The 115,343-nt window shown below is 45.4% G+C and carries 83 protein-coding genes, 1 pseudogene and 1 CRISPR repeat array; of the genes and pseudogenes, 55 read left to right on the top strand and 29 right to left on the bottom strand.

All coding sequences use genetic code 11. The features are described 5' to 3' along the window. The 10 genes from QUA40_RS00820 to QUA40_RS00865 all read left to right on the top strand — a co-directional run. On the top strand, nt 1-5,022 hold a 5,022-nt coding region (locus QUA40_RS00820), incomplete at its 5' end, for a HAMP domain-containing protein (RefSeq protein WP_333121002.1). A 131-nt stretch (nt 5,023-5,153) separates the two neighbouring features. Further along, nucleotides 5,154-5,981 carry a protein-glutamate O-methyltransferase CheR gene (locus QUA40_RS00825; RefSeq protein WP_333121003.1) on the top strand — a complete coding sequence of 276 codons (828 nt, stop codon included), beginning with the start codon at nt 5,154-5,156 and terminating at the stop codon, nt 5,979-5,981. Continuing rightward, nucleotides 5,935-6,660 carry a chemotaxis protein CheB gene (locus tag QUA40_RS00830; RefSeq protein ID WP_333121005.1) on the top strand — a complete coding sequence of 242 codons (726 nt, stop codon included), beginning with the start codon at nt 5,935-5,937 and terminating at the stop codon, nt 6,658-6,660. Before QUA40_RS00825 ends, QUA40_RS00830 begins: the two co-directional genes overlap by 47 nt. A gap of 7 nt (nt 6,661-6,667) precedes the next feature. Continuing rightward, nucleotides 6,668-8,737, top strand: coding sequence for a response regulator (locus QUA40_RS00835; protein ID WP_333121007.1), 2,070 nt, complete (start codon nt 6,668-6,670; stop codon nt 8,735-8,737). 139 nt (nt 8,738-8,876) lie between these two features. After that, nucleotides 8,877-9,704 carry a type I methionyl aminopeptidase gene (gene map, locus QUA40_RS00840; RefSeq protein WP_333121009.1) on the top strand — a complete coding sequence of 276 codons (828 nt, stop codon included), beginning with the start codon at nt 8,877-8,879 and terminating at the stop codon, nt 9,702-9,704. Nucleotides 9,705-9,909: 205 nt separating this feature from the next. Next, nucleotides 9,910-10,602, top strand: a complete 693-nt coding sequence (locus QUA40_RS00845) for a response regulator transcription factor (protein WP_333121010.1) — start codon at nt 9,910-9,912, stop codon at nt 10,600-10,602. A gap of 290 nt (nt 10,603-10,892) precedes the next feature. Further along, nucleotides 10,893-11,030 (top strand): hypothetical protein, encoded by a 138-nt coding sequence (locus QUA40_RS00850; protein ID WP_333121012.1) that lies wholly within the window; start codon nt 10,893-10,895, stop codon nt 11,028-11,030. Between the two features lie 379 nt (nt 11,031-11,409). Beyond that, nucleotides 11,410-11,769, top strand: a complete 360-nt coding sequence (locus QUA40_RS00855; RefSeq protein WP_333121013.1) for a hypothetical protein — start codon at nt 11,410-11,412, stop codon at nt 11,767-11,769. Nucleotides 11,770-12,294: 525 nt separating this feature from the next. After that, nucleotides 12,295-17,478: an nSTAND1 domain-containing NTPase gene (locus tag QUA40_RS00860; protein ID WP_333121015.1), complete on the top strand. Its 5,184-nt coding sequence runs from the start codon at nt 12,295-12,297 to the stop codon at nt 17,476-17,478. A gap of 244 nt (nt 17,479-17,722) precedes the next feature. Further along, nucleotides 17,723-19,999, top strand: a complete 2,277-nt coding sequence (locus QUA40_RS00865) for an FdhF/YdeP family oxidoreductase (protein WP_333121017.1) — start codon at nt 17,723-17,725, stop codon at nt 19,997-19,999. 173 nt (nt 20,000-20,172) lie between these two features. Here the strand turns inward: QUA40_RS00865 and QUA40_RS00870 are convergent, their stop codons facing one another. Next, nucleotides 20,173-21,267: a glycosyltransferase family 2 protein gene (locus tag QUA40_RS00870; protein WP_333121019.1), complete on the bottom strand. Its 1,095-nt coding sequence runs from the start codon at nt 21,265-21,267 to the stop codon at nt 20,173-20,175. A gap of 481 nt (nt 21,268-21,748) precedes the next feature. On the opposite strand from QUA40_RS00870, the gene QUA40_RS00875 reads away from it, so the two are divergent. Together QUA40_RS00875 and QUA40_RS00880 are read left to right on the top strand one after the other, a co-directional pair. Further along, nucleotides 21,749-22,156, top strand: a complete 408-nt coding sequence (locus tag QUA40_RS00875; RefSeq protein ID WP_333121021.1) for a hypothetical protein — start codon at nt 21,749-21,751, stop codon at nt 22,154-22,156. Then, entirely contained in the window at nt 22,150-24,672 is a 2,523-nt protein-coding gene (locus tag QUA40_RS00880; RefSeq protein ID WP_333121023.1) for a protein kinase domain-containing protein, read from the top strand. The genes QUA40_RS00875 and QUA40_RS00880 overlap by 7 nt, the downstream gene beginning before the upstream one ends. Nucleotides 24,673-24,687: 15 nt before the next feature. Here QUA40_RS00880 and QUA40_RS00885 read toward each other — a convergent pair whose 3' ends face one another. Further along, entirely contained in the window at nt 24,688-26,100 is a 1,413-nt protein-coding gene (locus tag QUA40_RS00885) for a hypothetical protein (RefSeq protein ID WP_333121025.1), read from the bottom strand. A 77-nt stretch (nt 26,101-26,177) separates the two neighbouring features. Here QUA40_RS00885 and QUA40_RS00890 point away from each other — a divergent pair, with 77 nt between their 5' ends. Beyond that, nucleotides 26,178-27,203 carry a hypothetical protein gene (locus QUA40_RS00890; protein WP_333121027.1) on the top strand — a complete coding sequence of 342 codons (1,026 nt, stop codon included), beginning with the start codon at nt 26,178-26,180 and terminating at the stop codon, nt 27,201-27,203. A 125-nt stretch (nt 27,204-27,328) separates the two neighbouring features. Here QUA40_RS00890 and QUA40_RS00895 read toward each other — a convergent pair whose 3' ends face one another. Beyond that, nucleotides 27,329-27,652, bottom strand: coding sequence for a TMEM14 family protein (locus tag QUA40_RS00895; protein WP_190735279.1), 324 nt, complete (start codon nt 27,650-27,652; stop codon nt 27,329-27,331). A gap of 126 nt (nt 27,653-27,778) precedes the next feature. Here QUA40_RS00895 and QUA40_RS00900 point away from each other — a divergent pair, with 126 nt between their 5' ends. From QUA40_RS00900 to QUA40_RS00915, 4 genes are all read left to right on the top strand, one after another. Next, nucleotides 27,779-29,083 carry an ATP-binding protein gene (locus QUA40_RS00900; RefSeq protein WP_333121029.1) on the top strand — a complete coding sequence of 435 codons (1,305 nt, stop codon included), beginning with the start codon at nt 27,779-27,781 and terminating at the stop codon, nt 29,081-29,083. A 238-nt stretch (nt 29,084-29,321) separates the two neighbouring features. After that, the gene (locus QUA40_RS00905) at nt 29,322-29,768 is read left to right on the top strand and encodes a tellurite resistance TerB family protein (protein WP_333121031.1); all 447 of its coding nucleotides are present in this window, start codon (nt 29,322-29,324) and stop codon (nt 29,766-29,768) included. Between the two features lie 153 nt (nt 29,769-29,921). After that, the gene (locus QUA40_RS00910) at nt 29,922-30,347 is read left to right on the top strand and encodes a thioesterase family protein (RefSeq protein WP_333121033.1); all 426 of its coding nucleotides are present in this window, start codon (nt 29,922-29,924) and stop codon (nt 30,345-30,347) included. A 76-nt stretch (nt 30,348-30,423) separates the two neighbouring features. Then, nucleotides 30,424-31,395, top strand: a complete 972-nt coding sequence (locus QUA40_RS00915) for a putative 2-dehydropantoate 2-reductase (RefSeq protein WP_333121035.1) — start codon at nt 30,424-30,426, stop codon at nt 31,393-31,395. 101 nt (nt 31,396-31,496) lie between these two features. Here the strand turns inward: QUA40_RS00915 and QUA40_RS00920 are convergent, their stop codons facing one another. The 4 genes from QUA40_RS00920 to menA form a co-directional block, all read right to left on the bottom strand. Continuing rightward, complete coding sequence (locus QUA40_RS00920; protein ID WP_333121037.1) at nt 31,497-32,930, bottom strand: 2-succinylbenzoate--CoA ligase; 1,434 nt, start codon at nt 32,928-32,930, stop codon at nt 31,497-31,499. Between the two features lie 76 nt (nt 32,931-33,006). Beyond that, nucleotides 33,007-34,077, bottom strand: a complete 1,071-nt coding sequence (locus tag QUA40_RS00925; RefSeq protein WP_333121038.1) for an o-succinylbenzoate synthase — start codon at nt 34,075-34,077, stop codon at nt 33,007-33,009. A gap of 11 nt (nt 34,078-34,088) precedes the next feature. Beyond that, the gene (gene menH / locus QUA40_RS00930) at nt 34,089-34,889 is read right to left on the bottom strand and encodes a 2-succinyl-6-hydroxy-2,4-cyclohexadiene-1-carboxylate synthase (protein WP_333121040.1); all 801 of its coding nucleotides are present in this window, start codon (nt 34,887-34,889) and stop codon (nt 34,089-34,091) included. Nucleotides 34,890-35,022: 133 nt separating this feature from the next. Continuing rightward, nucleotides 35,023-35,919: a 2-carboxy-1,4-naphthoquinone phytyltransferase gene (gene menA / locus QUA40_RS00935; RefSeq protein ID WP_333121041.1), complete on the bottom strand. Its 897-nt coding sequence runs from the start codon at nt 35,917-35,919 to the stop codon at nt 35,023-35,025. Nucleotides 35,920-36,345: 426 nt separating this feature from the next. On the opposite strand from menA, the gene QUA40_RS00940 reads away from it, so the two are divergent. Beyond that, nucleotides 36,346-37,779, top strand: coding sequence for an isochorismate synthase (locus tag QUA40_RS00940; protein ID WP_333121043.1), 1,434 nt, complete (start codon nt 36,346-36,348; stop codon nt 37,777-37,779). Between the two features lie 52 nt (nt 37,780-37,831). On the opposite strand, the gene QUA40_RS00945 is transcribed toward QUA40_RS00940, so the two are convergent. Next, complete coding sequence (locus QUA40_RS00945; RefSeq protein WP_333121044.1) at nt 37,832-38,131, bottom strand: antibiotic biosynthesis monooxygenase; 300 nt, start codon at nt 38,129-38,131, stop codon at nt 37,832-37,834. A 73-nt stretch (nt 38,132-38,204) separates the two neighbouring features. Here QUA40_RS00945 and menD point away from each other — a divergent pair, with 73 nt between their 5' ends. Further along, nucleotides 38,205-40,145, top strand: a complete 1,941-nt coding sequence (gene menD, locus QUA40_RS00950; RefSeq protein ID WP_333121046.1) for a 2-succinyl-5-enolpyruvyl-6-hydroxy-3-cyclohexene-1-carboxylic-acid synthase — start codon at nt 38,205-38,207, stop codon at nt 40,143-40,145. A gap of 120 nt (nt 40,146-40,265) precedes the next feature. Here menD and grxC read toward each other — a convergent pair whose 3' ends face one another. After that, nucleotides 40,266-40,580 (bottom strand): glutaredoxin 3, encoded by a 315-nt coding sequence (grxC, locus tag QUA40_RS00955; protein ID WP_333121048.1) that lies wholly within the window; start codon nt 40,578-40,580, stop codon nt 40,266-40,268. A 262-nt stretch (nt 40,581-40,842) separates the two neighbouring features. On the opposite strand from grxC, the gene QUA40_RS00960 reads away from it, so the two are divergent. Beyond that, entirely contained in the window at nt 40,843-41,058 is a 216-nt protein-coding gene (locus tag QUA40_RS00960) for a hypothetical protein (RefSeq protein ID WP_333121190.1), read from the top strand. A 173-nt stretch (nt 41,059-41,231) separates the two neighbouring features. Here QUA40_RS00960 and QUA40_RS00965 read toward each other — a convergent pair whose 3' ends face one another. Beyond that, on the bottom strand, nt 41,232-42,098 hold the full coding sequence (locus QUA40_RS00965; protein WP_333121050.1) for a WYL domain-containing protein: 867 nt from the start codon (nt 42,096-42,098) through the stop codon (nt 41,232-41,234). Between the two features lie 97 nt (nt 42,099-42,195). Between QUA40_RS00965 and cas3 the strand changes: the two genes are divergently transcribed. The 9 genes from cas3 to cas2 all read left to right on the top strand — a co-directional run bounded on the left by cas3 (nt 42,196) and on the right by cas2 (nt 53,408). Next, on the top strand, nt 42,196-44,376 hold the full coding sequence (cas3, locus tag QUA40_RS00970) for a type I-D CRISPR-associated helicase Cas3' (RefSeq protein WP_333121052.1): 2,181 nt from the start codon (nt 42,196-42,198) through the stop codon (nt 44,374-44,376). 406 nt (nt 44,377-44,782) lie between these two features. Then, nucleotides 44,783-45,034 carry a hypothetical protein gene (locus QUA40_RS00975; RefSeq protein WP_333121054.1) on the top strand — a complete coding sequence of 84 codons (252 nt, stop codon included), beginning with the start codon at nt 44,783-44,785 and terminating at the stop codon, nt 45,032-45,034. Nucleotides 45,035-45,170: 136 nt separating this feature from the next. Continuing rightward, nucleotides 45,171-48,548: a type I-D CRISPR-associated protein Cas10d/Csc3 gene (gene cas10d / locus QUA40_RS00980; RefSeq protein ID WP_333121056.1), complete on the top strand. Its 3,378-nt coding sequence runs from the start codon at nt 45,171-45,173 to the stop codon at nt 48,546-48,548. Nucleotides 48,549-48,617: 69 nt separating this feature from the next. Further along, nucleotides 48,618-49,628 (top strand): type I-D CRISPR-associated protein Cas7/Csc2, encoded by a 1,011-nt coding sequence (gene cas7d / locus QUA40_RS00985; protein WP_333121057.1) that lies wholly within the window; start codon nt 48,618-48,620, stop codon nt 49,626-49,628. 5 nt (nt 49,629-49,633) lie between these two features. Beyond that, nucleotides 49,634-50,341, top strand: coding sequence for a type I-D CRISPR-associated protein Cas5/Csc1 (cas5d, locus tag QUA40_RS00990; protein WP_333121058.1), 708 nt, complete (start codon nt 49,634-49,636; stop codon nt 50,339-50,341). A 178-nt stretch (nt 50,342-50,519) separates the two neighbouring features. Continuing rightward, complete coding sequence (gene cas6, locus QUA40_RS00995; protein WP_333121060.1) at nt 50,520-51,353, top strand: CRISPR-associated endoribonuclease Cas6; 834 nt, start codon at nt 50,520-50,522, stop codon at nt 51,351-51,353. Nucleotides 51,354-51,493: 140 nt separating this feature from the next. Then, entirely contained in the window at nt 51,494-52,087 is a 594-nt protein-coding gene (gene cas4 / locus QUA40_RS01000) for a CRISPR-associated protein Cas4 (protein WP_333121062.1), read from the top strand. Between the two features lie 22 nt (nt 52,088-52,109). Continuing rightward, a complete protein-coding gene (gene cas1d, locus QUA40_RS01005; protein ID WP_333121063.1) occupies nt 52,110-53,114 on the top strand; it encodes a type I-D CRISPR-associated endonuclease Cas1d in 1,005 nt (334 codons plus the stop codon). Nucleotides 53,115-53,135: 21 nt separating this feature from the next. Next, entirely contained in the window at nt 53,136-53,408 is a 273-nt protein-coding gene (gene cas2, locus QUA40_RS01010) for a CRISPR-associated endonuclease Cas2 (protein WP_333121065.1), read from the top strand. A gap of 304 nt (nt 53,409-53,712) precedes the next feature. Next, a CRISPR array of direct repeats spans nt 53,713-60,495; the repeat unit is 37 nt; unit sequence ATTGCAATCAACCTAAACCCCTACCAGGGATTGAAAC. A 7-nt stretch (nt 60,496-60,502) separates the two neighbouring features. Here cas2 and QUA40_RS01015 read toward each other — a convergent pair. Both QUA40_RS01015 and QUA40_RS01020 read right to left on the bottom strand, forming a co-directional pair. Continuing rightward, complete coding sequence (locus tag QUA40_RS01015; RefSeq protein ID WP_333121067.1) at nt 60,503-61,705, bottom strand: glycosyltransferase family 4 protein; 1,203 nt, start codon at nt 61,703-61,705, stop codon at nt 60,503-60,505. 324 nt (nt 61,706-62,029) lie between these two features. Further along, nucleotides 62,030-64,330 (bottom strand): IMS domain-containing protein, encoded by a 2,301-nt coding sequence (locus QUA40_RS01020; RefSeq protein ID WP_333121069.1) that lies wholly within the window; start codon nt 64,328-64,330, stop codon nt 62,030-62,032. Nucleotides 64,331-64,787: 457 nt separating this feature from the next. Between QUA40_RS01020 and pdhA the strand changes: the two genes are divergently transcribed. The 3 genes from pdhA (at nt 64,788) to QUA40_RS01035 (ending at nt 67,758) form a co-directional block, all read left to right on the top strand. After that, nucleotides 64,788-65,825 carry a pyruvate dehydrogenase (acetyl-transferring) E1 component subunit alpha gene (gene pdhA / locus QUA40_RS01025; RefSeq protein ID WP_333121071.1) on the top strand — a complete coding sequence of 346 codons (1,038 nt, stop codon included), beginning with the start codon at nt 64,788-64,790 and terminating at the stop codon, nt 65,823-65,825. A gap of 109 nt (nt 65,826-65,934) precedes the next feature. Continuing rightward, nucleotides 65,935-66,387, top strand: coding sequence for a clan AA aspartic protease (locus QUA40_RS01030; RefSeq protein WP_333121073.1), 453 nt, complete (start codon nt 65,935-65,937; stop codon nt 66,385-66,387). A gap of 561 nt (nt 66,388-66,948) precedes the next feature. Further along, nucleotides 66,949-67,758: a hypothetical protein gene (locus QUA40_RS01035; protein ID WP_333121075.1), complete on the top strand. Its 810-nt coding sequence runs from the start codon at nt 66,949-66,951 to the stop codon at nt 67,756-67,758. Between the two features lie 340 nt (nt 67,759-68,098). Here QUA40_RS01035 and QUA40_RS01040 read toward each other — a convergent pair whose 3' ends face one another. From QUA40_RS01040 to QUA40_RS01050, 3 genes are all read right to left on the bottom strand, one after another. Then, the gene (locus QUA40_RS01040) at nt 68,099-69,199 is read right to left on the bottom strand and encodes a M24 family metallopeptidase (protein WP_333121076.1); all 1,101 of its coding nucleotides are present in this window, start codon (nt 69,197-69,199) and stop codon (nt 68,099-68,101) included. Nucleotides 69,200-69,321: 122 nt separating this feature from the next. Next, nucleotides 69,322-70,407 carry a galactose-1-phosphate uridylyltransferase gene (gene galT / locus QUA40_RS01045; protein WP_333121077.1) on the bottom strand — a complete coding sequence of 362 codons (1,086 nt, stop codon included), beginning with the start codon at nt 70,405-70,407 and terminating at the stop codon, nt 69,322-69,324. Nucleotides 70,408-70,616: 209 nt separating this feature from the next. Continuing rightward, nucleotides 70,617-71,108, bottom strand: a complete 492-nt coding sequence (locus QUA40_RS01050) for a helix-turn-helix domain-containing protein (protein WP_333121078.1) — start codon at nt 71,106-71,108, stop codon at nt 70,617-70,619. 222 nt (nt 71,109-71,330) lie between these two features. On the opposite strand from QUA40_RS01050, the gene QUA40_RS01055 reads away from it, so the two are divergent. Both QUA40_RS01055 and QUA40_RS01060 read left to right on the top strand, forming a co-directional pair. Further along, on the top strand, nt 71,331-72,182 hold the full coding sequence (locus QUA40_RS01055; RefSeq protein ID WP_333121080.1) for a hypothetical protein: 852 nt from the start codon (nt 71,331-71,333) through the stop codon (nt 72,180-72,182). A gap of 64 nt (nt 72,183-72,246) precedes the next feature. Next, complete coding sequence (locus QUA40_RS01060; RefSeq protein ID WP_333121082.1) at nt 72,247-73,692, top strand: hypothetical protein; 1,446 nt, start codon at nt 72,247-72,249, stop codon at nt 73,690-73,692. A gap of 93 nt (nt 73,693-73,785) precedes the next feature. On the opposite strand, the gene QUA40_RS01065 is transcribed toward QUA40_RS01060, so the two are convergent. The 6 genes from QUA40_RS01065 to QUA40_RS01090 all read right to left on the bottom strand — a co-directional run bounded on the left by QUA40_RS01065 (nt 73,786) and on the right by QUA40_RS01090 (nt 82,415). Next, a complete protein-coding gene (locus QUA40_RS01065; RefSeq protein WP_333121084.1) occupies nt 73,786-74,904 on the bottom strand; it encodes a beta-glucosidase in 1,119 nt (372 codons plus the stop codon). Between the two features lie 204 nt (nt 74,905-75,108). Beyond that, nucleotides 75,109-76,992: a glycoside hydrolase family 2 TIM barrel-domain containing protein gene (locus tag QUA40_RS01070; RefSeq protein WP_333121085.1), complete on the bottom strand. Its 1,884-nt coding sequence runs from the start codon at nt 76,990-76,992 to the stop codon at nt 75,109-75,111. A gap of 367 nt (nt 76,993-77,359) precedes the next feature. After that, nucleotides 77,360-77,716, bottom strand: coding sequence for an STAS domain-containing protein (locus QUA40_RS01075; protein ID WP_333121087.1), 357 nt, complete (start codon nt 77,714-77,716; stop codon nt 77,360-77,362). A 148-nt stretch (nt 77,717-77,864) separates the two neighbouring features. Beyond that, nucleotides 77,865-79,109: a UDP-galactopyranose mutase gene (gene glf / locus QUA40_RS01080; RefSeq protein WP_333121089.1), complete on the bottom strand. Its 1,245-nt coding sequence runs from the start codon at nt 79,107-79,109 to the stop codon at nt 77,865-77,867. Nucleotides 79,110-79,239: 130 nt separating this feature from the next. Further along, on the bottom strand, nt 79,240-80,541 hold the full coding sequence (locus tag QUA40_RS01085; protein WP_333121091.1) for a glycosyltransferase family 1 protein: 1,302 nt from the start codon (nt 80,539-80,541) through the stop codon (nt 79,240-79,242). A gap of 836 nt (nt 80,542-81,377) precedes the next feature. Further along, nucleotides 81,378-82,415, bottom strand: a complete 1,038-nt coding sequence (locus QUA40_RS01090; protein ID WP_333121093.1) for an aldo/keto reductase — start codon at nt 82,413-82,415, stop codon at nt 81,378-81,380. Between the two features lie 425 nt (nt 82,416-82,840). Here QUA40_RS01090 and QUA40_RS01095 point away from each other — a divergent pair, with 425 nt between their 5' ends. The 5 genes from QUA40_RS01095 (at nt 82,841) to dtd (ending at nt 87,139) form a co-directional block, all read left to right on the top strand. After that, entirely contained in the window at nt 82,841-83,242 is a 402-nt protein-coding gene (locus tag QUA40_RS01095) for a fasciclin domain-containing protein (protein ID WP_333121095.1), read from the top strand. A gap of 461 nt (nt 83,243-83,703) precedes the next feature. Further along, entirely contained in the window at nt 83,704-83,844 is a 141-nt protein-coding gene (locus tag QUA40_RS01100; RefSeq protein WP_333121096.1) for a hypothetical protein, read from the top strand. A gap of 212 nt (nt 83,845-84,056) precedes the next feature. Further along, nucleotides 84,057-85,220: a glycosyltransferase gene (locus QUA40_RS01105; protein ID WP_333121098.1), complete on the top strand. Its 1,164-nt coding sequence runs from the start codon at nt 84,057-84,059 to the stop codon at nt 85,218-85,220. A gap of 125 nt (nt 85,221-85,345) precedes the next feature. Beyond that, on the top strand, nt 85,346-86,506 hold the full coding sequence (locus tag QUA40_RS01110) for a GTP-binding protein (RefSeq protein WP_333121099.1): 1,161 nt from the start codon (nt 85,346-85,348) through the stop codon (nt 86,504-86,506). A 177-nt stretch (nt 86,507-86,683) separates the two neighbouring features. Continuing rightward, on the top strand, nt 86,684-87,139 hold the full coding sequence (gene dtd / locus QUA40_RS01115) for a D-aminoacyl-tRNA deacylase (protein ID WP_333121100.1): 456 nt from the start codon (nt 86,684-86,686) through the stop codon (nt 87,137-87,139). A 292-nt stretch (nt 87,140-87,431) separates the two neighbouring features. Here dtd and QUA40_RS01120 read toward each other — a convergent pair whose 3' ends face one another. Continuing rightward, nucleotides 87,432-87,662 carry a hypothetical protein gene (locus QUA40_RS01120; RefSeq protein WP_333121102.1) on the bottom strand — a complete coding sequence of 77 codons (231 nt, stop codon included), beginning with the start codon at nt 87,660-87,662 and terminating at the stop codon, nt 87,432-87,434. A 65-nt stretch (nt 87,663-87,727) separates the two neighbouring features. On the opposite strand from QUA40_RS01120, the gene QUA40_RS01125 reads away from it, so the two are divergent. The 5 genes from QUA40_RS01125 (at nt 87,728) to QUA40_RS01145 (ending at nt 93,810) form a co-directional block, all read left to right on the top strand. Further along, nucleotides 87,728-88,954 (top strand): HetZ-related protein, encoded by a 1,227-nt coding sequence (locus QUA40_RS01125; protein ID WP_333121104.1) that lies wholly within the window; start codon nt 87,728-87,730, stop codon nt 88,952-88,954. A gap of 377 nt (nt 88,955-89,331) precedes the next feature. Beyond that, nucleotides 89,332-89,664: a hypothetical protein gene (locus QUA40_RS01130; RefSeq protein WP_333121106.1), complete on the top strand. Its 333-nt coding sequence runs from the start codon at nt 89,332-89,334 to the stop codon at nt 89,662-89,664. A 63-nt stretch (nt 89,665-89,727) separates the two neighbouring features. Continuing rightward, nucleotides 89,728-90,093, top strand: coding sequence for a hypothetical protein (locus tag QUA40_RS01135; protein WP_333121108.1), 366 nt, complete (start codon nt 89,728-89,730; stop codon nt 90,091-90,093). 172 nt (nt 90,094-90,265) lie between these two features. After that, entirely contained in the window at nt 90,266-92,683 is a 2,418-nt protein-coding gene (locus tag QUA40_RS01140) for a bifunctional serine/threonine-protein kinase/ABC transporter substrate-binding protein (RefSeq protein WP_333121110.1), read from the top strand. Nucleotides 92,684-93,090: 407 nt separating this feature from the next. Beyond that, nucleotides 93,091-93,810, top strand: a complete 720-nt coding sequence (locus QUA40_RS01145; RefSeq protein WP_333121112.1) for a PHP domain-containing protein — start codon at nt 93,091-93,093, stop codon at nt 93,808-93,810. 349 nt (nt 93,811-94,159) lie between these two features. Here the strand turns inward: QUA40_RS01145 and QUA40_RS01150 are convergent, their stop codons facing one another. Together QUA40_RS01150 and QUA40_RS01155 are read right to left on the bottom strand one after the other, a co-directional pair. Next, the gene (locus QUA40_RS01150; protein WP_333121114.1) at nt 94,160-95,326 is read right to left on the bottom strand and encodes a CO2 hydration protein; all 1,167 of its coding nucleotides are present in this window, start codon (nt 95,324-95,326) and stop codon (nt 94,160-94,162) included. A 285-nt stretch (nt 95,327-95,611) separates the two neighbouring features. Continuing rightward, nucleotides 95,612-97,126 carry an NADH-quinone oxidoreductase subunit M gene (locus tag QUA40_RS01155; RefSeq protein ID WP_333121116.1) on the bottom strand — a complete coding sequence of 505 codons (1,515 nt, stop codon included), beginning with the start codon at nt 97,124-97,126 and terminating at the stop codon, nt 95,612-95,614. 128 nt (nt 97,127-97,254) lie between these two features. On the opposite strand from QUA40_RS01155, the pseudogene QUA40_RS01160 reads away from it, so the two are divergent. Next, nucleotides 97,255-97,866 (top strand): annotated as a pseudogene (locus QUA40_RS01160) (Uma2 family endonuclease). Nucleotides 97,867-98,010: 144 nt separating this feature from the next. On the opposite strand, the gene QUA40_RS01165 reads toward QUA40_RS01160, so the two are convergent. Continuing rightward, nucleotides 98,011-99,885 (bottom strand): NAD(P)H-quinone oxidoreductase subunit F, encoded by a 1,875-nt coding sequence (locus QUA40_RS01165; RefSeq protein ID WP_333121117.1) that lies wholly within the window; start codon nt 99,883-99,885, stop codon nt 98,011-98,013. Here QUA40_RS01165 and QUA40_RS01170 point away from each other — a divergent pair. The 9 genes from QUA40_RS01170 (at nt 99,877) to QUA40_RS01210 (ending at nt 107,269) form a co-directional block, all read left to right on the top strand. Continuing rightward, complete coding sequence (locus QUA40_RS01170; RefSeq protein WP_333121119.1) at nt 99,877-100,002, top strand: hypothetical protein; 126 nt, start codon at nt 99,877-99,879, stop codon at nt 100,000-100,002. The genes QUA40_RS01165 and QUA40_RS01170 overlap by 9 nt on opposite strands. Before the next feature lie 506 nt (nt 100,003-100,508). Further along, on the top strand, nt 100,509-100,820 hold the full coding sequence (locus tag QUA40_RS01175; protein WP_006635059.1) for a carbon dioxide-concentrating mechanism protein CcmK: 312 nt from the start codon (nt 100,509-100,511) through the stop codon (nt 100,818-100,820). A 96-nt stretch (nt 100,821-100,916) separates the two neighbouring features. After that, nucleotides 100,917-101,258: a carbon dioxide-concentrating mechanism protein CcmK gene (locus QUA40_RS01180; protein ID WP_006635058.1), complete on the top strand. Its 342-nt coding sequence runs from the start codon at nt 100,917-100,919 to the stop codon at nt 101,256-101,258. A gap of 272 nt (nt 101,259-101,530) precedes the next feature. Then, complete coding sequence (locus tag QUA40_RS01185) at nt 101,531-101,836, top strand: EutN/CcmL family microcompartment protein (RefSeq protein WP_172186882.1); 306 nt, start codon at nt 101,531-101,533, stop codon at nt 101,834-101,836. A gap of 140 nt (nt 101,837-101,976) precedes the next feature. Then, on the top strand, nt 101,977-103,629 hold the full coding sequence (locus QUA40_RS01190; RefSeq protein WP_333121120.1) for a ribulose bisphosphate carboxylase small subunit: 1,653 nt from the start codon (nt 101,977-101,979) through the stop codon (nt 103,627-103,629). 289 nt (nt 103,630-103,918) lie between these two features. After that, on the top strand, nt 103,919-104,590 hold the full coding sequence (locus QUA40_RS01195; RefSeq protein WP_333121121.1) for a carbon dioxide concentrating mechanism protein: 672 nt from the start codon (nt 103,919-103,921) through the stop codon (nt 104,588-104,590). A gap of 205 nt (nt 104,591-104,795) precedes the next feature. Next, on the top strand, nt 104,796-105,569 hold the full coding sequence (locus QUA40_RS01200) for a BMC domain-containing protein (RefSeq protein ID WP_333121123.1): 774 nt from the start codon (nt 104,796-104,798) through the stop codon (nt 105,567-105,569). Nucleotides 105,570-105,664: 95 nt separating this feature from the next. Next, the gene (locus QUA40_RS01205; protein ID WP_333121124.1) at nt 105,665-105,871 is read left to right on the top strand and encodes a hypothetical protein; all 207 of its coding nucleotides are present in this window, start codon (nt 105,665-105,667) and stop codon (nt 105,869-105,871) included. Between the two features lie 351 nt (nt 105,872-106,222). Continuing rightward, the gene (locus QUA40_RS01210) at nt 106,223-107,269 is read left to right on the top strand and encodes a tetratricopeptide repeat protein (protein ID WP_333121125.1); all 1,047 of its coding nucleotides are present in this window, start codon (nt 106,223-106,225) and stop codon (nt 107,267-107,269) included. Between the two features lie 171 nt (nt 107,270-107,440). Here QUA40_RS01210 and QUA40_RS01215 read toward each other — a convergent pair whose 3' ends face one another. Together QUA40_RS01215 and hemL are read right to left on the bottom strand one after the other, a co-directional pair. After that, nucleotides 107,441-108,658, bottom strand: coding sequence for a DUF924 family protein (locus QUA40_RS01215; protein ID WP_333121126.1), 1,218 nt, complete (start codon nt 108,656-108,658; stop codon nt 107,441-107,443). A 352-nt stretch (nt 108,659-109,010) separates the two neighbouring features. Then, entirely contained in the window at nt 109,011-110,309 is a 1,299-nt protein-coding gene (gene hemL / locus QUA40_RS01220; protein WP_333121127.1) for a glutamate-1-semialdehyde 2,1-aminomutase, read from the bottom strand. Nucleotides 110,310-110,664: 355 nt separating this feature from the next. Between hemL and hisIE the strand changes: the two genes are divergently transcribed. Then, the gene (hisIE, locus tag QUA40_RS01225) at nt 110,665-111,315 is read left to right on the top strand and encodes a bifunctional phosphoribosyl-AMP cyclohydrolase/phosphoribosyl-ATP diphosphatase HisIE (RefSeq protein WP_333121128.1); all 651 of its coding nucleotides are present in this window, start codon (nt 110,665-110,667) and stop codon (nt 111,313-111,315) included. Nucleotides 111,316-111,530: 215 nt separating this feature from the next. Here the strand turns inward: hisIE and QUA40_RS01230 are convergent, their stop codons facing one another. Next, nucleotides 111,531-113,699 carry an iron uptake porin gene (locus QUA40_RS01230; protein WP_333121129.1) on the bottom strand — a complete coding sequence of 723 codons (2,169 nt, stop codon included), beginning with the start codon at nt 113,697-113,699 and terminating at the stop codon, nt 111,531-111,533. Nucleotides 113,700-113,929: 230 nt separating this feature from the next. Then, on the bottom strand, nt 113,930-115,180 hold the full coding sequence (locus QUA40_RS01235) for an MFS transporter (protein WP_333121130.1): 1,251 nt from the start codon (nt 115,178-115,180) through the stop codon (nt 113,930-113,932). Between the last annotated feature and the right edge of the window lie 163 nt (nt 115,181-115,343).

Here is a 115,343-nt window from a genome sequence, read left to right on the forward strand (position 1 = left end):
TTAGGCGTGCAAGCGGAAGTGCGGGGAGTTGCAGGAACCTGGAAAGATTTAACGGATTCAGTTAACTCGATGGCCGGCAATCTTACCGCACAAGTGCGGAACATTGCCGAGGTGACGACTGCTGTGGCAAATGGTGACTTATCTAAAAAAATTACAGTAGATGTTAAAGGTGAAATTCTGGAGTTAAAAAACACTATTAACATCATGGTGGATCAGTTAAATTCCTTCGCATCTGAAGTAACACGGGTGGCGAGAGAAGTAGGTTCCGAAGGCAAACTCGGCGGTCAAGCAGAAGTTAAAGGAGTTGCAGGAACTTGGAAGGATTTAACTGATAGTGTTAACTTCATGGCAGGCAGTTTGACAGCACAAGTGCGGAACATCGCTGAAGTGACTACCGCTGTGGCAAAGGGCGATTTATCAAAGAAAATTACCGTCGATGTTAAAGGCGAAATTCTTGAACTCAAAAACACGGTCAACACGATGGTTGACCAGTTAAATTCCTTCGCATCTGAAGTCACCAGGGTTGCGAGGGAAGTGGGGACGGAGGGGAAATTAGGCGTACAAGCTGAAGTGCAGGAAGTAGCAGGAACCTGGAAAGATTTAACGGACTCAGTTAACTCAATGGCCGGGAATTTAACAGCACAAGTCCGCAACATTGCTGATGTGACGACGGCTGTTGCTAACGGTGACTTATCTAAGAAAATTACGGTACAAGTTAAAGGCGAAATTCTCGAACTGAAAAACACCATTAACGTGATGGTGGATCAACTTAATTCCTTCGCATCTGAAGTAACGCGGGTTGCCCGCGAAGTGGGTTCCGAAGGTAAACTCGGCGGTCAAGCGGATGTCCGAGGCGTAGCAGGAACTTGGAAGGATTTAACGGATTCAGTTAATTTTATGGCGGGTAGTTTGACGGAGCAAGTACGGAATATTGCTGCTGTTACGACTGCTGTGGCAAATGGCGATTTATCAAAGAAAATTACGGTCGATGTTAAAGGTGAAATTCTGGAGTTAAAAAACACTGTCAACACGATGGTGGATCAGTTAAATTCCTTCGCTTCTGAAGTAACTAGGGTTGCTAGGGAAGTGGGAACCGAAGGAAAATTAGGCGTGCAAGCTGAAGTCAGAGGAGTTGCAGGAACCTGGAAAGATTTAACGGATTCAGTTAACTCGATGGCCGGGAATTTAACAGCACAAGTGCGGAACATTGCGGAAGTGACAACGGCTGTGGCAAATGGCGATTTATCAAAGAAAATTACAGTAGATGTTAAAGGCGAAATTCTCGAACTGAAAAACACGATTAACATCATGGTGGATCAGTTGAGTTCCTTCGCATCTGAAGTAACCAGAGTTGCTAGGGAAGTGGGAACGGAAGGTAAATTAGGCGTGCAAGCTTACGTGCGAGGTGTAGGGGGAACTTGGAAAGATTTAACCGATAATGTTAACTTGATGGCGGGGAATTTGACGGCGCAGGTGCGGAATATTGCGGAAGTGACGAAAGCGGTGGCAAATGGGGATTTGTCTAAGAAAATTACCGTCGATGTCAAAGGCGAAATTCTCGAACTGAAAGACACTATTAACGTGATGGTGGATCAGCTTAATTCTTTTGCTTCTGAGGTAACGCGGGTGGCGCGGGAGGTGGGAACTGAGGGTAAATTGGGCGGTCAAGCTGATGTGAAAGGAGTTGCGGGAACTTGGAAAGATTTAACCGACAATGTAAACTCGATGGCGGGAAATTTGACAGCGCAAGTGCGGGGTATTGCTAAAGTTGTGACGGCGGTGGCGAATGGCGATTTGAAGCGGAAATTAATGCTGGAAGCTAAGGGAGAAATTGCGACTCTGGCAGATACGATTAACGAGATGATCGACACGCTGGCGACGTTTACGGATCAAGTTAGTACGGTGGCGCGCGAGGTGGGAATTGAAGGGAAGTTAGGTGGTCAGGCGAAGGTTCCGGGTGCGGCGGGGACGTGGCGAGATTTGACGGACAACGTGAATGAATTGGCGGCTAATCTGACTACTCAGGTGCGGGCGATCGCCGAAGTGGCAATTGCTGTTACCAGAGGCGATTTAACGAGGTCAATTTCCGTCGCCGCTGAAGGAGAAGTTGCGATCGTCAAGGACAACATCAACCAGATGATCGCCAATCTGCGGGAGACAACGCAGAAGAATACCGAGCAAGATTGGCTCAAGACAAACCTCGCTAAGTTCACTCGAATGCTGCAAGGTCAGCGGGATTTAGAAACAGTTTCTAAATTAATTTTATCAGAATTAACGCCACTGGTTTCTGCTCAGCATGGCGTCTTCTTTATGATGGAAACTGTAGAACACGACCCCTTCCTCAAACTGTTAAGTACCTACGCCTACCGCGAACGTAAAAGCTTAGGAAATAGATTCCATTTAGGCGAAGGTTTGGTAGGACAGTGCGCCCTGGAAAAGGAACGGATACTGTTGACAGAAGTGCCGGACAACTACGTTAAAATTAGCTCTGGTCTGGGAGAATCTACGCCGCTGAATGTCGTGGTTTTACCTGTACTGTTTGAAGGGCAGGTGACAGCGGTAATTGAGCTAGCTTCGTTCCGCCGCTTCAGCGAAATTCACTTGACATTTCTCGACCAACTTACAGAAAGTATCGCCATTGTTTTAAATACAATTGCGGCGAGTATGCGGACGGAAGAGTTGCTGAAACAGGCGCAATCTTTGGCAGAAGAGTTGCAAACTCAGCAAAAGGAACTAACGGATACTAACAAGCGTCTCGAACAGCAAGCGCAGGTGCAGCAGACGAATGAGGAACTGCTGAAGAAGCAGCAGGAAGAGTTGCAACAAACGAATGAAGAATTAGAAGAACAAGCTGAATTGCTAGCGCTGCAAAATAAGGAAGTTGAGCGGAAAAACCGAGATATCGAACAGGCGAGGGGGTTGTTGGAAGAAAGAGCCGAACAGTTGGCTCTCACTTCTAAGTATAAGTCGGAGTTTCTGGCAAATATGTCTCACGAGTTGCGAACTCCGCTGAATTCGCTGTTGATTCTCGCTCGATTGCTTTCTGACAATACTGAAGGCAATTTGACTCTGAAGCAAGTTGAATACACGCGGACTATTTACTCGGCGGGAACAGATTTGTTAGGGCTGATTAATGACATCTTGGATCTCGCTAAGATTGAATCGGGCACGATGTCGGTGGAAATTGAGCAAGTGTTGTTTGTGGACTTGCGAGATCATTTGGATCGGACTTTCCGCCAAATCGCCCAGGATAAGAAGTTGAGTTTTCAATTAGAGCTTGAATTGGGGTTGCCAAAAGGTCTCTATACTGATGCTAAACGGCTGCAACAAGTTTTGAAGAATCTCCTCTCTAATGCGTTTAAGTTTACAGAGCGGGGTGAGGTAAAATTGCGTGTCGAAGTAGCGCGGCAAGGGTGGAGTTTAGAGATAGAAAGTTTAACGAGTTCCCCTACTGTTTTGGCTTTCTCCGTTAGCGATACGGGGATTGGGATTTCTGCTGAAAAACACAGGGTTATTTTTGAGGCTTTCCAACAAGCTGATGGTAGCACTAGCCGCAAATACGGGGGCACGGGTTTAGGTTTGTCTATTAGTAGAGAAATCGCTAATATGTTAGGCGGAGAAATTAAATTGACAAGCCGCCCGGGAGAGGGTAGTAAGTTCACGCTTTATCTGCCGCAAACTTACCAAGAATCGCGAACAATGGATGATAATGAACCGGGAATTGGCAAGCAAACGGCTCAATTGCCGGCTGCTATTTCTTCCTCAGTTCCTTCGCCGAATTTTCACTTGCCGATCGCTCCTTATCCATCACCTATTATCGCTGATGACCGGGAAACTGTCGATCCCGGCGATCGCGTGCTGTTGATTATTGAAGATGACGTGAATTTCGCTCGCATTCTTTTGGATATGGCGCGGGATCAGGGTTTTAAAGGTTTAGTGGCTTTACGGAGCGATATCGGTTTGGCGATGGCGCGAGAGTTCAAGCCAACTGCGATTATGCTGGATCTAAATTTGCCTGTGATGGATGGCTGGACAGTGCTCGATCGCTTGAAGCATGATGGGAATACGCGCCACATTCCGGTTCACATTGTATCAGTTGAAGAAGGGCGGCAGCGCAGTTTGCAGTTAGGGGCGATCGCCTATTTGCAAAAACCTGTTAGCAGCGAAGCTTTGAGCAAAGCTTTGACTGATATTAAGGGTTTTGTCGATCGGCGAGTCAAGAGTCTGCTCGTCGTGGAAGACGACGAAACACAGCGTCTCAGCATTGTGGATTTAATTGGCAACCACGATGTTTCTACAACGGCTGTGGGCAGTGGTGCAGAGGCGCTAGAAACTTTGAAAGTGGGGCATTTTGACTGCATTGTACTCGATTTGGGACTGCCAGATATGACGGGTTTTGAACTGATCGAGCAGATCAAGCAAGATGCAACTTTAAAAAGTCTGCCGATTATTGTTTATACCGGCAAAGACTTGACGAGAGCCGAAGAAACTCAACTGAAGCGGATGGCGGAAACAATAATTGTTAAAGATGTGCGATCGCCGGAACGTTTGTTAGATGAAACAGCTTTGTTTTTGCACCGAGTCCAAGCAAATTTGCCGGAACCGAAGCGCCAAATGCTAGAGCAATTGTATCAAACAGATTCGACCCTCGCGGGCAAAAAAGTCTTGATTGTTGACGACGATATGCGGAATATTTTCGCCCTGACGAGTATGCTGGAGCGCCATCAAATGCAAATTGTGTTTGCTGAAAACGGCAGAGAGGGCATTGCTACATTGCAAAATACGCCTGACATAAATATTGTGTTGATGGACGTGATGATGCCAGAGATGGACGGTTACGAAACAATGCAAGCAATTCGTAATATCCCTCAATTCGCTTCGCTACCAATGATTGCTCTTACTGCGAAAGCTATGAAGGGCGATCGGGAAAAATGTATCGAAGCTGGGGCGTCTGACTACATTACCAAACCTGTTGATACGGAACAGTTGCTCTCGCTGCTGCGTGTTTGGCTTTATAGATAATGGAAGTCAGTTGTCAGTTGGCACTTGACTGTTGTAAGTTGTCAGTTGTCATTAGTGAGCAGTCAACAGTCAACAGTCAACAGTCAACAGTCAACAGTCAACAATGCCCAATAACCAATTAGTAATTAAAAATGTCCGAAAGCCATGAACTTGAAACAATCGAAATTCAACTCCTACTAGAGGGAATGTTTCGCTATTACGGATTTGATTTTCGCAATTATGCTCTTGCCTCTCTCAAGCGCCGCATTTGGAACACTATTCGCTCGGAACGGCTCACCAGTGTCTCGGCACTTCAGGAAAAGGTACTCCACCATCCGGGCTACCTAGACCGTTTGCTGGTGGACATTTCTGTCAATGTAACGGCGATGTTTCGCGATCCCAGCTTTTACGTTAGTTTCAGAAATAAAGTGGTGCCGCTGCTGCGTACTTATCCTTTTATTCGGATTTGGCACGCTGGATGTTCAACGGGAGAAGAAGTCTATTCTATGGCTATCTTGCTGCAAGAAGAAGGACTTTATGACCGTTGTAGGATTTACGCTACTGACATGAATGAATTAGTGTTGAAGACAGCAAAAAATGGTATTTTTCCGCTGAAACAAATGCAAGAATATACGCACCTCTACCACCAAGCAGGGGGCAAAAAAGCGTTCTCTGAGTATTACACTGCTGCCTATGAAAATGCGATTTTTCGAGCTTCTCTTAAAGAGAATATTGTCTTTGCTCACCACAATTTGGCGATGGATACTTCTTTTAATGAGTTTAATGTAATCTTGTGCCGAAATGTGCTAATTTATTTCAATTCATCCCTCCAAGATCGGGTACACAAGCTTTTTTATGACAGCCTGGCAATGTTTGGAGTTTTAGGGCTGGGACATCAGGAGTCTCTAAATTTTACACTTTATGAAAAACACTATGAACCAATTGAACGTAGTGATAAAATCTACCGCCGAGTTAAATAAAAAAAATTTTGAAATAGTGGTTATTGGCACGTCTTTGGGAGGGCTACAGGCTCTGACTGTACTGCTGGCAAATTTGCCGAAAAGCTTTCCTTTGCCTGTAGTTATTGTGCAACACCGCCATAAAAGTTCTCAGGATAGGCTTAGTGATTTTTTGCAACAGCAAAGTTCTCTCCCCATCACAGATGCAGAAGACAAAGAGCCGATCGCCCCAGGACGGGTTTATTTGGCTCCTGCTGACTATCACTTGCTCATAGAATCGCCCCGCGAGTGGGAGCAGAGCTTGTCTGACAACGACTTTACAAAGTGGGGGAGGATTCCAGTGGAGCCAATCTACAATTCAAAATCCCCAATCGTCTGTCGCGCAAGTCCTACATTTGCATTATCAACTGAGGCTCCTGTGTGTTACGCGCGGCCATCAATCGATGTGCTTTTTGAGTCTGCAGCAGATGCCTTTGGGGAGAAAGTTATCGGCATAATTTTAACGGGAGCTAATTCTGATGGCACTGAAGGGCTGGCAAAAATTAAAGCTGAGGGAGGATTGACATTTGTGGAGGAACCGGCTTCTGCTTTATGCCGAACCATGCCAGCGTCGGCGATCGCAAATGTTGAAGTAGACTGGATTTTACCCCTCTCTAAAATCGCTCCCTGTTTAGTCAATTTGCTAAGAATTAAAGATTAAAAAAATTATGAATCTGCAGTCCCCCGATCGAGTAAATGTCCTTTTAGTTGACGATCGCCCAGAAAATTTGGTAGCTCTAGAAGCTATTCTCAACAGCCCCTCTTATAATCTAGTACCAGCTAATTCGGGCGCGGAGGCTCTGAGATGTCTGCTTAATGAAGATTTTGCGGTAATTTTGCTTGATGTGCAGATGCCGGGAATGGATGGATTTGAGACAGCAACATTGATTCGCTCTAGAGATCGATCGCGATCGACTCCGATTATTTTTATCACAGCATTCAGCAGTAATGACACCCACGTGTTTAAAGGTTATTCACTGGGTGCGGTGGATTACCTCTTCAAACCCTTGGAACCAGAAATATTGACATCGAAAGTTCAGGTATTTGTGGAATTGTTCCAAAAAACAGTCGAAGTGAAGCAGCAAGCAACAGAGTTAGCTGCTGTTAATAGTGAACTAAGTAAAAGTGAAGAGCGGTTTCGCACTTTGTGTGCTTGTTCGCCGCTAGGAATTTACTTAGCTGACGTTGAAGGCCACTGTACTTACATCAACCCGCGTTGTCAAGCGATTTGCGGGTTAACTTTGGAGGAAAGTTTGGCAGAGGTTTGGCAGCGGGAAGTTCATCCAGAAGATCGCGATCGCGTAGTAGCAGATTGGTTAGCTTGGATTAAAGAAGGTCAGGAATATTCTAGCGAGTTTCGATTAGCTTCTAACGAAACTGTGCGTTGGATTCACGTGCAGTCATCGCCAATGTTTTCGGATTTAGGAAAACTGATCGGTCACGTGGGCACGGTTAGAGATGTCACAGACCGCAAGCAAGCAGAGGAAGAACGCGGCAGACTAATCCGGGAACAAGTGGCGCGGCAAGAAGCTGAGAGAGCTAACCAGATGAAGGATGAATTTCTAGCTATTCTCTCTCACGAACTCCGTACTCCTTTAAATGCAATTCTCGGCTGGTCTAGGCTGCTTCGTACCAAAAGATTTGACCCAGACACTATTGAAAAAGCCCTAGAAACAATTGAGCGTAATGCTAAATCTCAATCTCAACTCATCGAAGATATTTTAGATGTTTCGCGGATTCTCCGAGGGAAACTAAATTTAAATAAGCATCCGATTCGGTTGGAATCGGCGATCAAGCTGGCAATAGATTCTTTGCAGCCGCTGACTGAGGAAAAATCAATAGTCATAGAATTAACGTGCAGTCCAAATGTAGGTGAAGTTATCGGCGATTTCGATCGCTTGCAGCAAATTGTGTGGAATTTGCTGTCAAATGCGATTAAGTTTAGTCCGCAAGATGGTAAAGTAGAGGTGCGGTTAGAGTCAGTTGGAGATGAGGCTCAAATTCAGATAATTGATAGCGGCATTGGTATCGCTCCTGATTTTTTGCCTTATGTTTTCGATCGCTTCCGCCAAGCTGATAGCAGCACAACTAGGTCTTACGGGGGTTTGGGACTGGGATTGGCGATCGTCCGTCACTTGGTGGAACTGCACGGCGGTAAGGTGGATGCAGAAAATAATCCCGGCGAGGGTGCGAAATTTACGGTGGCTTTACCTGTGGCACAGAGGAAGGCCCGAGGTGCAGAGGATGCTTGGTCGCAGGTGAATGAGCCGGCAAAGGTTCTCCCCACTCTGGGTAATTTGCAATTGCTGGTGGTGGATGATCAGGATGACACGCGGGAGTTTTTGATTGCTTTACTCGAGGACGAAGGAGCTGTGGTGCGATCGGCCGCATCGGTTGCTGAGGCTCTAGCTGCACTAGAGAGTTCTTGGCCGGATGTGCTGCTGAGCGACATTGGAATGCCGGGAGCAGACGGCTACGAGTTGATCGCGCAGGTGAGAGAAATGGAAGTGCTCAGGGGTGGAAAGATGCCTGCGATTGCTCTGACTGCCTACGCCAGAGAGGAAGAGCGCAAGCAAGCGCTGGAAGCTGGTTTTCAGATGCACTTATCTAAACCAGTTGACATAAATAAGTTAATTGCCGGAATTGCTAACCTCACAGGAAGACTCGGAAATCCCGCTCCAACGGGCTCGGCGGTTGAAACCGCTTTGTTGACCCCCCAATCCCGTGCCGATTACTGAGAAAAATATTAAGCTAGCTTAAAGGACAAGCGATAGACAGTTCGGAACAAGACACTCGTTTTTCCACAAAAAACTGGATCTTTGCCGTTTTTTTGCTTCAACCTGCCGTCAAAGTACAAAATTACCCGCCAATCAATACATGAATATTTTTAGCAGTCTGCTTTCTAGCCCAACTCAAGCACCCCAAGTCAAAAAACAGCGTCGAGGCATTGAAATTAAGTCGGAACGCGAAATCGAAATTATGCGGCAGGCAGCGAAAATCGTTGCAACGGTACTCAAAGAAATTTCCCAAATGGTGAAACCGGGAATGACGACTGCTGATTTGGATGCTTATGCCGAAAAACGCATCCGTGCTATGGGGGCAACTCCGAGTTTTAAAGGCTATCACGGTTTCCCTGGATCGATTTGCTCTAGCATTAATAACGAAGTTGTTCACGGCATCCCCAGCGCCAAAAAAGTAATTCGGGCCGGAGATGTTCTCAAGGTAGATACGGGGGCATATTACCAAGGTTTTCACGGCGATTCTTGCATTACGATCGCAGTTGTGGAAGTGACTCCCGAATCTGCCAAATTAATCCGAGTCGCAGAAGAAGCTCTCTACAAAGGCATCGAACAAGTGAAGGCTGGAGCCTATTTGCTCGATCTGGCTGGTGCGATCGAAGATCATGTCAAAAGCAACGGTTTTAGCATCGTTGAGGAGTTTACTGGCCACGGTGTCGGGCGAAATTTGCACGAGGAACCGTCGGTTTTCAATTTCCGCACGCGGGAAATGCCGAACGTGAAATTGCGATCGGGCATGACATTGGCGATCGAACCAATTCTGAATGCCGGTTCTAAGTACACTCGGACGCTTTCTGACAAGTGGACGGCTGTAACGGTTGACAATGCTATGTCGGCTCAGTTTGAGCATACTGTTTTGGTGACAGAAACTGGTTATGAAATTTTGACCGATCGTTCAAAAGTTTAAGTGGAAGGGTTCAACAATAATTTTGAGTTTTGAGTTTTGAGTTTTGAATTAAAGATTTAAAAACTTTTTCATCGTTAAATCAAAACCTAACTCAAAACTCTTGAGTTGAACAATATTTTTTTGAGTTCCTTCGAGGGATGGAGTGACAATAAGACTTAAATGCGGCTAAATTAAAAAATAGTGGTAAAGCGTAAAGGTAACAACTATGTCAGCACGATTATTATTGGTAGATGATGAACCGGGCTTGCGGGAAGCAGTACAAGCTTATTTGGAAGATAGCGATTTTGCGGTTGAGGTTGCCAGTAATGCTCGGGATGGGTGGGAACTCTTGCAGCAGTACAATCCCGATTTGGTGATTTCAGACATTATGATGCCCCAGGTGGACGGTTATCAATTTCTCAAGCAAGTGCGGGAAGATCCTCGCTATAAGGCTTTGCCGGTGGTGTTTTTGACGGCTAAGGGGATGACGAGCGATCGTATTCAAGGCTATCAAGCAGGCTGCGATGCTTATCTTTCTAAGCCCTTCGATCCCGACGAATTAGTAGCAATAGTAACCAATTTGCTGGCCCGCCGCGCGGCTGCTAAGGAGACGAGCGAAAATGCTGAAAGTCCAGATATTGCTGCTTTGACAAGCCAAATGGCGAGAATTGAGTCTTTGCTGAGTGGGCGGAGTTCGATCGTCCAAAGTCCTTCGCCGATTAAAATTGATTTGACTCCGCGAGAACAAAGTGTTTTGGATTTGGTTGCTCAAGGTTTGATGAATAAGGAAATTGCCCGCCGCTTGGAAACTAGCGTGCGTAATGTCGAAAAGTACGTCAGCCGTTTGTTTAGCAAGACGGGTACTAACAGCCGTACTGAGTTGGTTCGCTTCGCTCTCGAACACGGCTTGACGAAATAGGAGCCCTCTCGACTTGGCTGGAGGCTCTTCCTTGCTTATCTGCGTTACCAGGAAGAGCCTGTTGAGTTGACAGTTGACAGTTGACAGCTTGCCCTGAGCGGCTTGTGCTGAGCGTAGCCGAAGTAAGTCGAAGGGTTGACCGCACGCGGGGCGACCTCTACCTGGAAGGAAGAGGATTGGAGTAATGAATAGTCTTCTTTTAATTTCTCCCTACAAGGGTTCCGGCTTTAAACCAATTCTTTCTGGTAACGAAAATCCTGCAAAAACTTAGAAATGTTAAGATATAAGTATTGACAGATATCCGGTGGCTGTGGTATAGCACATCAGCTTGCTGGTGGCAGCGCGGGAGTCCGAAAACTGGTGTGCGAAAACTGGTGTGCGAAAACTGGTGTGCGATCGAACTTCTCACCCACTTTGCTTTGAGCTGAGATGGAACACTCCCCAAGGCTGGGGAATTACTTAACGGGAAAACCTGACTGTTTAAGAGTTTTCACGTAGTAAATAGAAAGCCAAACAGTTCACTGGATATGCTCCGTTAAGCAAACTTGCCGCGAAGATTCACAGATAAGGTTATATCCTGTGGAAAAACAAGCCACTATTAATTAATGACTGTGCTCAAAAACGGATACTTGCGAACGGCAGGAGTGGTAAGTAGCCCACAATTTTAGACCCTAGTTCAAGCTCTCAGATTCATCTGTGGAGTAAATCTAAAATCTAAAATCTAAAATCTACTGACAGCCCCCTAAAGTAGTCGCAGATGTTGAAATTATAGCACCACCACAATTTAGTTTATACCAGGAGGATAGTATGAGGAAAATCACGGCGCTACAAAGGATAAGCGCCATAGTAGCACTGCCGATCGTACTAATAGCCAATACAACTCAAGCTTTTGCTACTGATACCAGTCAGAAAATAGAGCCAATTAAGAAAGTTTCGGATTTTGGCGATGAGCTAGATTTTGATATGGCGACACCCACAACAATCAGCATTGAAGAAAGCGAGGATTGGGATGAACCTGATTTTACAGCTACTTTAGATATGGAGATTAGTAAATTTATGACAAACAATCTTCAAGCTGTAATTGATGAGCCGCCGCCGGTAGTTTATCTCAGTGCGGCGAGGGGCCAGTCAACCCGGCAATGCCGGATTTCTGGGATATGCGAATAACTGAATCGGATTTGTGCGATTTGGGCTATGGCTGGGAACCCCGCAAACTACGACTCTTTTGCTGGGTAGAATGTGAGCACTTATCAAGATTTCACTAAAATCCGGTTGATTTGGCTGGGAATAGGCGAATAACAGAGTATGTATTTTTTTTGGTATGCTTGAAGGCGATCGGCTAAAATAATAAGTATGCAGGCTGAAATAAACTTAACTAATTGATAGTTCCCAGTAATGGGAAATCGCCCACAAGGGCAGAAATAAAATTAATCCTAGGATTCTTCGCAGTGATTTGCTAACGGAAAAACGGGTAAAAGTAAACTTATAGCAACCGCCAAAACGGTTAGGAAGTTCTTAATTGCACTTTCCCCTGCCGTCGATTCATTCCATCCGTTAAATCCGTTAAATAATCCGTTAAATAATCCGTTGCCGAACTTCCCTCCGTTAAATCCGTTAAATAATCCGTTGCCGAACTTCCTTTTTTCGGCAGTTGACAGCACCTATCCTGAGAAAATTTTTCAAATATTAATTATGATTAATTCGCACTGCCAGCAAGACACCGCAGCACAGCAAAACAAAAGTTCGCTGCAAACTCTCACGCGCACTTTGAGAATGTCTCAGGGGCAATTTTCGCTGATTTTGGTGCGGTGCAATTACAGTGCGATGAGAGAGGAAACTGTACGGCAATTGCGGGAGGAGTCTGATATCGAGATTCTAGAAATTGTCCTCCAGCCATCTGTTAAAACTCTTTACACGACGATAGAAACCAAACTTTCCTGCAGCCACCCGGCAGCTTTAATGGTGTTTGGATTGGAATCGGTAAGTGCGATTGATAGACTGCTGACTTCTACCAACTACGTGAGGGAAGAATTTCGCAATAATTTTCCCTTCCCGGTGGTGCTGTGGGTGACAGACAAAATCTTAAAAAAACTGATTCGGTTAGTAACAGATATCGAAACTTGGACGACAAGTGTGGAATTTGTGATTGGCCCCGACGACTTGGTGGATTTCCTGGGCAAAAGTGCCGATCGCATTTTTTCCAGCATTTTAGAAAGTGGCAATTGGCGTTTAACTAATTCTGCCATTCTCGGAGCCAATTCTTTGAGTGAACTAGAGTCGGCTAGCCAAGACTTGCAAACTTGCAACATCAGATTAGAACCAGCTATTGAAGCGAGTTTGCAATTTATTCGCGGTAGGCACGAATATGCTTGTCACCGCATCCCGGCGGCTATTGAATTGTATCAAAAAAGTCTCAGTTTTTGGAAGCATCAAGTAGCATTTATTGGACAAAAAACAGAATTTAGCAATTTGTTATTTACCGTTCACCCAGCACCGGTGTTAGAGGGAATGCTGCTATTCCACATCGGTCTTTGCTACCGCTTCCAAGCAGAACAACACCGCAGCGGCAACCGTCCTTACTGGACGGAAGCTAAGAATTATTTTCAGGAGTGTATTGATGTTTTAGAACGGGCGGGACGGCCGGATGCCGTTGGTATATTCATCAATCAACTTGGCGAAGTATTGCAGCATTTAGAAGATTGGGAGGCACTCTGGAATTTAGGTATCAAAGCTCGGAAGTTACATGAAAATATGGAAAATTCAGCAGTTAATTTGGCTCAAGATTACGGCTTTTTGGCTAGAGTAGCCTTAGAGCAAAAGAACTGGCAAGGGGCGAAAGAATGGGCTTTAATCGCTCTAGACGTTCTCAACTCAAATTTAGAAGCGATGGGACAGGGAACCCCTGTAAAGTCGCAGCATCAAGGCTTATATCGGTTAATTTTAGCAGAGGCCCAGAGCCAGTTGGGTGAGGTGCAGGAGGCGATCGCACATTTAGAGCTTGCTCGCTCGGAAACCGAAGCGTGCTACAACCCGCAACTGTATTTGCGGGTTTTAGAAATGCTGCGATCGCTCTATTTTCAGCGGGGAGAATATCTCAAAGCTTTTCAAATTAAGCAAGATTACCGAGCGGTGGAGCACACGTATCGGTTCCGAGCTTTTATTGGAGCTGGAAAGTTGCAGCCGCACAGAGAAGCGGTTAATTCCGTCGCCGAAACTATTGCCGACGCTGCTACTATTGCTGACGAAATTACTGCTTCCGGCAGAGAGCAAGACCTCAACCGCTTAATATACAGGATGAACAATACCCCCGACAAACTGACAGTAATTTACGGTCAGTCGGGAGTTGGCAAAAGTTCAATAGTCACGGGAGGATTAGTACCAGCTCTCAAACAAAAAAAAATAGAAATGCGGACTGTTTTGCCCGTAGTGCTGCAAGTTTACAACAACTGGCCGCGGGAATTGACCAGACAGTTATCTGCTGGAAAAGCTGAAATATTCGATCCTGAAATTGCCGAAGCAGTACCTGAAACTGCTCCGGTAGATTTTCCAGTACAAGGAGGTGCAGTCGAGGGAAATCTTATTTCGGGATTTCACAGTGGCTCGACTGGGAATAATGAGGATCAAAGGGAACAGTCACAGCCAGTAGAATTAATCATACAACAACAGGCGATCGAATACGAAAACATTATCAAGGAGCTGCAAAGAAATTCCGAACATTTAGTGACTGTTCTGATATTTGACCAATTTGAAGAATTTTTTTTCGTGTGGAAAGAGCCAGCGGAAAGACAAATATTTTTTGATTTTTTGCGAGAATGCTTAAAAATCAAATATTTAAAAGTCGTTCTGTGTTTGCGGGAAGATTACCTGCACTATTTGCTGGAATTTTCCCGACCCAAAAGCCAGACAGGATTCGTTAACAATGATATTTTGGAGGACATTCTCAGCAAAAACATTCTGTTTTATTTGGGAAATTTTTCGCTGGTGGATGCGCGATCGGTAATTCGCACTTTAACTGAGCGAGCGCAGTTTTACTTAGAAGCGGAGCTGATCGAAGAATTAGTCAAAAATTTAGCTGGAGAATTGGGAGAAGTCCGCCCGATCGAACTACAACTGGTCGGCGCTCAACTGCAACAAGAGAACATTAGAACTTTAAGTCAATATCAGGAACTCGGCAACAATCCGCAACAAAAATTAGTCGAAAGGTTTCTCGAAGAAGTCATCAAAGATTGCGGCCCAGAGAATGAAGTAGCTGCACGCAGAGTATTGTATTTGCTCACAGATGAAGAGGAGATACGTCCCCTCAAAACCCGCGCAGAATTAGCCTCAAGTTTAGCGACCTTTGCTGAAGCTGATAAATTAGATTTAGTCTTAGAACTGTTAGTAAACTCGGGTTTAGTTTTTCGATGGACGGAACTACCGGCAGAGCTTTATCAGCTCGTTCACGATTATTTAGTTAGCTTCATTCGCCAGCAGCAAGAATTAGATCAAAAGGCAGAATTTGAGGAACTGCGAAAGCAAAACCAAATTAACCGAGATGAAATTGAACAAATTCGCAAAGACAGAGAGCAAGATGCTTTGCTGTCGGAAGCTAGAGACAAACAGTACCAAGCGGAAGCTCAACTTTACCAAACTCGGAGATGGCAATTGCGGGCGGCGGTTGTAGGAGTGCTTGTACTCGCAGGTGTTTCGGGGATGGCATTCGAGCAAGCAAAATTAGCAGAAATCGCACGGCAAGAAGCAGAAAAAAGTCGGACTGATGCCCTAAATTCGGCGTCGGAAGCTTTGGTGCTTTCTAATGAAAAAAATCAATTAGGAGTGTTGGAAAATAGTATCAAAATTGCTCGTGATTCTCAGAAAAGTACAGCGCTGCCTGTGGAGACTAAAAATCAAATTGCTGAAAGACTCAGACAAGCAGTTTCCGGGGTGCAAGAACGCAACCGTTTCGAGCAGCACAGCAAGTTTGTTTTGGATGTGAGTGTCAGCCCCGATGGCAATTCAGTTGCTTCGGCAAGTGCTGACAAAACTGTTAAATTGTGGAGCAAAGAAGGAAAGTTATTAAAAACTTTCAATCACCCAGATAGCGTGACGAGTGTTAGTTTTAGTCCGGATGGGAAAACGATCGCTACTGGTTGTGCCGATCGTACAATTAGAATTTGGCAAGTAGATAACGACAAAAGTGCGATCGGCATTTTATCCGGCCACCGCGATATCGTCACCAGCGTCAGTTTCAGTCCCGACGGCAAAACCCTAGCTTCCGCCAGTCACGACAACACCGTCAAAATCTGGAACCTTGCGAACAAAAAATTGCTGCAAACCTTAACTGGACACAAAGACTGGGTGCTCGGCGTCAGTTTCAGCCCCGACGGCCAAACAATTGCCTCAGCAAGTGTTGACAAAACTATCAAACTTTGGAACCGAGAAACTAAAACCCAGAAATTTACAATTAATCCCAAAACATTAACCAAACATTCTGGCATTGTTTACAGCGTTAAGTTCAGTCCAAACAGTCGAGAACTCGTCTCAGCAAGTGCCGACACCACAGCCAAAATTTGGAACCGAAATGGTGAGGAAATCAGAACTCTCAAAGGACACAACGATGAAGTTGTCAGCGCGAGTTTCAGTCGCGATGGCGAAAAAATTGTCACCGGCAGTGCAGACGATACGGTGAAAGTTTGGAGTCGCAGCGGCACTTTGCTCAACACTTTTCGAGGACATCAAGATGACGTGAGGGCAGTGAGTTTCAGCGGCGACGGCACTATTGCTTCCGCAAGTAAGGACAAAATAGTGAAAATATGGAAACCGGACAGCACTCCGCTGAATAAGATTTTATCGGGACACGGAGACTGGGTTTACAAAGTCAGTTTTAGTGCTGACAGCAAAATAATTGCCTCTGCTAGCGGGGACAAAACAGTGAGACTTTGGCGGGCTGACGGCAGTTTATTCAAAATCTTAGAAGGTCACACTGATTCTGTTACCTGGGTGAGCATTTCACCTGATGATAAAACTGTTGCTTCGGCGAGTGATGACAAAACAGTGAAAGTCTGGAGTTTAAACGGCAAACTGTTAGATACTCTCAGCCACAGTGGCATTGTCCGAAGCGTGACTTTTAGTCCAGACGGAAAGATAATTGCCGCCGCAAATGCCGATCGCAAATTGTACCTCTGGCGCTGGAACGGTTCTAAAGCAACTTTGTTTGCAAAACTCGATCACAGCAATCCAGTAATTAGCGTTAGCTTCAGTCCCGACGGCAAAACTATTGCTACTGCTACCGCTGCTGAGGACAAGCCAAGCGGGAAGAAAAAGGCTTTTGAAATTACCGGAGAAAAGAGAGTTTACCTCTGGCAATTTAACGGTTCGTCGGCGAAAATTCTGAAAACTCTCGACCACCAGGACAGCGTTAAAAATGTTAGCTTCAGTCCCGACGGCAAGACTATTGCTGCTGCTTGCGCTGACAAAAAAGTTTACTTGTGGGGGTTTGATGGCAAGGTGGCGAATTTAACTGAAAAACTCGACCACAGCGATACGGTAGAAAGCGTGAGTTTTAGTCCCGACGGCAAATTAATTGCGGCGGCGAGTGCGGGAAATACTGTTAAGCTGTGGAATTTTGACGGCAAGAAGGCGCTGCTATATAAGACTTTGGAATCGAGCGATCCGGTGTTGAGCGTTACTTTTAGTTCGGACAGCAAAACTCTGGCTTTTGCTAGCAGCGATAGGACTGTAATTCTGTGGCCTTTGGAGAATTTGGAACTGAATAAAATCATTGCTCGCAGTTGCGAATGGTTAGGAGATTATTTGCAGAATGACCCGAATGTTGCTGAGGGCGATCGACTGCTGTGTCTTGGGTTTGGGAAGCAGGCGTTAAATAAGAGGAAATAAACCGTAAGCTAGGACGGGCTAGAAGCCCATCCCACAAAAATAATTTTTTCTTGTGGGATAGGCTTTGAGCATCGCCCGAAAATTTAATTAAAAGGACTTTTGCAAGATAAGACGGCGGTTGAAACCGCCGGTATTCTTAAAATATCTATCTATTGACGAATTTTTTGTGTTGTAAATTTGCAGTAAATTAGACTAATAAACTTAACAGCACATCAACCCGCCATTCAAACAAAAGGTAAACCGCATGAATGTCAACTCCCAAAATGTCCAACCAATCCCGCCATTCAACGAGACAAACGAGGAAACACCAGAGATAGGTGGCGGTTTGCCCGTAATAGAATATTGGGCAGAACATACATTGTCCCCGGAAGGGCCGAAACTTTGGAAAACTTTGCTGCACAAAAGTGCTTGTTTGTCCTGTTCTTGGGGCACTGGCGGGCAGAAAGGAGGTTTTACAAATGAAGAGGGCGAAAAACTTCAGCGGTGCATGAAAAGCGTTGAAGCAATCTCCGCTGAAATCAAGCCCGCTATCTCAACTCAATTTTTTGAAAAGAAGAGTATTGCAGAACTTCAGCAATTAACTTCAATGGAAGCCGATAGGTTGGGAAGGCTTAGTTTTCCAATGATTTTGCGGGCTGGTTCATCTCATTACCATCGCATTTCTTGGGAAGAAGTTTATCAAATTGCCGAAGCTGCTTTTCGCAAAACCCCCGAAAGAGTCGCATCTTACAGTTCCGGTCGCTCTTCCAACGAAGCGGCTTTTCTGCTGCAATTGATGATGCGGGCGATGGGTTCCAATAACTTAGCAGATTGTTCCGATCTCTGCCACGCTCCCTCGACAACTGGCTTAAGCGAAATGTTTGCCACACGCACCTCGGTAGTGAGTCTAGAAAACTTGAAGCAAGCAGATTGCGTCATACTCGCGGGCAGCAATTCTTCCTACAACCATCCCCGCTTGATGAACGAGTTAATTAAAATTCGCGACAAAGGCGGTAAAATAATTGTAATCAATCCGGTGATGGAAATCGGGTTAGTCAAGTTTGGTTCTCCCGCATTTCCCGTCAAGTCGCTCATCCCCGGTTCCGATATTTCCTCCTTATACTTGCAACCAATTCCGGGCAGCGATACGGCGCTATTTGTCGGCATCCAAAAATCTTTAATCGAACAAGAATTGCTGGAAAAAAACTACTTACAAGCCTATACAGAAGGCTGGGAAGCAGTAGTAAAGCACGCCCGCGAAACCTCTTGGGAAACTATTACTAAAACCTGCGGAGTTTCCCAAGCAGAAATTGAGGCAGCAGCCAAAATTATCGGCACGTCCCAGCGGGTTGTATTCGGTTGGGCGATGGGAATTACCCAACACGATAACGGTGTAGATAACGTTTTCAGCATTGCCAATACTGCTTTAATGACAGGAAATGTGGGCAAAGAAGGGGCGGGATTAATGCCCGTCAGAGGACACTCAAACGTCCAAGGATTCGGCTCTATGGGCGTGACTGTGAAGCTGAAAAAAGAAATTCAACAAGCTTTAGAAAAGTTATTGAATCGTCCCCTGAGCCGCGTTAAGGGTTACGAAACTCGATCGCTCATTGAAGCAGCAGATGCAGGCAAAGTCGATACGCTGATGTGTCTGGGCGGCAACTTGTATGGGGCAAATCCAGATTCAACGCAGGCAAAACGGGCTTTAGGTAAAATTAAAACTATTATTTACCTTGCCACCAAACCGAATTTAGGGCATTTTCACGGATTAGCCAAGCACAATACAATTGTGATTCCGGTGCTGAATCGCTTTGAAAATCCCCACAAAACAACAGTGGAATCCGGTAATAATTTTGTGCGTTTAAATGATGAGGGCGAAACTCATCTCAAAAATGCCGATCTGATTCCAGAGGTACAATTCTTGACGGAATTAGCTAGCAGAATTCACGGCGAGTTTCCCGTAAATTGGCGCCAACTTCAAGACACAAAATACATTCGGCAATTGATTGCTAAAACTATTCCTGGCTATGAAAAAATAGCGACAATTGATGAAACCAAAGAGGAGTTTACCATCGGCGGTCGCATTTTTACAGAACCTAAATTTCCTACAGAGTCTGGGAAAGCGAAGATGTTTGTCACCCCTTTACCTAAGCTGAAATTACCGGAAGCTAAAGAGTTTGGAGTATCGGAATCAACACAGGGTATTGTTGTGGCATTGATGACGGGACGCAGCTATTCTCAGCACAATACTGTCGTCTACAAAATTGATGACAAATACCGGGGAATGCCGCACCGAAACTGCATTTTGATGAATCGTGCGGATGCAGAAAGCACGGGTTTTCAAGAACATCAGCGGGTTACGGTACAGGGAAATGTGGGAAAAATGGAAAATGTTGAGGTGATTTACGGGGCGGTTCGTCAGGGTGCTGCTTTGATGTTTTATCCTGAAGTTAATGTGATTTTTCACCCGGAAATTGAAAAGCGATCGGGCACGCCTGCTTACAAGCGCGTACCTGCTTTTGTATACGCGGAAGTTCGGTAACGGATTCTGTAAGGGATGTTAGGATGTTAGGATTATTTCTGCCTTATTTCTTCTTCCTTCTGTCTTCTATAACTCACATTTTAGATAATTTTTAAGAACAGGCAAGATGCCTGTTCCACAAGGAGTTAATTTTTGGTGGGTGGGCATCTTGCCTGCCCATATGCAAGTCTTAATTAACTCTTAATTTGCAAAACTCTACCCCGCCAAGTCCATCCCCAACCCGTTTCGGTTTTAATCGCAGAACCGATCGCAATCGCCGCCACTAACGCACCTCCCAAACCTCCCAACCACCAGTATTTCGTCGGACAGTCAGAAATCTCGGCACCCAAGCGGCGCAAATTGTAATGCTGCCAAATTACGATTACAAATAAACAAATAGTTAACCAGGTAATTGGCAATTGGTAATTGGTAATTGGTAATTGGTAATTGGTGATTGTCAGAATTTCGGCGAAGTCCCCGTTTGCCAGCAAAATAGCTAATGCCAACCACGGCATCGGATAAAGAAAAAACATAATTGTAGCCATGTAAACCATCAAGCCCCAACTGCGGTTAGCGCCGAGATACAGATTCTTTGTCCAGCCTTCCCACAATGCGCTCCAAGACCGATACATCCGCACAGATGCCAAATTTGACCCGGAATAAAGTCCGAGCTTTAAAGCCGCACGTTTGATGCGTCTAGCTAATTCCACATCTTCCACAATTTCGCCGGCAACGGCCTGGTGACCGCCAATTTTTTCGTAAGCCGATCGCCTAAATAACATAAATGGGCCGCCGGCAAAAGCACTGTCTATTTTCGAGGAATCGTTGACCGCGGTAAAGTCGTAGCAAACTGCTAGGTGATTAAACATTATCGGCTGCACTAACCACTCGGCAAAACACTCACAAACCAGCGCTGGCATACAGGTGAACAAGTCTATTTTCTCGGTTTCTACTGTGGCGATAGCGGTTTCGATCGCCCCTGGTTTGAGTCGCACATCGGCATCGATAAATAATAAGAAGTCTCCGGTTGCTATTTGAACAGCTTGGGCGCAGGCCCAGTTTTTGCCCGCCCAATATTGGTTGGTTGGTCGCGGCTGACCTGCTAATATTTTAAGCCGGGGGTCGTTGAGATGCTGTTGCAGGGTTTGCCCGATCGCTAGCGTGTCGTCTGTCGAGCGATCGTCTACAATTAAAACCTCTAAGTTGTCCACAGACAGCGGTGTACTGTCCAAAATGGCGATCGCGCAATCCCGAATATTCTCGGCTTCGTTGTATGCTGGTACGATCACCGAAACCTTGGGGAACTCTGCGGCTAGCCCAGGTGAGGGGCTCGCTGAAATTTTGTCGGTTCGAGGCGCATTTTTGACCGATCGGCGCAAATTCTTCGTGTAAGCTCTACTTACTATCAGAGAAAAAATTAGCAGGGTTAACAATATCAAAGTGAACTGACCTCAAAATTTTTGTGCACAATTTGTCTCTCTAAATATTAAAAAATATTAAAACAAAAAGCTAGTCGATCGCCCGAAAAGTTATTTTGACCGCCTCTTTTGCTATAATTTGTGAGCATCTTTCGGCTCGCCCGCAGCGAGGGGTAAGACCCCTCACCCAGTCAGCGACCGAAAAGCCGAGGATAGATATCAGTTGTCAGAGGAGATTGCAATGGGCGAATTTTTTACAGTCGATGTGTTTGCGAACACGATAGCGGTACTCGGCGCTTTGGGTTTTTTCTTTTTGGGATATCAAGCTTTGCAGATGTTGAAAAAATAAAGTATGTCAGAACTGAGATGTTGCACCATTGTCAAGAACGGGCAAGATGCCCGTTCCACAAAGAATGAGTTTTCTTGTGGAACAGGCATCTTGCCTGTTCCTAAACAAGTAATTGAGAATGGGGCAATATCTCAGTCAGAAGTCAGAAGTCAGAAGTCAGAAGGAAAGAAGTCAGAAGGAAAGAAGGAAGAGGGAAGTCGTCCGATGGAAGTCGGAATAAGGAGAGAAAGAAGCAGGAAAGAAACAACTATTCCGAATACCCAATGCCCTGTTTTGCCAATGCCCAATGCCCTGTTTTGCCAATGCCCAGGAACACCTAATTTACCTGAAAAAGGCTATACAACTGACTCAACAGTGCAACTGTTTCTTGCGAAAATCAACCAAAAAAAGGCTGCGTTATTATCATGGTGAGCCAACTTTTAGATGGACGCTATCAAATCATTGAAGTCATAGAAACAGGAGAATTTGGACAAACATATCTTGCCAAAGATATTCGCCGTCCGGGAGAACCGCAGTGCTTTGTCAAACACCTGCGTCCTGGTACCACCGAACCGAAATTAATTAATACTACGCGCCGTCTTTTTCAAAAAGAAGCAGAAGTTCTAGAAAAGCTAGGTCAACACGACCAAATTCCTCAGCTATTCGCTTATTTTGAAGAAAATGAAGAATTTTTCTTAGTTGAATCCTTTGTTGCCGGTCACTCGCTATCAACCGAGATTGTACCGGGCAAGCCTCTAAGCGAAGAAAAAATGATTCCTTTGCTGAAGGAACTGTTAGAAATTTTAGTGTTTGTACACGGACAGGGGGTAATTCACCGAGATATTAAACCGGCAAATTTAATCCGCCGCTATTCAGACAACAAGTTAGTTTTAATCGACTTTGGCTCGGTGAAAGAAATTCACATCGCTCAAAGACAAGCGCCGGTAACTGTGCGGATTGGCACGCTGGAATATATGCCGATCGAACAATTTCAATACAACCCGCAACTCAACAGCGATATCTACGCTTTGGGAATGATTGGTATCCAAGCAATGACGGGTTTGCCGGCTTACGATTTGCCGAAACTTCGGGATTTGAAAAATTCTAATAAAGGCGAAATTGTTTGGCGGCATTTAGCCACGTGTTCCCAAGCGCTGGCCGATGTTTTGGACAATATGGTGCGCTACGATTTTCGGGAGAGGTACCAGTCGGCGGCGGAAGCTTTAGCCGATTTGAGGAAAATTGGCGATCGCTCTCGGGCGCGGATTCCCAAGCTGACAATATATCGCGAAGAAGTCGATCGGCGCAGCAGCAGCCGCGGTGACATTACAGTCGTCGGTCGTAGAATATTAGATGAACTGCGCGTCAGTTTGGAATTGCTGCCAGAAGAAGCAGAGGCGATCGAAGATGAGGTATTGAACCCTTACCGCAAATACAGGGAAAAAGGCGAACGCTACGAACAATCACTGCAAGAAGCAATGCAGCAAGAATATCCCTTTTCTTTGGAAACTCGCGACGAATTAAAACGCTTGCAGCAAGTTTTAGGGCTTACCGACGAAGATGCCGCGAAAATCGAAGAATTAGTCATTCCTAAATCTTTATTTGCTAAATTGTACAAGGCGATATCCACAGTTTTGGAGGGACACCGCAACCCCAATCCGCCACCAGCGAGCAGCGCCCCTCAACTCGAATTGCAGGCAAGTCCGGTGGTATCCCCGCAGGTAAATCTAAACGGAAAAACCGATTTGTCGTTAGCGCAGCCCTCGGAGAGGATCGCCCCGACCGCAACGCTTGTCCCCAAAGAAACTCGCAAATTCAATCCTTATCTCGCCGGAGCAACAATTGCGGCTATCTTAGCTGCGATCGGCGGAATTTACGGATATCTCAAGTTGCAAGAATGGCAGCAGCGAGCCCAGCAAGAATCCCAACAGTTCAATCAAATTGAAGCTCTTTATAAAGCCAGCAATTATGAAGACTGCATCAGCCAAATACCAACAATTGCCAACACGAACAGCAGCTATGCGTCCGCTCAGGACTTACAGAAACAGTGCCAAGCAGGCTTGCAGTGGAAGAACGCCAAAGTCAAAAATTTCGCTCAGCATTCAGATGCCGTTGGGTCTGTTGCTTTCAGTCCAGACGGCTTAATGTTAGCCAGCGGTTCTAAAGACAAAACCATCCAAATTTGGGATTTAGCTACAGGCAAGTCGATCCGCACTTTTCCAGGAGATTCCTCCACTATTTGGTCGGTTGCTTTTGACTCAAAGGGTACGAAACTGGCGACTGGAACCGGTTTTTGGCGAGTCATGCTGTGGGATTTGAAAACAGGGCAAGTGATTCGCAGTCTCGACCACACTGCTTCTGTTTGGTCTGTCGCTCTCAGCCCCGACGGACAGCTTGTGGCTAGTGGCAGCGGAGACAAAACCACAAAGATTTCGGATGCAGCAACTGGTCGTTTGATTTACAATTTGCCAGACCATACAGATTTTGTTTATTCTGTTGCTTTCACTCCAGATGGAAAACGTTTGGTTAGCGCTTCTAAGGATAAAAAAATTACAATTGTTGATGTCGCAACAGGGGCGTTGCTCAAAACTATTGAGGGACACGGCGACGCGGTGAGGTCGGTTGCTGTTAGCCCGGACGGTAAGACAATTGTTAGCGGTTCCTACGATGAAACTATTAAAATCTGGAATCTCGAAACAGGAGATTTAATACGCTCGATCAAGGGACATTCAGACGATATTGTCTCGGTTGCTATCAGCCCGGACGGCAAGTTTATTGCGAGCGGAAGCAAGGATAAAACTATTAAAATTTGGGATTTTGCTACCGGAGAATTGCTGAATACTTTGACGGGACATACGGATGAGGTTTATGTGGTGACTTTTAGTCCCGATGGAAAAACTATTGCTAGCGGTTCTAAAGACAATACTATTAAGTTGTGGCTGAGGTAATTAGTCCCCTGTCATTTAATTGCTGTAATTCAGCTCGTTTTTTAAGCTTGGGGGAAAGTGCCAATAAGGCGTTTCTAATTCGTCCTCAGTTGGATAATTTTCAGTTGAGTTCTCTCGGATTTGAAAAAAGTAGTAGAGGTTAGCCACAGTTAAATCGGATATTTCTTGCCAATTCGAGGCAGCTAAAGCTTGATAGCCGGTAGCGATCGCCTGCTGACTGATATAAAATTCGTATCTCCGGCGGATTTCCGGCGACACAGCGAAGGTTAACTGGTCGCGCAAGGATAGAAAGTGAGACTTTTGCTTTAAACTTTCATAAAGTGAAGGTTCCGCAGCTAATACCGCAAATGTAGTGTACACGCTGCTTTTTAAACTATCGCCAGTGAGTTTATCTAAACTAGCTAACTGGTGCAGCTCTTTTGGAGACAAAGTTTCCATCCAATCAACCTCATTTTGCCAAAATTCTATTACACTTAAATCATGACCGAGAATCCTAGTAACTTCGGGAAATAAAAAATCTAGTTCTGGTTCCGATTGACATTTTTTAACAACAGTTAGAATATTTTGACTAATTTTTGATTGGAGTTCCAGCAGGCGATCGCTCACCATATCGTAGGCCCGCTGCAAGTGAAACGTGACGCCGATCGCCTGCTCGATCGCCCAAACACATTCCATTTGCCTGAGCTGTCCTGCAGAACACAGCCCCTCCAACAAACTAGGATTATCATAAATTTTTAAAGCCTTAAACAGCATATCCCGCCCGCTATTAATTTCGGAATTCCGAAGTTTAATATCTGGCACTGTCAGGGCTGACTGACAGCGTTTGATAGCTTTAGAAAAAATCTCATAACCGTTAACCAGTTTCTGGCGGTGCATTTCAAAACTTGAGTCGTGAGCCACCTTAAAAATCTGCTGGATCACCTCTACTCCTCTATCTTTGAGGATGTGTCTGAGATCAATAAATCCGTCTTTAATTTTTAGCTTTTGGTGCTTTGCCTCTTCTCGGATTTTTAATACTTGGTTGAGGTTTACTGCTGACAAAACTGTGCTCGATACAGCGCCAATACCAATGACAGCAGCAGTCGCTTGCATAACTGCCAAATTAATTTTCAGACAGTTAAGCATTCTGTATATTTTTTGAAACCCCTGATGAGTTTGAGCAACCTGCAACGGCGCCAGTGTCACGTACACGGGAGCTACCAGGGGCTGTATGGGGCCACCTCCGGCTAACTGTGCGAGCAATCCTATAACTCCGCGATCGGCTATAGTTTCACTTCTTGATTGATAAAAGATTTTTGCAAGCTCCACAAACTCCCCTGTCACCGGATCTCTAGCTGCCGGGAGCAATTTTCCTGTTTTGGCAGCAGGCTGTACAAGGTTGCCACTATTGAGTCGCGCCTGAGTTGCAGGGGTGAATATATAATCCATGTGGTGACTCAGTTTCCATTCAAAAAGGCAGATGTTCTGTATTGTATGCTGTTTAGGGAAACGAGAGATGAAAGGAAATGAATGAGTATCTCAAGGCATTCCAGGCTATTACCCTGTTTAGCGATCGATTGTTGGCAGACGAATATCAATCCGTGGAGATTAAACAGTCAGCTACGCAACTCAGTTTAGATGTGGAACCTTGTATAGACGAAATTAAGCAATCTGCCATCAGACTCAAGGGTCTACTTCAGGTATGTTTCAAAGATGTATCTCAGGCTGAGGATGTCTGGAATAGCAAGCCGAGAATTGCTGGAGCATCTCCTGTTGATGTCTGGGAGCAAATTGGCGAACTAAGCGGATGCGATGTGAGAATTCGCAGTTTAGGAAAACAGGGCAAATATGATGCTGTTGCTAAAGTTCGCAAATCTTGGAACGACAAGGCGAATAAGTTAAAAAATCAGTGGTTTTTGTGGGATAAAAACCCTCAAGTCTTTCAAAGAGATACTATTGGTTTTTTTGAAAAAGATAATTTGCACAAAGAGTTGCGGAATGAAGTTGAGGCCCAAGCCGAGCGAGTGAGTTTAATTATGGAGAATGAACTAAGTTTAATTTTTAAAGAATTACAATCTATTGATATAGAAAAAATTGAATTGTGTATTGAATGCTTCGACCTAAACAGTCAGTCTAAATTTAGAGAGCGACTACAATCAATAGGCGGTGAGATTGTATCGAAGTTTACGGAACCACTGAAATATTTGCCTGATTCTTATATGAATAGTTTTAAAGAAACGCTGAAAGAACCTGTAGAAACTCTGGTTCATAAAAGCAATATGGGAATCAGTTTGGTCGATTTTGAAGAGTCCAGTAAAGTGATTGGGTTAATCCTGGATGGTGTGATAATCACAGTTTTTGAGGAGCGCATGAAACTAGCAATTCAAACAGTTGAAAAAGCCATTAAATTCTACAATAATTTTTTAGAGAAGCAGGCGCGGTATCAGCAAGAGACAGCCCAACAGCGAGCAGCGGAAAAAGATTGGATCGAATGCCAGCGGCAGCAACTGAGGGAAGTTCAGCAGTATATTGATGCAGTCATTAGTCATTAGTTATTGGTTAGTAGTTATTGGTTATTGGTTAGTAGTTATTGGTTATTATAACCAACAACTAACAATTAACAAATAACCACTGACCACTAAAAACAGTCAACAGTCAACAGTCAACAGTCAACAGATTATTGATATTGACCGCTGATTTCGTAAACGATCGCGCCCAAAGACGCTAAGCTAGCTAAAATTAGCATTCCTGCCGGCATGAATTTTTGAGTTTTAACAAGGCGCACAATAAACACTATTACTAAAACAGCGGAGATGGCTGCTGCTAATGTTAAACCCCAACTTTGTCCCATAAGCTGGGCGGTGCCGGCAAAAATTAGCAGCGAACCGCTAATCAAGCCCGAAATGAGCGAGGCTTGGCTTTTGGCCTTGATGTAACCCATGATGCCGCCAACCAGTGTTAGAATGCCGTAGCCGATCGCCGCTGCTGTACCTAAATTCATTTTTAATCCTCCCGATTTCACTCTTTGCATCTAAATTTATACAGCGCGGGCGGCAATTAGTGTCACGAATTGTTAGAAAATTTATTAAACTCAGTCAGGATATCTAACTGTTATACAATTGCCATTATGTCAGCCCTAACTTCTGGTGCGATCGCCCAAATCCGTTACATCCAGCGCCAAGCAGCATCCCTGCTGCTGTATCAATCAGTTCTCAAAAGCCCTGCGGGTCAAGCTTTTCTCGATTTGCTGCAAGCCCTTCACCACAGCGAAGTCAGCGGTTTGGAATGTCAGGTAGCTTACGGGAACTGGTTCAAAGTTCAGGCTGCTAAAAATTTAAGCTGGAAAGATTCTCTGATTTCTGAAATTCTCAAAGACGAAAATCCTTTTTCTCGCCGAGCACAGCAAACAGATTTTGCAAGTTTGCCCCCCGCGTTGGTGGAAGCAGCGCAACATGATTTAGAAGTGCTGCAACATATTTACGAATGCAGCAGCGAACAGTTGAGCAAGTGGGTGCGGGTAGCGGGTCAACTTGACGCAGTGCCTCCGATTTGGCATTCAGAAAGTGTCAAAGAAAATGGCGATTTGCCCCTGCACGAAAAACTGGAAAAATGGTCTAGCGCTGCGGAATCTTTGGCAGCTTATTACCGACAGTTTGGCACAGGTTTGTTTGCCGAGTATCGCGCTTTTGGGTGGCGGGGAGGGCAGTTGGCGAGTATTCCGCATCCCGATCACATAACTTTGAAAGAGTTGGTTTGCTGCGATTGGCAGCGGGATGCTCTGGTGAAAAATACTGAGTTTTTGCTGGCAGGTTATCCGGCTTTGCACGTCTTGCTGTACGGCAGCCGCGGTTCCGGCAAGTCTTCTTTGGTTAAGTCGCTGTTAAATGAATTTGGATCTCGCAATCTGCGCTTGATTGAAGTATCTAAATCGGATTTGCAAGATTTGCCACTAATTGTCGAGCAGTTGCGGGGAGTTCCTCAAAAGTTTATTATTTTTGTAGACGACCTTTCCTTTGAAGAAGATGACGATGCTTTTAAAGCTCTGAAAGTTGTTTTGGAAGGAAATGTAACAGCTCGCTCTCAAAATGTGGTAGTTTACGCAACATCTAACCGCAGGCATTTAATTCGAGAGTTTTTTGACGACAGGCCTCGCCCGCGCGATGGAGACGAAGTTCACGCTTGGGATACTGTGCAGGAAAAACTTTCATTTAGCGATCGATTTGGCTTGACTTTAACTTTTGAACCGGCAGATCAAAACACTTATTTAACAATTGTCCGACATCTGGCAGAACTTGCTGGAATCAAACTCGCTGCTGAGGATTTGGAACACCGAGCTAAAGAATGGGCAACTCGTCGCAACGGGCGATCGGGCAGGACTGCACGGCAGTTTGTTGATTTCCTGAAAGCAGATTTAGCCCTTTTTCACAAGTAGATCGTCTGCGCTGGGAGGGCGGGTTTTACCTGAAATATGGGAAGGCTATTCAGGATCTGAATAAACCCGCCATTGTAGCGCCGAAGGGCGAAATAAAAATTCTTAAGTTTTTCCTAATTTTATTGATAATAAATAACTAACAACATTTGATATAATTATCAAAATCCCCAAAGAAACCTCCAGAGCCAGAACCCATCCTGACTCCATAGATCTACCACTAAATAATGAGGAAAATATCATGGGTTTATTTGATAAAGTATCGCAGACTCGCCAAGAAACGGACGTAAGATTAGGGCCTGCCGAATCATTTGCGGCGATCGCGCTAATTGCCGTAGCAGCCGACGGTTACATCAATGACAGCGAAAGTAAAGCGATTAGCATGACGCTATCTCGGATGCAACTGTTCCGCAGCTATCCCGATGACGTGATGAGAAAAATGCTCGAACGCCTGCTGATGATTCTGCAACGGCAAGGAGTTGAGGTACTGTTTAATGCAGCTTTGGCAACGCTTCCCGACGAACTTAAAGAAACAGTTTTTGCTGTCACAACTGATATCGCTTTAGCAGATGGCGAGGTTTCAGAAGAAGAAGAACAACTTTTGAACGATCTTTACAGTGCATTGGGGCTTTCCGAAGATACTGCCCTCAAGATTATAGACGTGATGTTGATTAAGAACAAAGGTTAAGAAAGAAGGGGGAGGAGTGAGGAGGGCGAGTTTTACAAGAGAAAAAATTAGTGCCTACTTACTTACCTGATAACTTCTCCAAAAGAGCGGGTCGAGGGATATGATAGTTGGTAAAATTGCGATCCAATTTGCGATCGCCACCTACTACCTCAAATGCCTTTCACTTACACCCGTACTGTTCGCTTTCAAGATACCGATGCTGCTGGAGTCGTTTACTTTGCTAACGTTTTGGCGATGTGCCACGAAGCTTACGAGGCATCTCTAGCAGCATCAGGAATCAATCTCAAAGCATTTTTCAGCAATCCCGAGGTTGCCTTTCCCATAATTCATGCTAGTGTAGATTTTTATCGCCCAATGTTTGCGGGCGATCGGTTGACGATTCAATTGACGCCCAAACAAGTTACTGGCGATGAATTTGAAATTGCCTATCAAGTATTTTCTGGCGAAGTTGCAGGAAAAAGCGCTGCTAAAGCTCTTACTAAGCAAGTCTGCATCGATGCAGTTAGCCGAAATCGAAAACAGCTATCTGAAAACTTGATGCAGTGGATGAGGAAATTTGAGATTGAGATTTCCGATTAGTTCTATCTTTAAATAATAGCAGGGTATGACAGTCAAATTTCTGTTTTGTTTATATTATTTCTGACTTTTTGATATTATGTCAAATCGCAATTATGCCATTGTGGGCACGGGAGCTTTAGGCGGATTCTACGGTGCTAGACTGCAACAAGCAGGTTTAGAAGTCAATTTTTTGCTACGCAGCGATTATGATCACGTCAAAAAACACGGTTTGATTGTCGAGTCTCCCGAAGGCGACTTCACCCTCCCCCAAGTCCGCGCCTACCACGACGCGCACAAAATGCCTCAGTGCGACGTAGTAATTCTAGCGCTGAAAACAACTCAAAATCACTTTTTGCCCCAAATTTTGCCTCCTTTATTAAAGGATAACGGGGCGGTTTTAGTATTGCAAAACGGATTGAATGCCGAACCGGAAGTAGCTAAAATTGTTGGTGCAGAACGAGTGGTTGGCGGGCTGTGTTTTCTCTGCTCTTATAAAGTTGGGCCCGGTCACATCTGCCACCTAGATTACGGCACTATAACCCTGGGAGAATATGCCCAGGACTACAAAGCAATTGGTGTTACTGATAGATTGCACCAAATTGCTAAGGATTTTAAACGTGCTCATATTCCTATTAAAATGAGCGAAGATTTGCTATTGTCAAGGTGGAAAAAGCTGGTTTGGAATATTCCTTATAACGGGATGTCTGTAGTTTTGGATGCGAGAACTGACGAACTGATGGCTAATCCCGATACTCTGATTTTAGTTAAGGAAATCATGGGGGAAGTGATAGCGGCCGCCAAAAGTTGCGATCGCATTATTCCCGATGACTTTATCCCAGATATGCTCGAATACACTGAGAAAATGAAGCCTTACCGCACCAGCATGAAAATCGATTATGATGAATCGCGGCCCCTGGAAGTTGAGGCGATTTTTGGTAATCCGATACGGGTGGCCCAGCAAGCAGGTATTAAGTTGCCCCAAATAGAGGTACTTTACCGAATGTTGAAGTTTATGGACGTTCAAAGACAAGAAGCAGAGAGAACGAGAAGGCTATTAGGTTTGTCATAATTAGTCAGTTGACTGTTGACTGTTGACTGTTGACTGTTGTTAAGAGTCGGAAATAAGCATGAGAAATTCTGCCTTCTGCATTGATTGCGATCGTCTAATAATTATTGATATTCGATCGCAATTTTTTGCAATTGTTCTCGATTGACTTTGCCTTGAGAATTGCGCGGCAATTTTGCGACGATTACCCAATATTTCGGTCGCTTAAACTTGCTCAACTTATCTTCTATTGCCGCTTGCAGATTTTTGACCGTAACTTCGGAATTAGCGGGAACGTAGATAGCCGTAACGACTTGACCCCAATCTTTGTCTGGCAAGCCAATTACAGCAATATCCGCAACTAAATTAGTCGCTCGCACAACGGCTTCAACTTCCGCCGGAAATACATTTTCTCCGCCTGTGATAATTTTGTCACTGCTGCGTCCGACGATATTTAAGTAGTTATTTTTATCAAAAAATCCCAAATCGTCTAATTGGAAGTATTGGCGAGCGCCAAAATTTTCAGGATAATAACCCAACGCCAAAGATTTAGCATTTACCGCAATATTTCCGATTTGATTCTCGCACAAAATATCGCCATTGGCACTGCGAATAGTTATTGTAGCATGGGGTAAAGTTTGACCCGAAGTGTTATTGCCCGCGAGAAAATCTTCGGGTTTGAGTGTAGCAATTTGCGAGGCCGTTTCGGTCATGCCGTAACTGGGTGCTAATTTGATTTGATAGTTTCTAGCTGTTTCTAAAAGTTCCGGCCAAGCCGGAGCACCGCCCAAAAGTACAGCACGAAACCGTCCCAGCCAATTAGCTGTATCTGGGTTTTGCAGCAGCCGTTGCAGTTGAGTTGGAACTAAAGAAATAAAAAATTCTTCTGGTTCTATGTCGCATTTTTCGCCTATTTCCAGTGCTTTGAAAGACCCAATTGCCAGTTTTCCTCCGGTAGTAAAGGAACGCATAAATTGCATTAAACCGCTGACATGATATAATGGCAAAACGCAGAATGAGTTTATTTTGTCAACTTGAAAATATTGTTGAAAACCTTGTACTGATGCCGTTAGTGTTTCCCAAGTGTGGATGGCAAAACGGATTTTTCCTGAAGAACCGCCGGTGGGAATCATGATCGTATCAAAACCGTTTTTAGTCGGCGAATGGAATTCCGGCGAATGGAATTCGCGGCTATACAAACGAAGTCCGCCTTCGCGGACTGGGATATGGGGATTTTTGGGAAGCGGGTATTGTCCCAAAATTATGTCTGGTTTGACTAAATCAAAGACTTGTTGCCATTCTTGTTTTACCCAGTTGGGATTGCAGAGAAAAATCGGGCATTTGGCTGCGCGGGCGGCGGTGAAACTGGCCAGAAATTGCACGGGTTCGGGTTCTGCGAGGCAAATTTTTGGGGGTGTTTTTTGTGCGGGATTTTGGGTGATTTCTTGAAATAGCCGATCGACAATTCGGGCAAATTCGCGACTGTCACAACCGATGAGCCAATTATCGGGCAAGCTAGCCACGAGATCAAGAATATTTACTGTTAGATTTATTGCCATAGATGCTTTCACCAACTTTCTCGATTCAAAACAATTACCTAACCCGCTTGATTGAGTTGTGCGAGTAATCTAAAATCTAAAATCTAAAATCTAAAATCGAATGATTGTCATCGAACCAGCAATCGGTGCCGAAACCGAGTGCTCTCTTATTTAAAGACAATTCTGTTGCTAAATTTAATCCTGCTTGTCTGCCGATTTCGGTTTCAAATACTGATGAGAAAACAGCGTCTATATTGTGAGTTTGACAAAATTTTCGCAGTTGGGATGGAGAACCGCATATCGCAGGTTTAATGACGAAAATGCCCCGCCAGCCTTGGCTGTAGCATTCTTGGATGCGATCGAGGTTGGCTGCAGATTCATCAAGGGCGATCGTAGTTGCATAAATAGCATTCAATTCTACCATTTCCTGAAACTGTGTTACGGGCAACGGCTGTTCCAAAAATTCAATCTCTGGGGAAAAATCGGGAGTGGCTTTTACCTTGTCGCAAGCTTCCAGCCATGTTTTAGCCTGCGAGTAATTGAGTCCCCCGTTGGCATCTAACCGCAAAAATGCCGATTGTCGATCGCACAAATTGTGCATTGCCTTAATTAGCTGCTGAAAAATCTTTAATTCTTCCTCAATTGCAGCAACGCCAATTTTCCATTTAAACGTGCGATATCCCTCTAACCAAAGCACTTGCCAAGCCTGCAAAGCTGTTTCACCTGCTGGCAATAAACCGCTGTACTGACTCAGCCTCTTCTCCTCGTTCCCAGGCTCTGCCTGGGAATGCTTTTCTAGCGGCTCTGCCGCGTGTAAAACAGAAACTCTTCCTCCTAATATGCGTTCCCCAGCAGAGACTACGAACGAGTTTGACAAGTTTGATAGTGCTGACTCAAAGCCAAATTGACAAGCAGGCAATTCACCGGAAATAGCAAAAATCATCTCTGATGAAATAGTACCTGGCAACTGCTGACAAAAATCTAAAGCTTGCTCAAAACTTTCGGAACCAAACCAACTCAAAGGCGCAATTTCTCCCCAACCAATTTGATTATTTTCGCCCACAAGTCGCAGAATAATTCCTGAGCGAATATCCCAGATGCCGTGACTTGTTCGCAAGGGGCGGTTAAATTTTCGCTGATAAGGGCGAAACTCGAATTGATAAAGCATTGGTTTTGTAGTTAATTATAAAAGTGTCTCACAACTGTGACAAAGTGATCGATATTTTCAAAATGGATATTATGACCAGCTTTTGGTACAATTTCCAGAATGGCGGCAGGACACAAGCTGGCAATTTCGGTATTTATAGTTGTAAATTTATCATCATATTCTCCCGCTAGCAAGAGGAGAGGGATTTGATTTTGTGCCAGTTTTTCCCAGAGAGAGGGCTGGTTGCCGGTTCCCATGTTGCGGAGCGATTTGGCTAACTCTAAGGGATTGTTTGCTAAGCGGGTTTCTATGAGTTTGTCGAAGTTGGGAGAGTTTTTTAAAGATTTGAATAAAGGGCGATCGTACCAGTTGAATAAAAAATCTTTAATGTTGCTATTTTCCAGCTTTTGTGCTAACTGTGAATCGGCTTGCAGGCGGTGCGATCGCTCTTTTTCTGTTTTCAATCCTGGCGAAGCTGACTCTAGCACTACTTTCTCGAATCTTTCTGGAAAATGTAATGTCATGTAAAGTGCCAGTCGCCCGCCCATTGAATAGCCCAACAACAAACATTTGTCTATTTGTAAATCATTTAATAACTCAATCAATGCTTCGGCGGTATTTGGCATAGTGTAGCAACTTTCGTCCCCGATTACTCTGGTTTCTCCATGACCGGGAAGGTCAACTGCTAGGCAGCAATAACTGTTAGAAAGTAAGGGAATGACCCTGCTAAAGTCTTGACTGCTGCCCGTGAATCCATGCAAAAATAAAAGTGTCGGCTGATTCTTGTTGCCAGTTAAGGAATAGTGAAAATTATAACTATTAAATTTGTCCATATACAATTATACGATTCAATATGAGGTACGGATTGCTAAATTAAACAACATTTTGAGAAGTCACCCAACTCCACCAACTCCCTCAACTTAGCAAACCATACCTCAATTTTACCGGAATTCTCGATCGCCCGACCTACAAACCAAAGCCCAACGCCAGCAGCAATCCGCTCGAAAAATGCAGCGTAACTGCGATAAACTTAGAGTTGCTGACCTTTCCCGGTTGGTCGTGATAGTCTGTGACATGGCGGCAAAGGTCGATCGCAAATGGCAAACTCCCAAAAATTAACAACGTCCAAATTGGGAACATTCCCAAAGCCACAAATAGCACAGTCAAAGCATAAACGCTGCCGCACAACCACTGCAACAACTGGGCACCTTTTTTCGTACCCAGCCGAACAATAGGCGATTTTTTTCCCGCCGCCAAATCGTCCTCAACTTGATGAAAATGAGAACAAAATAAGATGATACTCGTAGTAATTCCCACGATTGCCGAAGCGGCAAAATTAGTAGCAGACCAAGTTTGAGTTTGACTGTAATAAGCAGCAGCGAAGGCTAGCGGCCCGAAGGTGAAAAAGCAGATTATTTCACCCAAACCTTGATAGCCAAAACGAAACGGAGGCCCTTGATAAGTGTAGCCGAGAGCACAGCATAAAACTACTAGCAAAATTACTATTGGGTCTTTTTGCCACCAGCTTATGGCGCAGATTCCCGACATTCCGACTGCTAAAAAGAGATTGGCAAGCCAGAAAATTAAAGCTTTATTTCCGGTTAAGTTAACTAGGGAATGTGCTTTGTTTTTATCGATGCCTGTTTCTGAGTCAAATACATCATTGCTGAGATTCAGCCATGCTATAATCAAAATGGCTGAAATTAAAAATGTCGAAAAAATGGGCGAATTAATCGTTCTAGTTTCGGCAAAAGCAATTGCAGTTCCTACTGAAATAGGAATAACGGCAACGCTGTACATGGGCGGCTTGATTGCCGCTAGCCACAATTTACTATTTGGACGTTCAATTAACTTTGTTGTCATTACACAAACTTGATTCAAGTGATAACAGCGTAGTAATTTTACAATTTTATTGGTGAAGAAAGTCTACTCTGTATCTGTTTGAGTGCGCGGGGGGCATCCGTTGAGAGGCTTTGCGGGCGATCGCATGCCCGGTAATGCCCTTCTGCAAACCTCTGCGGGGTTGATCGCATGAGAGTCGAGATTGAGTCGCTCAATCTTAAAGTTTTATGTCTAAATGTTTCGATTGATCGCGCGTTGGCGAAGCCCGCCCCTACGGGGGCTACGCCAACGAAGAGGATCGTCTGTTTTTTCCCCCAAGCGAGCCCAAACTTTCCGGGAAACTCCAAAGGTCATGTTTTGCGATCGCCCTCCCGTGCTTAGATCGAAATAGGGGTTCTAGCGGGACAAAACCGCACTCTTTCTGACAAATCTGCTATTCTCGCTTTCATGACAGTAATACCGCACCGCGCTAATCTTTTACAAGACCGCAATCAACTGCATCAGTTTCTGTTAGATTGCCAGCAGTCTTTAACCGAAAAAGATCAAACAAAGATAGTTAGTATTTCTCAGGAGATTGCCCCCGTCGATCCGCTAGTTGTACTTCAAGAGATTTCCGAACCTTGCCAGCGGCATTTTTACTTTGAAAAAAGAGACCAGATTTCAGGCAACAGTTTTGCGATCGCCGCCCTAGATTCGGCAATCCATCTAACAGTAGCCGGAAGCGATCGATTTGCCCTCGCTCAAAATTTTATTCAATCTTGTCTTGCCAGAACAATTACCATCGGTACAGAACGCTTGCCCTTCAGCGGGCCGCACTTTTTTTGTAGCTTTGCTTTTTTCGATGAGAATGTCGCCACCAGTTCTTATTTTCCACCAGGCACCATATTTTTACCCAAATTGCAGATTACTCGCCTCAAAGATAGCTGTATAATTGTCGCGAATGCCATCATAAACACAGATATAAATGTTAAAATTGTTACCGAAAAAATTTGGCGAAAATTTGATAAAATTGAGTCTCAGAAATACAAAATAAATCCGACAGCTAGCAAGAGTTCGATATCTTTAAAACAAATCCCTGTGAAGGATTCCGCTCAATTTAAAACATCAGTAAAGTCTGCTTTAAAATTGATTGAATCTCAATATTTCAGTAAAATTGTTTTGTCCCAAGCAATAAATGTCATTTCCCAAACCCCTTTTAGTTTAATAGATTCCTTAAATAACTTGCGCCTCACTTATCCAGGCTGCTACGTCTTTTCGAGCAGTAACGGCAAAGGTCAAAATTTTATCGGTGCTAGTCCAGAACGCTTAATTAGCATTCACAACAATCAGTTATCAACAGATGCTTTAGCAGGTTCAGCACCGAGGGGAAAAAGTGAAGCAGAAGATGCGAAACTAGCCCAGGGATTGCTAGAGAGTGAGAAGGATATTCGAGAACATCAAGTTGTGATTGATTTTATAGTCCATCACCTTTCTAAACTAGGCATAACCCCCAATTGTTCCCCAACTCCCAGACTGCTGCAACTATCAAACATTCAGCATTTGTGGACACCAATCACAGCTCAAATTCCAGCCGATATTCATTTATTAAAGATTTTAGCTCAACTGCATCCAACCCCAGCGGTAGCCGGCGTTCCGAGAGACATCGCCCTCGAACAAATTCGCCGCTGCGAAACCTGCGATCGCTCCCTCTACGCAGCACCCATCGGCTGGATCGATGCCCGTGGCAATGGGGAATTCGCGGTCGGGATTCGATCGGCATTAATCGACGGCGATCGGGCTATACTCTATGCTGGTAATGGTATTGTGGCAGGTTCCGAACCGGAAAAAGAACTAGCAGAAATTCAGCTCAAATTACAACCACTTTTAAATGCTTTAGTCTAATTGAGCTACTTTGCAAAATGTAGAGTTTTCTGGCTAATTGATTCAGTCTGTGTTAATGTTTAATTTTTACCTCCTCAAAATGTTCTACTATGGGAAAAGGATCGTAAAAATGGTGAAGCATTCTTTTCCACTCTTGATATTGAACAGAACTCCTAAATCTAATTGTATGAGCTTCTAAATTTTCCCATCTAACCAATAAGAGATATTTTCCTTGAACTTCTGTGCAGCGATGAAGTTCGTGAGATAAATATCCATCTATAGACGCTATCAGACTGGAGGCTTCTCTAAAAGCTATCTCAAAATCACCGTCACAGCCAGATTTGACATTCAGCACAACCGCTTCAAGAATCATAAAAATGTATCCTGACAATTATTTGGGTATAATATCGTAGCACAATACAGAGTTGAGCTACTCAGATTTAGCAATGCCAATAGATTTTCGCAATACAAACACCGTCTGGGCTTCCGTATTAGCAGAAACTTTGCAGCGGTTGGGATTAACTACAGCCGTGATTTGTCCCGGTTCGCGATCGGCACCCTTAACAATAGCTTTTGCCCTGAACAACAAAATAGAAACTATTCCCATACTCGACGAACGTTCAGCCAGCTTTTTTGCATTAGGAATTGCCAAAAAATCTGGTTTACCAACCGCACTAATTTGCACATCGGGAACCGCCGCCGCAAACTTTTATCCTGCGATAATAGAAGCCAGAGAAAGTCGAATTTCCCTCCTAATATTCACCGCCGATCGACCTCCGGAACTGCGGGACTGTCACGCCGGACAAGCGATCGACCAAGTTAAAATATACGGCAATTATCCGAACTGGCAAGCCGAATTAGCGATACCTTCTGCGTCGTCCATAGGAATGCTAGACTATCTGCGCCAGACGATCGTGTATGCTTGGGAGCGATCGCAATTTCCAACACCAGGCCCCGTCCACCTCAACATCCCGTTTCGCGACCCGCTTGTACCCGTTCCAGACATAGCCGTAGAAGCTTTAGAAACAGAATTTAATCCCGAAGATTTCTTTGCAGGATTAGAACCCATTTTCGGAGGAGAAAGCTCTACCCCCCCCAGCCCCCCCTTGTTAAGGGGGGGAGAAGAAAGTACAATGCAACAGTGGCAAAAGTGCAGCAAAGGGATTATTATTGCAGGCGTTGCACAGCCTCAATTTGCCGAAAAATACTGTAGTGCGATCGCCCAAATTTCCAAATCCTTAAACTGGCCCGTTTTAGCAGAAGGATTATCCCCAGTCAGAAACTACGCCCAACTAAACCCCCATCTAATTTCCACCTACGATTTAATCCTGCGAAACCGCGAACTAGCAGATAAATTAACCCCAGAAATTGCCATTCAAATCGGAGACTTACCCACAAGCAAAGAATTGCGAAACTGGTTAGATAAAACCCAACCCAAACGATATATAATCGACCCCAGCCACCACAACTTCGATCCGCTACACGGCAAAACAATTCACCTGCGAACCTCCGTAGAAAATCTCGCAACTAATCTCGCAACTATATTAACTCAAGTCCCCCCCCTTATTAAGGGTGGCTCAACTCTTGTCCCCCCCCTTGCTAAGGGGGGGTTAGGGGGGGATATAGCCACTGCTACCACTAATATCTCCCCTCAAATCCCCCCCCTTAACAAGGGCGAGTCAACTCTTGTCCCCCCGGGGTTAGGGGGGGTTATAACCTCGCCATCAAACGAATACCTCCAACTTTGGCGCAACACCGAAATCCAAGTCAGAGAAACAATAGACCACAAAATATCAGCAATTAACAAAATAATCGAACCCAAAGTTTCCTGGCTGCTTTCCCAAATTTTGCCGCCAGCAACACCGATATTTATTGCCAACAGTATGCCAGTCCGAGATGTAGAGTTTTTCTGGAAGCCGAACAACTTAGAAATAAAACCGTTTTTCAATCGTGGCGCTAACGGCATAGACGGCACATTATCAACAGCTTTGGGAGTTGCTCACCGCAATCAAAGCAGCATCATGCTAACAGGTGATTTAACACTTTTGCACGATACGAACGGTTTTTTAATTAAAAATAAATTTGTTGGTCATCTGACAATCATATTAATTAATAACAACGGCGGCGGAATTTTTGAAATGTTGCCAGTTGCCAAATTTGACCCGCCCTTTGAAGAGTTTTTTGCCACGCCGCAGGATATCAATTTTGCTCAGTTGTGTGGAACTTATGGCGTGGAACACGAGGTAATTGAGGATTGGGAACAGTTCAAACAAAAATTAAATTGGCTGCCAAATAGCGGGATTCGCGTCTTAGAATTGCAAACAGACAGGCGCGCCGATGCTAAATGGCGCCAAGATAATCTAAGTAAATTTGCCAAAGATTTGTAGTCAGGACTTTTGTCAATAAGCCTGTCGCGGGTAGGCAAGATGCCCACCCCACAAGCAGAAAATTCACTCTTTGTGGAACAGGCATCTTGCCTGTTCTTGGGAATGGTGCAATATCTCAGTTTAAACGGCTGGTTGAGCTAGCAGCGAATCTAACTCTCCTTCTGCATCAAGTTTGTGAATGTCATCGCAGCCGCCTACGTGTTGGTTATTAATGAAAATTTGGGGTACGCTGCGGCGTCCGTTAGCCCGATCAGCCATTGCCTTTCTAGCGGCTTCGTCGCCATCAATTTTGTATTCCGTGAAATTTACGCCTTTCCACCACAGCAAAGTTTTGGCGCGGATGCAGTAGGGACAGGTTTGCCAAGTATAGATTTCCACATTGGCTTTGATGCGATCGGGCGATCGGCCCAAGATGGGATTGAGAAAATCAAGCATTTTCAGTACCGGGGTAAAAATTAAACTGGTTGGGGGATTAACGATCATTTTAGCTAAACGCCGTCAGTCCACGCCCTACCCAAAGGTTAGGGTGAGATGGAATTACCCGCCGCACCTGTGGCACTGTGACCCAAATCACACATTTACTCTACTCGGATCACTTGCTTTCACCCCTGACAATCACCTTCGCGGCCTCATTAATATCACCGATCTTTTGAGGAAACCAGAAGATGATAAATATATCGAATTCAACCGCACTGCCATGCACCCCGTACAACTCCTCCCCGGCGCTATCTCTGAAATCCTCGCTTCTGTAACCGATACAGGCGTTTTGACTCTTGCGGATCGCTACGGTTTGATGGCCGCCACCTTCGACGACTCTCTGGATGACGAAGACAGAGGCTGTGTCAACCGCTTGCTGCGGGCGGTGCTCAGAGGCCGAGTGAAAGTAGTCAACGAACTTTCAGCAGCATTCTAATCAGGATTTGAAGTTTTGTTCTGAAGGCAAGGTGAGTCAGCGGTAGATGAAAATAGTGGAAACTCAGGCAGGAGTGGAAACAGCGGTAATTTGAATTCGATTTAAAGTTTTCTCCTCTAACTCAACAACGGTTTTTTTGTCAAAGCAGCCTTTACCGGCTGCTTTTTTTTGATTTAATCGCGGATTTCCAGGTTGTACTGGCGGCAGAGGGCGATCAGTTTTTGTTGGAATCGATCGCGCACGCTGTCTGGCGCAACAATCCTGCAATCTTCCCAATAAGGAGAGATTTCGCGAAAAAACCAGAAAGTATTGGAGATATTCCGAATCACTCGCCTGATAGGTGGATCGCCTTCAGGTTCGCCGACTTCCTCATCTTCCTGCTTTCGCCTGTAGTTAAAGGCAAGTCTGCCGGATAGATGAAATTCTACGGGAATCCGGGCTAAATCTGGCAGCCAAGGTTGATCGACCGAAATCACCGCAGCATCTTCAATGCGATCGAGGAGTAGCGTCCAGTTATGTTCCAGTCCCGGTACGTCTTGATTTCCCTCAGATTCTTCGCAGCGGCACATTAAATATTGTCGCTTTTCAATGGGGACAATCCGAGCGTGCAAGATCGTGTAATGCCAAAGGCGATCGGTTGCATCGCGGTAAGACAGGCGAAAGGGTTGCTGTCTGTGAAGAAAATTGTCGATTTTTTGTCGCCAAATAGGTAAGGGGTTGCTCAAAAACCGATCGATTTCAGCCCGGAAGGGGAGAGTTAGTTCGCTGCGATCGCTCAACAATTGGGCAATTGCCAGCGCTTCATCAATTTTGCCCAAGTCGAGCAATTGCTGTCGGGCGATGTCTAGGGCTTTGATGCGGGTTTGTGGCCAGTCGTGGTTGGGGGCGATCGTCAGTTGGCGGCGGGCGATAGCTTCTATCAGTTTGGATATGTTCGGGCGATCGCCCCACGTCTTCCCGAATTCTTGGGCTAAGGCTTCCAACTCAGTTTTATCTCGTTCAGAAACCGATAGGGTGATCGATTGACCTTTGCGACTCATAAATATACGGACACTTTCTCATTGTATAGGCTTGATTATCTCTATTGTCGGTGTCAATATGGGAAATATCCAGTTTCTACGGACACAGATTCAGCATATGTCCGATTACCAAATTACCCTCAAATCCGTTTACTCCTGTCCCGCTGCGGAGATTCCCCAGGGAGTCAAATTACCGGAAGGTTGGACACTTTCTTGGCATCAACTCGAAACTTTAAAAGCAATTCGCGATCCGAATATTGATGTCATTATCAATACCGCGATGACCGGCGACGGTAAAAGTTTAGCCGCTGCTTTAGAAACATTGCAGATATTTTGTTGTGCAATCTGGCTGTATCCTACGAATGAACTGGCGCGCGATCAGGAGACTCAATTTAAGCACTATATCGAACAATTCCAGCCCAAACATCAACCCCGCGTGGTGCGACTCAGCGGCTCGGAATTAGAAATCTATGCAGAAAATGAAGGATTGAGAAAAGCAGCCGCGATCGCATCTCGCACAGGTCAATCAGAGATTTTATTAACTAACCCTGATATCTTGCACTATCTCCACCGAGGAGCGTATTTAAGCTCTGAAGATAGCCCCGATAAACTGTGGGGTCGCATCGACAAAGATTTTGACCTATCCATTTTTGATGAATTTCATGTTTTTGCGGCTCCCCAGATTGCCAGCGTCATCAATACCATGTTATTAATTCGCAATACAAACCGCCGGAAAAAGTTTGTATTTCTGTCAGCAACTCCTGACGAGCAATTAATTAAGAGACTAGAAACAGCAGGTTTTCGCTGTCAAACTATCGACCCTTTAAAAGCAGGCAAATATCTGTTCCCCGATCGACCCGCCGAAATAGAACAGTTGAAAACAGACTCCTGGCGGCAGATATTAAGGGAAAGTACGCTGACTTTTATTTCCCTAGAACCAACTTCAAAAGCTTCTGAAACTTGGCTTAAAGACAGTGCAAATCTCATCCTGACTCACTTTAAAAACAATCCGGGGAGTAAAGGAGCTATTATCCTGAATTCAATTGCTGCCGTCAAGCGGCTGACACCATTTTTTCGGGAATTGTTCGAGCCTCACGGTTTAATTGTTGGCGAAAATACCGGGTTGTCGGGAAAGACGGAAAAAGAGCGATCGCTCTCGTCAGACTTAGTTCTCGGTACTAGCACCATTGATGTCGGGGTAGACTTCAAAATCAATTTGCTAATTTTTGAATCCGCCGATGCGGGCAACTTCATCCAAAGATTGGGAAGGTTGGGGCGACACGATGGCTGCGATCACAATGGAGAATTTATTCAGTTTAAAAATTTCACAGCCATAGCACTCATCCCTAATTTCTTAGTAGAACGCTTGTTTGCGGGTGACGATCCCCTTTTAGAAGTGAACGGGATTTATGACCGTCCTTTTTTCTATCAACAAATTCGCGAAAAGTACCGCCAAATCAACAATTTTGAGGGATATTATTCGCGGTGGGGTGCGGTGCAGTCAGTTCAAATTTGTTGGGAATTAGGGCACAAGACAATTAAACAGCAGTACGCATCAAGTCAGAAAGCTTTTCAGGAAGCTGCTCAAAAAGTATTTAAAACTAGCTTGGGGAAAGTGGCAGGTAATATTAAACAGTGGGGCAAAGAGTGGCAAGAGCGATCTGGTAATAAGACAGGAAATCCAATAGTTGAAGATGCTAGCAGTTTTCGAGGTTCTAGTCCTCTCCAATGTGGCATTTGCGATTTAACCGATTTCCATGAGGCAGACAAATTTAAAACTTACGATTTACCAGGAATTTTGAGCAATTTGGAAATCGAACCGATGACGGAAACTGCATTTATGCGAATGTTGAACGAGACATCTGAACGCCTTGGACAACCGATCGCCAAAGGTCGATTTAAACATTGTCTTGCTTTTTTGAAGTTGCGTAGTTATCGGGAGGAAAGACTGAATTGGAAATTTACTTATTCGGGAAAATTAGAGGAAAATGCTGCTGCTTGGAAGGTTCAGGTTTTAACGGGTATTGAGGTTTTGCAACCTGAGAATTATTGGATCGGGGAAATCAACAAGCGTTTGAAGAAGCAAGCATTGGTTTGTTATGTGCTGCGTTATCCGGTGGCTGAAGTGCGATCGCGCCTGCGACTGCCGGTGCACTTTCAGATTTATCCCATTTGCGATGGGTACAGCTTCCACGATGCGACTGCACCTTATTCTATAGCCTTTGGGCAATCGGCGCTGTTGGTGGATACGCTGGCCCACTGGCTCAAGAGCAAGGGGGATGAAATATGGATTGCGTAGAAAGTCAAGCCCTGATAGGGGTTTGGGTTAAGTCAGGTAAGAAGGTAGAGGAACGAACGCCATTAGGAGCGCAGTGAATTTTTTCAATCCCTAATAGGGGGTTTAAGCTCTAAATAAAAATTGTAAAGCTTTTTCTACCTATCCATACCCTATATCAGTATACCAAGGATGACAACAATTGTTTAGATCGTTTATACTCAGGCAATGGAAAGCTTCGCGGCTCTGTGAGCAACGATCGCGAGTAGGAACACAGATATGTAATCGCAGCCCTTCTTGTTCTCTAGACAGAACGGTTTTTAGCGTCACTTTATTTGGGTGGGGGTATAACGCCCCCCTTCTGCTGCTGTTAGCAGTCAGCAGCCGTGAGTCTTTCCAGTCTGTAAAAACTAAACAGGAGACATTAACAATGCCAAAGCCAAAACGCTCTGGTGAGGGAGGGCCTTTGCTATTTATTCCCTATTCCCGGAAACCTTTTTTGGAAAACAAAAAGAAAGTTCGAGGGAGAAATCGCCACCCCTTTGAGTTGCTGGAAAAAGTTCAGAACTTATTAGAAACTGCATTGGACAGAAATGAGTTTGAGTCAGAGGAGGTCAAAGCAGAAGTCTATGACTTTTTAGTAATCCTCCGAGGCTCTAAAAAGGTATCTCAAAGGCGCTAGATAGTAGCACTTTGCGAATTTTCAATAGTTAGGCTCTACAGGAGTAGTGTAACTACATAAGAGCCTGTAGAGCTTTTTTGTCAAAAATTTACAATTTTCATAACTACTGACAATGAAAACAACATAGAGGCATAAAATGGCTAAAAAACGTCAAAAACCAGATGAAGAGTATCAACAACTCTCATTATTTGATATCCCAGTTAATTTGAACTCAGAGCGATCGGATGATGCAGACGATCCAGATGATGACTGGTTGCAAGATGAAGAATTAGGGTCAAACTTTCAAACGTCCGATCGCACGATCGAACCTCAAACTCGCGACTTACTAACCCTCAAACTCTTGCGAGAAGCCATTCAGAGTCAAAATCCAGGCGATCGCGTCATGGCAGATTTTGCCGAGTACGTACTGCCAAATCTGCTGCGAGTGGCCATTGGTGTAACAGCCAAAGGCGGCAAATTTTTCGACGAACTCGATCGACAAAAAGGAAAAGAGAACGTTAGACGAGACAATGCAGCCGATCAGTCCCTAAATACTCACCTGCTAAATGGATTATTTCCCGCTAATTTAATTGAACAGCGGTTAGAAAAACTCGATACCACCGTGCAGCGATGCGTAGGAGAACAAGAACGACGGTTAGTAATTGCTGGATTCATTCTCCACGACTTTGAAAAATTTCCAGATGTCCCCAAAGATTGTCGCAAGTTACCGCTAGAACAGCACCGTCAAATTATTGATGAAAAAGTGCGACAGCTAGGAATAAATAGCTTCATCAATCCCGACAATCCAGATACTTATCGAGAATACATAGACGATTTGCTCTGCCTTGCTTACAACGCTCAGCGCCGTTGGGATACTAACTGGAATTTTTCCGAATTTGGGTTAAATCCAGTCTTGCGCGATCGAACCCTCCGCAGTATCTCAGACTTAACCTGTTTGGCCGATTCCCTAGCATCTATTATCAAACATCCCCAAGATGCAGAAAATACCAGGCTAAACGAATTAATCCACAGCCTCAGCGACGGGAAATTAAAATTCACTTATCACAGCATCGCGGAAAATAGGGGCGTACTTACCAACGTTGTCAATAATGCTTTAATGGAAGTACATACAGCGCTGAATACCGACGAGCGCACCTATTACGAACCCTTGCTTTACCTACCAACAGGCGTAATTTACCTAGCACGGTCGGATGCTCCTGCTATTTCAATTGCAGACTTGGCAGAACGGGTAGTTAGCAAGATTAAACAACTGTGCGCCGGACAACTGCGGCTGCGACAAACAGGCTTTGGCAGAGATGGTAAAGGCATGAAATATGCCGAGTATTATAACCTATTTTTTGATGCGTCCGATTTAATGCTAGTTGCCATAAATGCTACTTTACGCATTCTCAAAATAGGGAAAAATTCTGTTGCCAAAAGTCGCAGCGATAATCTGATCAAGTTTCAAAGACAGGATGTTTTATCTGCTGATTACAACTTCAATTTTGACGACGATATTCGGATTGACCAGATTGCAGAACTTGGCGATTTAGTGAGTCGCAAGATTTGGGGAGAACAGGTTAATACCATCGAAGCTGCACGCAAGAAAGACAAAAAACTACCCGTACTACCTCATCTAGATATTGTCGAAGAAATTGCTAAGTTTTGGAAACTGTCCGAGTATCTGCCCGCCCTGAGAGAAATTCAACGGATTAATGAACGTCTGAAAGAACTTAAGCTAAAAGGTAATACAGGTGGCGTTCCTTACGAATGGTACTATTTAGCAGCAAAGTACCTAGAAAATCACCCTGGCATTGAGAATGTACGGGAGGTTTGCGAACAGGCGATCGCCCACATTTCCCAAATGATTAAACCCATTCTTTCACAGTACGAATTGCCCGACGGTTGGGACGATTTGCGGCTGTGGGTAGCGCGGGTTGTCATGTTACCCGGAAATACACCATTAGACACAGCATCCAGTGACGTATTTTTAGATGAATTGGAACGCTATCAACTCGCTAAGAAACAGGGTAGAGGAAGACAGTTAATCTGTTCGATTTCCCATTCAGCTTACACGGTAACAGAACAAATGGAATCAGCCGTTTTGTTCACCCCTCAAGTTTACACAAACAAACAAATGTTGGGAGGTTCTAACGCCAAACGCAATATTTCCAGTATTGCGGGTTTGGAAATGATGCTGAGGCAAATTTTAATGAATCAAACTCAAGCTGTGGGCAAAAAATTTGAAGATGGCAAATATCGCTATCTCTATTTTTATCCCACATACTACTTCACGCCAGAGACAAATAAATTCCTGCAAAAAGCCTACACAAGCATTGCTCAAACCCGCTTTGATACAAGCATTCGCAATCATTTTATCAGCAAGGATTTGCAAGCTGATTTTGGACGTGATCGCTACCAAAGCATCGATTCTTTCCTCATAGATGAAAACATCGAACCAGGAAAAGACCGCACCTTCAAACTTTCCTATCCTGAAGATCAGCCCCTAACATTTTACTTCATGGCGCTTCCCCCCGGCCGAGATGCCACTGATACTGAATCCTGGGTAATGCCAACTTGGTTAGCATTTGCCTTCCCGATGATTCTGGATGTGAAAACTGTGGTTTCTGAGTCGCCCATTCCGCCTTTTAACGACGGTGCGGAATTTGAAGAAAGCGTATTTCTGGACAGTGTACCCCAAGCTTTTAGGGTGTTGACGAAGCGCGATCGCTTCCGCCTCGACTATATCCTAGAAGGTTGGGAAGAAAACGGCAAATCTTATCCTGCACCTTTGAATGTGTTAACTGCTGCTTATGCGATTCACCTTGATGTTAATGCCAAACAGGGGAAGTCCGGTTATGACTCCAACTGGGGTAAACTTACCGAACTCGCCAAGGATTTTGAAACCAGCCCGCTTTATGTGTTTAGCTACCTAAATCAATGGGTTCGCAAACAGAAAAATGAAACGGCCTCAATTCAAAAAATTAAGCTTTATGCTTATCATTTTTACCCTTGCTTTGACTCTTATGCCCACTATAATCATGAAGAGGAACGATTGACTGTGACAACCGCATCAAGTTTAAACCACCCCCAAAAACTGACGGAATTGTATCGCAGATTTTACCGTGCAAGTAAGCGATATAATCCCAAAGCAAATGCTGTGCTGAAACCGATTGATATTGCTTCTAAAACTATCCTGGAAGCCGATCGTAGTTTTCAAGATGAATCTTTAGTATTAGCTGTTGCTGCTGAAGTTTCCAAGCTGATGGATCGCGTTCACGCTTCTACTGCTGAAGGGCGCTGGATTTTCAGCAAGCGGGAGGAAGAACGAGACGCAATTTTAGAGTTTAGTCGCTACTTTGTCGAGGAGGTATTTGAGAAATCTTTTGCGGGCGATCGGGCTCGTTTAGCCGGCCGCCAAATCAACCTAATCCGAGATACCTGCGAATTCCTTTATCGTTTAGAGAATGACAAGGAAAATCGGGCGCGAGATGACAAATCTCCTGACGAATCTCAGGAAGAAGGTGAAGATTAAAGCTGAAGCTCTTGTTTGATAGGCTACACGCCAACTCCAAAACTAACATTTTTACATAGGACACAAATCATGCCTTTCTTGAAAACAGTTGACTCTAATTTTTTCCACGCTAACATCCCCTACAAACCAATGGGTAAATATGTACACTTTCTGACTGTGCGGGTTACGGAATCTTATCCCCTATTTCAGACAGATGGAGAACTGAATAAAGCGCGAGTTAGGGCCGGGATTGAAGACCAAAAACCTATCAGCCGACTTACCATGTTTAAGCGCAAGCAATCTACACCAGAACGTTTGGTCGGTCGCGAGTTGCTTCGTAACTATGGTTTTATGACCGCTGAAGATTGCGAATACAATGTCAAGTTTGCCATGAATAATCCTGATTGCATTATCTACGGATTTGCGATAGGTGACTCAGGTTCCGAAAAATCAAAAGTAGTAGTTGACACAGCATTTTCAATTACCGCTTTTGACGAATCTCACGAGACTTTTACCCTCAATGCTCCCTTTGAGAATGGCACAATGGCATCTAAGGGCGAAGCAGGTTCCAAACCTGGGGAAGTTACCAGTCGCATCAATCAGCAAGACCACATCAAACCCCAGATTTTCTTTCCTAGCATTGTCACCCTAAAAGATCCTACAGAAGCTAGTTTTTTGTATGTTTTTAACAACATCCTCAGAACGCGGCACTATGGCGCTCAAACTACTCGCACAGGTAGAGTCAGAAATGAGTTAATTGGTGTCGTATTTGCCGACGGCGAAATTACCAGTAACCTCCGCTGGACACAAGCAATTTACGACAAATTGCAGGGTGACGATAAACTTAATTCCAACAACCCTCTCAATGAAGATGATGTGATTATGGCTGCTAGGGCTGCTATCCAAACGTTACTGTCTGAGGAATTTATCGTGCATGAAGACTTTATTGGGGATAAGTTTACACCATTAGTGACAGAGGTTAAAGCTGTTATTGGCAATGAAGATGAACTCAAAAAGATGTTGAAAAAAGCTGATGACGAGGCGAAAGTTTATGCGAAGAAGCATATCAAGGGTAAGGCAGGAGCTACAGCAGCGGAGTAAGAACCATGACTTTTATTTACCGCTGTCAAATCGAGTTGCACGATAGCCTTTATTTTGCAACTCGCGAGATAGGGAGACTTTACGAAACTGAGCCGGTAATTCACAATTACGCGCTTTGTTACGCCCTAGGTTTGGTGGATAGCGAAATCTATTCCACCACCGTTTCTGAAGAACATTCCTATCGCTATTTCTGTTCCGAACAAGTTCCTAAATACGAGCCGCATTTAACGGCGCTCAACCAACAGGGGATTTATGTTACTCCGGGGCGTTCTATTTCTCACTCCTCCACTCTCAACACTTGGAAATACGCCAACAACAACTATCACGTTGAGATGGAGAAAACCCAAAAAAATATCCCTAGTTTTGGCAGAACCAAAGAAATTGCGCCGGAAAGCAAATTTGAGTTTTTCCTAATCTCAGAGAAATCTCTGAAACTGGCCAAGTGGATACGTTTGGGAAAGTGGATGAGCAAAGCAGCAGTGGAAATCGTAGAACAGAAAGAAGTGAAGCGATCGCCCTCAGAAACAGACTTCATCTTTCCCTATCTTCTCAACCCTTTAGACGTGATATTTTCCCATCAAGTGATTAGCTACGATGTGGTTAATATGCCTCCGGTTAGCCTCCTCCAAAATGTCAAAATGCTAGGGCGATATTACGAGTTTGACAAACTCAAAATTCCAGCTTGTATGGAATACCGCTTTCGGGCCGATTAATAGGAGGCAGAGCCTCTAGAAATGCGTTCCCAGGTAAAACCTGGGAACGAGAAATGAAGATAGCTTTGCTGCCAAGGAGTATACATTTTTCCCGAGTTTATCCGGCATTTTGGCGATCGCCTCCGCTGGCATTACCTTAAAATGTCCTGACAATCAAGAATTCTGGGTAATCTAAATTATGCCACACAGTCTAGTTCTCAACCTCATTCCCCTCTCCCCAATATCCCCCGGATACCTAACGGGAAGACACCTGCACGCCCTCTTCCTTACCCTCGTGAGCTCCGTTGACAAAAAACTCGGCGATTACCTCCACGAAGCCGCAGCAGATAAAGCTTTCACCCTCAGCCCTTTACAAACTAAAAAATGCCCTTTCAAAAAACACCATTCTCTGCAATGCGAACACTCACAACCTATTCCCGAACATACCCTCTGTTGGTGGCGAATTAGTCTCTTGGATGACACTCTATTCAGCAAATTAACTCACCTGTGGCTGAATCTCAATCCCTCAAAACCGTGGCATCTGGGCCCCGCTGATTTGCTGATTACTAAGATTCTCGGAACGCCCCAAGTAGATCAGCCTTGGGCTAATGCTTGCGATTACTCTCAATTGTACGATCGCGCTTCGGAAACTAATCGCTTAATTGCGTTCAGTCTGGCTACTCCGACTACTTTTCGTCAAGGCAAATTTGATTCTGTTTTGCCGACGAGAGAATGTGTTTTTAACAGTCTCCTCAGTCGCTGGAATAAGTACAGCGGTATGGAATTTTCTCCGCTGTTACTCGATTCACTTTTTTCTACTTTTGTCAATATCAAAAGTGAAGCTGTGACTAATTATCACAGCAATTTGATCGGGATTGTTGGGGAGGTTAGCTATCGGATTTTAGGAGAGGTGGAGCCGTTAGCGATTAAACAAATCAATGCTTTGGCTGATTTTGCTCTTTACTGCGGATTGGGAAGGAAAACACCGATGGGTATGGGGATGACTAGGCGGATTGTTGTTAATAAAAGTTAAAGGGATTTTGAGGGCGGGCAAGATGCCGGAATTCTAGGGCGGGCAAGATGCCCACCCCACAATAACACTAAACTCTTGTGGAACAGGCATCTTGCCTGTTGCTAATTCCAATTACTAATCTCTTACAAACCATCAAAATTATGAACGATTTTGATTACATTTCGATCGCCTCGCTGAATCAATATTCTTACTGTGCTCACCGCTGCTGGCGGATGTTCTGTGCGGGAGAATTTGCGGATAATCAGTATACCATTGAAGGGACGACTTTGCACGATCGCGTTCATACTATGGGCGAGATAAATCGCGATGAAACTTGGCAGGTTCGGGCGATTTGGCTGAAGTCGGAACGCTACAAACTCATTGGTAAATCGGATTTGATTGAATCGGCGGATGGTGAATTGTATCCGGTGGAATATAAGCGGGGACGGAAGGGGGAATGGGATAATGATGAGTTGCAGGTTTGCGCTCAAGCGCTTTGTTTGGAGGAGATGACGGGGAAAAGTATTGCGACTGGATATGTGTATTACGCGCAGTCGCACCAGCGGCAATTAGTGGAGATTTCTGAGGGTTTGAGACAGGAGGCGATCGCAACTATTTCTGCTATAACGGCTCTTTTTACCCAAGGGATTATCCCCCACCCTGTTTACAAACCCCGGTGCAAAGGATGCAGCCTTTATTCGCAGTGTTTGCCGCAAGCTACTGAGAAGGTAAGCCGGTATCAGGAAGTTAGTTAATTTATTCACAGGAGAGTTCAAAATGGGGACTGTTTATATTACTCAAGATGATGCGTTTATTGGCAAAACCGACGAACGTCTCACTGTCAAAGCGGAGAAAAAAAATCTTTTGGATGTGCCGTTAATTAAAGTTGATGGTGTGGTTGTTTTTGGACGTGCTACCGTCTCGCCTGCTGTGGTTTTTGAACTGCTCAGCCGTCACATTCCTTTGACTTTTCTCACGGGAACCGGGCGATATTTAGGGCGGCTGGAGCCTGAAGTTACTAAGAATATTTTTGTGAGATCTGCTCAGTGGAAAGCAGCAGGGGAATCCGAGATGGCTATACATTTAGTTAGGGGGTTTGTACGGGGCAAGCTGAAAAATTACCGCACTATTTTATTGCGACGAGGACGGGAAGATTCTCAACTGGATTTGCAATCTCATGTTAAGCGGCTGGATGGAGCGATCGCGCCTCTTGACAAAACTAACTCGATCGCTTCTCTCAGAGGCTTGGAAGGGGCTGGCAGTGCGGCTTATTTTGGCTGTTTCAACCAGTTAATCAAATCCTCAAAATTCCAATTTGAAGCCCGCCGCCGCCGTCCTCCAACCGATCCGGTTAATGCTTTGTTAAGTTTGGGCTATTCGCTGCTGCGACATGACGTTCAAAGCGCTGTAAATATTGTAGGGTTTGACCCTTATTTAGGATACTTGCATTTGGAACGCTACGGTCGCCCTTCTTTGGCTTTGGATCTGATGGAAGAGTTTCGACCTTTGGTTGTGGATGTGCTGGTGTTTTCTGCTGTAAATAAGGGACAGTTGAGTCCTGATGATTTTATAACTGAACCGTTGAGTGGGGCTGTTTCTTTGACTAAGGATGGGTTGAAAATTTTTCTGCGCCTGTACGAAGAAAAGAAGCAATCTAAATTTAAGCATCCGGTGATGGGTACTCAGCATACTTACCAAGAAGCTTTTGAAATTCAGGGGCGGCTGTTGGCGAAGTATTTGATGGGGGAAATTGACAAATATCCGCCTTTGGTAATCAGATAAGAGCGATCGCGGAGGTTTATTATGTATTTTGTTGTGAGTTACGATGTTTCCGATGACAAGCGGCGGACTAAGATACACAGCATTCTCAAGTCTTACGGGCAGTGGGTACAGTACAGTATTTTTGAGTGCGAGCTGACTCCGACTCAGTATGCTAAGTTGCGATCGCGCTTGAGTAAGCTCCTTAAGTGCGATCGAGATAATATCCGCTTCTATTCTCTGTGCGCTTGCTGTCAGGGTAAGGTCGAACGGATTGGTGGAGATCCTCCGAGGGACAATACGGTGTTTTTTGTTTGAGAGGCTGGTTTGGAGGGTTTGCAGAGAGGAGTCGCGGGGCTCCTCTTTTGTATTTTGCGACGATGGGTAGGTGTAAAAAAGCGCGCCTGAAAAAAAGTGGCTGGATTCTATGAGGGATAAGGGGTTGAGCCTGTCTGGAGTCAAAATCGATCGTCGCAAACGCTGAAATGGTTACTGGGAAATGATTTCAGAGATTTTGGGCGGTAGCCCCTTGACAACCCAGAGGCTGAAATGATACTTTTAGTTTAGGTAATCGCAAACGAACCTTGAAAACCAAATAGAGTAAGGCTTCCAGAAACCTGCTATTGCAATCAACCTAAACCCCTACCAGGGATTGAAACGTGTTGATAAGGATGGAAATGTTCAGCGAGTCAAAATTAAATTGCAATCAACCTAAACCCCTACCAGGGATTGAAACAGCATCAGAATTCTTAACACATAATTCATTAGTATCATTGCAATCAACCTAAACCCCTACCAGGGATTGAAACTACAATCCAGTCAAATCCTCTTTGATAATCCTTAATATTGCAATCAACCTAAACCCCTACCAGGGATTGAAACAAACTGATGAAGCAAAAGAAGGATTAGCAAATTATGGAATTGCAATCAACCTAAACCCCTACCAGGGATTGAAACAAGTATTGTGTTTCTAGTGAATCGGGTGCTAAAAATTGCAATCAACCTAAACCCCTACCAGGGATTGAAACGGTAAATTTTTGGGATTGCCTCTGGCAAACTACCGATTGCAATCAACCTAAACCCCTACCAGGGATTGAAACGAATCATAGGCAATCCCAGACTTATCCTCCGACAATTGCAATCAACCTAAACCCCTACCAGGGATTGAAACATATTAATACCTTGAGAAGGCACAAAACTTGTTAATTGCAATCAACCTAAACCCCTACCAGGGATTGAAACGAAGGATATTCGGCGATTGCATTCACTGCTAAATAAGAATTGCAATCAACCTAAACCCCTACCAGGGATTGAAACTTGCCTGTTTTCCACTGAAATATTGTGCCTTCTTATTGCAATCAACCTAAACCCCTACCAGGGATTGAAACAGCCTCGATAGAATAGCCCATATTATTTTACTCCTAGATTGCAATCAACCTAAACCCCTACCAGGGATTGAAACATGCCGATGCGTCGGCTTTCAGGGCCAGCCCTGCCGCGTAGGTTGTAGATTGCAATCAACCTAAACCCCTACCAGGGATTGAAACAAATCAACACTCATAAGGTCGGCAATTCTAAATGCATTGCAATCAACCTAAACCCCTACCAGGGATTGAAACAATGATGATGCGATTAGCTTAAGCTATGTCTACATTGCAATCAACCTAAACCCCTACCAGGGATTGAAACCAGAGTAGTGCCTCGGCTGCTGCTGTTTCACCATAAAAAATTGCAATCAACCTAAACCCCTACCAGGGATTGAAACCTAAGGATTCGGATCGCCTGTGGGCATACCTTGAATTGCAATCAACCTAAACCCCTACCAGGGATTGAAACGGAGGATTCCACACTCCAAAATTATAACTGCCACCATTGCAATCAACCTAAACCCCTACCAGGGATTGAAACAAGGTATAAACAGTGCTTATGCCTGCATCAGGTGAATTGCAATCAACCTAAACCCCTACCAGGGATTGAAACTTTAAATAGCTTGAATTGCCTGCCACACAAAGATAAATTGCAATCAACCTAAACCCCTACCAGGGATTGAAACTAAGAAAACCAATTCTAGCCTTTGCCTCTGTTCTTCAATTGCAATCAACCTAAACCCCTACCAGGGATTGAAACAATAATGGTGTTGCAGTATCCTAACTAGGGATTATGATTGCAATCAACCTAAACCCCTACCAGGGATTGAAACCCCGACTTTTGCCGCGTTGCCTGCAATTGTTTGAATTGCAATCAACCTAAACCCCTACCAGGGATTGAAACCTCGCTCTTCTGTTCCGGCTGTTTGTGCGTCGGTGGATTGCAATCAACCTAAACCCCTACCAGGGATTGAAACCTCCAAAGTTTGCTAATTCTTCCTCGGCTTCATCTTCATCATTGCAATCAACCTAAACCCCTACCAGGGATTGAAACAGAGGAAAGTCAGCCAGCGATCGGGCTGAAATGATTGCAATCAACCTAAACCCCTACCAGGGATTGAAACGTGGCATTGCTTCGGCTAACATCACTACTAGCAATTGCAATCAACCTAAACCCCTACCAGGGATTGAAACTGGGATGTGTAAGCAGACGGGGGTTTAATGCCGTATTGCAATCAACCTAAACCCCTACCAGGGATTGAAACCGCTATATTCCACAGTAATCATTCTTCCTCGTCTATTGCAATCAACCTAAACCCCTACCAGGGATTGAAACGCGATCGCTCCCTCTCAGGAATGATTGTTTGGGTATTGCAATCAACCTAAACCCCTACCAGGGATTGAAACGATTGACTGGATAAATCATCCCCTCGTGTTCCTTTAACATTGCAATCAACCTAAACCCCTACCAGGGATTGAAACATAATATAGGTAGTTCAACAAATTAGCTAGGTGTATTGCAATCAACCTAAACCCCTACCAGGGATTGAAACCTTCCATCCAGTCGCTCACCAGATTTCCTCCTTAATTGCAATCAACCTAAACCCCTACCAGGGATTGAAACCCAAAACTCGCGATCGAGCTTCTGGCGATAATATTGCAATCAACCTAAACCCCTACCAGGGATTGAAACAACCAAGTGCTAGGATTAATGAATCAGTAGGTAATTGCAATCAACCTAAACCCCTACCAGGGATTGAAACTTGGCTAGGAGACAGGGTTATTTGCCTCGATCGCACATTGCAATCAACCTAAACCCCTACCAGGGATTGAAACATGATGTAGGGGCAAATTAGCTGTTACTTATAAATTGCAATCAACCTAAACCCCTACCAGGGATTGAAACTTGATTCTTCAACAACTGACTTAGCTGCTAAAGATTGCAATCAACCTAAACCCCTACCAGGGATTGAAACCTGGAGTCGGTGCCGGCTTCCCCTATGCCGGAAATATTGCAATCAACCTAAACCCCTACCAGGGATTGAAACACTCCAGCAGTAGCAGATTCTAGAAATGTTGGGATTGCAATCAACCTAAACCCCTACCAGGGATTGAAACTCATTAAATGCAGTTGCACAAAATACGACACTAATTGCAATCAACCTAAACCCCTACCAGGGATTGAAACTCAGTTCCCTACTTGATTTCTTTGGACGAATCAGATTGCAATCAACCTAAACCCCTACCAGGGATTGAAACTTGAGTGGCGCGACGGCGTGAGAGTTTTACCCCGTATTGCAATCAACCTAAACCCCTACCAGGGATTGAAACACCTGTAAAAGATAGCGTTAAAGCCGCGTTTATCGATTGCAATCAACCTAAACCCCTACCAGGGATTGAAACCCGCTACTTGCTCTGTGGATACTTGAACTGTTGGATTGCAATCAACCTAAACCCCTACCAGGGATTGAAACACAGATACTTGAGCCATAATGTGCCAACCTGAAAATTGCAATCAACCTAAACCCCTACCAGGGATTGAAACACTTATTCCATACAAATTAAATCAATACGGACTAGGGCATTGCAATCAACCTAAACCCCTACCAGGGATTGAAACAAGTGCAGCAATTGCTTGCAGAATAGGCTTAAAGGATTGCAATCAACCTAAACCCCTACCAGGGATTGAAACCTTTACGATAACCCACTGAATAGTAGAATGCTGAAATTGCAATCAACCTAAACCCCTACCAGGGATTGAAACCAGAAGGATTAGCCCAATCTGCACTATTTTCAGAATTGCAATCAACCTAAACCCCTACCAGGGATTGAAACGTTGACGATATAATGTTCCCCATAAAATTCCCATCCCATTGCAATCAACCTAAACCCCTACCAGGGATTGAAACAGAATGTTCAAGCATTTTCGCGCAATCTCTACTCCAATTGCAATCAACCTAAACCCCTACCAGGGATTGAAACATTCGTCTTGGAATTGCCTGAAGAGGCGGGGGCAACAGAAAATTGCAATCAACCTAAACCCCTACCAGGGATTGAAACAATCAAAGTAGATAATGCTTTGTTTATTGCTAACCTTTATTATTGCAATCAACCTAAACCCCTACCAGGGATTGAAACCCAGTATTGACCCATTCTATTATCTTTTCTTGAATTGCAATCAACCTAAACCCCTACCAGGGATTGAAACTACCTTTCTCTACTTCAGAATGAATAGTAAAAGATTGCAATCAACCTAAACCCCTACCAGGGATTGAAACTGTTAGCATCTCCCCTCTATCTGTCTTGTACTGTACTATTGCAATCAACCTAAACCCCTACCAGGGATTGAAACCTAGCTGTTAGATATAGCTTACTAACTAAATTATGATTGCAATCAACCTAAACCCCTACCAGGGATTGAAACGACGCGAGAGAGAAATACTGCCCCGCCGCTCAATATTGCAATCAACCTAAACCCCTACCAGGGATTGAAACCCAATTCCCGAGAGTTAGTAAAACTTTTCATCTTATTGCAATCAACCTAAACCCCTACCAGGGATTGAAACAAGTTAGTCAACGCTTACTGAAGGTGTGATTTGAATTGCAATCAACCTAAACCCCTACCAGGGATTGAAACCTCGCTCAGTTGCGCCTCCCGGTTGTGCGGCTGTATTGCAATCAACCTAAACCCCTACCAGGGATTGAAACTTTTATCAGATGGAGTCCACTCCGCGCCACACTTATTGCAATCAACCTAAACCCCTACCAGGGATTGAAACCAAATAAGACATCATTCCTTCCTCTTTGTCTTGCCATTGCAATCAACCTAAACCCCTACCAGGGATTGAAACTTTTTCTCAAGCCAATTTAGCTTGAATGGATCATCAGGCAAATTGCAATCAACCTAAACCCCTACCAGGGATTGAAACGTACCCAAAGTTGAGCCGATTTATCAGAATATTGATTGCAATCAACCTAAACCCCTACCAGGGATTGAAACAGCGGCAAGAAGAGATCGAGCAAATAAAATCCCAATTGCAATCAACCTAAACCCCTACCAGGGATTGAAACGTAAGAAACTGGGCGGACTATATTAAAGTAGCTTCCGAATTGCAATCAACCTAAACCCCTACCAGGGATTGAAACATCAAGAAAACCATAACCCCAGTAACCAGCGTGAGAGGAGTCATTGCAATCAACCTAAACCCCTACCAGGGATTGAAACAGCTCCTTAACTAAGACAATAACTTCCGTATCTAACATTGCAATCAACCTAAACCCCTACCAGGGATTGAAACTCTTTTGTACTCTAACCAAAGGAGAACATATTCCATTGCAATCAACCTAAACCCCTACCAGGGATTGAAACACTAGATGAACTAACCTACAGATGTAAGGGTGAGATTGCAATCAACCTAAACCCCTACCAGGGATTGAAACCATCTATATATATATGTATCTGTCTGTATCTCCTATTGCAATCAACCTAAACCCCTACCAGGGATTGAAACGCATAGGCTAAGCAGGGATAAAATCGGCAGTTCCATTGCAATCAACCTAAACCCCTACCAGGGATTGAAACCAATCTCAAAGGTGCGCGTCGGGATTCTGATTTGCATTGCAATCAACCTAAACCCCTACCAGGGATTGAAACCCGGCTATTATAGGGCTTTCTACTGTAGTGCTAAATTGCAATCAACCTAAACCCCTACCAGGGATTGAAACATAGTAACAGAGTTAGAAAAAGTTTTACTTCCAGCAATTGCAATCAACCTAAACCCCTACCAGGGATTGAAACGTAGTCAATGTCAATAAAGTAACAGCACTGCGACATTGCAATCAACCTAAACCCCTACCAGGGATTGAAACAGATAAAGTTGGCGTTACTGAGCGCACTCGATCGGAATTGCAATCAACCTAAACCCCTACCAGGGATTGAAACTTACCAAATATCAATACTGAGGGAAAAACTAATCAGCATTGCAATCAACCTAAACCCCTACCAGGGATTGAAACTCCCAGACTTGCTTGACGTACTTGGCAAATTTCATTGCAATCAACCTAAACCCCTACCAGGGATTGAAACATCTAAATTGGCAGATATAGCTACTGGCAATGCTTTAAATTGCAATCAACCTAAACCCCTACCAGGGATTGAAACTCTTTTTTTCAGCCTTTTTGCAATTTCTGTAATATTGCAATCAACCTAAACCCCTACCAGGGATTGAAACTCTTCTTACGGTAGCCTCACTTAGAATAAGGCTACATTGCAATCAACCTAAACCCCTACCAGGGATTGAAACAGGCAAAACAACCTGATACAAGCACTGAAAATAGTTTCATTGCAATCAACCTAAACCCCTACCAGGGATTGAAACAAGTATGGAATCACAAAAGGAATCGTGGTTTCCCATTGCAATCAACCTAAACCCCTACCAGGGATTGAAACTCTTCCCGAAAGATGGGCAAAACGCCTATGGAAACCATTGCAATCAACCTAAACCCCTACCAGGGATTGAAACTTACGATCACGAAAAATAAAGAAATGCCCTTTTGCATTGCAATCAACCTAAACCCCTACCAGGGATTGAAACTGCGTGTGTACAATTCTAAATCTTCTAGAACACTGTATTGCAATCAACCTAAACCCCTACCAGGGATTGAAACCATTAATGCGACGACTGTGATTTGCGTTAGCTACGATTGCAATCAACCTAAACCCCTACCAGGGATTGAAACATAATCTGACAATGCGGAACAAGTAGGCGTATCAAATTGCAATCAACCTAAACCCCTACCAGGGATTGAAACAGGTACAAGATTTATTTCGTGACCAAGTAAATCCTGAATGTACAACAGATTGCAATCAACCTAAACCCCTACCAGGGATTGAAACGACAGCCAAGAACCCACGGACGCTGAGTAATGAGATTGCAATCAACCTAAACCCCTACCAGGGATTGAAACTAAAAATTTTACGACTAAGAAGAAAGAAATAGAAATTGCAATCAACCTAAACCCCTATCAGGGATTGAAACGCCCAAACTACAAAATAATTGGCTCAAAAAAAGATTTCTCCTCACTCTTTTTATCCCCTCCAATAACCTCAAGCAATCGATCGACTCCACACCTCCAAGTAAAATTTTCAGCCACAAAAGCCGGGCCCGCAACCCGAGCTCTCGCAGCGATTCCAGGCTGCTCGATCGCCCTTCGCATCAAATCAGTCAAATGCTCCCACTCAGGAGCTAAGATAAATAAAGTTTCCCCCTCACTCACCACAGCCGTAAATTTACTCTCAATCTGCAGTGCAAAGTCCGATCGCGTAAAATCATCCGTAGGGCCGCCCGCCGTGCAAATAACCGGCAAACCGCAAGCCGCAGCTTCCAACACGGGCAGATTAAAACCTTCTGCCAAATACGGAGAAACATAAGCATCGGCTGCTTGGTAAAACTCTGCTATTTGAGCAAAAGATAGCTGATTGCCAGTATAAATTAATCTCGGTAAAACCCTCGCTCTTTCCGCATCGCTGAGCACAACTCGGCAGGCTTCAGCAATCTCATCTCTCGATGGATAAAGCAGTTCAGAACCTTTTAAAACTAATCTGGCATCTGGATATTTGTCAACTACCGCAGCGAAGGCTTTTAATAAAGGGCGAATACCTTTGCGATCCGTTTGCCCTCCGATGTTTAAAAATATAAAATAGTTTGACCAGCCGAAAGTTTGGCGTAGCGATTGACGCCGATCGCCCGCAGCAGGATAATAAATCTGAGGATCGACTCCCAAAGGTACAACGGCAATGCGATCGGCCTCAACACCGCTGCGAATTAAGCCGGCTTTTGACCAAGCCGACGGTGTAATAATTTTTACTTCTGAATTAACCCGAGTTTGGGCGATCGACTTAACCTCCATCGCCTGCAATACTGTACTGGTAACAATCCCCCATTCTGTCGCTGCAAATACCCAAGTTGCGGCGCTGCTGGATGCCGAGAAGTCCCACGGGCAGTACATTCGCAAGGTAACATCCGCTGACTGATTTACCACAGGGCTCCTAATGCTGCGGAGTAAAGTTTCATTTCGGCGATCGAACAAACTAATTTTCGTCTCCCAAGCTGGGTCAATATAGGGCATATCGCGGTGGAAAAGCTCTATTTGTCCTCGCGGGCGAGCGAGCATTTCCAGCAGTTGAAATTGATTGGCTACGCAATAGGAATGATAAATAAAACGCCAGCCTTCAACAATAATCTGCAATTCACAACTCCCGCTTTTGGAATTAAAAATTAACCTAATAATCAAAAAATGGTAATTAGCAACTAGCAAGCATAAATTACCAATTACCAATTACCAATTACCAATTACCAGAAATAATTGGTTTAAAGCCCCAAGCCTGATCGGGAGAAATTAAAAGAAGACTGTTCATTACTCCAATCCTCTTCCTTCCAGGTAGATGTCGCCCCGCGTGCGGTCAACCTCAACAATTGCTGCAGACCTAGGATTTACTGCTGTAACCTTCCAGGTAGATGTCGCCCCGCGTGCGGTCAACTGTCAACTGTCAACTGTCAACTGAACAATTCCTTACTTGATCACTTGCCAATCCATAATCCGCCACTGTCCCTCTTGACGGATCAAGTCGTAGCGCACCCGCAGGTTTTCGTTGCGGGAAGAAACGAGTTGAGAACGATCGAACACTTCGGCTTTTTCTGATACTTGGGCTTCTACTTGGGCGCGATCGGGATTAGTCGGATTTGTCGTAACTCCATTAACTTGCAGCTTGTGTATATAACGCTGGTGAGCGTTGTTTCGCTGTTGAGCTTCTGCCATTAATTGCCAGCGAGACAAAGCGGGTTCTGTGAGAACTTGCTTTAATTCTTCGACTGTGTGCTTAGGGCCCAAAGCCGCTGCTTTCGCCGACAGCCAGCTTTGAACTAAGTCTCTTGCTGCTGTCTCAGTCATTGCTCCCGACGCCGCGGCGATCGGCTCTGGAGCCACGGAAACAGTGGGGATTTCTATCGGCGGTGCTTCCAGCCCGACGAGGGGCTCTGGCTCTTTTGGTGACAGGGCTTGTATCGCGCTCGCCAACAGACTGAGTATTAACCACAGAAGTAACAGGCTCAGGACACCTGCGACTAGAAACAGAGCCAGCCTGTTTCGAGGCATGGACTTGACTTGGGCAGAAATTTCTGTTGCCTTGGTGCGCGCCCGATCGACCAAATCCCCTGTTAGCGCCTTGCCCGTTGCTCCGCTGCGCCCTGAATGTTGGCGCCTGCGGGCTTTGGAAGTTGAGTCTGCGGGCTGTCCCGCCGTACCTGTCGGGAGAGAGACGGCGGCCTCCAGGCTGGGCCCGGCCGCAGTTGCCTGGAATTTCGGGCCCGAGGCTGCGGTTGCGGCGTCGGTTGGTACGGGGGTCAAGGTGACGGTACTGGCTCCCTGCTTGGTGGGTTGTGGGGGTACTGCTGCGGGCGATCTGCCTGCTGCAGGTTGCAGTCGCGCCGCCGGCTTGCCTGAGCGTGGCTGCACAACGACCCATTCGTTGGCGGTTTCTGCGTCCTGTGGCAAAGCTTCTAGGTAAGCTTGTACTTTCGGGTCGGCAAAGTAATCTTTCAACGATACTGACTGGTTGGCCAAGTCGCGGAAATGCGGAAACACCTCTTCTTGTAGCCAGTGTTCGGCGTACAAGCACAGTCCGGGCAACAAATCGGGAGAATCTTGGGAATGTTCGCGAATGAAGGCGAGGGGTTCTTTTTCCGAACTGAGTTCGAGGGCTCTGCTGGCTTCTTCTGTCTGGCCCAGCAGCAAGGAACAAACGGCTTTTTCTAGGTGAACGTCTTGGCGGCGACCGAGCTGCATCAGCATCAGCTTTGCCCGACGGATCATCGATGGCTGTCTGGCGGCAAATCCTTGGGCTAACAGGGTGTAGACCGAGAGGTAAGTGGCGACTGCGGAGGGGCGGCCGGCTTCGGCTTCAAATAGGGTCTGCTGCTCGCTGCTGGTTAGGTGTTTACGCATTTGCTGCACGAACCGGAGGAAGTCTTCTATTCCTAAACCCGATCTATCGTCTCCCGAACCGTCGATACCGCCTCGTTCTTGAAGCATTTCTCGCAGGATTTCCAGTCCCTTGCGACGCTCGGCGACTTTTTCTTCGGGGAGGGATAGTAGCTCTAAAATGTTGTACGGACGGAGTTTGTATCTGTCGGCTTGCATTTCACCCCTCACGCTTGCAAATAGGCCCTCAAGCAGCAGCAATTCTTGACCTGCTTCTAATGATTTTGCGGCATTTTCGTACTGACCTTGCTGCCACTGTTCGCGGCCGAGTTCTAGACAGGCAAGGCTGACAGTTAAAACTATATCTGGCCTCACGAGCTGGGGATCGCCGAAACGACCTTCTGCGATCGCTATGCTGCCATTGTTAAGATACGGGCGACCCAGCTTCTGTACGAGTTCGTATTCCCCCAGTTCTTGCAGTATGAGCAGGGCTCCTACGAATTGGTTGTCATCGATTTCAATACTTGGAGTGTGGGGGTCGGGAGCAGCCTCTAAAGGCTTGGACTCTGGCGGAGCGGTTTCTCCTGCGTCTTGCAGAAAGGTGGCCGTGCCTGCTGAGGTTTTCGACCTCTGGTGCTTGGCTTCCTGTGCGGCTTCCGACTCTCGATCGTAAGTTTTGGCTAAAAAACTGGCATCGTAAGCTTTGCGCTCGTCTGAGTCTGACAGAACGGCGCAGGCTTCATCGAGCAATTGTTTGCGGGCCACGATCGCAACTTCGGAATACTCCCTGCGCGGAAGCTGTAAAGTTCGATCGCGGTGAGCCTGCTGCAACTGTTCGGCAGTAGCTTGAATCGGTAGACCCAAAATCCGGTAGTAATCTAGTGGAATTAACATAAGTTAAAGAACTGTCCACTTCCCCAAAGCGCTAGCAACTGAATTAGCCTATCTTAAGTGAGATACTCCCGCAAACCAAATCAAAAATTCTGGTCTTGGCTTCCAACCGACCAATTCACGGTATGTTGGACTGACGGTAGAGATACTATGATTTTTTTCCCTCTACAGCGTTTTACAGTGAGGAAAATGGAAAGCCCACTGCCCGTCAGCTAAATGAGTTGTTGGACTCTTGAGCATTTTCGGGTTTGAGAGTAATGAAATTATATCATTTGTGTGCATGGGGTTTAGATGGGAGTTGGTTCTCCGAGTCCCGGTAATCCGCCCCGCCTGCCAAACTCATTTTAACAATTGGTGAACTGCAGCGGAGCAAGGGTGCGATCGTTTTCTGCTGCGGTTGTGTCCCATCTGGGTTTAAATTTAGATGTCTAGGAAGCCGATCGTCGGGTATTAATTATTTATGGTTCAGGAACGGATTTTACCGGTTTTTGACGCGCAAAGCGTAAACATTTCTCGGGATGAGGGCTTGATGCTCTACGAGGATATGGTCTTGGGGCGCTACTTTGAGGACAAGTGTGCTGAGATGTACTACCGGGGCAAAATGTTTGGTTTTGTCCACTTGTACAACGGTCAGGAAGCTGTCTCTACTGGCGTGATTCGATCGATGCGCCGGGATGACACCGATTACGTCAGCAGCACCTACCGCGATCACGTTCACGCTTTGAGCGCGGGCGTCCCGGCGCGGGAGGTAATGGCGGAGTTGTTCGGGAAGGAAACTGGTTGCTCGAAGGGCCGCGGCGGTTCGATGCACATGTTTTCGGCCGAACACCGACTGTTGGGAGGTTATGCTTTTGTGGCTGAGGGGATTCCTGTAGCTACGGGGGCGGCTTTTCAATCGAAGTACCGGCGCGAAGCTTTGGGGGATGAGAGTTCTGATGGCGTAACTGCTTGTTTTTTTGGCGATGGTGCTGCAAATAACGGGCAGTTTTTTGAGTGTTTGAATATGGCGGCTTTGTGGAAGTTGCCGATTCTTTATGTGGTGGAAAACAACAAATGGGCGATCGGCATGGCCCACGAGCGAGCTACTTCTGATCCCTTGATTTACAAGAAAGCTCATGCTTTTGGCATGGCTGGCTTCGAGGTTGACGGGATGGATGTTTTGGCGGTGCGGGAAGTCGCGAAGGAAGCTGTAGCGCGGGCGCGTGCGGGCGAAGGGCCGACTTTGATCGAGGCTTTGACTTATCGTTTTCGTGGCCATTCTTTGGCAGATCCTGATGAGTTGCGTTCTAAAGAAGAGAAGGAATATTGGTTCCCCCGCGATCCGATTAAGAAGTTGGCTGCTGATTTGATCGATCGAACTTTGGCAACTGCTGAAGAATTGAAAGAGATCGAAAATAAGATTCAAGCAGTAATTGATGATGCGGTAGATTTTGCGGAAAAAAGCGCCGAACCAGATCCGAGCGAATTGTATCGGTTTATCTATGCTGAAGATGAGTAATCTTTAGCAATAGTTTACCTACGGTTGCAGCCTACAGGTTTTAACCTGTGGCTGCACGAATTTCAAGCTAGAATTAAAGGAATAGTTTATAGACGAAAAGAGAGGCGACATGATAAATCTCGATCGCAATCTAAGTCAAATCACCAAAAATATGGGTGCAGTTCGAGTCAAAGTTAAGCTAACGAATGCAATTGATGAAGAGTTAGTCAAGAGAGGATTGCTCAATCCAAATCTGTTGCGCGTGTACGAAGCAGAAGCACTGATAGATACTGGTGCAGTACGCACAGCTATTCCTGTAGAAGTTTGCGAACACCTGGGTTTAAGAATTAGGAGTGAGGAAATAGCAAAATATGCTGATGGTAGACAAGAAGCTGTGGGATTGACCGGGCCTATTCTGATTGAAATAGAAGGGCGCGAGACGATTGAGGCAGCAATGGTTTTAGGCGATATAGTGCTAATCGGTCAAACTGTTTTAGAAACATTAGATTTGCTGGTAGATTGCAAGAATCAGCGTTTAGTTCCCAATCCTGAAAATCCCGAAAGGCCTGTATTGAGAGTTTAAATTAACTAAGCTATTTCACATTTAACCTGAATATTTGGGGCGCGCAGGATGCCCACCCAAAATAATTTTAAGGGTTTACAGATATTTTGGATGTGAATTATAAGTAATCGGACAGAATTAATTACATACACCTTGTTTACTGGGTAAGGCTTGTAGCCAAAATTTTGTTTAATTAATACTGTTCCACTACTTAATACCAACCTTATGGTTGGTTGGTAGCGTTATGTACGGGCTGTTACCAAGATTTACGCTACAACGAATCGCACTGTCCCTCGATTTTCATCTCTGGTGTGTTTGACCCAAGGCGCTTGAATTTGGCACACTTATTGCATTGCTGCATCAGTCTCAGGGATTTCTTAAGACGGTGGCGGCTGAGGTTGTAGGGAGAGGGCGATCGCTACATGACTCGTTTGAGCAAAAGCGCACTACGATGCGTTTGTGTTACATTTTTTTAGCTTATGTCCTATTCTTCGCAGACCTCGGCTTTACCTCAGTACAGGTTAAGGTTTGTCAAGGAGCCAAAAATCCCATCCTATGAGCGGGGTGGAAGTGTCAAATTCTATGAAGCCAAAACCATACAATCTAGATCGATCTGCACAGCATGGAATCAGTAATGTCAAGAAACTGCCAGAAGTTACAGTCTTATTCTGGATTATCAAGTTGCTAACGACGGGAATGGGCGAAACGACTTCAGATTACCTAGCTCATCAGATGAACCCAATTTTTGCGGTGGCTCTTGGAGGGAGTGGATTGGTCGTTGCGTTACTAATACAGTTTTCAGTACGTAGATATATTCCCTGGGTCTATTGGTTAGCTATCATTATGGTCGCTATCTTCGGCACGATGGTTGCTGATGCCATCCATGTCGGATTGGGTATTTCGTATCCCATATCAACCGCAGGATTTTCTGTGGTGCTTGGCATTATTTTTGCAGTTTGGTATATGAGCGAGAAAACGTTGTCTATTGAGCATATCTACACGTTTCGGCGCGAGTTATTTTACTGGGCAACGGTCATGGTTACGTTCGCGCTTGGCACAGCCGCAGGTGATATGACGGCATCAACTCTGAATTTGGGTTACTTCACGTCGGGCTTGCTGTTTGCCGTGCTGTTTGCTCTACCAGCCCTGGCATACTGGCGCTCAGGACTCAACGAGGTCGGGGCTTTTTGGCTCGCATATATCCTGACTAGGCCACTGGGCGCTTCATTCGCAGATTGGATAGGTAGATCTCAGGAGCTTGGCGGGGTTGGCTTTGGTACGGGGCGGATTAGCCTTGTCTTAGCTATTCTAATCGCTGGTGGAGTTGCTTATCTCACATACTCTAGCAAAGACAGTAAGATTGCTGGTGCAGTAAATACTAAATCTGAGTAGTTCTGCCTGTATCTATTCTCAGATGAAGACTGTAGAAAAGAAAGTCATACCAAATCCACTTTGGCATGACTTCTATCACCAATGCCAAAACATGAGCATAAAGCGAATTTGGTAAATCGGTAGGGTGTCTGTCATAAGCGAATTGGGTAAAAGACCTCTTGCATAAGTCTTTGATTGATACATAAACCGCAGATTTAAGGCAGATGCAGCACAGATTAACGCAGATATTTTCAGGCTCGTTTGCGATTTTTGCAAGAGGTTTATTAGAGATGTTGGTTAACCCGCCGCTACGGGATATGTATTATCGATGTTGTTAAAACTTTTGAGCCATCTCAAAATTCTAAACGATTTTCGGCACTGGCCGCAATCTTCCCGCTACTTCTACACTCGGCCAATTCGGATCGAATGTCAAATTTTCCAACGTTCCATCGCTGTGAATTACAAACGTATCCTCAATTTTTGCTCCCGACAAACTCGGGTTCCAAGCCACAGCCATATTTTCTGTCAAAATATCTGAAGTAGCTGGATTAGCCACAATTTCCCGTGCCAAATATCCGGTAGTTCCGCCTTGATGGTGTTCCGCAATTGCTTGAGGATACCCGTGTTGTTCGTAAGCAGTTTTAAGCGTATCATAAACCGCATTCAGCGATACTCCCGGCCGACACGAATTCAACGCAGCCACTTCAATTTCTCTGACTTGTCGGTGCAAGTCTGAATGCTTTTCCCCAAGAACGTCGAAACTGACAAATCTGGTTAAATTTGCATACAAACCCCATCCCCTCGCGCAAAATACTAACATTGCTTGTCGCCCAATTTGTTCGCCGGTTGCTGTGGCGTGACGGTACAGTGGCAAACGCCTTTCTCCAGCAACTAATGTCAGGGCTGGATGCAAACCTCTCGCCCACAATGCCTCTGCACCGGCTCCCGCTAGCTGATATTCTGTCCATGTAGGTTTTGCTGCGGAAAGTACCTCTGTCATCGCTTCGCTGGCTAAACGCCCGACTCGCCGATATCGCTCTAATTCACTTGACATCATTGTCTGTTTTCGAGACTGTAAAGATGCGATTATTGGGGTTTCTTTGGGATAAATTGGTCGATCGCTCATGACGTTACCGCCATCTGTTATTTCTTTCACAAAAGCTTCTCGCTGTGCAACATCTGCCCAAGGATAGATGTACATTTGAAAGTTGGCTGGAATTTCTTCGTCTTGCAGGCGCTGGGCTTCGATTTCATCGGTGAGAACCCAAGCGGTTTCGGCGGTGATTAAAAGTTCTGCAACTCCAGTTTCTGCGGTTAGCAATACTGTATGGGAACCGCCGGCTGTGGCCCAGGCAAACCAGTCTGTGCCTCGTAAGCGAAGGGCAATTGCTCCTGTTTCGGTTAAAGTTTGGCGGATGAATTCGAGTTTGCGATCGACTTCTTTGTTGAATGAGTTTATCATCGGCTTTATTGCATCTAAATTATATTTTTAGGGCGGGCGGGACACCCCACGAAGAAGGAAGAAAATCAATTATTTGAGTCAGGATTTCCTCAATCTAAAATCTAAAATCTAAAATCTAAAATTTACAAGAGATTGACGGATACGGCTTGCAATTCTTTAGCTTTTTCTTCGGGTAAAGCGTCGTTGGCAAACATTCCGGCGGCTAGTTCGGTTCCTGCTAGATATTTTAGCCGATCGCTCGATCGATAGGGCGGATAAAATTGCGCGTGCAAATGCGCTTCTGGGTGTGGTTTTCCGTCTGTGGGGCCTTGAAACCAAGCCATCAAATAAGGGAATTGGCGCTGCCACAAACCGTCATATTTGAGGGTGACTGTTTTTAAGGCTTTAGCGAGTGATTGACGCTGTTTTTCGGTAAGATCGATAAATGTAGCAGCGGGTGCGATCGGCGCAATCCACACTTCGTAGGGGTAGCGGGCGCAAGCGGGGACAAAGGCGATCGCCTCTTCATCTAAATAAATAATTCGCTGTTTGTCGGCAATCTCTTTTTGAATCAAATCTTGCAGCAAACCGCTGCTATTTTTTTGATAGTAAACCGATTGACATTCTAACATCCGCGCCGGCACTGGTGGCACGAAAGGATAAGCGTAAATTTGACCGTGGGGATGGTGCAAAGTTACTCCAACTTCGACGCCGCGATTTTCAAAAGGCAAGACGTATTGAATTTCGGGATTGCTGCCGATAACTGAAGTGCGATCAGCCCATACTTCTAACAGCAATTCTAAGTGAGATAACTCCAAAGCGCCGAGGGAAGCCTGGGGATCTTGAGTAAACACTACCACTTCGCAAATGCCGTGAGCGGGCAAAGTTTCCACAATATTTGCAGGTGCGTTTTTTGCCTGCAAAGTCATCGAGGGAAAGCGGTTGTCAAACACTGCTACGTCGTAATCTCCCTGCGGCAATTCTGTCGGAAATTTAGGGTTAATTGTAGCAGCCAGCGGGTTGTATTCCGGCGGCGGCATGAATGTTCTTCCCTGGCGGTGGCTGGCGTATGCTACCCATTCCCCCCGCAAAGGATGCCAGCGAAAATGCGGGTTTGCCTGTACGGGTTCGTTACTGGGACTTACTGCCACGATGCCTTCTGGGATTGGGTAGCGGCTGTAGAGTGTCAGCGGGCGGCCGTCTGGTTTTCGCAATATTTGGGAGTGCATTTTGGTAGGGGCGGGCGATTGCTTTTAATAGATTTTAGGATTATAACTTCGTGCTGTGATAATCCGCCCCTATCTAAAGTCGCAAATTATATAGATAAGTCAAGTTAGGAATGCGAATTTAAGCCGACAGTCCGGCAGGGGTTTAAACCCCTGCCGGACTGTGGGGCGATCGGTTTAACATTAAGCTAATGCCTTAAAGCTCATTTTCTTTAGTTGGCACCATTGCCATTGATATCGAAGTTTTCTATAATGGGAATTTCTGAAGGTGAGGAAGCTACGATTCGCAGGTTGATATCAACTATGATTTGATTTTTATCAACAACTACATTTGCTTTTTTTATTAAGAATTTTATTGGTAAACAATCGCCTGATTCAGGTTCGGGAGACGGCTGAGTTTTATATCCTGCGTCCTCCAGCCATTCACAAATCTTCCTCCAGTTTTCTACCTTTTCATCAGCTTTACCTACCAGATTTTTTACATATTGGTATAAAGTATTACAGAAATCTACCGCAATTCCCTTGGGGTTTTTACTGAGCCGTTCGGCAATTTCGGCGGGACTGTAGCCGCAGAGTAGACCCCGTAGATGTTGTTTCTCTGTAGGCGTGAGCCGCTTTCCCTTGGCGGATGCTAGGTCTGTGTAAAGAGTTTCTAAGTCCCAGTCGCGGGCAGCTTCGGGGAAGCGATCGTTAGAGGATGCCATTGCAGGGGATAGGTTTCTGGATTTTTTATAATCAAAGTCTAACACGATTCCTAATGCTTATTAGTTTCTTTGTTAAAGGTAGTTAGATTAGGATGAGGGAAAGCAGAATCGTGATTAATTTTACACAGGAAATTGTGGCAAGGCTCACTTCTTGCGAGGTACCGTTTTCTGCTCGACAGAGTTATCAACACAAACTCCTCATAATTAGGTATTTACCCGTAAATGTTTAACCACGAATACAAAAAAGAGGCACAAGATAGACTGCGCCGTGCAGTAGAAAAGTACCAAAGAGATTGTGAGTATTTACAAAATGCCGCTGGAAGTCTTTATCAAACGCGAGTCAATCGTGGGGTTGAGATTATCCAACTATGCGAAAATTACATTAACACGTTGGCCAATTCGCCAAAAGAGTTTAGCAAAGTCGTTACAAAACTGAAGTTTCAGCTCAAGGAAATTACTGGCAAAGATTGGGATCTAATCTATGCGGCTCATAACAGCAATGTAGCAGCAGCAGGTGGTGCAGGAGTCATGGCTGGAGCAGGAGTTGCCTGTTTTGGGCCAGCAGCAGCAATGGCAATTGCTACAACTTTTGGAACAGCCTCAACAGGTACTGCGATTGCTTCTCTTTCCGGTGCAGCCGCCGTTAATGCTGCTTTAGCTTGGTTAGGAGGTGGCGCTCTTACTGTGGGTGGTGGCGGTATGGTGGCTGGAAATGCACTGCTGGCACTAGCAGGGCCGATTGGCTGGGGGATTGGTGGTGTAGCTTTGGTTGGTAGTGCTTTTTGGACAAGTAACGAGAATGAAAAAATTGGTGACGAAGCCAACAACCGCGCTCTTGAAATTGAAGGTGACACAGCTAAAGTCAACATAACAAAGAAAGAAGTCAATCTTCTTGAGGGGGAAACTGTCAAACTAGCTAAGTTGATTCAAAGTGAACTGCAATACTTCAAGCAGAATGCACCTTTGAATTACCTGAATTTTAGCCAAGCTCTCAAACAAAGGCTGGGGACTTTAATCAATTCCATTACTTCCCTGAGCGAGTCTATTAAAAAGACCGTAGACCTGAAAATGTAATTATAATTTGGAGTGCAGCATTATCCTCTAGCAATTAGGGAGTAAGGCTGCTATTTTTTTAAACATGGAAAACAGAGAAGATAGACATCTAACAACTCAATTCGTTGCTGCAATAGTAGCAGAGGAAAATCTGCGCCATGCAGAACAGCTTACAAGGGAACTCAGTAAACAAGACCGAGCTTTTTTTGCAGCGGTCAGGGAGATTGATAAAGTTCGTGATTTTGTGGGTACTCCCGAAAACATTCTGGGAAACACAAGCACAAAACACGGTGAAATAGCTGAGCAAGTGGAAGTTGGTATTCGCAATGCAAAATCTCTTTTGAACTCCTCTGAAACTCGCGCTACTTTTGAAGGAGTGGGTAGAACAGCACCGGAAGATTATTTAATTGATGGTATTAAAGTACAGTCTAAATTTGTGAATGGGGTTGGCAATAATTTAGACCACGTTCTCGACCACATGAAGAAATACGAAAACTTTGGCAGAGATGGGTCATATTACCACATCCCTAAAAACCAATATGAAGTTATTGATAAAATATTGAAAGGGCAACAAGTCGAGGGAATAACAAGTCGTACTGCTCAAAAAATACAAGAAAAAGCTCAAGAAATAGAGCTGATGTCGGGTCGTCCTTTCAGTCAGACTGTTCAAGCTGGATCGTCTAACTATGAAGATGTGCAAATAGGCAAAGTTGACGATACCCTAGACCGCAAAGAGCATGAATTAAAGCAAGAACACAAAGAAATTAAGGATGGGATACGCTACGACGCTCAACCTACTTTGGCTGATTTTGGTAATGTTGCTGTTAAAGGCGCGGTTATTGGTGGTAGTATTCGATTTGCTACTAAGCTTTACGCTAAGTATAAGCAAGGTAAAAACGTTTTTAAGGGTGAGTTAACCCCCGAAGACTGGCAAGAAATTGGAATTGATACCGCAAAAGGAGCTGCACTTAGTGGTATATCGGCAACAGTTATTTATGGGTTAACGAATTTTACCCAAATGTCTGCACCTTTAGCTGGTGGTTTTGTTAGTGCAGGCTTGGAAGTTGCTAGTTTAGTCGGTAGTTTGAACCGAGGGGAAATTACGGCCGATCAATTCGTTGAATTAAGTTTATTTGCTTGTGCTGATTCAGCCATTGTTGCTGCTGGAGCTACTATCGGACAAGCTTTGATTCCGATTCCTGTTGTTGGCGCTGTCATTGGTGCGATCGCGGGTCGAATCGTAACTGGTTTTTGCAAGCAGTTATTGGGACAAGATACTCATCTTGCTCGACAAGTGGAACAATATTATCAACAGTCTCTGGCTAAAATTGACCGAGCTTACAAGGCAGCCGTTGCTAATCTTATTGCTACCTATGAACGACTAGGTAATTTAGCAGAAGCAGCTTTTGATCCTAACTTAAACCTCGAAGTGAGATTACAAGCTAGTATCGAATTAGCTGAAGCTTATGGCGTTTCTGATTCCAAGATTATTCACAATGTAGATGAGCTTGACTCTTTTATGCTGAGTTAATCGAATAAAATATTAGGAAATCATCGGGAATTTTTAACGCAGATTTAGTATAAGGTGCGCTTCGGCGCACCCTACAGAATTAGATCGAAGTTTTTACTCGTGCAACTTCAACAGCGGTTCAATCTGCTGCCTTTGAAACTGCAATTCATCCGCCAAAGGCTGGTAAATTTCTCGATCGCCCGATTCATTGCAATAATCCCACAAACCATTGTAACAGTGCCTGTCGTCGTCCCAACCCGGATGGTTGACAATCGGATACAAGCAGATTCCCTCTATCGGAACTCCTGCTTTCATCGCCGCCACTACCTCAGTGCACACATAATTAAACCAGACAGGTCTAAAATCGTCTTCAGTACCCGTTTCGGCTATGAATAAGGGGCGACGGTAGCGCTCAAACACTTCTTGCAGCAGTTCGCGAAACGGGCGGTACAGCTTGTCTGTGTATTTCATCGGATCTTCATTGTGAATCCACTGATTGCGATCGTAATAATTCACCCCAATAATATCGAGATATTTTTCCTTGCCGCCGAGTTCCGGGCGAAAACGTCCCGCTAACATATCCCAAGCTTGATATTGAGATAAGCGATAACCTTCCGCTGCGTCCCGATCCTCCGGTTTATCAGGATCGGCAATAATGTTAATTGTGGGATCGATTTGAACGATGCGAGTGCTGGGATTGACTTCCCAAACTGATTCTATCCCTGCGATCGCTGCTTTAATCAACTGGATTTTGAGCTCGTCTCCCCGCCCTTTGGCAAACGGATTGATGTAGGCGACATCGCCGCCGGCCCAAGCAATAAATGAAATTTCATTGACAGGTGTTACAAAAGGTGTTTGGTCGGTTTCGTTCGCCAGCACTTCCATAAAAGCGCGCACCATGTTTGCAAACCTGGACACAAATTCGGGACTGAAAATATCAATATCGTCAGGCCAGCCGTAGTGAAACAAATCCCAAATTACCTGCATTTTCATGTCGCGGGCTGCCCGGATGATGGGCAGGGAACTGGAAAAATCGTATTTTCCGGGCGACTGTTCGATTAAGTGCCAGCGGAGGCCTTCGCGGACTGTGTAAATGCCTTGCTCTTGCAAGCGTTGGTAGTCTGCTGCTGCAAATTTATCGTGACCGGTGGCGGCTGTGACATCGAGGCGTTTTCCAGATTGCACTCTGTGGGTGGAACATTCAAATCCGCCCATGAAAAAACTTTGAAACATGATTAAACAGTTGACAGTTGACAGTTGACAGCGAGGTTTTAAGGTTCGTAGTAGGGACTTTAGTCCTTAAATATTCCTAAAAAAGGACTTGCATTCCTCACTACAAACGGTATTTTGGTTTGTAGTGAGGACTTCAATCCTTTCGGATCTTTAAGAAAGGACTTGCATTCCTCACTACAAACTAAATTTTGGTTTGTAGTGTATTTAGCATTGAGTAATAGCTTGGGGCTGTGAACTTTCTTCGGGAATATCCCAGCCGAGAGTTGCCGCAGCCATCACCTCTAGGGGAAACTTGGGAGTGCGATCGGCATACAGCAAACCGTTAGCTTCTTGGAAAGTATCGGTTAACTGCGTGTAACAAAATCCGCTGAACATTTCCACTCGGTTTACCACCTGCAACAGCGCGGTGTAGCGCTTTTGCAGTTCCTTCGTGTCCGAAGCGCGCACGTAGCCCCAAACTCTGTAAAAATCAGGGTTTTCGCGACCGGCGCAGGCGATACCACCGAATTCTGTCAGCATCATCGGCTGTCCTTGGTGCGGGTGGCCGTCGAGGGTGAGGACTCGCCCGCCGGGACGCCCGCGATCGAACAAATCGGCTAGCTGGACTTCGGGCCCGTAGCGCTTGGCTAGGGTTTGCGGATTGTTGTCGTAGTCGTGAATCGCCAGAATGTCGGTATCGATGCTTTCCCAGCCGTCGTTACCGATGACGGGGCGAGTCGGATCGAGGGTTTTGGTCAAGAAATACAGCGCTTGCACGTAGTTGCGGTGGGCTGCTGCTTCGACTAAATTCGGAACTCCCCAGGATTCGTTGAACGGCACCCAGACTACGATACAGGGGTGGCTGGCGTCGCGGTCGATGACTTCCGTCCACTCCTGCGTCAGTCGTTGAACGGCTTTGGGAGTGAAGCGGTAGGCGCTGGGCATTTCTTCCCAAACTAGGAGTCCCAGCACGTCCGCCCAGTACAAAAATCGCGGGTCTTCGATTTTTTGGTGTTTGCGGACGCCGTTGAAACCCATTGCTTTGACTAATTCGACATCGTGGCGCAAAGCTTCGTCGGAAGGGGCAGTCATCATGGTGTCGGGCCAGTAACCTTGGTCGAGCACCAGTCGCAAATAGTAGGGGCGGCCGTTTAGCATGAAGCGATCGCGCTGGATGCTGACAGTCCGCATGGCGGTGTAGGATTTAATCTCGTCGAGTAGTTTCCCGTCTGCCCATAACTGCACTTGAGCGTTAATTAGCGTCGGCTTTTCGGGACTCCACAGCAGTTCGTTGCGGTAGTCGTCGATACCGGGGTCTGAGAGGGCGATGCGGCGGTGGATTTCACCGTTGATGACTTCGTAGGTGTCGTTGACCAGCAGCATACAGCCGATCGACAGTTTAACTTTAATCTGAATTCCCGACTGGCGATCGCCCGTGACAAACGCTTCAAAACCGATTTCCCAGCGTTCAAACTGCGGAGTCCAGCGGATGCGCTCAATATAAGTGCGAGGCACGAATTCTACCCATACAGTCTGCCAAATGCCGGTCGTGCGCGGATACCAAATACTGTGTGGCTCTATTTGCCAGTCTTGCTTGCCGCGCGGTTGCTCCAAATCTTGCGGGTCGTCGTGGGCCCAGACTGTAACCCGCTGCGGCCCGCTGAGGTTCAAAACTGCTGTAATGTCTGCCGTGAATGGAGTGTGTCCGCCTTCGTGTTCGATGACAAACTGACCGTTCACCCAGACGCGGGCGCGGTAGTCTACTGCCCCGAAGTGCAGCAGCACTCTTCCTTCTGCGTGGGGTACGTCAAATTCGCGCTCGTACCAGCAGTTGGCGTGAAAATTCGTGTCGCCGATCCCGCTTTTTGCCGATTCAGGAGCAAACGGCACTTCTATAGTGTGAGTCCACTCAGAAATATCGATCGGCTGCACGCACACTCCCGCGTCGTCGTAAGCAAACCTCCACTGACCGTTAAGACAAATCCAGTTACTGCGGCGCAATTGGGGGCGCGGATAACCTGTTTTCCGCCCTTGAACAGTTACCTTGTTGTCAACAGTTGCAGACTCTTCAATATCGCAATTTTCTAGTTCTCTACCTAACCAGCTCATCGGCACATCTACCCGAAGTTATATTTATACGTTAGCGACTATTGCCCCGACTTGGAGAAGTTTTTTGCTAATTAATTTGCAAAAGTTCTGCATTTTAAAACAGCCTCATCTGAAAGCTCTCTTATGTTCAAGTCATTAGTCATTAGTCATTAGTCATTAGTCATTACTCAGAAGCCATAGTCAGGAAATTTTTTAGGTCGTAGTCTCAAACCCTTGATTTTTCCTTGACCGCTCGATTACCCAATCGCCCTGAAACCAATATTCTAGCGTTGCCCATCAAAAACTGTCCAAAGTTTTGAGGAGGAAGAAAGATTTTCCTCTGGGACCCTCGGATCATGGGACACTCTTCCCAACTCACAACTCTAGTTTAGCTGGCAACACTTTGCAAACCTGCTAAAGGTTCAGTTTGGTCACTTTTGAGGTTAACTTCTTCCGAAGGTGGCAAACACTGAAATATTTGTTCTAGTCCCGTGAGTTCAAAGAGCATTCTAACTTGTTGGCTCATGGCAGATATCAAAAGTATACAGGCGCTGTCTCTCACTAATTTCACGATCGCCACTACAGCCATTAACTCCGAATTTTTCAAAAAATTAATTTTTGAGAAATCGAGCATAAGAATTTTGCCACCACTGTCAATTAGGCGCTCTATTTCTTTATGGAAATGCGGAAATTGAGCAGTTTGCAAAATCTCATGAGACAAAACAATTTTAACTATAACTCTCATTTTCACCTCAACACTTGTTTGAATTGTTAAATAAATTTTGATCCAAACCTAGTATGGTGATCCATGCCTACCTTACGTTTTTAGCGAGCGCAGTAGGTGGCGCACGGATCACCAGACATTTTGACCCCTACAAATTCACAAATTCCAGCTACTTGCTACCAGATTTACCGTTGCCATTGCCGTTGCCCTTGCCGTTGACAGCAGCGACTTCTAGAGAAGCTGCGGCTGGGCGATCAACCACTGCATCCGAGGAGCTTACATTAGAAGGAGAACCGTTAACATTCGCCGCCAATTCAATCACCGGCTTGGTAGTAATTTTAGTGTAAGTTGTCAGAGCTTGAGCGACCACTTGATCCATGTTGTAATACTTGTAAGTCGCCAGCCTTCCCACGAAAGCTACTCCCGGAGTTGCATCAGCCAAAGCCTTATATTTCTTGTAAATTTCGGCATTTTCTGGACGCGGAACCGGGTAGTAAGGGTCTCCCTCAGCTTGGGGGTATTCGTAGACAATGCTAGTTTTTTGATGCTCTTGTCCGGTGAGGTATTTAAACTCCGTGCAGCGAGTATATAAATGCTCGTTGGGGTAATTTACGACCGGTGCTTTTTGGTGTACGGGTACGTTCAGTGTTTCGTGCTTGAATTCCAAGGAACGGTAAGGAAGTTTGCCGTAGCAATAATTGAAATAGGTATCGACCGGCCCGGTGTAAATCATTTCTCCGTAAGGGATAAAACCCTCAATTTCCCGGTAGTCGGTATTCAGCATCACCTTGATGTTTGGGTGATCCAGCATCTTTTCAAACATCCGAGTGTAGCCGTGCAGCGGCATTGCTTGATAAGTATCGGTGAAATAGCGATCGTCCCGGTTAATGCGAGTGGGTACGCGGGCAATCACTGAGTTGTCGAGTTCCGACGGGTCCATTCCCCACTGTTTGCGCGTGTAGTTGCGGAAGAATTTCTCGTAAAGTTCGCGACCAACTTTGCTGACAACCACATCTTCGGAAGTGCGAATGTAATCCTTGGGTTCTGCTACTTTCGCGAAGAAATCTTCTACTTCAAATGAGGTGAGATTCAGTCCGTAAAGTTGGTTTACGGTGTTGAGATTGATGGGAATTGGCAGCAGTTGACCGTCAACGCTGGCGAGGACGCGGTGTTCGTAGGGCCGCCACTCGGTGAAGCGCGAAAGATACTCGAAAACAGGGCGCGAATTGGTGTGAAAAATGTGGGGGCCGTATTTGTGTACGAGGATGCCGTGGTCGTCGTAGTGATCGTATGCGTTGCCGCCGATGTGGTTGCGGGTATCAATTATCAGGACTGTTTTTCCGGCTTCATTTGCTAGTCTTTCAGCAATGACGCTACCTGCAAATCCGGCTCCGACGATTAAATAGTCAAACATTAAAACACCTCTGAGTTTTGGTAAGGTAAGGGGTAATTAGTAATTTGGAATTGCAAACAAAACCAGGAGAATTGAGTCTTAAGTTGGGAATGCGTTAATTGGTAACTCTTTAACTTACACCTCAACTTTCCTAACTTAAAATTTTCATCCTGCCTTCTGCTTTCTGCTTTTTGCCTTCGATCGCAGTTTCGATCAACCCCAGCATTTCGCCCCAGGTATTGTCCCAAGAATTGTCTGCTAAAAAGGCGTCTACTTCACTCAGCCACTTCATGCGAACGTCAGAACTTTCGCTGAAGATTTCGTCGGCACAAGCAACGAATTCTTCAGAATTGCTAGCAATCCGAACCAAGCCGTTTTCTCCGTAGGGCCGCACCACGTCGCGGATAGGAGTAGAAATCACCGGTTTGCCGGCAGCGAGGTATTCTGGAGTTTTCGTGGGACTAATAAACTTAGTCGATTCGTTAATCGCAAAAGGCAGCATGGCTATATCCCACCCGCCAAGATACGCTGGCAGTTCTTGATAAGATTTGCCACCGAGATAGTGGATATTTGGGTGAGTGGGCAGAGTTGCCAGATCGATTTTTACCACCGGGCCAATAATGACTAAATGCCAGTCTGGCTTTGCTTGAGCCATGCCCGCTAGCAGTTCGATATCCATGCGTTCGTCTATGACGCCATAAAATCCCAAACGCGGGTGAGGAATGTCTTTTTGATCCGCCGGTTCTTCTGAAAGATTCCTGGCTGTCGCAAAGTGTTCTTTTTCGATGCTGCTGGGGAAGGGGTGAATGTTTGGGTGCTGGTGCTGTTTGGCTTCGTAAAGGTTGTGTCCCCCGGTAAATACTACGCTAGCGCGCTTTAATAATTGGTTTTCATTGGCTTTTAAATCCGGGTGCGCGCCTTGGAATGCTGACAGTTCATCCATGCAGTCGTAGACTACAGCTAGCGGATTTAAGTGGCTGGTGAAACTGACAGCCATTGGTGTGTAATACCAGAGGATGTACTGGCTAATTTCTGCCGCTCGAAACAAATCATCTAGCATGGCTTGCTGAGCAGTTTGTGCTGTTGCTTCGCTGGTTCCTTCGCTCAGGTGCGGTACTATTACCCAGACTCCGCTTTCGTGGATGCTGACATCAAGCCACCAATCTGTAGCCTCGCTAAACACAGGTTCTTCTACAAAGAATACGCGACGATTTTTGGCACAGCGACTCAAGAGATGTTGCGGACGCTGATAAACAAAATTCCACCGCAAATGAGACAGGCAAACTAAATCTGGTGCATCTAAAGCCTCAGTTTTTGATAAGTTAGCGCGCAATGCGGGCGACGCAGCGAATTGAGAGGGCGATTTGGCTGGATCTATAGAGGTAAATCGGATCTCCCATGCTCGATCGTTATTGCTATAATTATTGTTTACTGAGTTTTCGGGGGGCGACATATTAGCCTCTGGAATTTGTCAAGGAAAATTTGTCCGTTAAAAGTGGTCAATAGGATATATTTCTCAGCAGTGTCTTACTGAAAGTCGCAAGCATAAATCTGAGAACTTTTATTGACGAGCAAGCGCCGCATTCAAGGAGCCAAACAAAGAAAGTGTTTAGCTGCGGAAAAAACAGGCTTATCTGCTTTTTTCAAAATTGAAACTTGGAGATAAGTTAATATTGTTAGACTTGCTATTGTTGTTAAATATAACCCGGTTTTTCTCCCCTAACTTCTATCTGAAGGATGACTTTTATCTCAGGAGACACCTAGCTTGCAGGCTGGGTTCCAAAGCCGTTAAAATGCCGATCGACCTTGTAAAATGACTCTTAACTGGCAGGTACGGGGTGAAAAAAGAGCGAGTTTTATTGCTTTATTTGAAGATGAGAGAAAATTTGCCATCAAGTTTATGTTGCTTTTTGATTTGACAAACCTTGCTTTTTTTCAACTCATCCGATCGCTAATTTGGTAAATTTGTATCCTAATATACCAAGTTGCGATCGAGATTTCTGACTTCCGATAGATTAATAATTGACAGTTTATGCAATGAGGTTAAACTCACCGAAAAGTACCTGTCTCAACAATAACACAGAAAACAGGTAACGGCAACGATAAACCTAAGATTTTGGGCGAGTCTGTGGGAAGAAACCAAGATAATGACATTTGCGCCGTGGGCGTCAGTTTAACCTCGCGCCCACAGCACAAATGTCAATCATCCCTCTAAGGGCGGGTTCGCCGATATCTGCAATCAAAGGCAAAATATCCACGTAAATCGGCGACTAGAAAATAGCAGTAACTTTAGAGTCGGCGGCTGTCAATTTTTGCCATTCCCCCTCCAAAGGCAAAATTTTGCACCGTCGAACTCTTTAATAAATCGTGGGGGAAACCCAATTCAATTGCACTTACTTTGTCTAACGGCTGCATTTGTTCCGGGGTTAATTCAAACTCCAAACAAGCGAGATTTTCCTGAAGTTGCGAGAGTTGGCGCGCACCCACAATCGGAATAACTCCGACTGACTGTTGGATCAGCCAATTTAGCGCTACTTGAGAAGCAGGTTTGCCAATTTCGGCTGCTATTTTGCTAACTTCAGCAGCAATTTTGAGGTCTCGTTCGTTAATTTTGCCCGATTCAGGTGAATTCAGCCGTTTAGCTTCGCTGGCTGTTTCTGAAGTGTTGTATTTTCCTGTCAGCAAACCGCCTGCTAGGGGGCTCCAAGCTGTCACGCCAATATCAAAGGCTTTTGCCATAGGGATCAAGTCCCGTTCAGGAGTTCGCTCTTTTAAAGAATACTCAATTTGCAACCCGATAAATGGTGTCCAACCGCGCAGATTGGCGATCGTATTTGCTTGAGAAATAATCCAAGCTGGCGTATCGGAAATGCCGATATAAAGAATTTTGCCTGCGCGCACCAAATCGTCAAAAGCACGCATTACTTCTTCGACGGGTGTGGTAAAATCCCAAGCGTGCAGCCACAGCAAATCTATGTATTCAACTTGCAGCCGCTTCAAACTTGCTTCTACTGCTTGCACCATATTTTTGCGGTGGTTGCCGAAACCGTTGATTTCGCCATTCTTCATGTTGAGGCTATACTTAGTGGCAACTACCCATTTTTCGCGATCGGCTGCTATGAACTCACCGACATATTTTTCGCTAGTACCGTTGGTGTAGAGATTCGCGGTATCAATGAAATTGCCGCCCGCTTCTGCAAAGGCGTCGAACATTTTCCGACTTTCGTCGTAGGAACTCCCCCAACCCCACTCTTCCCCAAAAGTCATTGTTCCGAGGCAGATTTCGGAAACGCGAAGTCCGCTGTGACCTAGTAGTTTGTATCTCATGTCACCCGTCCGTTAGTTAATGGTTGTTAACAGTTTAGATCGGGATTTCCCAAACGGTTGCCATCAGTCGGAGTGACGGCTTTTTGTTGTGCATTAGCGCTGTGCTGGATGTTAAATGTTTTGCCAAGTTAATCAAAATGTCCTAGCTGGCGGGGCGGAACGCCATGGCCCCTGTGTTTACTTTCAACACCGTGCAGGGGCGAGCCTTTTACCAATGTATTGAGGATTACACTGCTCAATTAAAATACAGTAAAAGCGGAGAATTTTGGTCTACCTTTAGATAGGTATTTTATGAAATCAGTTAAATAAAAAAATCCTATGTTAATAATCAGAAAACCAGACAGAACCAAAGAAAAAATTAATGTAGCTAAATTAACTTTTTAGCGTTATAGTAATTTATAGAATACAAAACCTAGGTGACTCACTTGGCTGACATCGTTGATACCGCCGTTTCGGCAGGCTCTTTTACCACCCTAGTTGCTGCCGTCCAAGCCGCTGGTTTAGTAGATACTCTCAAAGGCGCTGGCCCCTTCACAGTTTTTGCGCCTACTGATGAAGCTTTTGCTAAGCTTCCCGCAGGTACTGTAGAAGCACTGCTTAAGGACATTCCTAAGCTGACAAAAATCTTGACTTATCATGTCGTTTCTGGCAAAGTTCTGGCTGCTGATGTAGTCAAGCTGAAATCAGCCAAGACAGTTGAAGGTTCAGAAGTTAAAATTGATGCTTCCAATGGCGTCAAAATCAATGATTCTACCGTTACAACAGCCGATGTTGCTGCTGATAATGGCGTCATCCACATTATTGATTCAGTCTTGCTTCCTGCGTAAGCACAGACTTAGATAGCACAATACTATCTTGAGGGCGGTGGCTGTTGTTAGCCACCGCCCTGTTTTAATTGATAGTTGAGAGTTAAATATTTTACACAGCTCGATAATTAAAATTATTATAGAGTAGCGGCAATTGGGCGATCGCACTCGCGAATGTCTGCCCCAAATTTGTCGCTGATGGATTTACCGGCAAAAAAGGTTACAAGCCAACTGGCTTTACACTCTTGGGCTGATTCCCGGTTGATGCGTACATATCATGCAACCAAACCCAACATTTCTCCGAGAAACTGGGTTTACGAGGCCTTGTCCTAATTAAGATACAATAAAAACCACAACGAAAGTGCGATCGACATTATTTGACAGTTAAGCTATGCAATCTATAACTCAGTCCGAGACAGAACCGGCGATGGACGCTCCTAAACACGGATTGCCCGTTAAAATCATTACAGGATTTCTTGGCATTGGTTAATCCAGTTTACAAAGTTTTAGAACGCCAAGAAGATCTCGACCATCTAGTAGTCGAAACAACTATGACCAAACCTGCAATTACAGCCCAAGCTCGAATTGCCGACCCCCATTTTGTAGCTAAAAAATTTCCTTAAAAACACGGACTCGCCAGTGGCTAGATGTCATCTTACCCGAAAATACGAGCTATAAAAATTTGATAAATAAACTTTTGAATCAATGATTTTGTAAGCAAATAACCTTTTTTATTAAGGGTAACGGGTAATTGGGAATTGGGCAGTGGTAAGAGGTAATCGTTGATGGGCGAGTGGTTACCACCAAAAACTAACAACTAACAACTAACAAATAAATGCGTATAATTGTTGAAGGCTGGCGCTTTTTGCCGCACTCCTACGCGATCGCCAATCAATTTCAGCTACTAGAAATGCTGAAATATCCTAACTTAGAAATTTTCCACAAAGATATCCCCTATCTAGACGAAAATTGGCAGCCAGCAACCGGTTTGTTAGACGCAACTGCTGAAGCAGCAATAAAAAATATTCCTCACCCTTCCGCGTCTCTCAAAGCAGACGCTACGTTACGGATCTCAGTACCTTACAATTTTGCACCCTCAAATACAAAACTGACGTGCTTGTTTGCCACAACAGAATGGGGAATTCTGCACAACGAAAACTTTAGAATAACGGGCGCAGCTTCTCTCCGCGAAGGTCACAGCAACTCGGATATAATGATTATTACGCCTTCCCATTGGTCGAAAACCGGATTTATCCGCAGCGGTGCGAATCCCGATCGCACAATTGTCATACCCTGTGGCATCGATCCGAAGATTTACAAACCTTTAACAAAATCGGAACGCGAAGCTTTGCGGAAACAGCTAGGATGGGACGGATTTGTATTTTTGAATGTCGGTGCAGGCTCTCCAAATAAAGGCATCGATTTATTGTTAAAAGCTTTCGCAGTTGTAGTTGAAAGTTATCCCGAAGCGAGATTAGTATTGAAAGGAGAAGAATCAATATATGAATCGGATTCTCTGATCGCTCAAAACATAGACGAACTGACATTTGACGAAGCCGAAAAAGTTCTGCCGCGCATGGCTTACATAGGAGAAACACTGCCTTTTGCAAAAATGGCTCAACTTTATCAAGCCGCCGATGCCTACGTATCTCTTTATCTAGCAGAAGGTTTCAATTTGCCAGCACTAGAAGCAATTGCTTGTGGCTTGCCGGTCATCTGCACTAAAGGCGGCCCGACGGATGATTTTACAACTCCAGATTTTGCTTGGCACGTCGAAAGTACGTTTCAAGAAGGTACTTCTAACGATCAGCCGATATTTCGCCTGATGCCAGATTTAGAACATTCGATCGCCTTAATGAAAAATATTATAGAACAGCCGGAGTTGTGCGATCGCTCTCGCGAAGCAGGCCCCAAATTTGTAGCGGCTGGGTTTACCTGGAAACACGTTACAGACAAACTCCTAGAGGTACTTGTGCCAACTATTCGATCGCCCAATTAAACAGGGTGCGATCGAATAGTTGGCAAGTTCCGATAATTAGCGCTTGCAGGGCGCTGTTCGGAATTAATATAAGATACAATAAGAACCACAAGTTTAAGCTTCAGACCTTATTTGACATTCAAGCTATGCAATCTACAACTCAGTCCGAGACAGAACTGGCGATGGACGCTCCCAAACACGGATTGCCCGTTACAATCATTACAGGATTTCTCGGCAGCGGCAAAACAACCCTGCTCAACCACATCCTGACCAACCAGCAGGGTTTGAAAACAGCAGTTTTGGTAAATGAATTTGGCGAAATCGGCATCGACAACGAACTGATTGTCACCACCGACGACAACATGGTTGAGCTGAACAACGGCTGCATCTGCTGCACAATTAATGAAGATTTAGTTAATGCAGTTTACAAAGTTCTGGAACGTCAAGAAAATCTTGATTATCTGGTAGTCGAAACAACCGGACTCGCCGACCCGCTACCAGTAGCGATGACTTTTTTAGGCACAGAACTGCGCGACCTGACTCGTCTCGATTCGATAGTTACAGTAGTAGACGCAGCCAACTACAGCTTAGATTTGTTCAACTCTCAAGCAGCTTACAGTCAAATAGCTTACGGCGATATAATTATCCTCAACAAAACAGATTTGGTGGAAGAAGCAGATTTAGATTTGTTGGAAGTTAAGATTCGCGATGTGAAAGAAGGTGCTCGAATTCTGCGAACGGTAAAATCGCAAGTTCCCCTACCGCTAGTCCTCAGCGTCGGATTGTTTGAATCTGACAAATATTTCCAATCTGAGGAAACTCCTAGCAGTCACGAACATCACGACCACGAACATCACGAACATCACGAACATCACGACCATCACGACCATCACGACTACCACGAACATCACGAACATCACGACCACGAGAATCATGACCACGACCATCACGACCACAGCCATCACGACCACTCCGGTCATTTAGAAAATGACGGATTTACCTCAATTTCTTTCGTGAGCGACAAGCCGTTTTCTCTGAGGAAATTTCAATATTTCTTAGACCACCAACTGCCAACAAACGTGTTTCGCGCAAAAGGGATTATGTGGTTTGAAGAAAGTCCGAAACGGCATATTTTTCACTTGAGCGGCAAGCGATTTACGATGGACGATGACGAGTGGAAAGGTGAGCGGAAGAACCAGGTTGTTCTCATCGGTCAGGGTTTGGATACCGAGAATTTGCGATCGCAACTCGAAAACTGTCTTTGTATGCCTTCAACCAATCGCGGCAAAGGTTTTGGGAAAAACTAAAGGTTGAAAATTAAACAGAACAGACATACGCTGGCTAGAAATCCGGTTTTTTCGTCGAGACTTCATGGTCAAAACCAAGACTTATCCGAGAAACCGGGTTTCTTTTCATAATTCCTATTAAAAAGGGAAGTTAACCTTTTGATTTTTAGTTTTAAATTTAAGAATTTCTAATTTCCAATGCGAGTCATCATCCAGCGAGTAAAATCATCTCAAGTAGAAATAGACGGTGAAATGGTCGGCAAAATTGGCTGCGGACTTAACTTGCTTGTAGGTATTGCAGACACCGACACCGAAGCAGAACTCGATTGGATGGCTCGCAAATGCCTGGAATTGCGTTTGTTTCCCGACTCGGCCACGGATACCGGGCGCTGGGACAAGTCCGTACAAGACATCGGCGGCGAGTTGCTGGTTGTGAGTCAGTTTACCCTCTACGGGGACTGCCGCAAAGGTCGGCGACCTTCCTTTGACCGAGCCGCGGCTCCTGAACGAGCTGAAATTTTTTATGATAAATTTGTCGAAAAGTTGCGCCAGAGCGGCTTAAAAGTTGAAACAGGCTTGTTTGGAGCGATGATGCAAGTCTCGATCGACAATGACGGCCCAGTGACTTTGATATTAGAGAGAGAATGCGGGTGAGTTGGTTGACAGGCCTCTCTGTGCACCGCACCGCACCCTACTTTTCTTGTCTTCCTACCCTTCGGGAACGGCTTCGCCGAACGTGTCCTTTGCGTCTTCGCGGTTCGTTCAAAAAAAGCCGTTGCGCGTTTTACTAAGAGCAAATTTGCAGATCGACCGGGTTTCCTCACTGCTGTTGCGTAGGTTCAGAAGACATGGGTTTTCGCTACATTTTCTCCCATCCCGATTCCAGAACCTCAAACCCTTAAAAAGCCAGTTTGTAAATCGTCCACTCAACGGTCCCAGAACACCGTCAATCTTTTTCGCGATCGCCACACGCGACTACTAGCTCAGAATGCTTGTACAGTAAGGCTTTAACGGCAATAAAATCACTCTCCCACAGCCAGCGCTTAGAATCAGATTCAGCAGCCAAAAACTGTTGCATGAGAGAGTGGAACACTGGCATAACTGCGGTTATCTCTACTTCCCGTACATTCAATGTATAGAGAGTTGAATCAGCACAGCAAGCGAAACCGCCAGCCACTGCCACCTCACTCTCTAACAAATGTCCTCGCACACCCGCTGTGCCCTACCACCAGATTAAACGCCATGACTGTCAAAGCTGCCACCAACACCGTCAACTGCAACACCGCTTCTGACCTCAACAGCATTCCGGAACAAACCGCTGAAATCAATACTCTTCCCAGCATCGATATCCTCGCTTTGGCTAACTTCGCCCTCAAAGAATTGCAAGCGGAAATGAAAAGTGCCAGCCGCAGCGCTCAACCAGTGGCGATGCGGATTGCTAAGGAAGTCGAACGGATTTGCCAAAAAAGCGATCGCATCCAAATTTCCGGCGAAGTTGAAGCTTGGCAAATCACCTTGGCTGAGCACCGCTTGCAAAAAACCCTGCAATACTACCGCCTCGGTTCCAAACAAGGCCGCGTCGAACTGCACTCTCACCTCGCGGCCATGATTTACCGCCATGTTGCTTCGTTCCGATCGAACTTGAACTTCCAAGCTCGCTACAACATGATTGAAGACTTTTTGCAAGGCTTTTACATCGAATCTCTGCGAGCTTTCCGCCGCGAACACCAACTTGAGGTCACCTACCAGCCCCGCACGCAGCTAGAATTGGCTGAGTACATGGCTTTCACCGAACACTACGCCAAGCGCCAAATTGGTTTGCCCGGCCGCAACCGCCAACGCCTGATCGTGTTGCGCGCTCAAGGATTTGCCAAGGGTCAGCCTCCCGAAACTGCGATCGACATTGAAATGGCTGTAGAGTCTGGCAAGGGAGAAGATGCGGAAATGTACAGCCGCTCTCCGGCGCTGCAACAAGTGCGCGAGCAAATGGTATCGGAAACTGTCGATCCGGCTGATGCTGTGCTGCGCGATCGAGTAGTCTCGGAATTGATCGCCTATCTGGAAGCCCAAAATCAGCCCGAATGCGTGAATTACTTAACTTTAAAATTGCAAGACCTTTCGGCTTCGGAAATTGACCGCGCGCTCGGTTTGTCTTCCCGCCAGCGCGACTACTTGCAACAACGTTTCAAGTACCACGTCGAAAAATTTGCCCGCACTCAAAATTGGAAACTCGTCCACGAATGGCTGGGTGCTGATGTGGATCAAAAGCTGGGAATGACTTCGGACAAATGGGAAGCATTTCGCGCTCAACTTGCACCCGAAATGCAACAACTGTTAGAAATGAAGCGGAATCAAGAAAGCGACAAGGCGATCGCCGCTGCAATCCAATGCACTCCCAAACAAGTCCAAAAACGCTGGGCGCAACTGTTGGAGCTGGCAAGCCAGACTCGCAACAGCAGCCAAGCTTAATTGGTGCTCGAATATGAACGCAACTGTTTTCTTGAGACTCGAAAATGCGATCGGGTGCGGCATCTGCACAGGACTGCCCGCCCCGGCCTCCGCTCTCAACTCAACAAGTGCAGCTACTAATTTATCGCCGCTTTTTTGCAAATTCAATTTATTAAAACAACATTACTTTTTTTAATATCTTTCGTTCCCAGGCTTTACCTGGGAATTTGTTTCTATTAGTCATTAGTCATTATTAATCAGTCATCTGTTATTGGAAATTCCGTGCTAAAGAGGCAGTACCTCGCTTGGTTGAGAAATGTTGTATCTGCTGTCGGTTCGCAATGAAAACTATATAATTTTCGAGCGGGCATAAAAAATTTTCCTCTGAGGTAGGGCTGATGTTTCCAGTGTGGTTGCAGGCAGGATTTTGGGGTTTAGTGGGAGGTTCGGCGCTGCTACTGGGAGCGGCGGTGGGTTACTTTGTGAGCATTCCTCAGCGGGTGATCGCGACAATTATGGCTTTTGGCGCCGGTGTGCTGATGTCAGCGCTATCCTTTGAACTGATGGATGAAGCTTACAAGCGCGGCGGTTTCGACTCTACGGCGATCGGCTTTTTGGCTGGCGCTGCTGTCTACACAGCCGCCAATTGGTTTTTGAGTCAACAGGGAGCAAAACACCGCAAGCGATCGGGCACTTTGCACCCAGCTAAAAAAGAGTCAGGCGATGGCTAATCCGCCATCGCCCTCGGCGCGCTGTTAGACGGGATACCGGAGTCGATCGTCATTGGCGTCAGCATGATTTCTGGAGGCGCTGTCAATTGGGTGACAGTAGCGGCAATTTTCCTCTCCAACTTTCCCGAAGGACTCTCCAGCGCCGCCGGCATGAAAAAAGCAGGGAGATCGATCGGTTACGTTTTTGGAGTTTGGGGCGCGATCGCAGTTATTTCCGGTATCGCAGCATTGTTAGGATATACGCTTTTCAGTGGCTTTTCTGCAGAAGTAATAGCCGCTACTACCGCCGTAGCAGCAGGGGGTATTTTAGCAATGATCTCAGATACTATGATTCCCGAAGCATTCGAGGAAACTCACGATTTTGCTGGACTAATTACTGTCTGCGGTTTTTTAGCTGCTTTTGTACTCAGTAAGTTAGCAGAAAGATAATTGATAATTAGTTATCAGTCATCACTAATGTAGAATTGCTAATTGCTGAAAGTTATTGTGTTTTTGATATAGACACAGACGAATGTGATATGTGGTCAAGCTGTACCTGGGAACAAAAAAGCTTATAATTAACTTTAAAGGTCGCAGCCTGTAAAGAGGTGTTGGAAAATTTATGTGTGTCAACTTAGGGCATATCCTGCACGAAAGCTACAAAATTATCGCTTTGTTAGGAGAGGGAGGGTTTGCTAAAACCTACACGGCTGCCAAAATAAACCAACCCCATCATCCTCTGTGCGTTGTTAAGGAAATTCCTTTTCCCCCATCGAACGATCTGCGCGTCTTGGAGAGGGCAAGGCACCGATTTGAAAGGGAAGCTAGGGCTTTGCGCCGTCTCGGCAACAACTCGCGCATTCCCGAATTATTCGATAGCTTTGAAGAAAACAATTATTTTTACTTAGTGCAAGAATACGTTAAAGGACATCCGCTTAGTCAAGAACTCACTGCGGGCGATCGGTGGAATGAGAAAAATACCGTTGCTTTGTTGCGAGAAATTCTGGAAATATTAAAATCAGTCCACCAAGAAAATATTATTCACCGCGATATTACACCTTCTAACTTAATTCGGCGCGAAACAGATCAAAAAATTGTTTTAATTGATTTTGGGGCTGTCAAAGAAATCAGCACTTTTACCTCTAACTCTACAGGTGAAATATTCACATCGCAGGCGATCGGCACCAGCGGTTATATGCCTGCCGAACAATACGATCAGCGGTCTGTCCCGCAACCCTACAATGATATTTATGCAGTAGGAATCATCGCGATTCAAGCGCTCACCGGGCGGCGTCCCATCAATCTGCCGCAAGACCCCGAAACTTGTGAAATTGTCTGGGATTATTTAACATCTGAACCTGTTAGCAACAAGCTTAAAAATATTTTAACCAAGATGGTGCGTTTCCACTTTCAAGACCGCTACCAATCTGTTGATGAAGTTTTGCAAGACTTGGATTTGTCGATCGTCCCAGGGCCCGAGTTACCCAAAACTTCGCGGAAGTTGCGATCACGCTTTCCCTGGCTGCTATTACCTGTTGCGGGAATTGCGACTTTTGGGGCGATCGTATTTTTAATCCCCAGAATTTCCCCGCTAATCCCCAGAATTTCCCCGCAACCAACGTTGGCTACACCCTCCGCCGATGGTGTAAGTTCTGGCGAAAAACTCTTAGTGCAAACCTCCGCCCTGTGGTCAAAACAAAGGGGAATCAATGAGTTTGCCGACTCAAATTATCCCGAAGCTTTAAAACTGCTCAAACAGTCCTGGCGGGAAGACCGCAGAGATCCAGAAACTTTAATTTACATGAACAATGCTTTGCTGAAGGCAATAAATGCAGAATATTACACGATCGCAATTGTTGTTCCCATCCGCAGAAAGGATGACGGTAGCATCCTCAACGCAAATTTAGCCGAAGAACTGCTGCGCGGCGTTGCTCAAGCTCAAACCGAAGTTAATTTAAGTCTCCTCAAACCCAATGACAGCAGCAATAAAGATTTTCCCGGTCAAGGATTCCTCGAACCAAAAGCTCTTAGAAAAAAAGGTCTCAAAGTCATCATTGCTGATGACGGAAATATCAAATCCTACGCCGTTCAAAGGGCTAATTCACTGGTCGCCCAACCCGATATTTTAGCAGTCATCGGACACTACACCAGCGACATGACTGTGGAAACGGTAGATATTTACAATCAAAATAAACTGGTCGCTATTTCTCCGGGAAGCACAACACAAGAACTGACGCGCAAACCTCGAAAATATTTCTTTCGGACGGCTCCGACAACTAGCATAGAAGCCGAAGCTTTAGTAAATCAACTGCTCTTGGTCGGTGAAAAAAAAGCCGCAGTATTTTACAACCCCAACAGTCCGTTCACCGCTTCTTTGTGGGAAGAATTCAAAAAGCAATTTGAAGCAAAAGGAGGCGCGACTTTTAGAATCAGTAATTATTACGACTTATCAAAAAATAATTTTAACGCCGAAGCAGCAATCAAAGAAGTTGAGAAAGCCGGAAAAACAGCCTTACTTGTCATTCCCGACGGTCAAGTCACTAATTCCCTGGAAAATGCGATCGAAATGATAAAAGCTAACGGCGATCGCAATTGGATTGTCGGGCCCTGGACTCTGTACGAGCCGAGAACCTTAGAAGTAGCAAAAGAGCTAAAGTCTATTGAAAAACTGGGCATATCTGTGTTTTGGCATCCGTTAATAAGTTTTGACAAAAAATTTCCTGTAAACGCGGAAAAATTGTGGGGAGGCCCGGTCAATACTCGATCGGCTTTAACCTATGATGCCGCCCGGACGCTGATTAAAGCCCTAGAAATGCAGCCCGAACCCAGCCGCGAAGGAATGCAAAAAACCTTAGCCGATCCCAACTTTAAAGCCGAGGGAGCCACGGGTATAATTGAGTTTGACTCAAAGACTGGAAATCGGAAAAACCCTCCTAAACGAGTAGCGCATATTGTACCGTGTTCTACAGCAATATATGGCCTTACCTTTGTGCCTATCGAATTTCCCACCGCCGCAGCCGCAGGTTTAAAGTGCGATTGAATTAATATCTTGTGGCATTGTCAACAAACCTTTCAAGGGCGGGCAGGATGCCCAACCCCTACTCCCCACAATAAAATTTACTCTTTGTGGAACAGGCCGGAAAGCCTGTTATTAAGAATGATGCAATATGTGGGAGTAATTGATATCTTGTGGCATTGTCAACAAACCGTCCGGGACGAGTTTTACCAAATATAATTGCCTAAAATCAATAATCTCATAAACCCGCCCCACCCGACGATAAAATCCTGGATAGAGAATTGTGCAAGATGTGCGAGTGAATTGATATCTTGTGTCCAACGCAATAGTGCGCCAGAGGTTTAAACCCTACAGCCGACTATTGGGACAGGTGCAACATATCAAGTTATTAGATATATTAAACAAAGCTAGTTTTTTTTATAATAACCCTTATGGCTGTCAATCTCGCTTCCCCAACAAGTTCTAGCCTCAAACCAGAAGCCCAGAATATCTCAGCACTCAAACAAGTCTTGCAGACAATTGATGCCGATAGCTGTCCGGGTTCCTATAACTTCCATATGCACACAGTCAACTCCGACGGACGATTGCAGCCAGAGAAATTGATGGAACAAGCCATAGCCGGAGGCCTCAAAGGCTTAGCTATCACGGACCACCACAGCACCAAAGGCTACGTTAAAGCTCAAATTTGGCTGGATAATTGGAAATTAAACCATCCCGACAAAAATAGCGAAGCACTGAGTCTCTGGACAGGCGCTGAAATTAATGCCGAATTGCTCAACAATGACGTACACATTCTCGCTTACGCCTTCGATCCGCAACATCCTGGCCTTCAACCATACCTACGAGGTAAAAGCACTGAAGGCACTTATGCTTATTCAGCAGCCAGGGTAATTGAAGCTATTCAGGAAGCAGGAGGTTTAGCCGTTCTCGCACATCCTTGCAGGTATCGATCGAATGCAGATCAACTAATCCCAGAAGCAGCCCGTTTCGGCATTGACGGTGTAGAAATTTACTATGCTTACGGTAATCCCAATCCTTGGAAACCCAGTCCCAAACAAACTGCTTTAGTCAAAGATTTAGCAGAAACTTATGGGTTGCTGGGAACTTGTGGCACAGACTCTCACGGCCTGAGTCTTCTAGTCCGAATCTAGATAGTTCGGAAATAAGAAGTGCTTTATCCTGTCCTTACCAGTCTAAGCGTTAGCGGATATATCTCTTATCAAAGCAATCACAATGATCCGAAATCAAACAGTTTATCAGGTCATATTATGGCCGCTAAAATGACTACCATAAAATTGTTTGGTAGTGATGACTTCAGTCCTCATAAAAGTTTGAGGACTGAAGTTTTCACTACTTGCCTTATAACGACTATTTGACGAGACGTGATATCATTCCGAGCGCCAGGATGAGCTTTCGCCCTCCAAAAGAAAGCAATTGCTTTCTTCAGGTAATATGGTTGCAACTGCGAGAGACATTGCGCCCTAAAAACCAGTCGCCCTTCTACCGTTCTGGGAACAACTGACAGGCCCGGTTAGTTGGCTGATTTGCCCAATCCAAGCGAGAAGTCCCAAATCGATCCATCCAACCTTCCAAATAAGCCCGATTAGCCTTCTTTTCATCAGGCTCGGAGGTATTCATTGGATGAGGTGCTAGACCCAAAATAGTCGCCGTCGTCACGCAAAACATCGACTTTTGAAAACTCTGACAAATTTGCACCCGCACATCGTCTTCACCCCGACAGCTAGTGCGATAAACTTCCTGCAAATACTCCGGCAAATAATGCCGCATATCTTGCATCAATTGAGTTGGCGGAATCCCTGCACCTCCAATAGGTAAAGGGTCAGCAAACAAAGCACCGTAGGCAAAATCTTTTTGTTCTTCCGGGATTTGATGGGCTTGAGCGTTGTAGGAAACTGTGCCAAAAAAAGCTGTGCCCCGAAAGAAAATTGACTCTACATAAGGGACTGCTACATCTGGTAAAAATGTCAAGTTAGCCGCGGCCGGAATGATATCGTAGACTTGACCGTGAATCTTGACGCTGTAGGTAATTGGCAGACTGGCGGCGCTAACCAAACCTGCTAAGACAAAATTAACTACGTCAGCGATCGACTTAATTTTCCCGGCTTCGTAGGAATCAGATAAGTCGATAAATAAATCGCTCATTACCCGCCAAAACTGACCGAGACCGGTGTAGTAAGCCAGCATCCGCACTTGTTCCGGCAAAAAATCAGGAAATGCTTTGTGCAGTCCCTGCATGAAAAAATTGCCTTTCAGCTTAGCCGCGATCGCCTTTTCGACCAAACTGCTAAATTCCGGGGAATCCAAATAACTGTCTAAACCCCCGCCGCCGTGCCAAAGCATTGTTCTCATGCAATACTCAGCATACTCAAAATTAATCCTGTCGTGCCACAAATAGCGAATTAATTTGGGCCGAGTCACATCTCCGTTGAAATATTTAAAAAATGGGAAAAGCACTAAAAACTGTTCTTCTGCAATATAATTGAGATTGCGAGAATAGGCATCTAAAACAATACCATAACTTTTTAGCACGCCGACAACTTCAACTACATTTTCGGTAGATTCAGGCAGTAAAGCTTTGCCTGATTCCAAGAGGTCAATGTATGCGGCTAGGGGATGGACAGACGGTTTTAATACGGTACTTTTCATCGGGAGTCAGCCTGAATTTAATAACTATTTTTTTACTTACGAGTGATAGCTCTGCTATTATATCATTTTCGGCAATGTTTGCTACTTAAAACATAAATATTTACTTTATTTTGATATAAAATATCTCCCCTCCAGGAAGCACTCTATCTCGAAGAAACCGGAGTTTTTACGATTTATGCAGGCTGCGTTTGTTTGTAGTGAGTACGGCCGTCCTCACCATTGTAGGATGACTTGCATTCCTCACTACAAACAAATTGGATTGCGGTCGAGCGACCGGACATCCTATCAGTCTAAGTTTTGAGCAACCACTTTAACTTGCGGTGGCACATTAGCTACCATTCCGATCGCAGTTTTTTCGCTCAAAGCAACTAAAACTCCCGGCTGCACTCCCATGATGGCGATAATTATTGCTAAAATCAGCGAAGGGATGCGATCGCGCCAGCGGACTTGTGGCAAATTTACCACCACATCCGAAAGGCGGCCGAAAAAGGCGCGGTTGACCATAAGTAAAAAGTAAACTGAAGTTAAACCAGTGCCGATCATGCAGAGCAAAGTTTGCACGGGAAACACTGGCAAACTGCCCCGAAACATCAAAAATTCAGCAATAAATCCAGCCAAACCCGGAATGCCGGCACTAGCCATCACGCCGAGGATCATTAAACTGCCAATCATCGGCAAACCGCGATCTGGATTGAATAAACCTTTGAGCACATCGATGTTGCGGGTGCCGGATTTTTTGTAAACAACGCCGACACTCAAAAATAGCAGCGCCGAGATTAAACCGTGGCTAACCATTTGCAAAACAGTTCCCAGCATACTAATCGGAGTAGCTGCGGCGCTAGCTAACAGAATGTAGCCCATGTGAGCGATCGAACTGTAAGCTACAATTTTTTTCATATCTTTTTGGGCGATCGCGCAACTCGCCCCGTAAAGCACGCTTACCACCGCCCAACTCGCCAAAATCGGCGCCGCCACCGCCCACGCATCAGGAAACAAACCCAAACCAAAGCGCAGCATCCCGTAAGTTCCCAGCTTCAAAAGCACCCCCGCCAGCAGCACCGAAACCGGCGTCGAAGCTTCTACGTGAGCATCCGGAAGCCAAGTATGAAAAGGCACCAAAGGCATCTTAATTCCAAAAGCCAGCAACACCCCAGCCAGCAACACAATTTGCCTCACCAAAGGCAATGGCAATCCTCCTTGCAAATGCGATGCGCCGGCTGCACCAATCATATCGAAACTAGAAGCACCGCTGAGCCAAACCACACCCAAGAAAGAAGCCAGCAGCACAATGCCCGAGAATGCAGTATAGATTAAAAACTTAGTAGCAGCATAACCTCGGCGCTCGCCTCCCCAAATCGCAATTAACAGGTAAAGCGGAATTAATTCTACCTCAAAAAATAGGAAAAATAGCAGCAAATTTTGAGATAAAAAAGCCCCCGTTACGCCGCCGGTAATTAACAGCATCAAAGAATAATAAAGTCGAGGTCTGCGGATCGACTCATCCGTAGCGTAAATAGCTACCCCTGTCAGTAGAGTATTTAAAATTACCAAAGGCAGAGACAAACCATCAACGCCGAGATTATAATTCAATCCCAAAACATCTATCCAAGGAATAAATTCCGAAAACTGCAACTGACTCGTACTGGCATCAAACTGAACTGCCAAAATCACCGAGAGAATAAAAGTTACGCCCGCAATGGCGATCGCGACATTCCGAACTATTTTAGAACTCACTGAACCAGGCCAGAGCCCAATCAGGGCAGCAGCCAACATAGGTATCCAGATTAAAGCACTGAGCATCAATTAAAACTTTCCTTTGTTACACAGTATTTAGAGCTATATTTAACATTAACGCAAAGCAACTACATATAAAAGCGATCGGCTGATTTTCTTGTTAACATAGATTTAAATGTCTCTGGAATCCTCCTATGACCTCAAGTCTTACAGATCGAGAAGATTTGCAAATTAAATCCGGTTCTCCTTCCACCCGCCTCACCGTTGCCGACTTGGAAGAACTGCAAAGTATACTCTGCGAAGCACAGCTAGAGTACCAACTCGAACTGGTAGACGGGAAGATTATCATTATGGGCCCATCAGACATTGTATCGAGCGAAATAGGAGCAGAGTTTGGCAGACTTTTGCTTAACTGGGTCAAACCTCGCAAACTCGGACGAGTTTTTGAGTCCAGCGGCGGGTTTATCCTTCCCAATTCCGATCTCAGAGCACCCCATGTTTCGTTTGTGGTAGCCGATCGCCTCAAACAAAGTAAAAGGTATTTTGCCGAACTTGTTCCCGACTTAGTTGTAGAAATCAAATCTCAGTCAGATCGCCTCAAACCCCTCCGAGAAAAAATTTCATCATTCATCGAACTCTGAGCAAAAGTAGGAATATTAATCGACCCTGACAAGCGCACAATAACAATTTACACTCCCCAAGCAGAGCCAGTGGTATGGAGAGAGGGCGACATGATTTCAATTCCCGAGCTTTTGCCCGGTTGGGAAGTTGCGGTGACAGAATTGTGGCTGATCGATTTTGAGTAAAAGGAGATAAAAAAGCAGACAAACCCAGACTAAAATCATCTGCGTTCATCTGCGTTCATCCGCCCTCATCTGCGGTTTAAAATTAAATAACATCAGACAAAAAGCAGACAAACCCCAAAAAATTCATCTGCCAACCTCAACATTTTAAAACTGCCAAATAATCAACGCCAGCAAGACAGCAACCCCCCCCGCAATAGTCAACACATAAAACTGCGACTGACCAGTGCCGGTGTACTTCAACCCTTCACCGCTGAAAATTGTGGCAAAACCGAACAAATTCACCGCCCCATCCACCACATACTTATCAGTCCAGGCGCTGATTTTAGAAATAAAAGCCACAGCCCAAACGACAGTCAAGCGGTAAACTCGATCGATATAAAAATCGTAAGCAAACAAATCCTGCACCGCCGGCACCGGCAGCCGTACCGGTCGAGGTAAAACCCCGTACCAATAAATCGCCACCCCAACCGCAACGCCTATCAACCCAGATAACAGCAACAGCGGTGTATCCAGAGTCTTCAACAGCAGATTTAAAGTATCAAAATCCCCCGTTTGCGCCCAAGGCCCAGTCCAACTAATTAACAGTTGCCACTCTTGCAACATCCAAGGCACCAATAGCCCCATCACCGTCAAAATTACCATCGGCAAAGCCATCGGCCAACCAACTTCTGGAGCTCTGCGAGTTTTCGGCTGCGGTTTTCCCACAAACACTAAACCGAATATGCGAGTTAAATTTAGCGCTGTCAAACCATTAACTAAAAGCAGCACTATTACCAGCCACAAAGGCACCGTCCAAAAACCGTTAAGCCAGCGCCGCATCGCCCAAAAGTTGCCCAGAGGCAACAGCGCTACCATCCCCGCAGCGCCTACTAAATAAGCCGTAGTCGTGGCAGGCATCTTCGACCACAACCCACCCATTTCTGTTAAATCTTGAGTGTTAGTTGTGGTAATAATTGACCCTACACTCATGAATAATAGGCCTTTGGCGATCGAGTGCGCGAACAGCAACAGCAAAGCAATGTCAACTTGATTTAGCCCCACGGCGATAAACACCAAACCCAAAGAGGCGCTGGTAGAATGCGATAGTGCTCTTTTGATGTCGATTTGGGCGATCGCCACCAAGGAAGCGCCAACAGCCGTCACCGCACCCAAAACCACCAGCACCGCATCCGTCACGGGCGACAGCGCTAAAACAGGCTGAAGTTTAATCAAAACATAAGCCCCAGCGCCCACAACTACCGTATTCCGCATAATCGAAGCCGGGTTGGGCCCTTCCATTGCCTCGTCGAGCCACAAATGGAAGGGAAATTGAGCGCACTTGGCCGTAGGTGCGGCAATTAAAGCCAAACCTAAAAGAGTCGCCACTAGGGGAGACAAAGTTGCAGTTTCCGCCCATGTTTCCAAATCGGAAAAATTCAAACTTCCCGCTAAAGTTGAAAGCGTCACTACTCCCATCAGCAGTGGCACGTCTCCTACACGCTTTGTTAAAAACGCATCACGAGCGGCCGTTACTACCAGCGGTTGAGCGTACCAAAACCCGACTAGCAAATAAGTTGAAAGCGTCAGCACTTCCAACAAACCGTAAGTTAAAAGCAGCGAGTCGCTAATGGCAATGCCGCTAATTGCCGCTTCAAAAAAACCCATCAGCCCAAAAAATCGAGCTAGGGCCCAGTCTTTTTCCATGTAGCCTAGAGCGTAAATTTGTGCTAGCAAACTCAGAACTGTAACTAACTCCATTGCTCCGACGCTCAACGTGGAGATTTCTATGGCAAAAGACAAATCTAAATCGGCTGCTTGCACCCAGTGCACGAGCAACTGTTGGGGTGGTTGATCCCAAGTCGCTGTAAAAATAACTGACCCGTGTATGAAAGCCAACACAGTCATCAACACATTGAAGTAAGCCGCCGGTCTGGGCCCTGTTCTGCGAACGGTGCCCGTAGACCACGGCAAAGTTAAAATTGCGCCTATCAAGCCATATAAAGGTACCCACCAACAGGCTTGGAGGAGAAATTGAGTCATTTAATTTATCCCTTAAACTTGAAATTACTGGCTGCCTTTATACAAAAACAGTCGCGGGCGATCGCCCGATACCCTAAAACTTTGACTAAACCCGATCGTATAGTTGTGGCAAAATAATTTGCACCCAAGATTCACTATACATTAAAGCATCAAAACTGAGAATTCTCTCAACACAAAATTAGTTAATGAGCAGACGAGGCACTCAAAGAAAAAAATGCCTGCCGATGGGCCAAGACTGCCTTTTTTGCCGATTTACCCGCGATCCCCCTTTTGGAATCCGCAAGTTTCCCCGCAGTGATCAGCTCCGGCTTTACATACCGAACTCTACTTTATTGGGTATTATTACTTACTTTAATCCCCCGCGCCGTCGGCATCTACCCCTCTTTATATTAAGATTATTAAATAAATATTAAATTATTTTAAGTAACATAAAAAATTTTAATTTTTGTTATTAAACATTATGATGTTAGTTTATATTGTCAAGGTGGACAGCTTCCCCTATTCTTATAGGATAGGAAGCTTTACACTCCATTACTAGAAAATGTGGGCCTCCCCGTCCAAATTTTTAGATTTCTCAAAGATTTGTAACGGTAATTTCGCTCATCCTCAAAGGAGATTCAAAAATGTCAATTGCCGTGGGAATGATTGAGACAAAAGGTTTTCCCGCTGTTGTGGAAGCGGCCGATGCTATGGTCAAAGCTGCCCGCGTTACCCTCGTGGGCTATGAAAAAATCGGCAGCGCCCGCGTCACCGTAATTGTGCGTGGCAACGTGTCGGAAGTCCAAGCCTCAGTCGCAGCAGGAGTGGAATCCGTCAAGCGCGTGAACGGCGGAGAAGTCGTCTCTACCCACATTATCGCTCGCCCCCACGAAAACCTAGAATACGTTCTGCCGATTCGATATACAGAAGCAGTAGAACAGTTCCGAGGCTACTAAGTTCTTAGCGCACAAAAATTTCGTTAAACGAAAATTTGTGCGATCGTCAAAAATTTACAGTTTAGTTCCCCCAATATTCAATCAGGAGTAAAACCAATGGCAATTGCAGTTGGCATGATCGAAACATTAGGCTTCCCCGCAGTGGTAGAAGCCGCTGACGCGATGGTCAAAGCAGCCCGCGTCACCTTGGTAGGCTACGAAAAAATCGGTAGCGCTCGCGTTACGGTCATTGTAAGAGGAGATGTCTCGGAAGTGCAAGCTTCTGTCGCAGCCGGAGTAGAGTCTGTGAAGCGCGTTAACGGCGGACAAGTGATGTCCACCCACATTATCGCCCGCCCTCACGAAAACTTAGAGTACGTGTTGCCGATTCGCTACACCGAAGCTGTAGAACAGTTCCGTGAAGGCGTCAGCGGCATTCGCCCCCTCAACAGATCATAAGATAGGCGATTCCCTACGGGATAGCTTCGGTTCACGGCTGTTAGGGGCGTTTGGTAATTAAAAATTAAAAATCGCGATGTTTTTGATTTAGCATTTTTAATTTTTAATTGAGGTGGGCATGGGATATTGGTTATTAGTCATGAGTCATGAGTCATTAGTTACTAGACGAAGCTCTAAAAAGCGGACACCGGACATCGGACAGAGCTAATAAAAAAAAACAAGTGACCCTGTAAAAATGACAATTACCAATTACCAATTACCTATTACCTAAAATGCAAATGGCCAAAGTTCTCGGCACAGTTGTCAGTACCCAAAAAGAGCCGACACTGAGAGGATCGAAATTTCTCCTGCTGCAATTCATCGATGAGGAAGGTTCACCAGTTCCCGGATATGAGGTAGCCGCTGACTGTGTGGGCGCTGGTATCGATGAATGGGTCTTAGTGACCCGAGGCAGCGCAGCCCGGATCGCGCCCGGAAGCGAAAACCGTCCGATCGATGCTCTAGTAGTAGGCATTATAGATACTGTCAATGTAGAAAACCGCCTCATTTACAGTAAAAAAGACGACCCGTACCGCTAGTTGACAGTTGACAGACAGTTGACAGTTGACAGTTGGCAGTGAACAGCTAACAGTGAACAGTTGACCGTTGACAGTGAACAACTAACAACTAACAACTAACAACTAACAAAAAGATTTTTCAGCTTAGGAGAACTTAATTTATGGCAGTCCGCAACGTTGCGGCTCCCCCGACGCCTTGGTCGAAAAACTTGGCTGAGCCGAAAATTCACGATACCGCCTTCGTACATTCCTTTTCTAACATTATTGGGGATGTGCAGATCGGTTCTAATGTGATGATTGCCCCCGGGACATCTATCCGCGCCGATGAAGGCACTCCCTTTTATATCGGACAAAGCAGCAACATTCAAGACGGAGTAGTGATTCACGGCCTAGAACAAGGCCGAGTCACAGGAGATGACGGCAAGTCCTATTCTGTGTGGGTGGGGAAAAATACTTCCCTCACCCACATGAGTTTAATTCACGGCCCTGCCTACGTGGGTGAGGAGTGCTTTATCGGCTTTCGCTCTACGGTGTTCAATGCCAGAGTGGGCAAAGGCTGCATTGTGATGATGCACGTACTAATTAAAGATGTGGAGATTCCCCCCGGTAAGTACGTACCTTCGGGAGCCATCATCACTAATCAGAAGCAAGCCGATCGCTTGCCTGACGTTCAAGATTCTGACGTTCAATTTGCGACCCATGTCATCGGCATCAATGACGCTCTGAGAACGGGTTATCGCTGCGCTGAGAACATCGCCTGTCTAGCACCAATTCGCAACGAGCAAACTAAAAACCCAAATATGACTCAAACCAAATATTCTACCCCTGCCGGCACCCAATTGAGTTCAACTCTTGCCGATAGCATCCGCAATTTACTAGCTCAAGGATACAGCGTGGGAGCCGAACACGCCGACGTGCGACACTTCCGTACCGGTTCTTGGCGCACTTGTGGCCCGATTACCTCAAAGCGTGACTCTGAAGTAATCGCGGCTTTGTCAGCTTGCATGGCCGACCACCAAGGAGAATACGTCCGCTTGATCGGGATTGACACCAAAGCCAAGCGCCGCGTACTAGAAGAAATCGTCCAAAGACCGGGAGACAACGGCTCTAACGGTTCTAACGGTGCCAAACCTCACCAATCTAACGGTAAAGTTGCACAACCTTCATACCACAATAGCGGTTCCGTGTCAAATGGAAAATTGAGTGCCGAAACAGTGGCTCAGGTTCGCGGCTTGCTAGCTCAAGGCTACAAGGTGGGGACGGAACACGCCGACGCGCGCCGCTTCCGCACCAGTTCTTGGCAAAGCGGGGCTTCGCTGCAAGTGAGAAACGAATCTGAGGCGATCGCTGCTTTGGAAGCTGTGATGAATCAGTACCCGGGCGAATACGTGCGCTTGATCGGGATTGACCCGAAAGCTAAGCGACGCATAGTTGAAGAAATTATTCAGCGTCCCGACGGCCCAGTTGCTCAATCGGCTAAGCCGGCAGCAACCTCTAAGTCGGCAGCAACCTCGGGATACAAAGCAGCTTCGACTGGTTCAGCCAGCAGCGGAAGTTTGACCGGCAAGACGATCGACCAAATCCGCAACCTGCTTTCCCAAGGCTACAAAATTGGCACGGAACACGCCGACGCGCGCCGTTTCCGCACCGGTTCTTGGAGCAGTTGCGCGTCGATCACATCCAACCGCGAATCCGAAGTGATTTCTGCCCTCGAAAGCTGTCTCAAAGAACACAGCGGCGAGTACGTCCGTTTGCTTGGCATCGACTCCAAGGCGAAGCGCCGGGTACTCGAAGAAATTATCCAACGACCTTAATTTGCCTGGTAATTAGCCTGTTTCTTCCGTTAAGCCCTCGCACAGGGGCCAACGGGAGAAACCCCAGCGGATTGAAGTTGGATTTGAGATAGTTAAAAAACTCGATTGAGAAATGTTGGTCAAAATCTAGAATCTTCTGAAAGTTTCTATAAAACGTTAAAGCATCAAGCTTCTCAGTATTAGTAAATTATCGTTTCTTAGATTGACATGGTTAAATTTATCAGTCGAAAAAACCCATAATTTAAAGTTCTTTTATCGAAAAAAATAGCTCCTTTCATGGTGAAGTTGAATGTATTTATCGCCACTGCAATTAAGTAGCAACTCTCAGATTTTGATGAGTGGCGATGTAGTTGTGAATGAGGGTGCGGCGATCGCCCCTGGAGTAATCCTGCAAGCAGATCCGGGTAGCCGGATCTTGATCGCCGCCGGTGCCTGTATCGGTATGGGAGTTATCCTTCACGCCCGTGAAGGTACTCTGGAAATCGCGGCGGGCGTTATTCTGGGTGCAGGGGTGCTGGTGGTAGGTGCGGGAACGATCGGGGAAAATGCCTGTATTGGCGCGGCGACGACCCTCATCAATCCTTGTATCGACAAAATGCAAATTATGCCAGCAGGTTCTCTAATGGGAGATACCAGCCGCCAAGCCGCCGCAGAAGAAGCAACCGCAACAGCGCCAACAGCAGCGCCAACCTCACCAGAAACCCCCGAAGCCACTACGCCACCCGTCGATCGACCGATCGAGCCGCCACAACCCGCCCCAACACCGCCTCAAACTGCGCCGGAGACTGCCCCAGACCCGCCGGAATCCACCGCCGCAGAGCCACCCCAACCAGGGGAAACGCCAACTATTCTGTACGGTCAAGCTCACATCAATCGGCTGTTGGGGACGCTGTTTCCGCACCGGCAAGCTTTTAATCGATCGGAGGAAAACGGCCAAACTCTATCGGGCGGTTCCGGATAGCCGTCATTTCGCCAAAAGGCAGCTATGCTGAAGGCAGAAAGATCAAATATAAATAGGTAATCTCATATTATTGGTAGCTCAGAAATTTGTAAGGCCTTGCAGCAGCAATCTGTGTCTTGTAGCTCGTGCAGTCTGTCTTCTCATCTGAGAAACTATAAACTATCAACAAATTTTTATTTTGGGAAGTTTCTAAGGGTAATAGAAGATGGACGGACAAATAGATCGTAACAGTCACGAAGAGCGATCGCAGCGCCAGGAATACTTCAAAGACACTGCTTTGGGTTTGGTATCCACCAAGAGTTTTCCGGCAATTGTCGGGACTGCTGACATGATGCTGAAGTCGGCAGGAGTGATTTTAGTAGGATACGAAAAAATTGGTTCCGGTCACTGTACCGCGATCGTCCGGGGCCGAATTTCGGATGTGCGTTTGGCCGTGGAAGCTGGAGCTCAAACTGCCGAACAGTTCGGGCAGTTTGTTTCTAAGTTGGTGATTGCTAGACCTTTGGCTAATTTGGAAGTGGTTTTGCCGATCGGCTTTCGGCTGACTGAACTTTCGGAAAAAGGCAGTTATTCTCGGCTTAGCAATCAGGCGATCGGTTTGCTCGAAACCCGGGGATTTCCGGCAATGGTCGGTGCTTGCGATGCTATGCTCAAATCTGCAGACGTACACTTGGCAGCTTACGAGAAAATCGGCGCAGGTTTGTGCACGGCAATTATTCGCGGTGCAGTTGCAGATGTAGCAGTAGCCGTAGAAGCGGGGATGTACGAAGCTGAGCGAATTGGCGAGTTGAACGCGGTGATGGTAATTCCGAGGCCTTTGGAAGATTTGGAACAAACTTTACCGCTGGCGAGTTGCTGGATTGAGCAGCGTAAACCTGTGATGATGCCGATGTCGGTTAAGGAAAAGGAACAAGAATTGATCGAACTTCCAGATTTGGAGAAATTGAGGGTTTATGTGGAAGAGGAAATCAATCGATAATTGGTAATCAGTAATTGGTAATTAGGCAACAAAAGTTGGTAGAGACGTGCTGCTGCAAATCCTGAGACTAAGTTTCTCAAACAGATGTAAAGTTTATGCGGTGGGAGTGGGTGCAACAATTTATACTGACTACCTATCTCAAACTTAATTTGGCGATAGAGCCGATCGCAGCCGCATCAAGAGACACACAGCACCAAGTAAAACTAGACTTGTCAGATCAAGTCGATCGGGTAAACAATCGAACTGACCAAGTAAATCCAGCCGAGGTGCAGACTCTTTCCACAGGATTTAGCTACTGTTAAAATAAACCTAAAATCCTGTTTAGAGTAGAGTGCCGGGAACCAGTCAAGAGTTACTCTGACCGCAGGTGGATGCTCTTTCAACAAATTACAGCACTTCCGGCTATTATGAAGCACACTTTTACTCGTATCCCTTTCCTTTCCTAACTTTCGATACTGTCTACGTACCTCATAGCTGCCGGAAGTGCTGTAAGTAACCACACAAAATTAATTACACGGAGAATCCTTGCTGAGTAAGGGTTTCAGTAGAAATATTGTGTAATTAATTCGGAACTACTACTTAAGAGTTGTTCAACTCAACGCTGACAGCAAAGGCATCAACCCCCAGAATCAAGCAATCCTGAAAGTTGACCTATGAACCTCAAACAATTTTACAAGCGCGGTTTGCACAGCGCCAAGAAAGGAAACTATGAAGCGGCGATCGACGATTTCGATCGCATCCTGCAACTCAACCCTGCCGATGCCAAAGCCTATAACAATCGTGGTTTAGTCTACTATTACATGAAAGACTACCCGAAAGCGATCGCAGACCTCAGCCAAGCACTAGATATAAATCCTAACTTGTTCGAGGCCTATCTGAATCGAGGCAATGCTTGGCGTCATCTCGGGGAACACGAAAAAGCCATTGAAGATCTCAACTGCGCTTTAGCCAGTAAGCCTAATAACCACGCTATCTACAACAACCGAGGACTCGTACTTGCTAATTTAGGACATTACGAAGAAGCAATAGAAGACTATAATCGAGCTCTCTCTATCAACTCCAACAATTATAAAACCTATTACAACCGGGGGCGCGCTTACTACCTTTTGGGAGAAAAAGAGGCAGCAACGGAAAACTTTAACCAAACGCTGCGGTTAAATCCTAAATATATCAAAGCTTACATAAATCGAGGTCTCTGTTACCACCAATTAGGAGACAATACGCAGGCGATCGCCGATTACAACACCGCACTCGGCATCGATCCACAAAATATTTATGCGTATTATAACAGAGGTTGCGTTCGCTATAAATTAAAACAAATGCAGTTGGCAATTGAAGACTTTGACAAAGCAGTGGAACTCGATCCGAACTATGTTAAAGCTTATCTCAACCGGGGTTTAGCGCTGTATAAACTCGGAGATGTTCTAGCAGCAAATAAGGATTTTTATCACGTAATGTGCATTAATGCTGAAGCTTATGTATACTATCAAGCCCAGCGGTGTACCCCTGATATTAATTCCTACTTCAAGGAAGCGCCGCAGGTGGAACTTAATAATAATGCTGTTGAATACTACAACACAACATTAAATAATACCATGTCAACTTCCTTAAGTTCGGCAGTATTAAACGCAGTCTGGAATCAAGAAGATTTGGACAGCAGAGACTCGATTATCTGTGAAGGTGAATTTATTAATGATTGATTTAGGAAGAAGGAAGAACAGGACTTACGCAATGAGTCAATTTTTACACTATCTATACTGGTAAGGTGCTTATGGGCGCATCCTACAAGTAGAGTCTGTGCATCCAGGACTAAAGAAGGAAAAAGGAGCAATGTTAAAGGCTGTTAACACTGATGAGTGCAAGATGTCTCATTAGAGCGATGCCTCGCCTGCTTGAGATTTGAGAGTGTGAAAAAGTTCGTAGAACTCTTTATAACTAACTTGTCCATCACCGCTGGTATCTGCTCGCTTTAGCATATCGTCAATCTCAGCACTCGTGACCAAAGAATCAAGGCTGCGAATGCAAATTTTCAACTCCTCTAGACTGATCTCACCAGAACCATCTACATCAAACAGTTTAAAGCGTTCTAAAAGCCGTTTATCCCGATCGTCCATTAGATCCGATTCCAGCAGGGTAGCAAACTCCTCAAAGCTGATGCTCTCACTATTGGAGCGCCCTGTAATGATGTCCATCGCTTCTTGAACCCGTTGGGGCGAATAGGGGCGACCAACCGCTTTCAATACAGATCCCAGTTCTTGAGAAGACATGGAATTGCTGCCGTCTTTATCAAATTTTCTAAAGGTGTCTTTACAAAAAGCCATTTGCTCATCGCTCATCCAGTCAATATTGAGGGAGTTCGCGACACCAGCTTGGCGCTGAGTGGAGAGATAATCTAACCGTTCGAGGACATCGAAAACATGCCCTGTCGCTTTCCAAAGCCGACTTGAATCGGTACCAAACCGCACACTGCCGTTTTCGGCAATCAGAGGTAAATCAAAGCGCAGCGTTGAATCTTCCATCAGCATCCGTCCTGCTTCGGAGGTTTCTCGTCCATAATAGTGATCCCGATGCGGGAAGACACCGCAAATGTTAATGATTTTCAGATGCTCCTCAAAGATGGTGCGGAAGATACGGAATTCTGAGTGCAAATGCGGCTCAATTTTCTCGTAATAGCTCACACACTGTTTCTGACCATCAAGATTTTCCTGGTGGGTCAGAATCAAACAGGGAACAAACAGGCACTCTTCTGGGGTTAGCGACTCTTGCCAGTTATGCCCCCGATCGACAATTTGCATGGCTTTTTTGTCACCATCGTACATATGGACAGTATGGCGGTAGAGATTACGAGGAAACTGATCCAGTAGGATCATCAAAGCAACGCAACCGCGAGGGGTTTCCATCCAATGGTCGAGTTTACCTGCGATCGCGCTCGATACTAAGTCTCCATATTGTTTGCGGATTTGGTTATCAGTATCTTGACTTTTCCCAAACCACAATGTCAGACACCTCATTCCATCTAGCTTTCCTGCATCATCGCGACGGAACATGTAGTTGATTAAATCTTGCTGGATTTCTTGATGGTTAACCATACTTTTTTATTTCCCCTTCCTAGCTTTCAAATGAATGTGAGGGATGCAGATGGCTGAAACCACTAATTTCTCTCGACTCTACCACCCCTTAAACAGGGTGGATCTTTTTTAGAAAGAAACTTAACACTCTCTATTTTTAGGCGTCGTTTTCACCTGAACTCCGCCGTCTGCACTCAGTCCGGGAGGTAATATTACTACAGAATAATCGGACAAAACTCAAGCAAACTAAGATGGTAGATTGGCCGGACATCATATTAGAAATAAAAATTAAAGTCCTTACTGCAAAAAACAGCAAGGACTTTAACCGTTCATCCCTAAGTTTTAAGGACTCAAGTGCTGACTACGAACTAAACTAAATACTGCCCATTACTTCACGAGCTGCAGCCAAAGTTCGATCGATATCTTCCTCAGTATGAGCCAAAGAAGTAAATCCCGCCTCAAACTGCGAGGGAGCAAGATAAATTCCGTGCTCCAACATTCCCCGGTGAAAGCGGCTGAACTTCGTCAAATCCGACTTCTTCGCATCCTCGTAATTGTGAACCGGGCCAGCCGCAAAAAACAAGCCAAACATCCCGCTAATTTGCCCGCCCCAAACCGCGTGTCCCGCTTCCTTAGCAATTTTTAGCAATCCATCAGACAGTTTTTTGGTAATCTTATCCAACTGTTCGTAAGTGCCGGGTTTTTGCAGCAATTCCAAAGTCTTAATCCCAGCAGTCATCGCCAAAGGATTTCCCGAAAGCGTACCCGCTTGATACATCGGGCCTGCAGGAGCCACCATCCCCATAATATCCCGCCTTCCCCCGTAAGCTCCCACCGGCAAACCGCCGCCAATAACTTTACCCAAAGTAGTCAAATCCGGGGTAACGCCGAATTTTTCTTGGGCGCCGCCGTAGGCGATGCGGAAACCGGTCATTACTTCATCAAAAACTAACAAAGCACCGTTATCTTTGGTAATTTCCCGCAAACCTTCGAGAAAACCTGCATCCGGGGTAATAAAACCGGCATTCCCCACCACTGGTTCGAGAATTACGCCTGCTATCTCGCCGGGATTTTCGGCAAATAAAGCTTTGACTGCTTCTAAGTCATTGTAGGGAGCGTTGAGGGTATTGGCAGTAACGGATTTCGGGACGCCCGGGGAGTCGGGAAGGCCCAGAGTTGCGACGCCGGAACCAGCTTTTACCAAGAACATATCGGCGTGCCCGTGATAGCAGCCTTCAAATTTAATCAGTTTATCGCGTCCGGTGAAAGCTCGCATCAGCCGCAAAACGGCCATACAGGCTTCGGTGCCAGAGTTGACAAATCGCACCATTTCAATGCTGGGAACGGCATCGATGACCATTTCGGCGAGTACGTTTTCCAACAGCGATGGTGCCCCGAAACTCGTACCTTTTTCTAAAGATTCGTGCAAGGCTTTGATGACTTCGGGGTGGGCGTGGCCACAGATGGCTGGGCCCCAAGTGCCTACATAGTCAATGTATTGGTTTTCGTCAACATCCCAAATGTAGGCTCCTTTTACCCTGTCAAAGACGATGGGCTGTCCGCCTACGGATTTGAAGGCGCGGACGGGGGAACTGACGCCACCTGGCATCAACTTCTGGGCGGCGGCGAAAATTTCTTCTGATTTGGTCGTTTTCAAGGTTGTGGAAACCAATGTTTTCTCCTTAGTGAACGTCTGTTGTTGGTAGAATAATTTTATAGCCAGTTCAACATAAAGGTTAGGTCGATTCAAGGAAACTATTCTAGTAGATTTTAGGGTAGAAACCGATGAGTAGCAATACTAGCTTGGGTTTTTTAGGCTTTGTCCCACTAGCACCGTGAAGCGAAGCTATCCCGTAGGGAATCGCCCTAAAGTGTAATATTTTGTAAAATAGTTCTTGACAATTTGTCCATCACTTCCTCAATCTCCTCTCTTCTCTTCCTTTGCGTCCTCTGCGTTCTCTGCGGTTAATTTAAAAAAATCTCCGACAGGAAAGCGTTAATCTATATTACCAAGTTGAAATAAAATTATGTCTACTACTGATTTATCGAGTTTGAGCCGATCGATCCCAATTGAAAAGATTCGTTACGACGATCGCGGTTTAGTGCCTGCGATCGTCCAAGATTATTTGGACGGTACGGTGTTAATGATGGCCTGGATGAATCGGGAGTCGCTGCAAAAAACGCTCTCTACCGGGCAAACTTGGTTCTGGAGTCGTTCTCGTTCCGAATTGTGGCCCAAAGGCGCGACTTCGGGACACGTTCAAAATGTCAAAGGGCTACGTTACGACTGCGATAGTGATGCTTTGCTGGTGACAGTAGAACAAGTTGGAGATATTGCTTGTCACACCGGAGAAAGAAGTTGTTTTCACCAAGTTGATGGGGAAATTTCACCGCCGCCCGGGGATATGTTATCTCAATTATTTGCGGTAATTTGCGATCGCCGCGACCATCCTAACGAAAGTTCTTATACTTGCAAGTTGTTCGAGGGCGGCGACAACAAGATTCTCAAAAAAATTGGCGAAGAATCGGCGGAAGTTGTAATGGCTTGCAAAGATGACGACAAAGATGGAATTGCTGGAGAAGTTGCGGATTTATTTTATCACGCTTTGGTTGCGATCGCTCACCATCAAGTTGATTTGAGAGAAGTTTACCGCAAATTGGGCGATCGACGAAAATAATCGGTAATTGGTAATTGGGAATTGGTATAGCCTTTTTCACAAAGATGAGGTATGCACAAATTAATTAACACTTCCTCAATCCCCCAATCTCAACTTGTACCTCATATTTTCTCAAACTTCTCTAGGTAAGGGCGGGTTCCCCAACAATATTTGCCACTCACAGACAAGAGAAATAAACCCGCCCCGCCCCATGCAGAGGCTATATTTTTCCGACTCTAGAAACTAAAAGTAGTGCGGAGAACTCCCACCCCTACGGTGTCATTATCCTTAGTTCCTTCAGGATTGAACAGCACAAAAGCTCCGGGTGTAATGCTGATATTATCGTTGACTTTGAAGCGGTAATAAGCTTCTAAATGGTAAGGAGTTGCTTTGTTTTGCTGAAAGCGAGCACCGCCACTTACTGAATCGCGATCGAGTGGCTGTCCAAACAGAATACCTGCATTATTGCCCTGTGCGAACAAATCTCGGAAATGGAAACCTACCATCCAACTGTTGAAAGTTGTAGAAGCATTGCTTCTTTCAGCGTCAGCAACTATCCAACCTCCATAGGTAGAAATAGCAATTTTGGGAGAAAACCGCCAAGTTAAAGTACCGCCAAACGAATTCATCCTCACGCCACCGCTAACAGGTTCTCTATCTGCTCCCAAAATAGAACCCAAATCGGCATCACCTAATCCTGTAGCAAGAATATTCAATTTGTGACGACTATGAGCGTAATTTAAACCTATGTCGATACTGCTGGTAGGTTTAATCGTTAACTGCGCCGCAGCCACCGTACTTCCCCCAAATGCACCGGCTCCTAAAGGCGTGGCTGGAAAGCCTAAATCAGCAGGTAAGGCTGCATTTACACTGCCGTACAAAGCTGTGAGATTGAGCTTTTTGGAAATGTTCCAAATAAACCCGCCTGCCGATGCCAAACCGCTGCCAGAAGTGCCACCGGATACGCGAACTACAGGGTTGTAACCTGCAAACCTAGAGACGGCTTCTTGCCCTTCTCCAGCAAAGGGAGTAATTGCTTGAAAAGCGTCGGAAGTTTCGGCTTTCGGGCCGGCAAATAAAGTGATGCTGTTAGAAACTGGAAAGACGTAAAGCAGCTTGTAAAGTTCAACAGCATTGGCGTCTATGCTAGATAGAGTCTGAGGATTAATTCCGGGAAATTGCGGTTCAAAACTCAGTTTTGCTTGACTGTCGGACAAACCGCTAAATGCCCCTGTTGATAAACCTAGATTAGGCCCGAAGCTGCGAATGTTGTAAGCTTGCAAGCCAGTTATCAGCGTATCTTTGCCTGTAAAACTGGTCAGCAGATTCAATCGCAGTCGGTAGTTTAAGACTGTTTCAGTCTCCCTGCGATTGTTTTTGGTAGTGTCGGCAACGCTAAAAATTGCTTCGCCGCTGAGTTTAGTTGTGGTCGAAAATTGATTGGCTTCTAGTTCGGAATTACGAGCTTCTAAAGCATCGACTCGACCCCGCAAAGTGGCTAATTCTGCTGCAAATTCTTCTTGCAATCTTTGCAGTTTGCTTAAGTCTTCCTTGGTTGCTAAGTTGGTTGTACCTGATTTAATTAGCTCAGTAACTTTATCCAAGCAAGCGTTTAAACCGGCGGCAAATTCGTAGCGAGTCATTGCCCGATTGCCTCGGAATGTGCCGTCTGGATATCCTGCTATGCAGCCGTATCTTTCTACTAGAGATTGCAGGGCTTGAAAGGCCCAGTCCGTCGGGCGCACGTCGGAGAGTTGAGATACAGAGGTTACTTGTTGTAGTTCGCTGGATTCAGAAGTTTCGCTGTTGGTTGCGGCAGGTTCTAACGAACTGCTGTTTTCAATTTCGGCCAACTTTTGGGCAGTTGAAGTTTCTGTTGGTACAGGCGCAGATATGCCTGTTTGGGCAATATCTGGTGCGGCTGGGTTTTGGGCAGGAATGACTGATGTTTCTGCCGTAAATTCTGCTGGTGTCTGCTGGTTTTGGGAAGGGGTAACAGATATTTCTTCTGTAACTGAGGCTGGCTCTGAGTTAGCAGGTTTTTCAGCTAACTTTAATGAGTTTTCCTGCGTATTTTCTGCGGTAAATGTTGCTGTTTGTCGCGGATTGAGTTGAGGGTTTTCTTGGGGGAGAGGGGCGAGTTCCTTGCCTGTTGAGACGGGGGTCTCGCCCGTGTTTTCAACTTCCAACGCATCGGCGGGTTTTAATTCATCTATTCCCGGAATTTTGACCGAATTGTCAACACTACTTGTATTCAGGCTGATTTCAGTCTCTAATTCTTTCACTTCTTCCGTACCTAATGTCTGTTTCTCAGGGACCAGAGGCATCGCTGCCAATGGTAGAGAACCGACAAGTAGATACACTAAACCTATTCCGCTAACACTAAAGAGTAAATGTGCTTTCATTACAACTCCTCACCAAATAGATTGTAAAATTGCTCTTACGTTTCGAGAATTATAAATCTCTTTGGTTTCGACAAACACAAAGTTTTTAATTAATAATTATTATATTTGTCATAAGATATAGTAGAATAACCTATTACACCACAAGTATTTAGGCAACTATTTTTTTAACATTCGATCAAACCTATGTAAAAGAAGGAGAATTTATTATCACGGAACAGGTATTTAGGCAACTATTTTTTTAACATTCGATCGAGCTTTTGCAAAATAACAATAGCCGCAATCACACTAAGAGCCAAACCCAACCAAAAATTATCCGCCGCCCATTTACCTCTATCCAAAGCCAAACCGCCCAGTGGCGGCCCGATTAAATAGCCGATCGCCCAACACTGAGAATTAACCGCTAAATACACGCCACGCAAAGACTCTGGTGCTAAATCCACCACCAAAGCCGAAGCAAAAGGCGTATAAGCAACAGTCGCAACCGACAAAAAACTCAAGCCTAAAACAGCTAAAAATAGATTGCCAGTTGCAGCCATTCCCGTCAAGCCGATCGCAATAAATCCCATTCCCCACAGCAGCGCAGAAATCATCAAAGCTTTCGGATAGGAAAACCGTTTCAAAGCTTTAACAATTGGCAGTTGCAAAGCAACAGTTAAAAACGTGCTAAAAGCAAACAAAACCGTAATTGTACCTGTTGAAAAGCCTTTTCCCGCCCCCACGGCGACAAACTTGCTAAAGTACAGCGGCATTGTGGTTTGGATTTGGGAAATATATAATGTGAACAGGGTATTTACTAAAGCATAAACTAGAAGACTTCGATCGCTCAGCGCCACCATCCAACCATTTTCCCGATTTTTTTTGCCTCTATCCGCTGGATTAGCTGGTTTGTAGGTTTCGGCGATCGCGATCGCAACTACTACAAACAGCACTAAAAACGAGATACCATCAATAATAAAGAGCGATCGATAATTACCCGTTACCGCAATCAACAAACCACCTAAAATAATCCCAACTTGCAAACCCAAATTATCAGCCAGCCGCGTCAAAGCAAAAGCTTCCTGTCGCTGTTCGCCCTCAGTTAAATCCGCCACCATCGTCTCGGTTGGAGGCCAATACAAACCCACGCCAAAACCCATCAGTAAATTACCCGCAACTAAGCCAACGAAATCATTAGTCGCCGCCAGTACAAAAGAAGCCGCCGCCGCTATTATTGCCGCCAGCAGTAAAGTTCGTCGCCTTCCCCAAAATTTGGAATCACAAAAAGAACCGCCCAAAATTCTGCCGAATATTCCCGAAACTGAACCGCTACCCAAACCAATCCCAACAGCAGTAGCAGATAAACCCACGCGATCGACAAAAAATATCGGCGCGTAAAATAAAGTAAAACCGGTGCCGCTTTGGGAGAGGAATCTGCCGGCGGCAAGAATCCAGACTTGAGGGGGGAGACGGGGCAACCAAGAGGATAATTGAAATTTAGGCATATACACTTAAATTAGGAGTTAGTCCTTGACGCAGAAACCGGGTTTTTTTATGAACATACGTTATCGCCTTTAATCATGGTCAAAAACCGATGTCTTTTGTCGCAGTGCGTAAGTCCTGTGAGTAATTCTTAATTTATTCCGTACTTTTTCGGAATTAGTATTA

The organism is Microcoleus sp. Pol11C3 (assembly GCF_036701485.1).
GTDB lineage: Bacteria > Cyanobacteriota > Cyanobacteriia > Cyanobacteriales > Microcoleaceae > Microcoleus.

Bases quoted from the DNA above. Each gene is read 5' to 3' on its own strand.
- QUA40_RS00825 (WP_333121003.1), top strand. From the start codon at position 5,154: ATGTCCGAAAGCCATGAACTTGAAACAATCGAAATTCAACTCCTACTA.
- QUA40_RS00830 (WP_333121005.1), top strand. From the start codon at position 5,935: ATGAACCAATTGAACGTAGTGATAAAATCTACCGCCGAGTTAAATAAA.
- QUA40_RS00835 (WP_333121007.1), top strand. From the start codon at position 6,668: ATGAATCTGCAGTCCCCCGATCGAGTAAATGTCCTTTTAGTTGACGAT.
- map (WP_333121009.1), top strand. From the start codon at position 8,877: ATGAATATTTTTAGCAGTCTGCTTTCTAGCCCAACTCAAGCACCCCAA.
- QUA40_RS00845 (WP_333121010.1), top strand. From the start codon at position 9,910: ATGTCAGCACGATTATTATTGGTAGATGATGAACCGGGCTTGCGGGAA.
- QUA40_RS00855 (WP_333121013.1), top strand. From the start codon at position 11,410: ATGAGGAAAATCACGGCGCTACAAAGGATAAGCGCCATAGTAGCACTG.
- QUA40_RS00860 (WP_333121015.1), top strand. From the start codon at position 12,295: ATGATTAATTCGCACTGCCAGCAAGACACCGCAGCACAGCAAAACAAA.
- QUA40_RS00865 (WP_333121017.1), top strand. From the start codon at position 17,723: ATGAATGTCAACTCCCAAAATGTCCAACCAATCCCGCCATTCAACGAG.
- QUA40_RS00875 (WP_333121021.1), top strand. From the start codon at position 21,749: ATGTCAGAACTGAGATGTTGCACCATTGTCAAGAACGGGCAAGATGCC.
- QUA40_RS00880 (WP_333121023.1), top strand. From the start codon at position 22,150: ATGGTGAGCCAACTTTTAGATGGACGCTATCAAATCATTGAAGTCATA.
- QUA40_RS00885 (WP_333121025.1), bottom strand. From the start codon at position 26,100: ATGGATTATATATTCACCCCTGCAACTCAGGCGCGACTCAATAGTGGC.
- QUA40_RS00890 (WP_333121027.1), top strand. From the start codon at position 26,178: ATGAATGAGTATCTCAAGGCATTCCAGGCTATTACCCTGTTTAGCGAT.
- QUA40_RS00895 (WP_190735279.1), bottom strand. From the start codon at position 27,652: ATGAATTTAGGTACAGCAGCGGCGATCGGCTACGGCATTCTAACACTG.
- QUA40_RS00900 (WP_333121029.1), top strand. From the start codon at position 27,779: ATGTCAGCCCTAACTTCTGGTGCGATCGCCCAAATCCGTTACATCCAG.
- QUA40_RS00905 (WP_333121031.1), top strand. From the start codon at position 29,322: ATGGGTTTATTTGATAAAGTATCGCAGACTCGCCAAGAAACGGACGTA.
- QUA40_RS00910 (WP_333121033.1), top strand. From the start codon at position 29,922: ATGCCTTTCACTTACACCCGTACTGTTCGCTTTCAAGATACCGATGCT.
- QUA40_RS00915 (WP_333121035.1), top strand. From the start codon at position 30,424: ATGTCAAATCGCAATTATGCCATTGTGGGCACGGGAGCTTTAGGCGGA.
- QUA40_RS00920 (WP_333121037.1), bottom strand. From the start codon at position 32,930: ATGGCAATAAATCTAACAGTAAATATTCTTGATCTCGTGGCTAGCTTG.
- QUA40_RS00925 (WP_333121038.1), bottom strand. From the start codon at position 34,077: ATGCTTTATCAATTCGAGTTTCGCCCTTATCAGCGAAAATTTAACCGC.
- menH (WP_333121040.1), bottom strand. From the start codon at position 34,889: ATGGACAAATTTAATAGTTATAATTTTCACTATTCCTTAACTGGCAAC.
- menA (WP_333121041.1), bottom strand. From the start codon at position 35,919: ATGACAACAAAGTTAATTGAACGTCCAAATAGTAAATTGTGGCTAGCG.
- QUA40_RS00940 (WP_333121043.1), top strand. From the start codon at position 36,346: ATGACAGTAATACCGCACCGCGCTAATCTTTTACAAGACCGCAATCAA.
- QUA40_RS00945 (WP_333121044.1), bottom strand. From the start codon at position 38,131: ATGATTCTTGAAGCGGTTGTGCTGAATGTCAAATCTGGCTGTGACGGT.
- menD (WP_333121046.1), top strand. From the start codon at position 38,205: ATGCCAATAGATTTTCGCAATACAAACACCGTCTGGGCTTCCGTATTA.
- grxC (WP_333121048.1), bottom strand. From the start codon at position 40,580: ATGCTTGATTTTCTCAATCCCATCTTGGGCCGATCGCCCGATCGCATC.
- QUA40_RS00960 (WP_333121190.1), top strand. From the start codon at position 40,843: ATGCACCCCGTACAACTCCTCCCCGGCGCTATCTCTGAAATCCTCGCT.
- QUA40_RS00965 (WP_333121050.1), bottom strand. From the start codon at position 42,098: ATGAGTCGCAAAGGTCAATCGATCACCCTATCGGTTTCTGAACGAGAT.
- cas3 (WP_333121052.1), top strand. From the start codon at position 42,196: ATGTCCGATTACCAAATTACCCTCAAATCCGTTTACTCCTGTCCCGCT.
- QUA40_RS00975 (WP_333121054.1), top strand. From the start codon at position 44,783: ATGCCAAAGCCAAAACGCTCTGGTGAGGGAGGGCCTTTGCTATTTATT.
- cas10d (WP_333121056.1), top strand. From the start codon at position 45,171: ATGGCTAAAAAACGTCAAAAACCAGATGAAGAGTATCAACAACTCTCA.
- cas7d (WP_333121057.1), top strand. From the start codon at position 48,618: ATGCCTTTCTTGAAAACAGTTGACTCTAATTTTTTCCACGCTAACATC.
- cas5d (WP_333121058.1), top strand. From the start codon at position 49,634: ATGACTTTTATTTACCGCTGTCAAATCGAGTTGCACGATAGCCTTTAT.
- cas6 (WP_333121060.1), top strand. From the start codon at position 50,520: ATGCCACACAGTCTAGTTCTCAACCTCATTCCCCTCTCCCCAATATCC.
- cas4 (WP_333121062.1), top strand. From the start codon at position 51,494: ATGAACGATTTTGATTACATTTCGATCGCCTCGCTGAATCAATATTCT.
- cas1d (WP_333121063.1), top strand. From the start codon at position 52,110: ATGGGGACTGTTTATATTACTCAAGATGATGCGTTTATTGGCAAAACC.
- cas2 (WP_333121065.1), top strand. From the start codon at position 53,136: ATGTATTTTGTTGTGAGTTACGATGTTTCCGATGACAAGCGGCGGACT.
- QUA40_RS01020 (WP_333121069.1), bottom strand. From the start codon at position 64,330: ATGTTAATTCCACTAGATTACTACCGGATTTTGGGTCTACCGATTCAA.
- pdhA (WP_333121071.1), top strand. From the start codon at position 64,788: ATGGTTCAGGAACGGATTTTACCGGTTTTTGACGCGCAAAGCGTAAAC.
- QUA40_RS01030 (WP_333121073.1), top strand. From the start codon at position 65,935: ATGATAAATCTCGATCGCAATCTAAGTCAAATCACCAAAAATATGGGT.
- QUA40_RS01035 (WP_333121075.1), top strand. From the start codon at position 66,949: ATGAAGCCAAAACCATACAATCTAGATCGATCTGCACAGCATGGAATC.
- QUA40_RS01040 (WP_333121076.1), bottom strand. From the start codon at position 69,199: ATGATAAACTCATTCAACAAAGAAGTCGATCGCAAACTCGAATTCATC.
- galT (WP_333121077.1), bottom strand. From the start codon at position 70,407: ATGCACTCCCAAATATTGCGAAAACCAGACGGCCGCCCGCTGACACTC.
- QUA40_RS01050 (WP_333121078.1), bottom strand. From the start codon at position 71,108: ATGGCATCCTCTAACGATCGCTTCCCCGAAGCTGCCCGCGACTGGGAC.
- QUA40_RS01055 (WP_333121080.1), top strand. From the start codon at position 71,331: ATGTTTAACCACGAATACAAAAAAGAGGCACAAGATAGACTGCGCCGT.
- QUA40_RS01060 (WP_333121082.1), top strand. From the start codon at position 72,247: ATGGAAAACAGAGAAGATAGACATCTAACAACTCAATTCGTTGCTGCA.
- QUA40_RS01065 (WP_333121084.1), bottom strand. From the start codon at position 74,904: ATGTTTCAAAGTTTTTTCATGGGCGGATTTGAATGTTCCACCCACAGA.
- QUA40_RS01070 (WP_333121085.1), bottom strand. From the start codon at position 76,992: ATGAGCTGGTTAGGTAGAGAACTAGAAAATTGCGATATTGAAGAGTCT.
- QUA40_RS01075 (WP_333121087.1), bottom strand. From the start codon at position 77,716: ATGAGAGTTATAGTTAAAATTGTTTTGTCTCATGAGATTTTGCAAACT.
- glf (WP_333121089.1), bottom strand. From the start codon at position 79,109: ATGTTTGACTATTTAATCGTCGGAGCCGGATTTGCAGGTAGCGTCATT.
- QUA40_RS01085 (WP_333121091.1), bottom strand. From the start codon at position 80,541: ATGTCGCCCCCCGAAAACTCAGTAAACAATAATTATAGCAATAACGAT.
- QUA40_RS01090 (WP_333121093.1), bottom strand. From the start codon at position 82,415: ATGAGATACAAACTACTAGGTCACAGCGGACTTCGCGTTTCCGAAATC.
- QUA40_RS01105 (WP_333121098.1), top strand. From the start codon at position 84,057: ATGCGTATAATTGTTGAAGGCTGGCGCTTTTTGCCGCACTCCTACGCG.
- QUA40_RS01110 (WP_333121099.1), top strand. From the start codon at position 85,346: ATGCAATCTACAACTCAGTCCGAGACAGAACTGGCGATGGACGCTCCC.
- dtd (WP_333121100.1), top strand. From the start codon at position 86,684: ATGCGAGTCATCATCCAGCGAGTAAAATCATCTCAAGTAGAAATAGAC.
- QUA40_RS01125 (WP_333121104.1), top strand. From the start codon at position 87,728: ATGACTGTCAAAGCTGCCACCAACACCGTCAACTGCAACACCGCTTCT.
- QUA40_RS01130 (WP_333121106.1), top strand. From the start codon at position 89,332: ATGTTTCCAGTGTGGTTGCAGGCAGGATTTTGGGGTTTAGTGGGAGGT.
- QUA40_RS01135 (WP_333121108.1), top strand. From the start codon at position 89,728: ATGATTTCTGGAGGCGCTGTCAATTGGGTGACAGTAGCGGCAATTTTC.
- QUA40_RS01140 (WP_333121110.1), top strand. From the start codon at position 90,266: ATGTGTGTCAACTTAGGGCATATCCTGCACGAAAGCTACAAAATTATC.
- QUA40_RS01145 (WP_333121112.1), top strand. From the start codon at position 93,091: ATGGCTGTCAATCTCGCTTCCCCAACAAGTTCTAGCCTCAAACCAGAA.
- QUA40_RS01150 (WP_333121114.1), bottom strand. From the start codon at position 95,326: ATGAAAAGTACCGTATTAAAACCGTCTGTCCATCCCCTAGCCGCATAC.
- QUA40_RS01155 (WP_333121116.1), bottom strand. From the start codon at position 97,126: ATGCTCAGTGCTTTAATCTGGATACCTATGTTGGCTGCTGCCCTGATT.
- QUA40_RS01165 (WP_333121117.1), bottom strand. From the start codon at position 99,885: ATGACTCAATTTCTCCTCCAAGCCTGTTGGTGGGTACCTTTATATGGC.
- QUA40_RS01175 (WP_006635059.1), top strand. From the start codon at position 100,509: ATGTCAATTGCCGTGGGAATGATTGAGACAAAAGGTTTTCCCGCTGTT.
- QUA40_RS01180 (WP_006635058.1), top strand. From the start codon at position 100,917: ATGGCAATTGCAGTTGGCATGATCGAAACATTAGGCTTCCCCGCAGTG.
- QUA40_RS01185 (WP_172186882.1), top strand. From the start codon at position 101,531: ATGCAAATGGCCAAAGTTCTCGGCACAGTTGTCAGTACCCAAAAAGAG.
- QUA40_RS01190 (WP_333121120.1), top strand. From the start codon at position 101,977: ATGGCAGTCCGCAACGTTGCGGCTCCCCCGACGCCTTGGTCGAAAAAC.
- QUA40_RS01195 (WP_333121121.1), top strand. From the start codon at position 103,919: ATGTATTTATCGCCACTGCAATTAAGTAGCAACTCTCAGATTTTGATG.
- QUA40_RS01200 (WP_333121123.1), top strand. From the start codon at position 104,796: ATGGACGGACAAATAGATCGTAACAGTCACGAAGAGCGATCGCAGCGC.
- QUA40_RS01205 (WP_333121124.1), top strand. From the start codon at position 105,665: ATGCGGTGGGAGTGGGTGCAACAATTTATACTGACTACCTATCTCAAA.
- QUA40_RS01210 (WP_333121125.1), top strand. From the start codon at position 106,223: ATGAACCTCAAACAATTTTACAAGCGCGGTTTGCACAGCGCCAAGAAA.
- QUA40_RS01215 (WP_333121126.1), bottom strand. From the start codon at position 108,658: ATGGTTAACCATCAAGAAATCCAGCAAGATTTAATCAACTACATGTTC.
- hisIE (WP_333121128.1), top strand. From the start codon at position 110,665: ATGTCTACTACTGATTTATCGAGTTTGAGCCGATCGATCCCAATTGAA.
- QUA40_RS01230 (WP_333121129.1), bottom strand. From the start codon at position 113,699: ATGAAAGCACATTTACTCTTTAGTGTTAGCGGAATAGGTTTAGTGTAT.
- QUA40_RS01235 (WP_333121130.1), bottom strand. From the start codon at position 115,180: ATGCCTAAATTTCAATTATCCTCTTGGTTGCCCCGTCTCCCCCCTCAA.